Annotated in this window: 97 protein-coding genes and 3 pseudogenes (2 of these 100 cut by a window edge); 67 read left to right on the top strand and 33 right to left on the bottom strand. The window is 50.9% G+C overall.

The window, feature by feature from the left end; genetic code table 11:
• The 5 genes from Pr1d_RS16165 to Pr1d_RS26735 all read left to right on the top strand — a co-directional run.
• Positions 1 to 3463, top strand: the 3' portion of a protein-coding gene (locus Pr1d_RS16165) for a beta strand repeat-containing protein (protein WP_148074497.1). It extends 1424 nt beyond the left edge of the window; only the last 3463 of its 4887 coding nucleotides appear in the window; its start codon lies off the left edge, out of view; it ends in the stop codon at positions 3461 to 3463.
• Between the two features lie 335 nt (positions 3464 to 3798).
• Positions 3799 to 4137 carry a hypothetical protein gene (locus tag Pr1d_RS16160; protein WP_148074496.1) on the top strand — a complete coding sequence of 113 codons (339 nt, stop codon included), beginning with the start codon at positions 3799 to 3801 and terminating at the stop codon, positions 4135 to 4137.
• Complete coding sequence (locus Pr1d_RS16155; protein ID WP_148074495.1) at positions 4118 to 4327, top strand: hypothetical protein; 210 nt, start codon at positions 4118 to 4120, stop codon at positions 4325 to 4327. Before Pr1d_RS16160 ends, Pr1d_RS16155 begins: the two co-directional genes overlap by 20 nt.
• Before the next feature lie 73 nt (positions 4328 to 4400).
• Positions 4401 to 4658, top strand: a complete 258-nt coding sequence (locus Pr1d_RS16150; RefSeq protein WP_148074494.1) for a hypothetical protein — start codon at positions 4401 to 4403, stop codon at positions 4656 to 4658.
• Between the two features lie 28 nt (positions 4659 to 4686).
• Entirely contained in the window at positions 4687 to 5253 is a 567-nt protein-coding gene (locus Pr1d_RS26735; protein WP_148076419.1) for a putative toxin-antitoxin system toxin component, PIN family, read from the top strand.
• On the opposite strand, the gene Pr1d_RS16140 is transcribed toward Pr1d_RS26735, so the two are convergent.
• Together Pr1d_RS16140 and Pr1d_RS16135 are read right to left on the bottom strand one after the other, a co-directional pair.
• Complete coding sequence (locus Pr1d_RS16140) at positions 5153 to 5962, bottom strand: bifunctional DNA primase/polymerase (RefSeq protein WP_148074493.1); 810 nt, start codon at positions 5960 to 5962, stop codon at positions 5153 to 5155. The genes Pr1d_RS26735 and Pr1d_RS16140 overlap by 101 nt on opposite strands.
• 87 nt (positions 5963 to 6049) lie before the next feature.
• The gene (locus Pr1d_RS16135) at positions 6050 to 6334 is read right to left on the bottom strand and encodes a hypothetical protein (RefSeq protein ID WP_148074492.1); all 285 of its coding nucleotides are present in this window, start codon (positions 6332 to 6334) and stop codon (positions 6050 to 6052) included.
• An 814-nt stretch (positions 6335 to 7148) separates the two neighbouring features.
• Here Pr1d_RS16135 and Pr1d_RS16130 point away from each other — a divergent pair.
• The 5 genes from Pr1d_RS16130 (at position 7149) to Pr1d_RS16115 (ending at position 10236) form a co-directional block, all read left to right on the top strand.
• The gene (locus tag Pr1d_RS16130) at positions 7149 to 8063 is read left to right on the top strand and encodes a hypothetical protein (protein WP_148074491.1); all 915 of its coding nucleotides are present in this window, start codon (positions 7149 to 7151) and stop codon (positions 8061 to 8063) included.
• Positions 8064 to 8519: 456 nt separating this feature from the next.
• Positions 8520 to 8750, top strand: coding sequence for a hypothetical protein (locus Pr1d_RS16125; protein WP_148074490.1), 231 nt, complete (start codon positions 8520 to 8522; stop codon positions 8748 to 8750).
• Positions 8747 to 8869, top strand: a complete 123-nt coding sequence (locus Pr1d_RS26500) for a hypothetical protein (protein ID WP_261343760.1) — start codon at positions 8747 to 8749, stop codon at positions 8867 to 8869. Before Pr1d_RS16125 ends, Pr1d_RS26500 begins: the two co-directional genes overlap by 4 nt.
• Positions 8870 to 9205: 336 nt before the next feature.
• Positions 9206 to 9517, top strand: coding sequence for a hypothetical protein (locus tag Pr1d_RS16120; RefSeq protein ID WP_148074489.1), 312 nt, complete (start codon positions 9206 to 9208; stop codon positions 9515 to 9517).
• Positions 9514 to 10236 carry a 3'-5' exonuclease gene (locus Pr1d_RS16115; protein ID WP_148074488.1) on the top strand — a complete coding sequence of 241 codons (723 nt, stop codon included), beginning with the start codon at positions 9514 to 9516 and terminating at the stop codon, positions 10234 to 10236. The genes Pr1d_RS16120 and Pr1d_RS16115 overlap by 4 nt, the downstream gene beginning before the upstream one ends.
• Before the next feature lie 70 nt (positions 10237 to 10306).
• Here the strand turns inward: Pr1d_RS16115 and Pr1d_RS16110 are convergent, their stop codons facing one another.
• Positions 10307 to 10501, bottom strand: coding sequence for a hypothetical protein (locus Pr1d_RS16110; protein ID WP_148074487.1), 195 nt, complete (start codon positions 10499 to 10501; stop codon positions 10307 to 10309).
• A gap of 155 nt (positions 10502 to 10656) precedes the next feature.
• Between Pr1d_RS16110 and Pr1d_RS16105 the strand changes: the two genes are divergently transcribed.
• Together Pr1d_RS16105 and Pr1d_RS16100 are read left to right on the top strand one after the other, a co-directional pair.
• Positions 10657 to 11067 (top strand): hypothetical protein, encoded by a 411-nt coding sequence (locus Pr1d_RS16105; RefSeq protein WP_148074486.1) that lies wholly within the window; start codon positions 10657 to 10659, stop codon positions 11065 to 11067.
• Between the two features lie 21 nt (positions 11068 to 11088).
• On the top strand, positions 11089 to 11322 hold the full coding sequence (locus Pr1d_RS16100; protein WP_148074485.1) for a hypothetical protein: 234 nt from the start codon (positions 11089 to 11091) through the stop codon (positions 11320 to 11322).
• A 133-nt stretch (positions 11323 to 11455) separates the two neighbouring features.
• On the opposite strand, the gene Pr1d_RS16095 is transcribed toward Pr1d_RS16100, so the two are convergent.
• The 3 genes from Pr1d_RS16095 to Pr1d_RS16085 all read right to left on the bottom strand — a co-directional run bounded on the left by Pr1d_RS16095 (position 11456) and on the right by Pr1d_RS16085 (position 13360).
• Entirely contained in the window at positions 11456 to 11779 is a 324-nt protein-coding gene (locus Pr1d_RS16095) for a helix-turn-helix transcriptional regulator (protein ID WP_148074484.1), read from the bottom strand.
• A gap of 4 nt (positions 11780 to 11783) precedes the next feature.
• Positions 11784 to 12182, bottom strand: coding sequence for a type II toxin-antitoxin system RelE/ParE family toxin (locus Pr1d_RS16090; RefSeq protein WP_148074483.1), 399 nt, complete (start codon positions 12180 to 12182; stop codon positions 11784 to 11786).
• Between the two features lie 419 nt (positions 12183 to 12601).
• A complete protein-coding gene (locus Pr1d_RS16085; protein WP_148074482.1) occupies positions 12602 to 13360 on the bottom strand; it encodes a hypothetical protein in 759 nt (252 codons plus the stop codon).
• Between the two features lie 2149 nt (positions 13361 to 15509).
• Between Pr1d_RS16085 and Pr1d_RS16080 the strand changes: the two genes are divergently transcribed.
• Positions 15510 to 15830: a hypothetical protein gene (locus Pr1d_RS16080; RefSeq protein ID WP_148074481.1), complete on the top strand. Its 321-nt coding sequence runs from the start codon at positions 15510 to 15512 to the stop codon at positions 15828 to 15830.
• 71 nt (positions 15831 to 15901) lie between these two features.
• Here Pr1d_RS16080 and Pr1d_RS16075 read toward each other — a convergent pair whose 3' ends face one another.
• Entirely contained in the window at positions 15902 to 17329 is a 1428-nt protein-coding gene (locus tag Pr1d_RS16075; RefSeq protein WP_168205275.1) for a replication initiator protein A, read from the bottom strand.
• 909 nt (positions 17330 to 18238) lie between these two features.
• Here Pr1d_RS16075 and Pr1d_RS16070 point away from each other — a divergent pair.
• The 4 genes from Pr1d_RS16070 (at position 18239) to Pr1d_RS16055 (ending at position 22146) form a co-directional block, all read left to right on the top strand.
• Entirely contained in the window at positions 18239 to 19771 is a 1533-nt protein-coding gene (locus Pr1d_RS16070; protein ID WP_148074479.1) for a hypothetical protein, read from the top strand.
• A gap of 581 nt (positions 19772 to 20352) precedes the next feature.
• Positions 20353 to 21063 carry a ParA family protein gene (locus Pr1d_RS16065; RefSeq protein ID WP_148074478.1) on the top strand — a complete coding sequence of 237 codons (711 nt, stop codon included), beginning with the start codon at positions 20353 to 20355 and terminating at the stop codon, positions 21061 to 21063.
• An 11-nt stretch (positions 21064 to 21074) separates the two neighbouring features.
• Positions 21075 to 21494, top strand: a complete 420-nt coding sequence (locus Pr1d_RS16060) for a hypothetical protein (RefSeq protein WP_148074477.1) — start codon at positions 21075 to 21077, stop codon at positions 21492 to 21494.
• Positions 21495 to 21822: 328 nt separating this feature from the next.
• On the top strand, positions 21823 to 22146 hold the full coding sequence (locus Pr1d_RS16055) for a DUF5615 family PIN-like protein (protein ID WP_148076418.1): 324 nt from the start codon (positions 21823 to 21825) through the stop codon (positions 22144 to 22146).
• Between the two features lie 212 nt (positions 22147 to 22358).
• On the opposite strand, the gene Pr1d_RS16050 is transcribed toward Pr1d_RS16055, so the two are convergent.
• Positions 22359 to 23114, bottom strand: coding sequence for a hypothetical protein (locus Pr1d_RS16050; protein WP_148074476.1), 756 nt, complete (start codon positions 23112 to 23114; stop codon positions 22359 to 22361).
• Positions 23115 to 23513: 399 nt separating this feature from the next.
• Positions 23514 to 24152, bottom strand: a complete 639-nt coding sequence (locus Pr1d_RS16045; protein WP_168205274.1) for a lamin tail domain-containing protein — start codon at positions 24150 to 24152, stop codon at positions 23514 to 23516.
• An 847-nt stretch (positions 24153 to 24999) separates the two neighbouring features.
• Here Pr1d_RS16045 and Pr1d_RS16040 point away from each other — a divergent pair.
• The gene (locus Pr1d_RS16040) at positions 25000 to 25263 is read left to right on the top strand and encodes a response regulator transcription factor (RefSeq protein ID WP_148074474.1); all 264 of its coding nucleotides are present in this window, start codon (positions 25000 to 25002) and stop codon (positions 25261 to 25263) included.
• Positions 25264 to 25969: 706 nt separating this feature from the next.
• Here Pr1d_RS16040 and Pr1d_RS16035 read toward each other — a convergent pair.
• The 3 genes from Pr1d_RS16035 to Pr1d_RS16025 all read right to left on the bottom strand — a co-directional run bounded on the left by Pr1d_RS16035 (position 25970) and on the right by Pr1d_RS16025 (position 28285).
• Positions 25970 to 26377, bottom strand: coding sequence for a hypothetical protein (locus tag Pr1d_RS16035; protein WP_148074473.1), 408 nt, complete (start codon positions 26375 to 26377; stop codon positions 25970 to 25972).
• 105 nt (positions 26378 to 26482) lie between these two features.
• The gene (locus Pr1d_RS16030) at positions 26483 to 27712 is read right to left on the bottom strand and encodes a prolipoprotein diacylglyceryl transferase (protein ID WP_148074472.1); all 1230 of its coding nucleotides are present in this window, start codon (positions 27710 to 27712) and stop codon (positions 26483 to 26485) included.
• Positions 27713 to 27952: 240 nt separating this feature from the next.
• Positions 27953 to 28285, bottom strand: a complete 333-nt coding sequence (locus Pr1d_RS16025) for a hypothetical protein (RefSeq protein ID WP_148074471.1) — start codon at positions 28283 to 28285, stop codon at positions 27953 to 27955.
• Positions 28286 to 28711: 426 nt separating this feature from the next.
• On the opposite strand from Pr1d_RS16025, the gene Pr1d_RS26730 reads away from it, so the two are divergent.
• The 10 genes from Pr1d_RS26730 to Pr1d_RS26725 all read left to right on the top strand — a co-directional run bounded on the left by Pr1d_RS26730 (position 28712) and on the right by Pr1d_RS26725 (position 45420).
• The gene (locus Pr1d_RS26730; protein ID WP_148074470.1) at positions 28712 to 28900 is read left to right on the top strand and encodes a helix-turn-helix domain-containing protein; all 189 of its coding nucleotides are present in this window, start codon (positions 28712 to 28714) and stop codon (positions 28898 to 28900) included.
• A 1038-nt stretch (positions 28901 to 29938) separates the two neighbouring features.
• A complete protein-coding gene (locus Pr1d_RS16015) occupies positions 29939 to 30625 on the top strand; it encodes a transcription termination/antitermination NusG family protein (RefSeq protein WP_168205273.1) in 687 nt (228 codons plus the stop codon).
• Between the two features lie 467 nt (positions 30626 to 31092).
• On the top strand, positions 31093 to 32088 hold the full coding sequence (locus tag Pr1d_RS16010) for an exosortase/archaeosortase family protein (protein ID WP_148074468.1): 996 nt from the start codon (positions 31093 to 31095) through the stop codon (positions 32086 to 32088).
• Positions 32089 to 32161: 73 nt separating this feature from the next.
• Entirely contained in the window at positions 32162 to 34432 is a 2271-nt protein-coding gene (locus Pr1d_RS16005; protein ID WP_148074467.1) for a polysaccharide biosynthesis tyrosine autokinase, read from the top strand.
• Between the two features lie 75 nt (positions 34433 to 34507).
• Complete coding sequence (locus Pr1d_RS16000; RefSeq protein WP_148074466.1) at positions 34508 to 38989, top strand: tetratricopeptide repeat protein; 4482 nt, start codon at positions 34508 to 34510, stop codon at positions 38987 to 38989.
• A complete protein-coding gene (locus tag Pr1d_RS15995) occupies positions 38986 to 39672 on the top strand; it encodes an exosortase-associated EpsI family protein (protein ID WP_148074465.1) in 687 nt (228 codons plus the stop codon). Before Pr1d_RS16000 ends, Pr1d_RS15995 begins: the two co-directional genes overlap by 4 nt.
• Positions 39673 to 39780: 108 nt before the next feature.
• A complete protein-coding gene (locus Pr1d_RS15990; RefSeq protein WP_148074464.1) occupies positions 39781 to 40704 on the top strand; it encodes a sugar transferase in 924 nt (307 codons plus the stop codon).
• Positions 40705 to 41923: 1219 nt separating this feature from the next.
• Positions 41924 to 43198 carry an O-antigen ligase family protein gene (locus Pr1d_RS15985; protein WP_148074463.1) on the top strand — a complete coding sequence of 425 codons (1275 nt, stop codon included), beginning with the start codon at positions 41924 to 41926 and terminating at the stop codon, positions 43196 to 43198.
• Positions 43199 to 43406: 208 nt separating this feature from the next.
• A complete protein-coding gene (locus Pr1d_RS15980; protein WP_148074462.1) occupies positions 43407 to 44651 on the top strand; it encodes a glycosyltransferase in 1245 nt (414 codons plus the stop codon).
• Between the two features lie 49 nt (positions 44652 to 44700).
• Positions 44701 to 45420, top strand: coding sequence for an acyltransferase (locus Pr1d_RS26725; RefSeq protein ID WP_210417737.1), 720 nt, complete (start codon positions 44701 to 44703; stop codon positions 45418 to 45420).
• A gap of 46 nt (positions 45421 to 45466) precedes the next feature.
• On the opposite strand, the gene Pr1d_RS15970 is transcribed toward Pr1d_RS26725, so the two are convergent.
• Positions 45467 to 46057 carry an acyltransferase gene (locus Pr1d_RS15970; protein WP_148074460.1) on the bottom strand — a complete coding sequence of 197 codons (591 nt, stop codon included), beginning with the start codon at positions 46055 to 46057 and terminating at the stop codon, positions 45467 to 45469.
• A 3-nt stretch (positions 46058 to 46060) separates the two neighbouring features.
• Positions 46061 to 47200, bottom strand: a complete 1140-nt coding sequence (locus Pr1d_RS15965) for a glycosyltransferase family 4 protein (protein WP_148074459.1) — start codon at positions 47198 to 47200, stop codon at positions 46061 to 46063.
• A 282-nt stretch (positions 47201 to 47482) separates the two neighbouring features.
• On the opposite strand from Pr1d_RS15965, the gene Pr1d_RS15960 reads away from it, so the two are divergent.
• Together Pr1d_RS15960 and Pr1d_RS15955 are read left to right on the top strand one after the other, a co-directional pair.
• The gene (locus tag Pr1d_RS15960) at positions 47483 to 48535 is read left to right on the top strand and encodes a glycosyltransferase (protein WP_148074458.1); all 1053 of its coding nucleotides are present in this window, start codon (positions 47483 to 47485) and stop codon (positions 48533 to 48535) included.
• Positions 48535 to 49701, top strand: coding sequence for a glycosyltransferase family 4 protein (locus tag Pr1d_RS15955; protein ID WP_148074457.1), 1167 nt, complete (start codon positions 48535 to 48537; stop codon positions 49699 to 49701). Before Pr1d_RS15960 ends, Pr1d_RS15955 begins: the two co-directional genes overlap by 1 nt.
• 5 nt (positions 49702 to 49706) lie before the next feature.
• Here Pr1d_RS15955 and Pr1d_RS15950 read toward each other — a convergent pair whose 3' ends face one another.
• Positions 49707 to 51596 carry an XrtA/PEP-CTERM system amidotransferase gene (locus tag Pr1d_RS15950; RefSeq protein ID WP_148074456.1) on the bottom strand — a complete coding sequence of 630 codons (1890 nt, stop codon included), beginning with the start codon at positions 51594 to 51596 and terminating at the stop codon, positions 49707 to 49709.
• Positions 51597 to 51693: 97 nt separating this feature from the next.
• Here Pr1d_RS15950 and Pr1d_RS15945 point away from each other — a divergent pair, with 97 nt between their 5' ends.
• From Pr1d_RS15945 to Pr1d_RS15930, 4 genes are all read left to right on the top strand, one after another.
• Complete coding sequence (locus Pr1d_RS15945; protein ID WP_148074455.1) at positions 51694 to 52902, top strand: glycosyltransferase; 1209 nt, start codon at positions 51694 to 51696, stop codon at positions 52900 to 52902.
• A gap of 35 nt (positions 52903 to 52937) precedes the next feature.
• Positions 52938 to 54164 (top strand): hypothetical protein, encoded by a 1227-nt coding sequence (locus Pr1d_RS15940; RefSeq protein ID WP_148074454.1) that lies wholly within the window; start codon positions 52938 to 52940, stop codon positions 54162 to 54164.
• Between the two features lie 186 nt (positions 54165 to 54350).
• Positions 54351 to 55525 (top strand): IS3 family transposase gene (locus Pr1d_RS15935; protein ID WP_238476520.1). Its coding sequence is split into 2 segments (ribosomal slippage): positions 54351 to 54621 and positions 54621 to 55525, totalling 1176 coding nucleotides; the frame shifts between segments, so codons are not numbered across the junction.
• 719 nt (positions 55526 to 56244) lie between these two features.
• Positions 56245 to 56991, top strand: coding sequence for a class I SAM-dependent methyltransferase (locus tag Pr1d_RS15930; RefSeq protein ID WP_148074453.1), 747 nt, complete (start codon positions 56245 to 56247; stop codon positions 56989 to 56991).
• A gap of 46 nt (positions 56992 to 57037) precedes the next feature.
• Here the strand turns inward: Pr1d_RS15930 and Pr1d_RS15925 are convergent, their stop codons facing one another.
• Together Pr1d_RS15925 and Pr1d_RS26720 are read right to left on the bottom strand one after the other, a co-directional pair.
• Complete coding sequence (locus Pr1d_RS15925; protein WP_148074452.1) at positions 57038 to 58795, bottom strand: PKD domain-containing protein; 1758 nt, start codon at positions 58793 to 58795, stop codon at positions 57038 to 57040.
• Positions 58796 to 59143: 348 nt separating this feature from the next.
• Positions 59144 to 59467: a transposase gene (locus tag Pr1d_RS26720; RefSeq protein WP_168205272.1), complete on the bottom strand. Its 324-nt coding sequence runs from the start codon at positions 59465 to 59467 to the stop codon at positions 59144 to 59146.
• Positions 59468 to 59779: 312 nt separating this feature from the next.
• Between Pr1d_RS26720 and Pr1d_RS15915 the strand changes: the two genes are divergently transcribed.
• The 4 genes from Pr1d_RS15915 to Pr1d_RS15900 all read left to right on the top strand — a co-directional run bounded on the left by Pr1d_RS15915 (position 59780) and on the right by Pr1d_RS15900 (position 66389).
• Entirely contained in the window at positions 59780 to 61225 is a 1446-nt protein-coding gene (locus Pr1d_RS15915; protein WP_148074451.1) for a lipopolysaccharide biosynthesis protein, read from the top strand.
• Between the two features lie 155 nt (positions 61226 to 61380).
• On the top strand, positions 61381 to 63267 hold the full coding sequence (gene asnB, locus Pr1d_RS15910) for an asparagine synthase (glutamine-hydrolyzing) (RefSeq protein ID WP_210417736.1): 1887 nt from the start codon (positions 61381 to 61383) through the stop codon (positions 63265 to 63267).
• A 450-nt stretch (positions 63268 to 63717) separates the two neighbouring features.
• Entirely contained in the window at positions 63718 to 64878 is a 1161-nt protein-coding gene (locus Pr1d_RS15905; RefSeq protein WP_148074449.1) for a prenyltransferase/squalene oxidase repeat-containing protein, read from the top strand.
• Between the two features lie 521 nt (positions 64879 to 65399).
• Positions 65400 to 66389, top strand: coding sequence for a GNAT family N-acetyltransferase (locus Pr1d_RS15900; RefSeq protein WP_390622024.1), 990 nt, complete (start codon positions 65400 to 65402; stop codon positions 66387 to 66389).
• Positions 66390 to 66452: 63 nt separating this feature from the next.
• Here Pr1d_RS15900 and Pr1d_RS15895 read toward each other — a convergent pair whose 3' ends face one another.
• Positions 66453 to 67343 (bottom strand): class I SAM-dependent methyltransferase, encoded by an 891-nt coding sequence (locus Pr1d_RS15895; protein WP_148074447.1) that lies wholly within the window; start codon positions 67341 to 67343, stop codon positions 66453 to 66455.
• Between the two features lie 1302 nt (positions 67344 to 68645).
• Here Pr1d_RS15895 and Pr1d_RS26715 point away from each other — a divergent pair.
• The 6 genes and pseudogenes from Pr1d_RS26715 to Pr1d_RS25815 form a co-directional block, all read left to right on the top strand.
• Positions 68646 to 69350 (top strand): annotated as a pseudogene (locus Pr1d_RS26715) (formyltransferase family protein); the annotation flags it as partial.
• 312 nt (positions 69351 to 69662) lie between these two features.
• The gene (locus Pr1d_RS26320; RefSeq protein ID WP_238476519.1) at positions 69663 to 70319 is read left to right on the top strand and encodes a polysaccharide deacetylase family protein; all 657 of its coding nucleotides are present in this window, start codon (positions 69663 to 69665) and stop codon (positions 70317 to 70319) included.
• Between the two features lie 297 nt (positions 70320 to 70616).
• On the top strand, positions 70617 to 71858 hold the full coding sequence (wecB, locus tag Pr1d_RS15885; RefSeq protein ID WP_238476518.1) for a non-hydrolyzing UDP-N-acetylglucosamine 2-epimerase: 1242 nt from the start codon (positions 70617 to 70619) through the stop codon (positions 71856 to 71858).
• 94 nt (positions 71859 to 71952) lie between these two features.
• Positions 71953 to 73275, top strand: a complete 1323-nt coding sequence (locus Pr1d_RS15880) for a nucleotide sugar dehydrogenase (RefSeq protein ID WP_148074445.1) — start codon at positions 71953 to 71955, stop codon at positions 73273 to 73275.
• Positions 73276 to 73319: 44 nt separating this feature from the next.
• Complete coding sequence (locus tag Pr1d_RS15875) at positions 73320 to 74258, top strand: SDR family oxidoreductase (RefSeq protein ID WP_148074444.1); 939 nt, start codon at positions 73320 to 73322, stop codon at positions 74256 to 74258.
• 511 nt (positions 74259 to 74769) lie between these two features.
• Positions 74770 to 74937, top strand: coding sequence for a hypothetical protein (locus Pr1d_RS25815; RefSeq protein WP_168205270.1), 168 nt, complete (start codon positions 74770 to 74772; stop codon positions 74935 to 74937).
• Between the two features lie 154 nt (positions 74938 to 75091).
• On the opposite strand, the gene Pr1d_RS15870 is transcribed toward Pr1d_RS25815, so the two are convergent.
• Positions 75092 to 76168: a polysaccharide biosynthesis/export family protein gene (locus tag Pr1d_RS15870; protein ID WP_148074443.1), complete on the bottom strand. Its 1077-nt coding sequence runs from the start codon at positions 76166 to 76168 to the stop codon at positions 75092 to 75094.
• Positions 76169 to 76407: 239 nt separating this feature from the next.
• Between Pr1d_RS15870 and Pr1d_RS15865 the strand changes: the two genes are divergently transcribed.
• The 8 genes from Pr1d_RS15865 to Pr1d_RS15830 all read left to right on the top strand — a co-directional run bounded on the left by Pr1d_RS15865 (position 76408) and on the right by Pr1d_RS15830 (position 84024).
• Positions 76408 to 76806: a hypothetical protein gene (locus tag Pr1d_RS15865; RefSeq protein WP_148074442.1), complete on the top strand. Its 399-nt coding sequence runs from the start codon at positions 76408 to 76410 to the stop codon at positions 76804 to 76806.
• Positions 76807 to 77642: 836 nt separating this feature from the next.
• On the top strand, positions 77643 to 78341 hold the full coding sequence (locus tag Pr1d_RS15860) for a hypothetical protein (RefSeq protein WP_148074441.1): 699 nt from the start codon (positions 77643 to 77645) through the stop codon (positions 78339 to 78341).
• A 404-nt stretch (positions 78342 to 78745) separates the two neighbouring features.
• Entirely contained in the window at positions 78746 to 79207 is a 462-nt protein-coding gene (locus tag Pr1d_RS15855; RefSeq protein WP_148074440.1) for a hypothetical protein, read from the top strand.
• 58 nt (positions 79208 to 79265) lie between these two features.
• Positions 79266 to 80063 (top strand): hypothetical protein, encoded by a 798-nt coding sequence (locus tag Pr1d_RS15850; protein WP_148074439.1) that lies wholly within the window; start codon positions 79266 to 79268, stop codon positions 80061 to 80063.
• Positions 80064 to 80363: 300 nt separating this feature from the next.
• Positions 80364 to 80798 (top strand): hypothetical protein, encoded by a 435-nt coding sequence (locus tag Pr1d_RS15845; protein WP_148074438.1) that lies wholly within the window; start codon positions 80364 to 80366, stop codon positions 80796 to 80798.
• Between the two features lie 139 nt (positions 80799 to 80937).
• Positions 80938 to 81630 carry a hypothetical protein gene (locus Pr1d_RS15840; protein WP_148074437.1) on the top strand — a complete coding sequence of 231 codons (693 nt, stop codon included), beginning with the start codon at positions 80938 to 80940 and terminating at the stop codon, positions 81628 to 81630.
• 776 nt (positions 81631 to 82406) lie between these two features.
• Complete coding sequence (locus Pr1d_RS15835; protein ID WP_148074436.1) at positions 82407 to 83189, top strand: Npun_F0296 family exosortase-dependent surface protein; 783 nt, start codon at positions 82407 to 82409, stop codon at positions 83187 to 83189.
• Positions 83190 to 83346: 157 nt separating this feature from the next.
• The gene (locus tag Pr1d_RS15830; protein ID WP_148074435.1) at positions 83347 to 84024 is read left to right on the top strand and encodes a hypothetical protein; all 678 of its coding nucleotides are present in this window, start codon (positions 83347 to 83349) and stop codon (positions 84022 to 84024) included.
• A gap of 79 nt (positions 84025 to 84103) precedes the next feature.
• Here Pr1d_RS15830 and Pr1d_RS15825 read toward each other — a convergent pair whose 3' ends face one another.
• Positions 84104 to 86038, bottom strand: a complete 1935-nt coding sequence (locus Pr1d_RS15825) for an ELWxxDGT repeat protein (RefSeq protein ID WP_148074434.1) — start codon at positions 86036 to 86038, stop codon at positions 84104 to 84106.
• Positions 86039 to 86588: 550 nt separating this feature from the next.
• On the opposite strand from Pr1d_RS15825, the gene Pr1d_RS15820 reads away from it, so the two are divergent.
• Both Pr1d_RS15820 and Pr1d_RS15815 read left to right on the top strand, forming a co-directional pair.
• Positions 86589 to 87917 carry a glycosyltransferase family 39 protein gene (locus Pr1d_RS15820; protein ID WP_168205268.1) on the top strand — a complete coding sequence of 443 codons (1329 nt, stop codon included), beginning with the start codon at positions 86589 to 86591 and terminating at the stop codon, positions 87915 to 87917.
• A gap of 560 nt (positions 87918 to 88477) precedes the next feature.
• Entirely contained in the window at positions 88478 to 89758 is a 1281-nt protein-coding gene (locus Pr1d_RS15815; protein WP_148074432.1) for a DUF659 domain-containing protein, read from the top strand.
• Positions 89759 to 89765: 7 nt separating this feature from the next.
• Here Pr1d_RS15815 and Pr1d_RS15810 read toward each other — a convergent pair whose 3' ends face one another.
• Together Pr1d_RS15810 and xrtE are read right to left on the bottom strand one after the other, a co-directional pair.
• Positions 89766 to 90143 carry a hypothetical protein gene (locus tag Pr1d_RS15810; protein WP_148074431.1) on the bottom strand — a complete coding sequence of 126 codons (378 nt, stop codon included), beginning with the start codon at positions 90141 to 90143 and terminating at the stop codon, positions 89766 to 89768.
• Positions 90144 to 90985: 842 nt separating this feature from the next.
• Complete coding sequence (gene xrtE, locus Pr1d_RS15805) at positions 90986 to 92605, bottom strand: exosortase E/protease, VPEID-CTERM system (RefSeq protein WP_148074430.1); 1620 nt, start codon at positions 92603 to 92605, stop codon at positions 90986 to 90988.
• Between the two features lie 1066 nt (positions 92606 to 93671).
• Between xrtE and Pr1d_RS15800 the strand changes: the two genes are divergently transcribed.
• Positions 93672 to 94235, top strand: coding sequence for a carboxypeptidase-like regulatory domain-containing protein (locus tag Pr1d_RS15800; RefSeq protein ID WP_148074429.1), 564 nt, complete (start codon positions 93672 to 93674; stop codon positions 94233 to 94235).
• Positions 94236 to 94893: 658 nt separating this feature from the next.
• Here Pr1d_RS15800 and Pr1d_RS15795 read toward each other — a convergent pair.
• Positions 94894 to 96495 (bottom strand): hypothetical protein, encoded by a 1602-nt coding sequence (locus tag Pr1d_RS15795; RefSeq protein WP_148074428.1) that lies wholly within the window; start codon positions 96493 to 96495, stop codon positions 94894 to 94896.
• 69 nt (positions 96496 to 96564) lie between these two features.
• Between Pr1d_RS15795 and Pr1d_RS15790 the strand changes: the two genes are divergently transcribed.
• The gene (locus Pr1d_RS15790) at positions 96565 to 96768 is read left to right on the top strand and encodes a hypothetical protein (RefSeq protein WP_148074427.1); all 204 of its coding nucleotides are present in this window, start codon (positions 96565 to 96567) and stop codon (positions 96766 to 96768) included.
• Positions 96769 to 96780: 12 nt separating this feature from the next.
• Positions 96781 to 97659 (top strand): substrate-binding domain-containing protein, encoded by an 879-nt coding sequence (locus tag Pr1d_RS15785; RefSeq protein WP_148074426.1) that lies wholly within the window; start codon positions 96781 to 96783, stop codon positions 97657 to 97659.
• 879 nt (positions 97660 to 98538) lie between these two features.
• On the opposite strand, the pseudogene Pr1d_RS15775 reads toward Pr1d_RS15785, so the two are convergent.
• The 5 genes and pseudogenes from Pr1d_RS15775 to Pr1d_RS15760 form a co-directional block, all read right to left on the bottom strand.
• Positions 98539 to 98925: pseudogene (locus Pr1d_RS15775) on the bottom strand (CRISPR-associated endonuclease Cas1); the annotation flags it as partial.
• 63 nt (positions 98926 to 98988) lie between these two features.
• On the bottom strand, positions 98989 to 99237 hold the full coding sequence (locus tag Pr1d_RS15770; protein ID WP_148074424.1) for a CRISPR-associated endonuclease Cas1: 249 nt from the start codon (positions 99235 to 99237) through the stop codon (positions 98989 to 98991).
• A 48-nt stretch (positions 99238 to 99285) separates the two neighbouring features.
• The gene (locus Pr1d_RS25810) at positions 99286 to 99456 is read right to left on the bottom strand and encodes a hypothetical protein (RefSeq protein ID WP_168205266.1); all 171 of its coding nucleotides are present in this window, start codon (positions 99454 to 99456) and stop codon (positions 99286 to 99288) included.
• A 135-nt stretch (positions 99457 to 99591) separates the two neighbouring features.
• The gene (gene cas9 / locus Pr1d_RS15765; RefSeq protein WP_148074423.1) at positions 99592 to 102855 is read right to left on the bottom strand and encodes a type II CRISPR RNA-guided endonuclease Cas9; all 3264 of its coding nucleotides are present in this window, start codon (positions 102853 to 102855) and stop codon (positions 99592 to 99594) included.
• Positions 102856 to 103168: 313 nt separating this feature from the next.
• The gene (locus tag Pr1d_RS15760; protein WP_148074422.1) at positions 103169 to 103543 is read right to left on the bottom strand and encodes a hypothetical protein; all 375 of its coding nucleotides are present in this window, start codon (positions 103541 to 103543) and stop codon (positions 103169 to 103171) included.
• 765 nt (positions 103544 to 104308) lie between these two features.
• Here Pr1d_RS15760 and Pr1d_RS15755 point away from each other — a divergent pair.
• Both Pr1d_RS15755 and Pr1d_RS15750 read left to right on the top strand, forming a co-directional pair.
• The gene (locus Pr1d_RS15755; RefSeq protein ID WP_148074421.1) at positions 104309 to 104839 is read left to right on the top strand and encodes a hypothetical protein; all 531 of its coding nucleotides are present in this window, start codon (positions 104309 to 104311) and stop codon (positions 104837 to 104839) included.
• Between the two features lie 325 nt (positions 104840 to 105164).
• Positions 105165 to 105533, top strand: a complete 369-nt coding sequence (locus tag Pr1d_RS15750; protein WP_148074420.1) for a hypothetical protein — start codon at positions 105165 to 105167, stop codon at positions 105531 to 105533.
• A gap of 189 nt (positions 105534 to 105722) precedes the next feature.
• Here the strand turns inward: Pr1d_RS15750 and Pr1d_RS15745 are convergent, their stop codons facing one another.
• Both Pr1d_RS15745 and Pr1d_RS15740 read right to left on the bottom strand, forming a co-directional pair.
• Positions 105723 to 106019: a hypothetical protein gene (locus tag Pr1d_RS15745; RefSeq protein WP_210417735.1), complete on the bottom strand. Its 297-nt coding sequence runs from the start codon at positions 106017 to 106019 to the stop codon at positions 105723 to 105725.
• Positions 106020 to 106144: 125 nt separating this feature from the next.
• The gene (locus tag Pr1d_RS15740; protein WP_148074419.1) at positions 106145 to 106891 is read right to left on the bottom strand and encodes a PEP-CTERM sorting domain-containing protein; all 747 of its coding nucleotides are present in this window, start codon (positions 106889 to 106891) and stop codon (positions 106145 to 106147) included.
• Between the two features lie 603 nt (positions 106892 to 107494).
• On the opposite strand from Pr1d_RS15740, the pseudogene Pr1d_RS15735 reads away from it, so the two are divergent.
• Positions 107495 to 107803: pseudogene (locus tag Pr1d_RS15735) on the top strand (transposase); the annotation flags it as partial.
• 157 nt (positions 107804 to 107960) lie between these two features.
• On the opposite strand, the gene Pr1d_RS15730 reads toward Pr1d_RS15735, so the two are convergent.
• Positions 107961 to 108791 (bottom strand): alpha/beta hydrolase, encoded by an 831-nt coding sequence (locus Pr1d_RS15730; protein WP_148074417.1) that lies wholly within the window; start codon positions 108789 to 108791, stop codon positions 107961 to 107963.
• Between the two features lie 490 nt (positions 108792 to 109281).
• Between Pr1d_RS15730 and Pr1d_RS15725 the strand changes: the two genes are divergently transcribed.
• Positions 109282 to 109878 (top strand): SOUL family heme-binding protein, encoded by a 597-nt coding sequence (locus Pr1d_RS15725; RefSeq protein WP_148074416.1) that lies wholly within the window; start codon positions 109282 to 109284, stop codon positions 109876 to 109878.
• A gap of 81 nt (positions 109879 to 109959) precedes the next feature.
• Here the strand turns inward: Pr1d_RS15725 and Pr1d_RS15720 are convergent, their stop codons facing one another.
• Both Pr1d_RS15720 and Pr1d_RS15715 read right to left on the bottom strand, forming a co-directional pair.
• A complete protein-coding gene (locus Pr1d_RS15720) occupies positions 109960 to 110196 on the bottom strand; it encodes a plasmid pRiA4b ORF-3 family protein (protein ID WP_238476517.1) in 237 nt (78 codons plus the stop codon).
• Positions 110193 to 111116 carry an IS110 family transposase gene (locus tag Pr1d_RS15715; RefSeq protein ID WP_148074414.1) on the bottom strand — a complete coding sequence of 308 codons (924 nt, stop codon included), beginning with the start codon at positions 111114 to 111116 and terminating at the stop codon, positions 110193 to 110195. The genes Pr1d_RS15720 and Pr1d_RS15715 overlap by 4 nt, the downstream gene beginning before the upstream one ends.
• 907 nt (positions 111117 to 112023) lie before the next feature.
• Between Pr1d_RS15715 and Pr1d_RS15710 the strand changes: the two genes are divergently transcribed.
• The 6 genes from Pr1d_RS15710 to Pr1d_RS15685 form a co-directional block, all read left to right on the top strand.
• Positions 112024 to 112251, top strand: coding sequence for a hypothetical protein (locus Pr1d_RS15710; RefSeq protein ID WP_148074413.1), 228 nt, complete (start codon positions 112024 to 112026; stop codon positions 112249 to 112251).
• Between the two features lie 246 nt (positions 112252 to 112497).
• Positions 112498 to 112839, top strand: a complete 342-nt coding sequence (locus tag Pr1d_RS15705) for a hypothetical protein (protein ID WP_148074412.1) — start codon at positions 112498 to 112500, stop codon at positions 112837 to 112839.
• A gap of 305 nt (positions 112840 to 113144) precedes the next feature.
• The gene (locus Pr1d_RS15700; RefSeq protein WP_148074411.1) at positions 113145 to 113504 is read left to right on the top strand and encodes a hypothetical protein; all 360 of its coding nucleotides are present in this window, start codon (positions 113145 to 113147) and stop codon (positions 113502 to 113504) included.
• A 77-nt stretch (positions 113505 to 113581) separates the two neighbouring features.
• Complete coding sequence (locus Pr1d_RS15695; protein WP_148074410.1) at positions 113582 to 113854, top strand: UPF0175 family protein; 273 nt, start codon at positions 113582 to 113584, stop codon at positions 113852 to 113854.
• Positions 113855 to 113857: 3 nt separating this feature from the next.
• Complete coding sequence (locus Pr1d_RS15690) at positions 113858 to 114334, top strand: DUF3368 domain-containing protein (RefSeq protein WP_148074409.1); 477 nt, start codon at positions 113858 to 113860, stop codon at positions 114332 to 114334.
• A 256-nt stretch (positions 114335 to 114590) separates the two neighbouring features.
• Positions 114591 to 115343 carry the start of a methyltransferase gene (locus tag Pr1d_RS15685; protein WP_168205264.1) on the top strand. Its footprint extends 1926 nt past the window's final position, so 753 of the gene's 2679 nt are visible here — the first part of the coding sequence; it begins with the start codon at positions 114591 to 114593; its stop codon lies beyond the right edge, outside the window.

The following is a 115343-nucleotide window of genomic DNA, read 5'->3' as shown; positions in this document are numbered from 1 at the left end:
GCTATTCACCCCGGATTTACGTTACCGTTCGGAGACCGATGGCGATTTCACACAGGGGAATAACTGGACGCTTGCCTTTGCTCCTACTGTTCTGCACCGAGCGTCGATCAGCACGGACGCGGACACAGCGGTCGTGTTGGCAAACAGCCGGACTGTCAAGTTTTTGGAAGTGGGCGGCGGCAGCGGCGAAAGCACCTTGCAAATCGCGAGCGGAACAACGCTTACCGCCGTCGAGGGATTCGAGGTCCACGAGAATGGCCGAGTGACAGGCGGAAATCTAGCTGGCGATGTACTCATTGAGACCGGCGGCGAAATCGCCGGCGTCAGCCAGATTGCGGGAGTCCTGGTGAACCTCGGCGTCGTGGAGGTTGACGCCGCTAGCGGAATGATGGTGCTTGGAAATATCTCGAATCAAGGAGAGATACACCTCCCAGTAGGCGGCGAACTCCACTCTAACGGCATCCTCCGCGTTGGCGGAGGTGTAGGGCCGATCGCGGATCTAAAGCTCGATGGCAATGCAACTGTTGACGCGGCCGGTGGGCTGCAGGTCCTAAGCAACGGCAGGGTCCACGGAACGGGGACCGTGATCGGCGATGTCATTGCCAACAGCGGCAGCTTTCTCAGCCCCGTAGGGACGTTGAGCATCCAAGGTAGACTGGTGCACCGCGGGCTAATGTCCGCGAGCGGAAACGGCGTCTCTCTGGACGTCACCGGTGACGTGGAGAATCACGGGACGCTAACGGCTGTCTCGGGTGGCAAGATAATCGTCGGCGGCGAACTCAACCTCCGGACCGGCGCATTGCTAGAGATTAGTCATTTCGGCTCAGATCCCACGTTTGTGGCTGCCAATGCTGGGGGCGGTATCAACCTGGACACGGGATCACAACTCGACAGCACCGTCGACCAAGCGACTATCGTTGGCCCTGTCAGCAACGTGGGCACGATCAGCGGGCCGCTGAGGTTCGCGGACGAAGTCACCAACACGGGTCTCATCAATGTCGGCACCGGCGACTCAATCGTCTTTCAATCAAACCTTAGTCAATCGGGAACATTTAAGATCGACCCCGGCGCGATGGTCTTCGTGAGTGGCACGTATTCGGGCGCAGGAGGCATCACTGGTGGCGGGACCCTGCAGCTCGATGGCGAAGTCCACCCCGGCGACTCGCCCGCCTCGGTTTCCCTTGGCGGAAACCTTGTACTTGGAGAAAACTCGTCCTCCTTTTTCGAGATCGGCGGCTCCGCTACCGGGCAGTTCGACCAGTTCGTACTTGCCGGCGACGCTACCCTGTCGGGCGGGCTTTCGGTTTCGCTGATAAGCGGCCTGACTCTCTCCAACGACCAGACCTACCCTATCTTCGAGGTCGGAGGCGCGCTTAGCGGCCAGTTCAATGGGCTCGGCGAAGGCGCCCTGGTTGGCACATTTAACGACACCAACCTGTTCATCACCTACGCCGGCGGCGACGGGAACGACGTGACTCTGTTTTCGACGATTTCGCCCGAGGGCCCCGTGTGGATCGGCGGGACCGGCAACTGGCACGATGGCGAGAACTGGAGCACCGGCTTCGTCCCCAACCAAACCGACATCGCGCTCGTCGATTCTGGTGATGCGACCGCGTCGGTCGTTTCCGTCGACCGCAACTCGAGCAGTAACCCGGCCACCATCAATGTGGGACAGGTGCGGCTCGACCCAGACGACGAGCTGCGAATCACGCCCGAAGTGCGCCTGACGGTCCACGGGGGCGTGGTGGAAAACAACGGGCGGATTGTGCTCGAGAGCGGCGGCGGCTCTAATTCGAATACAGCGCTACAAGCCCCATTCGGCGATCCGCTGTCGATCGAGGGTGCGGGTGAGATCCAGATGCATGGAGTCATTTCTACCGGCGGCGGCGACGCGGACCTGCAGATCGGCGCCGGCCAACACATCACCGGCCGTGGCGTCATACGCGTAATCGGTGGCACTTTGACGAACCTAGGCGTGATCGAGGCCAATGTGTCAGGCACCCAGATGACGGTGGGCGCGGGCGCGGCTCAGTTCGTCAACGGCGGCACCTTGCGGGCCTCTAGCGATGGCGAGATGAACCTATTTTCCCCCGTCGCTATCGAGGGGGGCACCATCGAAGCGGTTGGCGCAGGCAGCCTGATCCGAATGTTTAGTACTCGACTGCAAGGAGTCACTCTCGTCACCGACCAGGACGGGCGCATCACCACCAACGGTAACCCCGTATTCTTCGAGGACGTGACCAATGCCGGTATCACCACGGTGCAGACCGTCACAGTGACTGGTACCTTTGTGAACGAGGGCCGGATGTCGTTCACCAACTCGGCGAACCCTGACCTCATCCTCGGCAACGACTTGACGCTCTCTGGCGGCGGCACACTTGCCTACTTCCCCAACGGTGCAGACGTCAGCCCCATGGTCACTGGCGCGTTTGCCTTTGCGAATGTCGACAATCGCATTGAGGGGCACGGCGAGATGATCGTCAGCTCCATCGCCATGGGCGACTCCGCCGTGCTCGCCCCTTCGCAAGCGTCGACCACCGTGGGGGGCTTTTTCTTCGATGCGCCTACCACGCTTGACGGGACGGCGATCGAGTTCGACCTGGTTGGCACCAATGTCAACAGCTTCGCTCCGAATGCAAGTCGAGTGAACGTCGAATCGCGTACCGGGTCTTACACCACCCAGTACGATCAGGTACACGTGTTCGATACGCTCACGCTCGACGGGGTCGTCGAGATAAGCGTCATGTTGCAAGAAGGATTTGTGCCGGGCGAAGGCAACTTCTTCGACATCCTGTCGGCCGACCAAATCATTTTAGACGGATCGCTCGATTTCGCCTTTCCGATTGTCGATGGCATGACTTTCTCGCATGAGATTTTGAACCTGCTCGACCCCGCGACGATCGACGCCGAGAACCCTACCGGTGTGAACCGCGACGTATTGCGGATTACATTTGACACCGAACTCCCGTTTCCACCCGGCGACTTCAACAGCGACGGCATCGTCGACGGCGGCGATTTCCTGCTCTGGCAACGCGAATTGGGCACCAGTTTTGACGCCAATGATTTGACCGACTGGCAAACGAACTACGGTTCTCAAAACAAAACCGTGCCAACCTCAACCGCCGTGCCCGAACCTTCAACCGCTTGGCTGGCGTCCCTTGGCGGTGTATTACTCTTGCACCGCCTGCGCCGAGGTTGCCTAGCCGAAAAGTTAGGCTACGGTGTCTCAACGGTGACGCTCACCCATATTGATCTTCGACGTAATTCTGTCTCACAGCGGGTGCATCATCCGCTAGCTCGGGGAATCTGCCCATCAGCGCAGAGGTCACCACCACAGACGGCAGATACCGAAAGCCAAAACCGTAGTCAAATCGGTGGCGCTCGGTGGATTCCGACATGGGAGCTTTCGTGGCCAATTATGACTCGTGGCCTGTTGGTCGGCTTGACTCCGAAGTTGGGCTGAACCGACACGGGTATGATGCAAAATAGGCAAGACTCCGTTGCTGCTTCCGGCCGTCGCACGAAACACTTCAACCCATCCAGCTATGAGGGATTCCCCTACTACTCATGAATTGGCGAACGCCTGCTTCCTGATTTCAGGTGCCTGTTTATTGTCCTTAGCATAGATACTGCGGATGTAGTCGCTTCGTCCAAGAGATCCCATTCCCGACTCGCAGCAGAATTTCTTTAGGTTGGGTCCACCCCCTCTGAGTGGTCACTTTTTGATTCTACGATTGGCAGGAATCAAAAAAGAGCCGACGTTCGGCTCTTAACGTCTAACACAACTTGCAGGAATTCATGACAACCAACTTGGCTACTTCTTGCATTCTGAACTGGCTGACAGGAGAACGAGCATGGCTATTTGCCTGGCAAGGCAAAGCAGAATGCTTGCCGGCAGGTAGATTAACCTCTTCACTGGAGCAAGAGTTTCACGACAACTTACCGGAACCGGACATCAGCTTGCTAGAATCCATCCTCCACGATGCCAGCCAGCCGATTGGGACGACGTGGACCGGCGAATTACCGAAATCGCTCGCGACCAATCCCCCAGGAGGCCCTGATGAAACTATGACTCGTGGATTGGTTATTTATTCTCGCCAAAGAGTTTTATTATCTCATGAGCGACGACAACGCTGAGCAGCTAACCTACGAAATGTACGCGATGCTTGCTGAGTACGAAACCAACCTCCTGGCCTTTGGAAATCTGCTCGCGGCCACCCACATCGAGAGATTCCTCGCCGACGAACTCAACGACGCCGAGGCCTCTCTGCGTTGCACTCGACTTCTTCTGGGTGTCCTGGGTGACAACCAGGAGGACGCCAAATGAGCATTCCACCCTTGCAGAGAAAACTTGACCACGGCTCAGGCCGTGGGGTACACCACAGAGAGAGGAGAAAAGTATGACCATCCACGTTGAAATCCCCGACCCGTTAGCCGCCAAGGTCACCGAGGCCGCCAGGACCCAAGGAACTTCTCCCGCAGAAATCGTCCTCGAAGCCGTGACCCGCACACTCGACCCGCTAGCCGACCTGCGGGAACTCATGGCTCCGGTTTACCCACGCATGGAAAAGCTTGGCATCACTGAAGACGAAGCGGTCGAAGATTTCGAACGTATCAAGCACGAGTTACGTTATGAACGTAAAACGGCCAGGTCCTGAACCAAATCATGCAGCGCGTCGGATTTGACTGCAACGTCTACCTGCAATCGCTGATGTCTTCTCGCGGCCCAGCCGCCCACCTGCTCGACTTGGTGCTGCAAAGAAAATTCCGCTGGTTATCTCCGACTACGGCTTTGACGAATTACGTCGCGTCACCAGCAACGCTGAATTTGCCGCCAAATACCGCATCCCCTCAGAAGTTGTCGATCGCTTCATCACCCGGCTGCACGCATTCGCAGAGAAGCTTGACGACGTTCCCCACGTCTTCGATTTTCCACGCGACCCCAAAGACGCCCCCTACGACGACCTAGCCGTCGCCGCGAAGGCTTCGCTGATCGTCTCCCGCGATAAGGATTTGTTGTCATTCCGGGACCCCGCAACGACTGATGGACAGGACTTCTTGAGCCGCTTTCCCCTCTTGCAAATCCTCACCCCACCGGAAGCCTTGAAGCTCTTCGCGTCGCCTCCCCTTGCTGAATACGTTGTCCCACTGACTAACGACGATGCACTGCCGAATCAAATGCCGAACAAACCTTGTGTCGCAGGTCTTTTAGACTCCAAGGGGGAGTCGCGTTGGTTTCATTCCAATCGCTAAGCACTATCAGAGCTTCCTCTGCTGAAAGGCCTGCATCACGCAGCTTACACGCCGCCCTAAAAGTGGCATTGTGGCCCCCCTCCCCTGCCCTGGCCTGAATGCGGCGAATGTAAGCGACTGCGTTTCGCACGGGGGAGGTTTGCTTACTGTTTGAAAGGCGTGCTGGCTGTGACTTGTCGATGAGCCAATCGGCATCAAATTCTGGGAGCATCGTATTGGTATCAAAGCTGAGCCAAGCGTACTGCTTGCCACTTGGATGCAGCGACGGTGGAGACGTTGCATACCCCCCTTCCCCACGAACATCAATCCGCCGGCCAAGAATCTTTATGCGGTTTCTGACATCGTTATCTTTTGGCATCCGGTAATACACATGAACTCCACCACCCCCCGTCGAGACGGTAAGCGGCGAGCTGGGAAAGCTTGCTTGCCAAAACTCGGCATCGTCTGGGGCGTCGCAATCGACGACCACCAGGCCGGAGAGAATTCCTGTGACAATGCCAACTCCCGTTGGTTTTGTTTCTGAAGAAAACCATGCCTCGACTTCTTCAGGCGTGGCACATCTTGCCTGATATACTTTCCAAGGAATTGCAGGAAGCTTTCCGAGTAGCGGAATCACCGACCAGCCTAGAGTCAAATACTCCCGCGTGGCGTCACCAAGTGTTTTCTGTTCTTTCACTATGGTTGTGTGTTGATTTAACTGGTCAGCCATAACAATTCAAAAGGGGAAGCCCCTGCGATGCACGTTGTGTCGAGGGGCAAAAACATTCTAGAACTTTTCGTTCTCTTTTCGCGAATCCTAGAACACTTGCAGACGGGACTGAACAAACGCATCAGCGTACTCATAGAGCTGACTGGCCCTGTTGAAATCGCCGCCTCCTAAGTGCTCGCTGTTTTCCCATGGAGATTCTTCATCCCGTTTGAAAGTCCTCGTCAACTTCACGCTGAAGTTGGGAGCTCCATTCTCTGAGGGAAACTCAAACAAAGCAATCGTCAGGGAAAAGCCTGTCTTCGTCCACACGGGGCGTTGCTTCCGTCCATTCTCACTCGCACTACTCTCTTGTTGCTTCGCTAGAGCAGCCATGATTGGCTCCTTTCTTACAACCTCACACGCATACCATTTCAACGAACCCTTAGCCTGCGTGCATCGCAGTGGGCTTGCCACCACCCCTATCAGAGGGGGTCGCAAGTTCAGAGAAGCAGTACCCCTGATAATATCTTTTTTGAAACGCTAAGCAAATGAACCTGCTCTGCTTCTTTCTTGTTTCCTCGTTGGCACTTCCCTAGGGACTTCGTTGGCCGAAACCACTTACAACAAGGTATCAATGATCCTTGAGCATCGCGGAGGGTGTAGTGATCAAGATGTTGGGCTCCCCCTCTTCAACTGATCCAGGACTTGTATCGTATCCGGGCAACACTCTGAAAGAAGTTCTGAGATTAAAAAGGCACGTCACGCGCCTCCGTAGATCACCGAAAAGCTTCGTCGCCACCTGCACTCGACAATGCCACCGGCGGAACTAACATCGCCGATTCCTTGCTCGGCCCGTTGCCACCAGTAGGAGACTCGGTGGCAGCGGGCTTTTATTGTCGGTTCGCTCCCTTCGATATTGCGCTCAACTGCCGTTCTGGTCCGATGTTTTTTTTGGGCAGCAGACTGACTCGGGGGCATGCTCGCTGTGCCTTCTGATTGGATCACTCAGGTCAAGAGCCACTGACTAGTCCACTGCTAGTGTTTTACTTCAGTTTGATTTCACGTGAGGATTGGGCAACAGAAGTCCAGTAGAGTGCTTCTCTCAGGAATTTCTGCCGTTGATGGCCGTCGGCACCAGGTGCGCAAGAATCTCTTAAATCACACTTTCTTCATGAGGCGACATAACACCCGAAAAACAATTATCAACATGCAACAACAACGAACCATAGATTTTGAGGCCACGGGGAATACGTCAAAGGCTGAAGCTCCCCAGCGAGAATCCGTTCAGGTGGCTACTGAGACCTCGCTACCACCGCCGCCTACCTCAACACCTCCCCTGGTGAGGCCAGACCGGCAGATTGTCTACGAGAACCGCGATCCAGAATTCTGGCCCTCCGCTGATTCGCTCCACAACCTCGACACCATCACGGTCGACCGCATCCATGAGGACATCGAGGGACCCTCCCATCGATTGGTCATCCAGCGAGAGGATATTGTCGAAGCCAGGTGTGGTCCAAACAACCTCCAACGTGGAACAGTCGTCGACATCAACCACGCCCGCCAAGAAGTTCTCCTGGATTTCGGAGATGAGTCTCCCCAATGGTTGGCAGTGGGCTTGCTCTATCCAGTCGCTGACTCTGCTGTACCTTGCGTTGCGGACTCCTCTGGCAATGCGGCTAGTCAAGACCCTCATCTATCGAGCAAAAAGCTGCTCGCCTTTTTGGCCGCCTCACCTGGCACGGAGTTTACACCCAGTGAGCTTCGCCGTCATTTTTCCGTGACTGAGTTTGACTCGGGTAAGCCGCTTGCCAATCCTGTACACACCGCACTAAAAGAATTGCGTGACAAAGGACGTATTCACGTCACGGAAACCCGCTTTGGGGAACCACGCTTTGCAGTGCTGGCTCTGCCTGACTTGGCCGCTGAACTGACGCTCGGTCATTGCCCGCAATCACTTTCTGGAGCTGAGATTCGCTATCTGTTGCGCAAACATGGCCAGCAGATTGCCGAGTTTGCTCTGCGGTGGGGATTTACGCAGAAGCATGTACGAGAAGTCTTTGACCGAGGACTAGCTGACCCACACGTGGTGTATGACTGGCTGGAAGCCATCCTGACTCCCTGAGACCCGCCGATTGCTAGATGCATCCACGACCGAGGCGAGTAGCCAGGTCCTCGGGAGCTCGGTGGTTGTTCTTTCACATCTTTGGTGGCGTAGACGGACTCATCGTAGGCGGTGGTCTCGCGGAGCAGCCCTTGGCTGGTGCGTGAGGCCAGGAGCATTGCGCGCATTATGGGTTTTACTTTTTAGATCAAAGGAGGTTGGTGATGTCGGGTTGGATGGGAAGTCCCGCAGCACTCGAGCACGTCTTACACACGGCTCGTGCGGATCGGGACCAACAAGGTCGGTTTCTGATTTACCCAGAACCAGTCATCAGGGGACTCGATGGGGACCTTGTCGTCCCTGCCGGGACCGAATACTCGGTTGCTGCTCAGCGTGGCAAGTTGGCGAGACGACTCGCCGCCACGTCTTTCGGTGTGCCGATCACTGTGCTTTCACTTACACGAAAGGAGGTGGGCGATGCCCAAGACAGAATATCGTGTCGTACTCCATTACCGAGATGGCAGCACGATTTACTACTACTACCCTGAAACACCTGAGCAGGACCATTCTCAAGCAATGGTCGAGGTGCTAGAACACGAAGTTTTTGCCAATGACGCCACCGGGGGGCCTCTCGAAGAACGGATTAGTTTTTCAGGAGTTGGTCCGCAGTACGTGGTTTGTCTGGGTGACGAGGAGGTGACACCATGAACTCACTTCCCAAAGCAGCAGCAGCCCAGTGGTATCGCATTACGCAGTGGCAGTTGGCAACAACTTGCCAGTGGTGTGGGATGCCGCTCTCGGTGAGAGACCGGGTACTGGAAGCGTAGGGAGAGTTTTTTTGCTCCGCAACGTGTGCCTGGGACCATCATCCCCCAACGTTACGAGAGGTTGAGTTGCCAGCCGCGCCATGCTGCCTGACCTCTCCATTGAGTGCTCCAGCGATTCGTTGCTTGATCCGTGGAGTGTGAGATTCTTACCACGATACCTACCGGGAATAACTCGACTGGGAGTTGCTTGCTGCATCCACCAACGGATGGCGAAAGATTTCAACCTGAGTCGGCAACTCGTCCAGAAGGTGAGGTGGCGAACTGCATTGAGAAAAAGTTGCTTACCTCTGGGTAAGCTTTATATTGTGTTGATTACCTTCGTAGGAGAAGTACACTATGGAAACAAAACGCAAACAGGCATCCAAACCCAAAGACCAACTACTTAAGCGGATTGCCGACCAGGAGGATAGCGATATTGTCGCAGAAGTCTGGCAGGGAACGACTTACGGGGACCCGGAGATTGAATACCACTACTACCGAGTCGTAAGAGAGTACCCGTTCGGGAAGAAGAGACTTCGCACAGATAAACTGCTTCCGCGGCACCATGAGGCAAGCGTCCGCGTCGCGGAAATTGCCGCAGCAGAGTGCCTTAAGCGGACACGTGACCAGATGGTCACCGTCGCCAATCATGCTGAGACTGCCCGATGACTGCTGCACTCACGGCGGAACGGCTCGTCTTTGTCGACCTCGAAACGGGCGGGCTCCATGTCGAAGCGTGCCATCCAGTCATCCAGATCGCCGCCATTGCCGTGGATGCCGAATCACTCTCTGAGATTGAATCGTTTGAGATGAATGTCGAATTCGATCCTGCTAGGTGTGACCCCAAGGCACTCGGCATCAAGAAATTCGACCCGGATGTCTGGGCGATGACGTCGATCCCCTCGGAACTTGTCACGATCTATTTTGCGGACTACTTGAGGCGGCACGCCACCGTGGATCTGCGCAAGAAAGATGGTAGCCATTTTCGCGTCGCCAAACTTGTGGCCCACAATGCGGCATTTGATGTGGGATTTTTGCACGGCTGGTATCGTCAGCACTACAAGTATTTGCCTGCTGCTCGCCAAGCACTTTGTACTTTGCAGCGTGCCCTCTGGCTGTTTCAAGAAGACCACTCGCTCACCCCTCCTGCGGACTATAAGCTTGGCACGCTGGCTGAGTATTTTGGGGTACGGACTACGCCAGACCACACGGCAATGAACGATATTCGAGCGACGATTGAACTCTACCGGGTGCTCAAGAGCCAAATTCTGGCACTCACTGCCAATCAACGGCTGTATCTAGACCACCTCTCAGGAGTCACTGGCCTGTCACTCCGCAACATTCTGAATCGGGCAATCAACGCTGTGGTAAGAGAGATGGCCAACTAAAGCTAGTCAAAGGCCACGCGAATCACCTGCCTTGACGCATGTCGTGTTTTTCTTTCTCAAGCAAATCGGATCACTCAGCTTCTGTCATCTCCTTCTTGGTAAACGCTTCTGCCACTGGTGCAAGCTCATCACTGAGTCTTTCCTCACCGGCGAGTATTTCTCGCACCGCAGAAATCACAACAGCCTCTGGTGAAGTACCCTTAGCCTCGGATCGTTCTAGGACCATTTTGGCAAACTCGTCAGGGTGGTTGACTTGTAGACTCATGCCTCAATTTTACCTCCCTCTTGTCACCCCAAGCAACGCTCTTTTTCGATTGTGAAAGTACAGACTGAGTAACTCAGGGAATTGACGCAGATAGATTTGACTAGCGGAGAGGCATGTCGCAAGATCTAGCAAAGAAACCAAGAGAGGAAGTCAATATGACAAAACAACGCACTCCAGTAAGCCCTATGGTAAAAATCGGCCAACGGACCGCTTATCAGATATTTTCAGCGATTGTTGGTGGAAGGCAAAAACTTTCTGTTCGACTAGGGGTCTATTGGGTCAATCCTCGCACTGGGCAAGCGGTGATCATCCCTGAAATGGACCTTTGGAACTACGAAGAGCAGACTCGTGCCCGGCAAGCGGCGAAAAAGCACCTGGAGAAACTCACGGCTGACTTTTTCCAAGCAGAGCCAACTGTGGTGGAGTATGTGAATCAAGCAACCCGTAGCTTACCGCAGCCGACACGAGAGGAGAAAGTTATAATTCGTGGCAATGAACAGGCTTGTTCCAAATCTCGCCGACAATCCCCACCACCCAAACCTTATCCGGATCCCAACGACTACTAACCTTCAAGGAGTAATTGATCCATGCCAAAACAGAGTGTTCCCGTGACCGTCAATGTGCCGGCCCACGGCACGGTGGAGATTGAGGCGATCTCATTAAAGGAAGCTCGTATCAAGGTACAGGCCGACATCGATGCCTATGGCTTTCTAAGCCAAGCCGGTAATGCCGAATTCACCTCCGATTGGGAAAATGCCTTTGGGCTGAGTCTGGGAGACGTGTTGCTCCCTGACGGTACGGTATTTTCACCCTCCAATTGATCAGCTAGAGATACGTTGCAAAAGCGAGATCGCGACGCAGGAGAGCTATAAGCCCCGCTTCCTTGAGCAACAATGCCGGTTGCATTGCCCGAGCTGTGGTGAAGGTGAACTGCTATTTTGATTCCACTTGGAATCAGGCCGCAGGTTCTTTGCTACCGGGCACGAGGCGAATCTCTACGTGACTGCCAAGAGCCGCCGCAATTCGGCGAAGCATCGAAAGTGAGTGCCCTTCGTAATCAGCGGACTCAAGCTGAGAAATCACGCTCTGAGTCGTGCCGACCTTCTCGGCTATCTCGCCTTGCGTAAGGCCCGCCGCCGTGCGGGCGTCAAAAAGGAGCTGGGCCACACGGAACGGTTCGGCCCACTGCTGAACCGATTCGTCGGAACTGATATCAATGTCGTAGCGACTTCTGAGAATGCTTACACCATCGGTCGATTTATTGGTTTTTTTTGCCATGCCTCTATTCCTCCTTATCCTCGGCTTGCTGGTCAACAGCCGTGTGCCGCTTTGGGTTCTGTTCAAACAACGCCAGCCGAGCCACTGCCGTGTCTATTTCCTTATCAGGAACTTCTTTCTCTTTCGTGATGCCATGAGAGACGAGAACCACATCCTTTCCTACGAAACCGTAGAGCACCCGGTAGTTCACTCGTCCGACCTTGGTCCGCAACTCATACACCCCATCGCGGAGGGAGTCGGCCTGTGGCCTGCGAAGCTCATGGCCAAACTGCCTCAGCAAATCGACCATGTAGAGGCACTTGGTAAATGCCCGATCGTTCGTATCGCGAAGCTCATCAAGCCACGTCAAAAAAGGAACCTCACCATCGGCAGTTCGGAAAAAAATGATTGTCGTCCTTGGCATGCCTTGCTCCTATCGTAATATTACGATACATGCTCGTGAATGTCCAGCGGAAAATACTCCGGCCAAAACGGGCGTTCTGGCCAAAGGTAACAGAGGGTTCCCCCGCCCCATAACAGGGCCACGGGAGAAAACCAGGCAAACTCAAAAGACCTGAGACTTCGATCCCGCTCCGGCAAACCAGCCAGAACCGGAGCCAGTAGCGACCGAGACCTTGCTACCCCCCCCGCCGCTCATCCGGTCTGACTGGCAAATCGTGTACGAAGAGGCAAATACGCTCTTCGCTTGGCCGAATTCACGAGAACTCCCCGACCGAGACCCCATCATCCTGGACCGCATCCCAGACGACATCGACGGCCCTATCCATCGCTTTAAACGCGGCAACACCGTGGAAGCCTACATGCGGCACATTGGATATCATGTCAAACTGTCTCAATCCGAGCATAAGCCTGGGTGTTTTCCCGTTTCCAGCGAATGATACTGGTAGGAAGTTTTTCGATACCCCGGGCTCCCAGCACCTTGTTGACTTTGCGGAGGATCGTTTTTTGCTGTTCATAGACAGGCCGGTAGGGGCTGAATTCCAGTTGAAAAAACCAGGTGGCTACCTGATGACGCTTTCCCTTGCGGGCCAGTTTTACGACCTCCATCTCTAACCCTTCCAGTGCCCCGCGTTCAATCCGCACACTAGCAACTTGCCGCTGATGACGCTTGGCTCTGGCAGGCTTGGCCGCATGTTTACCCCGCGCCTTGGCCTCTTTGTAGGTGTCCCATTCACGGTTCACACGAATTCTCTCTTCCCGGCTTCTCCGCTCAAAGCCCCCCTGCCTCAGGCGAATCGAGTAGCCCTCGAACTTGATGGGAACGTCTCGAATGTGATGCACCTGATTACGCTCTTCCATCAAGGATCGCTCCCCAGAACTGGCAAACAACCACCATGTGTTTTCAAATCGCAGATACTTGTAGCGAGCCATTCCCTGCTTTTTTCGCCGCCAGGTGTCCCACTTGGGGGCAGCAGTATCATAGAGCTTGATCATCCGCCGGTCGTGCTCCAAAGGACAATCCCGAAATCGCTCTGAAACAACTCCTGTGGCATACCACGGCTTGTAGTGGATGGTTTTTTCGATGATGCGAACCAAGCCCGCCAAATTATCAATCAGGTACCGATACTCTTCTCTTGCCATATTGAACTACTCCTCACTTCAACTCAAGAAAGATGCAGCGGTTTGATTACTGGGCTCAAACCACTGCCAAAAAAGCCACACTCCTTCCCTGTAAACCTCTTGTAAACGTTCTTCCCCTTCTGAAGCGTCCTATTGAACGCGGGCACCACGATTTAACCTCTGGCCACTTGTTGACCAAACCGTTTAAACCTTTGCATCAGCCTTATTGTAGAGCCTCAGAGCACCGATTTATGCCGGTGCGTCTACTCCAGAAATACGCCCCGGCATGTAATGACGGGTCGTTTGAAAAAACATCTCAAAACCTCCAGCCACAGATTTGTCGGGCGCAAGGCGCAACTCCCCTGTATGCTGTCTCGTCACCGTCAGAAAACATTCCCGGTTAAACCCGAAAATCTCGTCCGATAGCGAAGCATCCGTTAAACCGAATCCCCTCCCCTTCCAAGTGACGCCAATCCTTTGGCCGTCACTTGTCCGGGAAAAGAGCCATCATCCAGACCAATTTTGCAGAGGACATACCCCGGAAGGCATGCACTCTCATGGTCGGGTCTTTCGAGTAGGCATTTAATTGGTCGCCACCACGCGTTACCTGCCAAGAGCCTTGGACTGTCGCCACACGAGAAGATTCCAACTTCCAGTGCCCGGGTATCTCTCCCGGCCCGCTCCTTGCTCAAGAAACTTCACTGCCTCTTGCCGAGTCCACGATGGGTTAAAGCCATCGCTTCCCGTTAGCAACCTCTACTTGACCCACACTCCCGTACCGCAGCTTCCAACTTGAGTAGTAACCGACTGGACCTCCATGAAGAGAGGTATCCAGCCCCCAAGTAGTCCGAGTGATGAACTCGACACACTACGGCTTAAGCTTCCCCGTTTAGTTACAGCCAGATTGCGAGCGAAACTCTCTCTTCGCCCTACCTGGCAGTCCTGTCGGTAAGTGGTATGACCCACGGTTCAAATGCGCTATGTGCCTGGTTAAACCCAGGTCATAGTTGCGACCAGAGACTCTCTCTGTCCAGGTCTTTCGACCTGATAAACCTTTCAGCATACGGAGTAGTAGGCTCCGCTTACCCCACGCACTTGAATGGTCCCAGTTTGACTGCCCAGCTCTGCCAGGTTCCACACCCATAGGGATTACTCCCATGTAATGCTTCAGCTCTTCTGCCGATTGCCCTTTTCTGGCAACCCCCGCGTACAGTTCGGTACGCGATGCCTGGTGTTCAGCCCCAAAGAGGGCCTAACCCACCATGACAACTCCGCATTGGGTGACACGTTGAACAGGCCATCCCATTGGATGGTCCACAAGGCCATACTGAGAAACAAGACTCAGTACAGCGAACCCCGTGTGCAGGATTCACGCCGCTTTGGCAATGGTACCTGCTTTGGAACAACTTCCTTGTTGTTTGAGCCTTTGTTCTCCAAAGACTCACTGTAACGACCACTTGCACCATGATTGGTAGATAGTGCAAGCAACATTTCACGGTCGCCGTACATCCCCAAAGGACCTTTTTACTAAAACAAGCCTTGGTCCCTTGATTCACAGGATCGAATGCGGAGATTACTCTCAAACTTCAGCGACTTCGAAACAGAGGAAGTCGCTGCTCTTTAAGGATTACTTCACGCAAGCCTCCTTCGAGCTGAACTCAAATCGTTGCTGGAATCCTTTCCGGCAAAAAGTGAGCTACTGTAGGGTCCACATTTCACGAGCAAGCATCCTGCCTACTCCTTTTGCTGAAACGGGTGAAAAGGCAAAGCTTCAATGCTTTGATTCACCGCCCTGGCGCAAGCCCCTCTCGGAGCACGCCGCTCCACCATGAACACAGTTTCTGGGGTCATTACTCCCCTCATCCCCTTAGCTGGCTGGTAAGACCAGTTTACCGGGTCGTGTTCGCGGTCTGGATGATGTGCAATCTTCTGTCGAGAGGGGGAATTGCCCTCTCTGCAGTTCTTGACAACACGAGCAAACCACTCCTGATCAATGGCCGCTCTGACGAGGGGGAACATAGCAGACCACGGCACCTAAAATCAAACAGGAGTTGAAAAGATTTGCTTAGTGTGAAACTACGTGCCATTATCCTGATCAGGCTAGCGGAGTGAATGAGCGGTTTAAGGGCCAAGGTGTTTTCTCTTTTTTAATTGAAAGTGAGGTTCTACAATGGCTAAGAAACGACCCTTCACAGAAGCAACACGCCGCCGAAATATCCAGGGAGCCCTCTGGCAAAATTTCGATGGTAATGGTAATGCGTTTTATGCGCCAAGTGTTACCCGGTCTTACAGAGACCAGAATGACAAATGGCAAAACGAAGTGCTCCATCTCTCGCTCGACGATATCCCCCGTGTTATCGCCGTTCTTCGAGAACTGGAGACAAAAGCGTACGAGCAGATGCAAGTTGACTACGCAGCTCGCTCAGCTAATGGTGATTCGGAATCTCAGCTCCCTGTGGGAGCTGCTGCGACTGAATCGGACAACTTCTAACCAAAGTAAAGGTCTATGCTCTAGCCGCTCTCACTCCAGCTAGACCTTTTTTTGCCGCAGTACCATGTCTGTCAAGCTGCACGAATCTTGTGCCAGCGAGCTTTCATGGCCCTTAGTTGCCACTTGCGAGCTTCTGCGGAGTTCCCATCTCTTAGACTCTGGTCATAATAGTGCTTAAAAAGTCCAGAGCGAACAGACCGGTCGGCAAAATCATCGTAGTTTCCTTCCGCTCGCAACTTTGCGACAAATTCCTGGAAAGCTGCCTCCTCTGCTCGCTGGCGTTCCTGTTCCGCCAATTCTTGCTTGCGTTGTCGCTGAGCAAACTTTTGTTTCGCACCTTGCCTCGCTAAGGCTTCTGCCTGACTTTCTTCTTGTGACTTATACCCGGCAGGATTTGGCCATCCGTAGCGAATAGAATCTACCAGATAGCCGGCTGGATTCTGTTTGTTTTTGGGATCCGAGTTTTTCAGGAGCCAATCATGGACCGCTATTTTTTCAGTGATGAGTGGCTCTGGAAACGAATCCACCAGACTGCCGGCACAAGTCGGCTTGAATCTACCTGTAGTCACCCCCCGTTTTTGCAGTTCTGCTTCGAGAAAAGTCGCTGGCTTTACTTCCTGCTGAGGTGGCTTAGTAGCGCTCCTTCTAAGTTCGATGCCACCCGTGTCGGTATACCTTTTTGAAAACACGTCTTTACGCAAGTAGCCTTGAGCAGTCAATTCTTTGATCCCTTTGTCGAGCAAACGCTTCAAGTTGGCCGCATCGTAGTTGCGACTCAGACCGATTTTCTCGCGAGCAAAGACCAATACGTCAGGATGCCTGAATCTAGGGGAATACCAGAACCACTTATCCAGATAGCGATAGAGCTGTTTTGACACCGGGTACTTGAGTCGCAGATAAAACTGGTAATCTAGGCCCTTCGTGCGTTCTTTGCGAAACTCTTCCACCACGACACTCCCTAACACCACATAAGACGGGTCTTCGGACTGCTCAAGCTTCGTTCGTCTGCCAGTCCGACTCTTCTTTTCAAACAACTCAAAATCGTCAATCAGCGAAAACCCTTTGGTTTTGAATTTGCCGTCCACCCACCAGGCGTTTTCATAGAACAGGTTGACTCCCTTCCAGATCTTGAGGGACTCTCTCGCCAGGCGGTAATAGTGGGCATCATCGGGCCAACCGAGTTTTTTCAAGAGTTGATATCTGGTGAACTCGATCCGGGGATTTTCGTAGTTGCCCCGCTCATTGAATAACTGCAAAAGAGCAACAAGAAGCTTATGATGGGTAATTGTGGGTAGGCCATATTTGTCGGAACCTGTGATGGTGAGTTTTTGGTGGAGCGGCTCACCGTTGACCCATTTAGTTTCGTTGAACTCAAGAGTCTTCACTCCTTTAGGAGCCGTGGTGGAAAGAACTGAGAGAGGAAACTCAACGAGATTCAGGCCATCTACACCAGAGGTAGTCGCTTCCACGTGAGACTGCTTGTGTTTTGCCTTTCCCATCACCATCTCTAAAAGGAAAAAGCAACCACAGAATTCCTTGTTGTTGTTTTGATTGATCTATTTAACAAGATTGTCTCCTCATAACTCCCCGATCACATTGGCAATCCACCGACAATCCTGTACCAGATTACGGTAGCTGCTGTATCAAATTACGGTAGATCCTGTATGGCATTACGGTAGTTCCCTGTACGGGATTACGGTAAGTGCTGTACAGACTTCCGGTAGTTGGTGTGATGCTATTCGAGGCAGAAATGGATTCAGAAAAAACACATATTCCTCTGTGGCGACAACAAAAACTACTTGACGAACTACACGCAAGCAGGCTACCAGAGAAGCACCACACAACTCCTGGCATGTTCGGTTTGCTCGCAAGGACCACTGCCACATTTCGAAAAACTCCCGCTCCACCAAGCGGAGCTATTATGCCTGAAGCTTAGGCAGCTTTCCCCAAGAGTCATTTCTGCCTTGCTATTTCAAGCAACTTGAAGTAACGCTAGCTCGGTTCGGTCTGTTTTGGCAAGAGAAAATATCGAGGCAGTTGCAGAAACAAAAAAAGCATTCTTCTCTCCCTTGCCATTCTGAATTCAGAGACGGTACCTCCTAAGGAGCCTTGGCCGCTTCGAGTGAGTTGAGACCGAACTGATTTTTCGATTGCCATTCCCAGATGTCTAAACGGGACAAAACGAGACATTCCTCAAGTGCTAGTTTGGCTACGGTTCTCTGAGCAGATATACTCATGATGTAACTCAATCCGGGGTGGCAGACATGGCAAGATCAGACAAAGGCAGTGCAGGGTTTCTCCGTAAGGTTGGTATTACGGGTCGTGCGAAGCATGTTCGCTCGGTCGAGAGCGCAGTTACGACAGCCTGGGGAGTTAACTGGGATGAAGATCTCATCGCCCGGGATATCTTGCAGAATTTCTTCGATGCCAACCGGGAAGCCGTGGACCAAATTGAAGTATCCCTACAAAACAGAACCGTTGTTGTGATTTCCGCTCCCACTGCATACGAACTAGAACGCCTCTTCTATTTGGGCAGCGAAAAGGGGGAAGAGGACGTTGGGCAGTACGGCGAAGGATTTAAGGCGGCAGCGACGTGCCTGCTACGTGACCACAACGTAACTCCTGTAGCAGTCTCTGAAAAAAGTGCAGTCGTACTTCGTATTGCTGATACTCCTGCCGTGAAAGACAGTAATTTATACCCTGTGGTCTATGACTTTTTTGAGATCGAGGAATCTATCCCAGGAACCCGGTTGATTCTTTCAGGTTGTCAAAGGCCACTTATCGATGCCATGCGACTAGGTCTGACTCACTTCCTCTACGAAGGAAACGAACTATTGGGGAGATGTGTCTGGACATCTTATAATGAAGACTTCGCACTCTATGAGTCAGAAAAACGAGATGGCTACGTATTCTATCGCAATCTTCGCCGGGGGGTAATTGAAGACATTCCTGTGGTCTTAGTCATCAACAAACAGTACAAGAACATCGAAAAACTCATCGAAAAAGACCGCGATCGCAAGGCCTTTGGTGGCAAGCTGATGGATGAGTTTTATCGGCGCTTTGTCGGTGGATTAGGTTATGCACGTTCCGAGGTAATGGACTATCTGCTGCTCGCAACGAAAGCTCGCTGGGAACGTGGCGTTCCTCTACTGGCCACTCTGGCAAACCTACAACGGTACCCATCCACTGACAATGAGCTGTTTGACGAATACTATGCCACTTCGAAGCCGCACAATGACTCCGACACCATTGAGTACCGGCGGCTGGAAAAAGAGTGGGAGCAGGAGGGCAAGAAGAGGCTGCCGGCCTATTTTTCGATTCTCGGGGCAACTTCCGCAGAAAAGCATCTTCGTAAAATTCGTGAGCGAGCCAGGAAAGATACCCACCGCAAGAATTCTCGTGCGCCCACTGACGTGGAACGGGATTGTCTTGCCGCATTAGCCGAAGTTTTGCGTGAACTCTCCCCTAGTATCAGCACTCATTTTGAAAGTCAACGTACGCACTATACTGTGGCAAAAACAGAGGTTGTCCTGGGGGAGCTCAAACAAAGCCGCGAGTATAAATCCCGTGATCTCTTTTTTGCAGAAAGCGTTTTCGAGTCCGATTTTCCACTGGCATTGGCGGTTTATCTTCACGAACACGCACATATCTTTGGCTATGACGGTGACCGCAGGTTTACCGACGCACTTACGGAACTTATCGAAGTCGTTGTTCGTAATCGTAAATCACTCGATGTGCATGAATCTGCCTGGAAAAAAAGCATCAAAGCGGTTCAGACCGAGCGCGCGACGAATGGCCAATCCAAACAACGCTCATCATCAAAAGCATTAATACATCAGCTTGATCTACTGGATGCTGAAGACCTGCGCGATCTACTTGGAAAAATACCTCCCATAGAAGTCAAACGTGCCCTCTCTCAAACTGCTGGGCGAAAAGAATGAGAGCTAGGTGGGCCTCGATTGAAATGGCTTATTCCACCTCAGCCTTATTCCAGACTCCACATGTCTTTTGAGAATCCAAACATTGCCCCAAACTCCTACAAAACTGGTCAGATTGCCCATTCATCTACTTGGAAGAGCTTTCAGATTCAATTCCCCCTCGGCTTAGCTATCGATACTGATGGCACCTGTTCAACTCTAATAGCTCCCCAATTATTGGTTCGTCGACACAACGACAAATCCAACAAGCGTTCATGCACGGAGGACGGCCAACTTTCTACCGCCTTAGCCTTCTATTGCCTGCTCTCGCGAGTTGGCGAAACCGCGACTTTACGAGCAGTCGTTCGAGCTTTCCGATGAATTGTCGATGCATCGTTTCTGGATTGCATCGTTCTATCGAATGCTGCAGCGAGAAATAGCTGATTCGCTGAAACCATGAAGCGCGTGAGCGAGGCTGCATCCGCTAAACGGTTCGCACGCGCTCTCCTGCGACCGTGCATTCGGTCACGCGGTCGCGCGACCGGACGAGTTAGCGTTCAAAAAGCCTCTTGTGAGATCCGACATTTCTGTGTCAGGGTGTAGTCATGAATATTACCTTCGCACACACTAAGGGTGGCGTCACCAAATCAGCCCTCGCCAGCAATCTATGTGTCTGGCTCCACCAAAAAGGCCATAACGTGGCAGCCATTGACCTGGATGCCGGAGAATATGGCAATAAATCACTTACTACGAGCGTGGGGCAAGCGGCACCAGAGATTCCCATCTATCAGCCGGCAGACGCGGCAGAGCTACGCGACTTGCTGCCACAACTGGCCGAACAGTTTCAGTTTACAGTCGCCGATGCACCGGGTGGTTTTCAGAGTACCACACAAACCAACGTTGAACTCTTGAAACACAGCGATTTTGTGCTTATTCCAGTCAAACCTGAGTTTGATGCGATTGAGCCCCTGTCTGTCGTTGAGCAGATTATTGAAGTAGCCCGGCTAGAGAATCCCTTACTCCAAGCCCGCGTGATTATCAATTGTCTTGATGGTCGGACCCGTACTGGACGCGATCCCCAAAGTATTGTGGACATGATTCATGCGATTACTCCAAATCTGAAGATCATGAATCAAAAAGTTCGGATAGATAGTTCTGCTTTCCAAACAGCCAGAATCAATGGTTCGGTCGTTGTCCAGGGAGGCCGGTCCCCGGCCCAGGAAGATTTGAATTCACTGTTTGCTGAGCTATTGAGCGACATGATCGCCGCCATCAGTCGGCTTAGTCAAAAATTGGCAACTACTGCGTATAGCTAAGGAGGGACAGAATGAAACAGAAACGGTCAATGGACGAGGCACTCTCTGCTGCTAAAGAATTGCGCAAGAATCTTATTGCAACTCACTCTACTCAGCCACCATATTCTGACTCCCACTTGAAATTCATTAATTCACCAAACAGTTTACAAAATCCAATAGCGGGCAACTCGCAGCACGAAGGCGTTGCTTCAGCTTCTCTAAGCATCGAGCAGTCAACTGGTTTTGTAGCAAGTGTCAAACCCATTTGGGTGAGGCATACGATTGGCCTTAGAGATGCGACGAGTATCAGCTTACGAGACGCTGCCGATGGACAGAAACGAAAAGAGCGGCATGGGCAATTGAGAGTAGGAGAACCTGCTAACGAACAAGAAATTGCCGACCTGGGAATCCGGCTGGCACTTAGGCAACTTGGCTACGTCGAAAAAGAATAAAACCAATCCAAACTATTCGCACTCCCATCCAGCACATCGAGTATCGTAAAAACCGTGAGGGACAACTGAGTGCCTACATCACCGATACGCGCATCCGTGTTCAGGACCTTTGCCCAGTCGGAAGTCCATGGCAAATCACCAGATTAAATTGTCGCGTCCTTTCCACAGTTTTCCCTGGCTCAATTGCATGAGGCTTTGCTTGCTATTTTGACCATCGTGGGGCGTTTCTGGATGAACTCAGATCAGCACGAGGAGTTTGTCGCCTTGATGAAGGGAAACACTGGTCCTGGGCCACTTGAGCAAAAACTTCAAAGTCTCGGAGCAGACGGTGCGGTTTCATCGGGATGAGCAAGTGGATCCGGCAATTGCTGCGGGACTGCGTCAAGGCGGATTCGACGTAACGACGACTGCGGGTGCTGAACTCCTTTCCGCTCCCGATGGATCACTTGTGGCATTGGCTGAAAAAGAGAATCGTGTCATCTTCACCCATGACCAGGATTGTTTGCGAATTCATCCCAAAGGCACGATTCATGCAGGAGTTTTCTATTGCCCACCGCAATCAAAAAGTATCGGGCAAATCATACGACACCTGTGCCTGATGCACGATTGCCTGGAAGCGAGTGAGATGCAAGGAAACTTCGAGTACCTCTGAAGTCATCCAGTTTCCGCTTCGAAGCCAATTAGGGCTAGTGTTCCCTGCTTCGCCCGTACCATTGCAAGAAGCCTCAATTGTACAGGAGGTTTACTCAGCAAACGACCGCCAGGCTTCCAGAGTGAGCGACGGTTCAGAGTTCGCCAAAAAAACAAGGCCCACCAAAAAGGCGGGCCTTGTCAAATTGTTCTTATTCAGTTCTTCGATTAGTCTTAAGAAGACCGTCGTCGACTACCGGCAAACGTGACCAAACCGAGCACTGACCAGACAGCAAACGAGGTCAATTCCGGTACCACACCAGGAGTTGACTCCAAGGCAGTAAAGATAAAGTCTGGATCAGTTGCGCCTGAGGGACCAGTTGACTTGTTTTCAATCCGAACCGTACTCAGTACATCTCCGGGGCTGAAACCAAACAACGATAAATCAAACGCTATCTGATTGACATTCTCAGCGAAACCACCGTCAGCAGGCACGTCGTCAAATTTGAGCCACTTGGTAGCACCGGAAGCCGCATCGATAGGAGTGTTGCCATTGAAACTAATGGTCCAATTCGTTCCTTCAGGATCAATGCCTGTCGGTGTGTTCGAAGGCCCAGAAGGACTGGTAATTTCATAGATGACGAAGGTATTATTGCCAGGGCCACCGATAATCAGCCCGGGACCACCGTAGGTCAATTGGAACCAATCGAGGGGGTTGGTGCTATTGAATGAGAGTTGATCACCTGGATCACCTCCAGCTTGAACAGCGGCGAGTTCACCCGTGGTAAACCCATCCACGCCAGCCGCTTGGTCCCAACGCTTCCCGTCGAATGTGACGTTATGACCAGGCCCTTCAGAGTAAGTGACCGCAGCTCCTGTGAACTGAGCGAGGTCAAAATTATAGCTGTCGATAGTAATACTAGCCCAAGCTTGAGAAGCGGAAAGTGCCAACAGTAAAACTAGACTGATCTGAGAACGAAATGCCATCATGCCTCCTGAAGTAAAATTAGGTACGAGTTAATCAAAGGTGTTTAACTGGGGCCATCCTAACTAGCGAAGAAGGCATGGTCAAGCATTTCGCAGTCGAAAATTCGTGTCTCCCTCAAAAGATCTGGAGCAAAAGATCTCCCTTCTTAATGCGTTGATACTAGAACCGCTGGGAACCCATACCCTTTGGTAGCGAACAGAGTATGGATTCTAGACCTATCGATTCCCTCATCAACCAGTCGTCCGCACCATAGCCACAAGCATCGATTGTACAGGAGGTTTACTCGGCAAACGACCACCAGGCTTCCAGAGTGAGCGACGGTTCAGAGTTCGCCCAAAAAACAAGTCCCGCCAGATTGGCGGGACTTGTCAAATTGTTCTTTTGTTGCTGGAGTAACTTGACTACAAACGTCTTCGACCGCCGACGTACGTGACTAGTCCGAGCACAGACCATACAGCAAACGACGTTAATTCGGGAACTATGGCGGACGCAGCAGTTCCTGGAGAGAAGAGGTTGCCGGGTGGAATCGTACTATGTTTCACGAACCCTCCAGTACCATCAGGGGATCGAGTGAGTGATTGGTCATCACCTCCCTCCGATCCGTAAGTGTAAGAAGCAATTAGCACAGGGGTACTTGAATCATCAAACAGTTGTACCGTATCCCCTGAGTTTGACAGGCCAGTACCTATAGAGCCGTCATCCGTAAAAACCTGGATCGAACCAAACCCTGTCGGTGTACCTCCACCGAATAAAACCACAAACTCGCCCGGCGCGATCATAGTAGCGAAAGGAAAGGAAAAGACACTGCTGGTATCATCGTCACTTAATGTCCATCCGCCGATGTCTACGGAGCTTAAACCCGTGTTCAACAGCTCAATAAATTCATCATGGGTGGCAGATCTCACACCATCCCCATTGGCATCACCGGACAAATCCGCAGCCGGATCGGCATGTATCTCGTTGATAACAATGGAGCCCCGCGATTGGAGGGGTACAAGAAGGACAACAAGGAAAGCAACAAGCTGAACGTATCGAATCATAATAATAGAAGCCTTTGCTGAGGGGCCGTCGAACATTCCCCATAGTGTGGTCTACATCGAATCGAGAAACAAGTATTTTTTTCGAAATGAGTTGCCCTTGTGGGAACCCGCAGTGAACCACGGTTGGAATCCAGGCAATCGCTAAGTCACCTGCAATTAGAGACTTACCTCATAGTCACTCTGCTAACTTGCCAATTCGTGGGGGTAATTACTTTCTCATTATTATTGGGGAAGCCCCGGGGATTGGAAGACGAACACCCGAGGGATGCCCCCTAATCCCGAAACAGTTCCTCCCCGCCCCCCGGACAATTAACCCCCTTTACAACTCCTGCAATGCCTGTTGGTCGGTCTGCTACTGATTCTCCTCTTGGGGTCTCCGGTTGGTCGTTTGGCATCATGGCAAGTCGTTATTCTTGCCCGAGAGCATGCTAATTGACGTACCCTATCAAGTAGGGGTGCCATCCTTGGTTGATCTTGCCCCCGAGACGGTGTACCGCCACTTTCTATGCCGAATTATTGATTTTTTGGTATTTTGGTGTATTCTCGGTAAGGAGCTCGGGCGTGTCCTGCTAGCCCGCAGATTTTCCCGGGCTTTGGGGCTTTGTGGTCGTAGTGTCCTCTTCCGCAAAGCCCCCCCCTTTATTCTCTCGCTGAAATATTGGGCTGGATGTCCTCACTTCAAACTCTTGAGCAAAGTCCTAAACAGTTTGCCACACTTTTTACGGTCAACCAAAAACGCGAATTTCGGATGCTTGCATTCCAAATCCAATGTGGGTAGAATACCCTTGGGTGCATTCATCCTAGAGGGTTGAGTCGCTTTTCTGCTCATCTGTACGCGGTAAAAAAAATGTCAATACATCTTACAGAACGACAACGACAAGTTGTCCGGCTCACAAGTCTCGGTTGTTCAACCGAGGAAACGGCTGCCATTCTTGGCCTCGCGGTTTCCACCGCTGACAATCACAAAGCAGCGGCGATGCAACGTCTGGGAACCGACAAGGCCGCATTGCTCACAAGACTTGCCATCAAATACCGGATATCGTCTTTGAAGGATAAACTTTCCGCCGCAGAAAAACGCAAGAGCGGACGGAAAAACGACGGTTGGAACTGAGCAAAGCATTGCGTGGAGTCAAGGGTACCCCCCCTTCACCAATTGTCTCTTTTCTCCCGTCCCTTGCTCGCGCCAATGTTGTGGGCATTTATTGCAGTAAAATTCTTTCACATCCGGCGTTTCGTTTCTCAGTCGTTCGAGATGGTAGCCGCAATCGGGACACCATCGCTTTTCAGAATCTTCCATGCTTGCCTGGGAATAATTTGATTGTTTGCAGAATGCGGGCATGATATGCCCTACTTCCTAGCGAAGACAAGATCGATCATTGGCTTCCAGGTGCCACCACTTCAAACGCTTGCGCGAAGCCCGCAAACGAGCTAAGCATTTCAAAGCACGTGACAGCCATCCACCCTAGCTAGCGGCGGTCCGTTTCGCCTCCGCCGCCCTAACCGGACGGGCCAGGTAATTTCAAAAAAGAATAGGCAGCGATTGGGGTGGAGAGCTGCAGTTCCCTAAGAAGGGTGGCATCCAGAGCTTGGAGCGATTTCGGGCTCAATTTATTGGGGAAAATCGGTTAAGGCTACATCTACTCCCCGATGGCATTTTCACTCTGGGTGCAAATGCTCAACCTGCGTGCTTCTCGAGCAAAGGTGCGAAGCTCGGCTACGTGATCCGAGGGGCCCGCTCGTTGGTGGGATCGGGTGAAAGAGGCAGGTCAAATTCGAAATTCCGAATTAGCAGCCACCAGCTCCCGAATCCTATTTTTCTATTCCCGCAGTTTCCGCCAGCCGTGGACTTCCCAACCTTTCATGGTGAGTCCGATTTTGGCGAGTTCTTCCTCCATTTGTTTTTTGGATTCCTTCACTTGTTTACGGGCCTGGGTCTTCAGACCATCCAAATAACGCCGCTGGTTATCGGCTGCGCTTTTTTTAGTCAGTTCCGTCTGGACAAGGTCAACTACTTCGCGTGAACTGCCTAGATAATGAGATCGTTGTCTACCCTTATCGCGGTAGCGATAGGCGTAATACGGTCCTCGTTTGACTCCGCCTGTAGTTCGATAGCTTGCCACCAGAGAACCTTGTTTCTCCCATAGAAGCTTCTTCACGGAGCACCACCACGAATCCGCTTCGTGTGAATCTGGGGGGATTTGGTCAACGTTTTTGAGTTTTTCCATGTTTCTCACGCCGGGGTCCCTTACTTCACTGAGGACAACGACAGGTAGGGCTGAAATTGGGTAACACTCTTTCGTGGTTGCTCGGTGCAGAGACGAAGTCCCGTTTTATTTGTAGAGACTATAAGGTTTGTATTTATTACGGAATTCTTTGATTTTCAGGAGCAACTCCGCTGTGTTGATTTTAGTCTGAGCGATCTTTAGGAGCTGATTAAGCCTTCGCCCACTCTTGGTGGTGCTCGAAGTTTTTCCGGGGTATTCTCTCTGAGGGCATTGCGAACCAAGATCCTGGTGCTCGACAGCTTCGTCCCACGCCAGATAAACCATGGTGGTCCCGAAGGTCCTTTCCAGGGCTGAAAGACCAGTTTGCTTGACTAACTCCTCATACAGGGGTTGAATATCAATCAAAGCCTGTTGTAGTTCAGCGGGTAACAAGCTAACACATACGTTCGCGGGCCTCCAAGGAAGTTTATTCAATTGGTTTTGCAGTCCGAGTCCCCGACACTTGTTCATGTATCGTTCTTGTTCCGCCTGCTCGGCGATCTCAGTGTCAACCTGTTCCAAAAACAGCGTACTTTTGACACCTGCTGCTTCTCGAATTACTTTCTCCCATTTTTCAGCTACCATTTCGTCAGAGGATCTTTCGTCTTCCTGTTCGGGATCGGTGGCTGCAGGATTCTCTGGCGCCGGCTCCTGGGGTAAATCATCCTCCAAGCCGCTGTCGCTGTTGGATCCCGAAGGTGCTCCGCACCCTTGCTCGGATAAGAAAACTTCTTCAAGAGACTCCTCGGGGGTTAGGGGAGCAGCCGGGCCCAGCGGGTCTGGCTCAAGCTCAGCTTCGCCATCGGTGCAGGACAATTGCCCTTTAGGTCCCGACGCATACTTTTCGACCTCAGCGTTGCTGGCTGCGGATGGGGAATACCCATTTCGTGGTGGATCGTTTGCGGGTCGATCCACAGGATCTTCGTTGTCGGAAAGGGCTTTCTCGCGAGCCTCGTTAGCCCTGAATTGGGCGACAGCTTCTACTGCCAGGTCGAGTTCTGGCAGTGGCTCAGCGGCAGCACTATTAGGCTCATCGCCTTGAGCTTCCTGCTTGAATTGGTCGGAGTAGTATTCGCGTTCTTCTACGTACTTGCGTTGTAAGAGCAAAAGTTGCTCGGGGCAAGAAGATCGCGCATATTTCAGACCATCATTCCATATCCCTTGGAGGTCTTCCAGGGAACGGTATTCATACTCGTCTAGTTCGCAGTCATTCTCGTCGAGGCTTGCAGCCGAGGAATCCCCATTGGAACTGGGGCGAGAATACGAAGACTGGGTTTGGGGAGGCTGAAGGTTCATGAGGAAGTTTCCTTTGATGATAATGGTTGTGATAAAAACCGTGCCAAACATGGGCTCAGCCGGAGTCCCAGGAGACTCCAACACAACACCTATCACTTCCCCTTCGTGACTTCCTTGTTTCCCCGTTCAAGGACTAGCAACGCTAGCAGGCATCGAGGCGCATTAGACGAAGAATTTGCAAAAACTGTCAACGCCGATTACCGGGGTAAGTAAAAAAGAGCCTTTTTAGATGAGTGGGCCTTATTTTAAAGCCTTTTTTGACTCAGCCGATATCCCGGCAAGCTCAGGAAAGGCACCCCAGAGTCGAAATTCTGGCTCTCCCAAAACATTTGAGCCGCATGAGCTCCCCCCAATCTCCTCTTTGGCCAACGCCAAAAAAATGGCACCGAGTGCCCAACCCAAACCAGTCCCCAGTCCCCAGATCCCAGCCCCGGGATTTATCGCTCGCCCCTTGTCACTCACCACCAACCACCCATCGGATAGGCATCCCCGGCCGATTAGCCGCCGTCGAATCCCCTCAAGGTTCAAGTCGTTAGCCTCTGCCAAGTCCGTCGCGGCAAGAAAGCCTTGCATGATTGATGGTCCCCTGAAAGAGTGAAACCATCGAATTGCAATAAGTGCTCAGAGTTGGAAAAGGTCCCGGCAAAAAATTGATGTCGGTCATTGACGTTAGGTCGTATGCCAGGAACGTGAACATCGTGGTCGCCTAGAAAACTTCTCGATGCAAGTCGCAGTCGGAGCGCTCGGCTAGATAGACGAGTAACTCTTGATGGTGACAATGTTCAACCCTCCATTCCAAAGTGAACGTATCGGGTGGCCAATAATGGCAGTTGCGGATAGTCAACCGAACAACGCGTGCCGGAACCTTTCACCATTTGAGCTGGTGCAAAGAGATCGTGTGGCACGATCGACTTGCCGTTCAGCTCGGAAACGCCCCGCGGGTTATTAACCAGCCGGAGGGCCCCTACTGCCACACGCGGCTTAATTGGCTCTCCAGTCATGAACTCGCAGCTATCGCCCCGACAGTTTGAGGTTGTAAGACTAACGAGTCTCGGCTGTTTGGTCACTGAGATTGCCGCCATTCTCGGCATATCTCGTATCGCTGTGACCCATCACCAAGCAGCTGCCATGGAAAAACTCGGCACCGATAGAGTATGTCTTGCTCACGAGGTTCGTTATCAAACCTAAGATTTCTCCGCTTGACGATCATCTATCCCATTCAGAAAACGGAAATGTGGACGCAAGGGGGATGGGAGGAATTGACCTGTTCCCGCTTCTTGATCCATGGCTAATGCGATTTCTTTTAGTACTTGGCAATTTGGGTGGAAGGCATGAGGGCCCTGAATCCGAATCCAGCTACGGAAAAACCGATTGCCTCCTATCTGCCAAAGCATGAGTCCGGCTCTCTGAGTGTGTGATGAGTCCCCAAGCTATTTCCCGCTTGGACGGTAATCTCGAATCCCCCCAAAGGAAGTAGTGCAATTTGACTTGCGTTCGCATGAGTCCTTGAAATTGCGGGTATCCACATTTAGGTCAACAATGCTGCAAGAGCGCTAGGTTTTTGTCGTACCTATCTATCGAATGGATGGGACGACTTTTGACATTACCTCCGGCACGATCTGCCGAAAAATGGCTCAAGCGTCACCTCGAAGGCTTTGCAAATCGTCTTTCTGGCAATTAGGAGTTTGCGTTTTTTCGTACATTGGGCGGTACACCCTGAGGAATTCCGCATCCTTCAATGGGGGAGAGATTCCCAATCTCACCCAGGATACGACGATGCGAACCGCAGATATGTTACAATTCCTACTATTTGATTTATCAGAATGAGCTAACTTCAAGCTGGTGGAATCCACCAGGGCAGGCTGGTAGAACACACTAGAACAGGCTGATGTTGTGCTCGGTGTTTAGATTCCTACAACCTGTAGAACTTCCCACCTTAACTAGCCGTGGGCCAAGATTTTCTTGCAAGGAGGGCGACAACTTGACACTTTCGTCTTATTGAACATACTGGCGGTTAAACAACCGATTCGTCCAAGTGTAGTTACTGTTTAGTCCAAGTGGAGGGAACTTTTCCTTGTGATGTAGTGGCATCCTTCGTGGTATTTGGCCACGGCACCCAAGACTGAATTTCAGATACCTTATTGTATTACCCTAGAGTTTCTCACAGGACAGAGAAACCCACATAGCCGCATGGTCACGCGGGTAATTTCTGATCGTGAAGTTCAGATGTTAATTGAATCATCGCCGCCTGCTGCTTCTGGCCATCTTGCCAGTTCGGATGTTTCTGTTTCGCGACATCCCCCTGGATCGATGGAAACGAAAAATCCTTATCTCTTCCCAGATGGTTTACTCAACTCACTTTCAACTTCAGATGAAACTTCTGAAGTTGCCGGTCCCAGCGGAAATTGTGCGGCTGTCGTGAGGGCGGAGCCTGGGCAGTGGTTTTTAGTCCACACCAAGCCGCGTCAGGAAAAGAAACTTGCGGAAGAATTGCGGAAACTGGGAGTGCCGCATTATTTGCCGGTCACCCACTGCAAGTCTGTGACACGAGGGCGTTCACGTTATGCCTGGCTGCCCCTTTTTCCCAGCTACCTGTTTCTTAAGGCCACCAATGAGCAGCGGCTACTAGCACTGAAGACGAATCGGATCGTGGCAACTCATCTGGTCGTGGATCAAGAATCTCTTGATCGCAACCTATCGGACTTGGCAGACCTTATTGAAAAAGATGTGCCACTGAGAATTGAAGAGCGACTGGTCGCTGGGCAAGAAGTCGAGATCATAGCGGGACTATTAAAAGGCAAACGTGGCACTGTGATTAAGCGAGGTGGAAAGACACGTTTATTCCTGATGATTGCCGAAATCTTGGGGGGAGTGTCGCTAGAAATTGAACAGCATTATGTGAATTTATTATGAATATTTGGGTTATGCGTTGTAATCACCGTATTTATGGATAATGTCCATGTATTTGGGTATACTACCCCAGATGTGCTTGAGTATCCTGGAAGGTAGGGTGTTCGCTCTCTTTTCAGGCGATGTTATGCTGGTTGAATCGTGCTTTTGGCAAATTCAACCTTTGAAACCGAGAGTAGCCGCAAGAGTTTTTTGACATGGGCCATGTCAGTGCTTTTGCCGTGACATTTCGAAGTTTGAAGAGAATCGTTTTTGAAGGGGCGTAAACGACGGGGACGGAGTCCGCGCTGAGGCCACTTGATACTAGGAGAAGATTACCATGTCGCACATTGATGATAACCGCCATGTGCTGACATGCTTAACTAGAGAGACAAGGAATTCCTGCAGACGATTGACGATTCTTAGCTGCCTCTCAAATCGGTAGCGAAGAAGCCTAGTTCGTCTGGCTTGAGGATTCAGCCAAGCAGCAAATGAAAAAGAAAAAACAAGACAAATTGTCAATGAAAGCGAAGGCAAGCAGCCATTCAGGGAGAGCTGCACCCAGTGACAGCTCACTCTCAAGCGCTTCCCCTTCGTTGCCAAGCAGTCCCCTGTGGTATGGACTCAGTGGCGCTTTAGCACTGGCCGCCATCGTGTGGGCCTACTGGCCGACACTGACTGAAATGGTCCATAAATGGGAGAGCCAGCCGGACTATTCTCATGGTTATTTGGTGATTCCTATTGCCCTGGTGTTCCTCTGGAGTCGTCGTTCTTCCTTCCCTACTGAAAACGTCGGTGCAAGTTGGTGGGGCTTAGGTCTCCTGGCGGCGGCTGTTGGCTTGCGTGTGCTCGCCGGCAGGTTTTACCTACTCCCCTTAGATGGCTGGACCTTGCCACTCACCGTGGCCGGCGTGGTGTGGCTCCTTTATGGAACCCCCGTGGCGAAATGGAGTTGGCCAGCCCTAGTTTTTTTGTGGTTCATGGTGCCGATTCCCTTCTCGGCAGAACGGTGGCTGCGGGTCCCCCTCCAGGCGATTGCGACCAAACTTGGGACCGCGGTACTCATGATGTTGGGCCAGCCCGCCATTGCTGAGGGGAATGTCATCTTGCTGGGCGATCATACTTTATTTGTGGAGGAAGCCTGTTCGGGGATGCGGATATTTGTGGGCATCTTCGCCTTGGCCTTCGCCTTTGTCTTGTTTTCCCGCTGGAGTTATTGGCAAAAAGCCTTGGTCTTGTTGGCCACACTGCCAGTGGCCATTGTGGCCAATGTCACGCGGATCGTCGTGACAGGGTTACTTTACCAGCATGTATCCAGCGACGCTGGACAGAAGTTTAGTCATGACATCGCCGGCTTTGTAATGATCCCTTTAGCCGCCGTATTACTGTGGTTGTTCTTGATCTACTTGGATCGACTGTTTCCCCAAGTAGAAGAGCTTCGCCCGACAGGTAAGATTTTCGGCAATGCACCCCCAGCGGCAAATTAGACGTTAGGCAAGAGGCTCTAAAAAAAGATTAGAAACATGGAAGTCGCAACTTGATGCTGATTGAGACTGAAAGATGAACAATTCACCCAACCCTCCTGAGCATGAATCTACCGGTAGCGGACTGCCCGCTCGGATTCCCGTGGCCCACGCCTTGCGTCGACCTATGCCAGCAGCCGCTCGGCAAAATTCCACTCCGAATGAGCAAGGAATCACCCCTGCTTTCGTCTGGCGGGTCTTCACCGGTTGGTGGAAATGGGTGGTCCCCCTAGGACTCATACTTGCGGCAGGCGCTGGCGCGATAGTCTTGATGTTTTATGTTCCCAAGTATGAAGCCTCTGCGCTAGTGAAGATTGAGGCGGAGACCCCTTTCATTGCTTTTCAGCAAGGGGCACTCAATAAAGACTCCGAGCGTTACGTCCAAACGCAGATAGAATTACTCCGCGGTCCCGTCGTGCTTACCCCTGTGCTCGGTCGCCCTGAGATTGCTTCCATCCCAGAAATCAAACGGTCGCCCGATCCCCTCAAGTATCTACAGAAACAACTGACGGTTCGCCAGATTGGCAAATCGGAACTCTACGAGGTCTCCTTCGTAAGCCCTTCCTCTCAGGATGCGGCCAGCGTGGCGAACGTTGTGGTGGCAGAATACCTTGCGCTGCAGAATCGTGAAGAACGGCAGCGCTCCCAAATGGTCATTGAAGTCTTGGAGAAGGAAAGACTCGAACGCGGCACCAAAGTGGATCAGCTCCGCAAGCGCGTCGTGGAATTGGCGAAAGACCTGACCGGTAAAGATCCATTCGGTCAAGGTGTTGTCACCGACGCCGTAGCTTTTTCGCCGGCCGGGAGTCTCTATCAGAGCCTCACCGAGACGGATGTCGAATTCGAAGTCCTTAAAGCGGAACTGCAGGCGATCAACAATTCCCCGATGCTCGGCGAGGACAGAGCGGTTGCCTCCGGATTGTTGGAACTTGAGATCTCGAACCGTGCAGATGTACGACGCCTGGAGGAACGTGGCGATTTCATCCATCAGCAGATGGCAGAGATCAAGTCTCAGCCACGGCTAAAGAAAGATGTCACTTGGGAAGAGGATCCTCAATACATTCAGCTGCAAGAACAAGCCAAAAATGTCGAGGCAGAACTAAAGGAACTCAAGGAGCTGGTCAAGAGGGAGCTGATTGCGTTGCGTCGTGAAGAACGTAAAGCCGAACAAGAAGCACTCGTGGGAGCCAAACAGCAAGAGCTAGGCCTGCTGAGCAAGAAACGAGAGATGCTCTCAGCCAAGCTCGCAGAACAGATGAACGAGCTCAAGTCGGGGGGGGCCCAGAGCGCAGAACTGGAATTTGCCAAGGCGGAACTGGAACGTGAAGAGAGCGTCTTCGAGTTGATCGCGGCCCGAAAACTGGCTTTGCAGACTGAACAACGGGCACCGACACGCGTCACGCTCATGCAAAGTGCCTCTCCTCCACATATTGCAATCGAGCCCATCCCCTACAAATATCTATTGCTTGCCAGTCTTGTGTCGCTGGTCACTCCCTTAGGACTTGCCATCGCTTACGAGTTTCTGGCGAAGCGGATCAGCACGCCTGAGCAACTCACGAATGAGTCCTCACTGCCTCTTTTGGGTGAAGTTGCACAATTTCCACGCCAGCGTGTGGCTACTACGCAGGCCCAGATCGCCGCCCCCCAACAGCGACAAATGTTTGTTTATACCGAGTCGATCGATAGCCTCCGCACGCAGCTCATGCTGACAGAACAAGTAGGACAACCGGGAGTCGATAAGATTATTGCGATTTGCAGCGCTGCCAGCGGAGAAGGGAAGTCGAGCCTCGCAGCCGCATTAACGTTGAGCATCGCCAAAGCGAGCAAGAAGCCGACACTGCTAATCGACGCGGATCTACGCTCTCCCGATGTCTCCTCGTTCCTGGAGGTGCCCAGTCAGCCGGGAATCGTCGAATTACTCGGTGGCGAGGTCGCCTTGGAAAAGGCCATCCATCGGGTTGGCAAAACCCAAGCCTACGTACTTCCCGCAGGAGTACTCAAAGGCAATCCCCACCATCTTATCGACCAAGCCAAGATCGAGAAACTGCTGGATAAGCTACGTGGTAGTTTCGATACGATCCTCATTGATACCCCGCCCGTACTCTCGGCAAGTGACTCCTTGATCTACGCCAAGGCCGCGGATCTGGTGTTGTTTAGTTCCCTGGCGGATATCAGTCGGGCCAAGCAAGTTCGATGTGCTGTGGAGCGATTGCAGACGACTGGTGCCAACCTCGCCGGTGTCGTCCTGAGCGGAGTTTCAGTGAATCGTTACGTGTACCACTACGGGTCGTATGGGCAACACGAATAAGAACATTCCAGTGCACTGCCTAACAAAAATAATCAAACTCGTTTTTTCGGAAGGTTCCACCCGGTGACCTGAATTATGGCTCAAGTAGTTTCGACACCATCCAGAACCGAGAACCGTGTTTACACGGTCAATCTGCGCCTCTTACTGGTGAGTGTGATCGTTGTCGTCTTACTCGCGGTCGCAGGGTATTTCTGGTATCAGTATCGTCTCGGCCAGACGGCCAATGCTCTGTTGACCCGTGCCGAGCAATTGGAAGCAGAAGGCGATTGGAATGAGGCGACCTCCTATTACCAGCGCTACCTGCTAGTCGAGCCTGATAATACCGAGGTGTTGGTCCGACTGGTGCAGGCTTATGCCCAAGGGGAGCCCGATCCGAACCGCCTGTTCAGGCTCAACAGCTTACTTTATCGCGTGTTGGGACGTGCTCCCGAGCGCGACGATCTAAGACAAATGCTCGCTGAGAATCTGTTGAAGGTTGGAGCCCTGGAAGAAGCCAACAAGGAAGCTCAACAGCTTCTCGACGGGACTCCGGAAACAGCTCGCAGCGCTCGCAAAGTCATGGCGATCTCCCAGATCGTGCGAGCAGACGTAGATCGCAGCCTCTCCATTCCCGAATCGCTGCAAAAATTGCTTGCCGCAGCCGACGAATCTCCTGAGGACGTGGAGCTCATCGCAGTAACCGCTAGCAGCCTCCGGACGCATTCGGCAGAGCTCCCACCGGCAGAGGGTGACCCGGCCACTCGGGCCGACAAACTCATGGACCAGCTCGTCGCAGCCAAATCCGACGATGTCGAAGCCCGCATGGCCCGGTATCAGTACCGGCAGCGCTATTCCCTGCCGGGAGCGGAGGAAGATCTCCAGGCCACGCTTCAACTCGATCCAGAGCATGTCGAAGGTCTTCTGGCTTCTGCTCTGAGAAGACTCGCTGGAGAGAACTCCCCCGAGCAACTCGAAGAGGCCGACGCCCAGCTGCGCCACGTGATTGAGCTCGCCCCCGAGGATTCGCGGGGCTACCTGGCACTGGCAAGTCTGCTCCAGCAGCAAGAAAAAACGGACGCTGCAGTGAACTTATTACGTGGCGGCATGAAGGCCACCCCCAACAGTTTCGAACTCGGATTGGCACTGGGCATGCTCCAGCTGCAGACCAACCAGCTGGAACAAGCGGCAGCCACGCTGAAGCAACTCAGGAGAGAGAGTTCGACTTTTTTGGCCCGCTTATCGTCGGAGAGACGCAATCAATTGGAGAATCGCCTGCGGCTCTTGTCGGCCCGTTTGGACCTCGCCCAAGAGGAGCCAGCCAAGGCCCTTGCCGAGCTTAAGACCATTTACCTGACCGAAGAATCCGCCGGGCAAACTTCCGCAGAATGGATCGAAGCGGCGCAGCTCTTGGCGGCGCATCACAGTCGCTTGGGGCAGCGGGATCAAGCGGCCCAATATTGGGACTCTCTCTTGCGGGTCCTGCCAGACCAAGTCGGGGTTGTGGAGGCTGCCTCCCAGAGTGCTTTGAGCGCTGGGAATGCTCAGGTGGCCTTAGACCACATCGACCGCTTCCTCCGCCTGGCAAGTCCGAGTGACAATCTGCTCGTACAGCGAGCGCAGGCCCTGCTGCTGTTACAGCTACAGCGCCCGCCGACCCAGCGCAATTGGACTGAGTTCCAGGAAGCTTTGGACAAGGCCAAATCTCTAGTAGCGGAGCGTTGGGAATTGTTGTTCGCGGAAATTGATTATCTCCAGGCCAGCGGAGCGGACTCGCGGACGATCGTAGCGCTCCTGCGTGAGGCTGAAGACAAGTTTGCGGAGAACGAACTCTTTTGGCGAAATGCGGCCGTCCGCTATCACCAACTCGGTGCTGAACAAGATCAACAAAATGCCTTAGCCAGGTACGGCGAGCTGGCGGAGACATCAACGGAACCCGTCTTGCTCGAAGCATTCCTGCTCGCGTCGGAGAAAAAGTTCTCAGAGGCCGAAGCTTTGCTGGAGAGTTCAGCCCAAAAACTCTCGCCGATCGACCGACTGCCGCTTCTGCGCCGCAGATTAGAGATCATGGTGGCAGATGGCGATCTGAAAAAGGCCTGGCAGAATGCGAAAGAACTGATCGAAGAGTATCCCGAAGATACCACACTCCTGGCCCTCGGAGCAGAGATCTCGCTGGCTGCTGAGGAGGTGGAAACCGCGCAAGTCTGGGAAGAGCAATTGGCCCGCCTCACCAATCAGGGCACTGACGCGCAGTATCTGAAGATCCGTCGCCTATTGCAGAATTACGAAGCGCTCTCTCCGAAAGATCGCCAAGAACTCAAGCAGACAATCGCTTCGCTGCGAGCTACCCGACCCAAGTGGTATCCGGTGGTGGCCTTAGCCGCTCGCTATGCGGAACTCACAGGCGATACGCTCCAGGCGGCCGAAGATTACCGCTTGGCAGTCGACCTCGGTGACACGCGCGCCTTTACCTTACAGCAGCTGGTGACCAATCTGTATCAGCTCAATCGGATTCAGGAGGCAGAGAATTTCCTGGCCATGCTCTCAGCAGACCAGTCGGCGGCCTCTTTTGTGAATGCCATGAACATGGAACTGGCGGTCAAGCAGAATCGTAGTGATGAGGCCCTCGATCTTGCCCGGCAAAGTGTCAAGCTATTCCCTGAGGATGCATCGCGCAGACTCTACTTAGCGAACTTGCTGTTAAGGTACGGACAACCGAGTGAAGCAGAGTCCGTTCTGCGGGAGGCGATCCAAGACCTGCCGGATGACTACCGAGTCTGGATGGGAATGGTTTCAATCCTCGCCCAGAATAACCAGGTAGAGGAGGCCCGTCAGATCCTGGAGAAGCTGGCTAGCGACAAGTCCAACCAGCTCCAAGAACGCCATTACCTTGCTGCACAAGGATGGGAAGCAATCGGCGATCCGCAGGCCGCCACCCGACAGTATCTGCTTGCTTTGGAAACAGATCCCACCAATGCTGAGATTCGTCTGCGCTACGCGAGACTGCTGGCACGAAGCAGCCCGCGAACTGCACAGGGCGAATATGAACAGGTCCTCAAGCTTGATCCAACAAGCGATGAAGCTCGTCGCGAGTTTGCGGTCCTCCTGGCATCTTCGGGAGAGTCAGCCGACTGGGCTCGCGCAAACGAGCTGCTCAAAGCGATCGAAGGGACTGCTACCAGTAATACGAAAACCAATGACCGGTTACGGGCCATGCTCCTTGCCCAACGGGGACGCACGCGGTCGGAACGAATCGCCAACTGCCAGGCAGCGCGGAAGATTTTGGAAAAACAAATTGCGGCGACAACCGGCGAAGAAGCGGATTTAAGTCGCCTCTTAGTGGCTCAGATCCTGGAACAAGAAGCGTCACTGAGCGAAGAGGAGTCACTGCTCTTGTTAGCGCAAGAACAGTTTCGTGCTGTGCTGGAGGGCAGTCCACCTTCAGCCGAGCGACTTTCCAACTACATCGAATTTCTGTTGCGGCAGGTGAACAAGTCTCAACCGACAGCCGCAGCAGACAAGGCAACCCAAGCATCAGAATCGACCGGCAGCGTGGCCCCTGAGAGCCTCCAGGCGAAGTTTCTCGCAGACGCCGAGGCGCGTCTGATCGACTTGCGTCGCTTACAACTGGAAGGGGATGTCGGGCTCGAAACGCTCATCGTGGCCCTGACGGCTCAGGTCATGAAAGCTCAGGGAGACACGGCTGAAGCGAAGGCTGTCGTGGACCGGTTTGTGGCACAACAAACTCGCGACGAGGCTGCCTCGAGCTCCCCCCAGCAATACTTGACTATCGGCCGGCTTTACACCCTGCTGGGCGACCATGCCGAGGCCGAGACCTGGTATCGCCGCTTGATGGAGGTCAATCCCAAGGCGTATGTGTTAGTCGTTCAATCCCTTCTCCAGCAGGACAAACGAGCGGAAGCCGCGCAGGTCTGTATCGATTTGTCAGCAGGTAACATGTCGTCCGAGGTCGCCGCCACCCTCGCCAATATCATGACTTCGATGGACGAAACCACTGCAGCAGAACTTCCCCAAGCTGACGAGGCCCTCCGCCTGGCCCTTGGGGATCATCAAGATAACATCGAGCTCCTGCAGGCAGATGCCGTCAGGCTGGCGAGTAACGGCGAATATGATGAGGCGATTGCGGCCTTCACCCGCATTGTCCAGCTGGCACCAGAAAACAGTCTGGCCCTGAACAATCTAGCGACTCTCTTAGCGGAAAAGCCCAACCGGCGGTCAGAGGCGTTGGAGGTGATTCAACGTGCCATCGATTTGGCCGGGCGGCAGGCTTCTTTGCTGGACACCCAGGGGACGATTTATCTGAAAGTTGGCCAGGCTGATGAGGCAATCGCCAGCTTGGAAGAGGCCACGGCGGGGGGAGTGGCTGACGCTCGATATTATTTACACTTGGCAGCCGCTTATCATCTGGCCGGGCGAGAGGAAGATGCCCAACGCATGCTCAGCGAAGCGCAGGCGTTTGGAATCGAGAAATTCCTGCTGACCGAAGATGATCGCATGATTCTCGAGGAGCTCAATACGTCGCTTGTCTCAGAACCGGTTTCCACAGGGGCACAACTATGACAAAGATTCCAAACGAATCACCAGGTTTCTCTGGCCAAGCCCAACGGTGGCTGGCCCTGGCAGTAGCTTTGGGGGTAACACTCATCGGTGGGGTGCTCTACGGAAATTACTCCCAGCGCTGGGGACCACCCCCTGATCTCTTGGCAGCAGCTCAGCAACTAGAGAAAATGCCCAAGCAATTCGGGAACTGGCAGTTGGCAGAAGAAATGCCCATGGAAGAGTCCTCTGTTGCAATGTTGGAGTGCGCAGGGTATGTCAATCGCCGCTACGTCCATCAAGAGACTGGCCACGTGGTGAATCTGGCCGTGATTGTCGGCCCTCCAGGGCCCACTGCGGTCCATACGCCGGAGATCTGTTTTTCAAGCCGTGCCTATGACCAGCAAGGAACACGGCGGAGCGTGGAACTTGAGGAGCGTGCAGGCCAGAGGGACGAATTTTGGAGTCTCGACTTCACGACCAAGAACGTCCTAGCCGAAGGATTGCGCATTTATTATGCCTGGGGACTGGGTGATCGTTGGGAAGCTTCCGAATCTCCGCGCTACGAGTTTGCGGCATCGCCGCAGCTTTATAAACTCCAACTCGCCACGGCCCTGCCGCCCCAATTAGATCCAGGAGACTCGGATGCTGGTCGCGAGTTCCTTACTGAACTATCGAAATCGGATTGGAAGTTTGCACCCAATTGAACACATCTCTCGGGACAGAGATGACAAAGCGTTGTTTAACTATTGAATTTATCTATTCATTGAATCGTCAACTAGGATTTTAAAGAAAAGCAATTGGAGAGAAGTCCCATGTCATCCGTAATGGAAGCTACTCATTCTAAGAGACAAACAGAAAAAAAACCTGCCGAGACCTGGGCATGCCAGGAGCTCACGGTGCCCGCTTATTTTACGAAGAAGGTACTCTGGATGCGTCTGTTGGGCGCGTGCTTGTTGGTGCTGTTTTCGCCTCTGATCTTGCTGTGTATGCTGCTGGTGAAACTCACTTCGGCAGGACCAGCGTTACTGCGACAAACACGCTTGGGCAAAGATGATCAACCCTTTGAGATCTTGAAGATTCGGTCCATGTATCGCAACGCCGAACACTTGGCCGGTCCCGTGTTGTGTCAGCCACGTGACTCTCGAATCACACCCGTTGGAAAAGTCTTGCGGTTTCTGCATCTGGACGAATTGCCACAGCTGATCAACGTGGCTCGTGGGGAAATGTGCCTCATCGGCCCCCGTCCCGAAAGGCCGGAAATTATTGAGAAGCACCAACTTCTGGAGAAGGTGCCAGGGTTTGCTGAGAGGACCAAGGTACTGCCGGGAGTGACCGGCCTGGCTCAGATCAATTTGTCCGCGGACGTCTCCGCCGAGTGTGTAATCCCGAAGGTGAAATTAGATCGTGAATATATCACGACGGCCAATATGTGGCTTGACTTGCGAATTTTGTTATGCACTTTTCTGAGGATGGCCGGCATCCGGCATGGTCATGCTGCTAAGTTTTTTCACCTAAATCGCTCAGTCGAGCTTGGCCAAGCCTCGAAGTGGATCTTGGGAAATGGTTGCGAAGAGGAGACTTCCTCCAATGTTCACGGTCGTAAGGTTCTGTCGTACGCTTTTGCAACTGCAGATGAAGATAATTTGGGTGCTGATTTGAATTCGGAAAAGCTACTGAAAAGATCTCGTCCTGAGAGGAATGATAGCCCAATCTCATTGCCTCGCTACCCTCGTTAAGCGGCTAGTTGTCGGGCTTCTACTTTGATCACCCTTGCTAGGCCTCGCTGAGATTGAATCGCGTGGGGTTAATGTATGCATATTGCACTCCTCCTTGTAGCCACAGCTCTTGTCTTAAATCGACCAGGAGACTGGATTCCTTCACTGGCAGGATTACCACTCTTTCAAATTGCGATATTGGCATGTTTGACACTTTCCACAAGTCAGTGTGTGAGTCACCCTAGTTCAATGTGAGTAGCTCGGACTCCCATCTCCATTTGCACTATTTGGCTGCTGTGTGTAATTCTTGCTTCGACACTATCTAATCGAACCCCGTTCGACATTTTGACCAACTTGGCGAAGGCCATCGTTAAGAAAAGCAAAACTACAGCACGTCGCATCTCAGTTATTCAGCAAGTTGGATCAATCGCTTGACGCCGCAAGGATGCCTGTGCTCCCTTACACGTTATGTCCTTCTCGCACGATTCAAAATTAATTATTAACACTTAGCGGTAGATTCTTGGAAAATATGCCAGACTATTAAGCCATTATCAAACAGGCCAAGGTGAACTGTATATGTTGGTTAAACTCCTAATGTGCGCAGCTCAAGAAAGAATGAGCTCAGAAAGTGATAGAGCTCCAATCCCTTGGAGTATATATGTAAGTACGTATGCCACTGAGAGTTTTACTGTTCTGCAAGTAGTTCTCGTTTGAACTTACTCTGCGTCTCAAAGGTTGCCCATGAGGCCTAGAGCAACTTAAGGCCAGGAAGTCTAGTGTGATTTGAAGAATGGAAATGCCGGTCGGCCTACAGTAGTTTTGCCCAAAATCATGTTTTCACGTTTTATCGATAGTCGATGAACTTCGTAGTGAAAGCCTAGGCGTTTTCTTGGCCAACGAGCAACAAAATTGTAACAGCGGCGAAATGTGTGCGAGAACAGATAGCGGTGGTGCAGGGAGATTTCCAAGCGATTCTTTTAGTCTCCGCAGCAGAGTCTCTTTCCAAATTATTCGTTTTGCAGCATACTGAGTTAAAGTGTATCAAGATCGGCCTTAGCCGCCTTGTCAAGCTAAGCCCTCAGACGATGTTGTGAAGGCTAAAGTTGTTAAGAATGTCTGAAACAGTCTTAGTTCTTGGCCCCTAAGGATATCCAGGAAATCATCTAAGTGTGGAGAGAAGATTAAGAATGGCGACAAGCTCGTTGTTGTCAACTCATCGCGTACGGTTAATGGAACTTTGATGGGTTTTTTTGCTCTCCTTATTGCGATAGCACTCCTCTTTAATCGCCCAGGAGATTGGCACCCTATTCTTACTGGGTTGCCACTTTTCCAGATTGCGATCATTGCATGCCTAGCCTCTTCTTGGGGTAAATGCACAAATTACTTGCGGTCAGTTTCCGCCGAGAAGACTCCCGTCACTATCTGTGTTTTATTTCTCTTCGGAATGGTTCTAGTTTCCAGTTTGGCAAATCCAACAAGTTCCTTTGAAATCACGATCGATTTTCTGAAGGCTTGTGTGCTCTACCTTCTTGCTGTATCTCTAGTCGACTCGCCACCGAAAGTGTCTACATTCTTAAATGGAATAGCAATCTCTATTTTTTTTGTCGGTCTCCTAATGGTTCTTGATTACCATACGTCACTCTTCGGAACCGTGAGGCCTGAAGGAGGAGGCCAAGAGTTCAGGGCGGAAGCATTGGGAGGAAAGAATTTTGATGCCAACGATACTTCGGCATTGCTTGTGTTGGCCATAATAATATTCCTTGCCAATGCTATTGACGCTCAATCCATCGTGATGCGGGTTCTTTGGATTGTCACTATGGCTATTGCGTGTCACGGGATGCAGCTCGCAAATTCGCGAGCAGGCTTTATTGCTCTATTGATTGGCATAGGATCTTACTTATGGATACGTTGGGGTAATAAGGGGCTGAAATGGGGTGTCCTACTTGTCCCTTTAGGAGCGGCGGTGATTGCGACCGATAGAATGGTCGATTTATCCGCCATCAAAACTGGGACGGGTCAGAGCCGCCTTCAATTCTGGTCAATCGGCCTGTCACTTTTTTTCAATAATCCGATCGTGGGTGTTGGGCCAGGAGAATATGAGAACCAAATAGGAAAAGCCTGTCATAACTCATTTATTCAAGCTTATGCAGAGCTAGGGTGTTTGGGAGGTGCATTATTCGTAGTGGCCTTCTTCTCGTCTGTAAAATTGTCTTACCTAACAAGAAGAAAATATACAAATGACGAGCTAGCAGATACACAAGTGCCCTCTGCTATATTCATAATACCCGCCTTGATTATCGCATATATCACGTCAATCTCCACTTTGAACCAAGTCTATGCATGTCATACTTACTTAATCCTAGGCCTGAGTACTATAGCAGCATCTGTGTTTGGATTATTCGACGGAGAAGCACAAACTCCATATAGAGCTAGCTTGATCGCTTCGTTGGGAAAAACGACTTGCGTTTTTATTGTTATGATGTATGTAATTTGCTTAGTCTTTGTTCGATGGTAGTTTCAATTGTCCCAACAATATTTTCAGAACGGGTTTAAGCCTATTCTAACTAATCCGAATGTTTTGTGAGTCTTATCGCCCAAGTGCGGTAGGAGACACAGGAGAACGATAAACCTTACTCTTATAAGACCTCTTACTAATTTTGAAGGTAAGCCGCCCTCACAAATCTCAGGGGTTAGTTATCAAAGTTGCTCTTGGGCAGTATATTATGGCTAAATTGCTAATTGTCACTCCTTTCTTTCCTCCATCTGCTGCCAGCGGATCTTTTCGCATACTTGGTTTTGCAAAGCACCTACCAAAATTCGGTTGGGATGTAACAGTTGTTTCCAGCGGCTCACGTCCTTGGGAAGCTAACGACCCAGAGCTTATAAATCAGATTCCCCCACAAACGTCTGTCCGCTACGTCGACTTTCCACTGGAACGAGCGCGACTTTTGTGGCACCAGGTATTGCAGCGGTTCCGTATAAAGGGATGTACCGATGTATGGAATCGCCCTGCATTGAAGGAGTGTCGGATTGCAATCGAAAAAGATAGAACAGATGTGGTCCTCACTTCCGGCCCGCCGCACAATGTGCATTTAATAGGTCGATCACTACAGAGACAATACAGTCTTCCTTGGGTCGCGGATTTCAGGGATCCATGGTGTTCTTGGGGCAATGAAACTCCGTATTTCAACAATCACTTTCTCCTAGAACATTTTTGGGAGCGATCCGTTTTCCAGCGCGCAAGTATGATCGTTGCGAACACAGAAAATACTGCAAGAATGTTTAAGGAGTTGTTTCCGGGCGTTGCTGACCGGATAGTCGCGGTACCCAATGGCTACGATCCAATGGGAATGGAGCCGATCGCACCCGAACGAAAGCATCATGAACGTTTCACGCTTCTGCATACTGGGATGATCTATGCTGGTCGCAATCCTCAGCCAATTGTAGAAGCACTACGCCAGCTTACAATGAAAGGTGGCATTCATGGTAAAACTCCCGTTCTTCGCCTACTCGGAAAGTGTTTTGACGATTCATTGAGAATAGATCTTGAACGACTCGGATTGCTGCGATGGGTTGAATTCGCTGATTCGGTGTCTTACTTGGAGGCTGCAAAGGAGGCTCGGCTATCCGATATGCTTGTGCTTCTTGACTCTCCTGGGCGTCGAATAGGTGTTCCGGCTAAGCTATACGAATATTTAGGATCGTGTAGGCCTATCCTGGCACTTTCAGAAAAAAATAGTGACTCCGCATTGGTCTTACAGAAGAGTGGAGTAGCACATCGAGTCGTGTCTGATTTTCTTGACATCGAACACCTAAGTGAAGTGATCAAAAACCTTGCCGAAGAAACGACCGCTATGCGACCTGCGAAAGATAATTCTTTTCTAAATAGCCTGACCCGTGAATCCAATGCCCAAAAATTGTCACACGCCTTAAAATCCGTTATGCTTCACAAGAATACAATCAGGTGATACTGAACGAAAAGCTCAGTCTGGAGGTGCATTGGTGTTCGATATCCTCATGAAGATCCGCAGAGGAGAAGGTCGTTTCTGGAGTATGGTGAAGCAATTTGCGAAATCCATAGTGCGATTACATGTTCCCGTTGTACCATTGAACAAGCCGATCTTTAGTGTTCTTTATCTTATTCACGTTGGCATCCGGTTTTTAGTTCTCAACATACTTCGAGTGGTATGGTTCCAGCCACTTTTCAGTAGCCAATGCGTGGCCGTTGGACCAAACTTTCGAATGGAGCAGCTTGTATTTCTACAAGGATTAGGACGAATTATCATTGGCTCTGATGTGCACTTATCCGGAAAATCCAACATCGGATTTTGCAATAGCGTTTTTGAACGCCCTGTTCTAGAGATCGGGAACTCTACTTTTTTGGGCCACGATTGTTCAATTTACGTTGCGCAGTCAGTTCATATAGGGCGCAATTGTTTAATCGCAGGTGGAGTAATAATTCGAGATTATGACGGTCACCCTCTCGACTATCTGTCCCGACGAAACGGAATGCCGATTCTCAAATCGTCAATAAAAACCGTATCTATTGGTGATGATGTTTGGATCGGTGCGCGTGCGGTCATACTGAAGGGTACAAGTATAGGCAACCGTTCAATAGTTGCCGCAAGTTCTGTAGTCACGAAAGACGTGCCACCCGATTCTATTGTCGCTGGCAATCCAGCTCGGATTGTCAAAAAGATGGGCGCTAGCGAAAAGACTAGCTGTCATGACGACTGAAAGTTGACTGATCCAGATTGAGTCATATTTAACACATTGACATTCTTCATTGTTTAGAATTGGAGCGAAAACGAACCAGGCGAGCAGTATTTCCGACATAGATACCGTTCTGCTCACATGCCTTCGCGACTACGGTTCCCGCGCCTATAACGCATTCAGCGCCGACGTCACTAAGAATGATTGCACCATTCCCAATCCATGATCCATTTCCGATAGATATCTTCTCTACTTTGCCATCTTGCAATCGAATAGGCACGTCTAGACTGTCGATTCCATGAATTCTTGGGCTCGCTATGCTGACATTGCTACCGATGAGAACATCGTCGCCAATCGCTGAGGATCCAATATTGCAAAAGGGACCTATGTAAACGTTTTTGCCGATAGCAGTATTCCTTTGCGCGAAAATTGTGCCAAAACCAATTGTAGGTCCAGGTGTGAGGCAATCAAGAACCCATATATAAAACGCTCGACGGAGATATTCTCCTGGGATGCCAGGAAATATGCTCATAAACTGGCTAGCAAACTGAAATAGATTTTCCTGTCGGTCCCATCTTTCCAATAGCCTGACTGGAATGGCCAGCGGGCTAACAAGAGCTTTACAGATGACGTAGATAATTGACTTAATCGCTTCTCTCATTCATTACTCCAGATTAGCGTAGAGCTTGGTGTATGTTTTGGCCATTCGTTCGACAGAGAAAGTAAATTCCGCGATTTCTCTTGCTTTCTTACCCATTTTCAGTCTTAACTCACGATCTTTTGCAAGGATTAATATGCACCTAGCCAAAGCACTTGGATTTTCTGCCGGCGCCAATAGGCCTACTTCCTCGGTTATTGTATTGGGAATGCCTCCCACTGCGGTAGCGACAACCGGTAAACCGCAGCTTAATGCTTCTAAGATTACAAGCGGCGTACCTTCTGTGCGAGAACTCATAAGAAAAAAGTCGGCTTGTTGAAGGATTGGTAATGGATCGTTTAGCTCGCCCTCAAAAACGACTTTTGTTCCGAGATTATTTATATCTACAAACTTTTCAGCTTTCTTCCGTTCCTGTCCATCGCCAACAATGAACAACCGCAATTCAAGATTTGTAGCAATTGTCGCTTCTTGAAAAGCACTCAGTGCAGTCAAAATATCTTTATCGGGATGCAACCGACCCATCCAGACAATCCGAATTTGGCCGGATGAACGAATGTCACCTGGAGTAAATCGTCTTGTGTCAATGCCATTTTCGATAAGCAAGACATCACTAGCTGGAATTCCACTCACATGACACAACGCATCCTTTACGACTTGGTTGATAGCGACAACTGACGTAGCCTTGTGTGCAAACCGAGCAGTTAATTTGGCATATTTTCGATCATTCAAGAGTGGTTCGGCAGTATGTTCAGTAACAATTCGATTTTTGATTCCAGCAGCTACTGCAGGAGCATGTACGTCTGCATAAACGCTGAAGTGTTGCGCATGTATGCATGTCACCCGATGATTGACCAACCATCGCATAAGGAGAAAGCGTGATAAAGCTCGACCAAATCGCGTGCGATTCTCCAGATCTAGGGCTAAATAAGGGATCCGAAGACTTTTTACTATCGATACTAGTGGCCCCAACCCTCTTCGCGTAGCACAACATACGACATTGGCACCATGTTCGGCATAGTACTTTACCAAATCCAAACCAAGGCGTTCAGAACCACCAACATCAAATGAATATAGTGCCACACAAATTGTCGCCTTTGAACGATATACTTCTTCTGGGCAGGAACTTTCAGACGAATCTGTGGACATTTTGATAATAACCTTGTTGTATGAACTACAGTGATTCAAATACAATTACGACATGAGTAATCAGAAATCTCATGTACTTCTAATGTTTTAGAATCAAGCAAAGAGTTGGGCTCAATAGCAGTTCTAACCTATATGGCGATATTCAAATCAACACAGCCTAAAGTGGGATTAGGAATAAAAAAGCATGGAAGTTGAAGGTAATCAGCCTGCGCAAGAATGATTTCACTTGTGATCTAAGGTTTCGTAGTCTACCTAATTTTTTCAATCACTATTAAAACGCATATGCGAATATTAAGTATAATTACTGTTGCGCTAAATGAAGCCAAAAATATTCCGCGATTAAAACAATCTATCGACTCGTTGGTTATACCCGATGGGATTTCTGTCGAGACTGTGCTCGTTGATAATGGTAGTCAAGATGAAACTGTGAGAATTGCCTGCAAGCATGGATATCACGTACTGGCTTCAGCTCCGAATTTAAATCTAGCTTCCTGTCGCAATGTCGGCATAGAGTCTTCGAGCGGGGATTGGCTTGCTTTTATTGACGCTGACTGTGAGATCGACAAAGACTGGCTGCTTTCGATGGAGCCTTTTCTGCAACTCGATTCTGCTATTCTGATCGGATGGCCTGTTAGGCCCCCTTCTCCGGCTACCTGGGTACAAAGAGCGTGGCAAACGCATTGGTCTCAGAAAACGAATCTGGTTGAAATGCAATATGATCGCCAAGTGGTGGCACACGATGCTTATCGATTGATATGCACTAATAACATGGCTTTTTCTCGCGCTGTTTCAGATATGCTCGGAGGCTTCGATATATCATTACACACAGGTGAAGATTCTGATTTTGCTATTCGTGCAAGCAATGCTAAAGTAAATGTACTCGGTCTTCCACAAATGGGAGTTATTCACCACGGAGAGCCTGCTACTCTAAAAGCGTTTTATCGGCAGCAAACATGGCATATGAACTTGTCTGCATATAATACCGCGATCCAGGGGTTCAAGGTCCCCAGGGGACTCAATGCTTTGTTGTTTACATGTCTATTCGGAGTTTTGTTATTAGTATTTGCGATGTCAATTACGATGTTTTGTGTTTCGACGGAAATTATTTTTCTTCCCTTTATTTTTTTATTGCCCACCTTCTTACTACTTCTTGCAACTAGAACTAGTTTTCGAGCACAAAAACCACGCCAATTGCTCCCTCTTTGCGTCGTCTATTTTGTATTCGGCATCGCACGATTGGCGAAGGTTTTAGGGATAGTTCGCACGGATAGAAGCTGGAGAGTGTCCTGTAAACTACATTCAGGACAAGGAAAGACGAATGCTGTTGATGCCTAATGAGTTCAATTAATCCATCCTTGAAAGTAATGATCATAATTGATACGGCGTATATTGGAGGGCCTGGGAAGGGGCTACTCCAAATGTTAAAGTATCAGCGGTCAGAACGATATAACTTCGTAATTTGCACCTTCGAATATCGTAAGCCAAAAAGCATAGAGTTCATTGATGCGGTACGTTCTGCAGGTCACGAGTTGCGATTGCTGCCCCAAAGATACCGTTTTGACCCTGCCGCGTTGTTCAAAGCGTTTGATATAGTTCGTACCGAACATATAGATTTAGTACAGTCTCACGGTTATAAGGCCCACGTGGTCGCGTTTGTTATTTCGATGCGAAAGCGTCTACCTTGGCTTGCTCTGACGCATGGATGGACTTGGGAAAACTGGAAGGTTCGGGTCTACAATCAGTTGGAACGTGTATTGCTCAAGCAGGCTGACATTGCAGCTGCCGTTTCTCCGCCACTCCTAAAAGAATTGGAAAAGATTCGTGGAGCTCAGCTGCGTTCTAGGCTAATTCCAAATGCAGTGGACGCCGACGAGATTCAAGGTCACCTGGGGGGACATGCAGTTAGAGAGGAATATGACATTCCATCCGACCACGTCCTTCTTGGAGTCTTTGGCCGGTTGAGTCCAGAAAAGGGAGTTGCAGAGGTGCTTGTTGCCTTTCATTCAGTGTACTCAGGAGTGAAGAATGTCACTTTACTTTTCGTTGGCAACGGCAAGTTGGCCACACCTCTGAAAAGTAGAGTGGCAGAGCTGGGACTAGAAAGCCAAGTGAAATTCGCGGGTTACCAAAGCGATATGCGAGACTTTTACGATGCAATCGATATACTCGTAATTCCTTCCCTGTCTGAAGGTCTTCCAAACGTTCTTTTAGAAGCCATGTCTTTGGAAGTACCGGCTGTCTGCACAAGAGTAGGTGCAATTCCGGATGTGATTCGACATGGTGAAACAGGTTGGCTTGTTTTGCCAGGCGATTCTCATTGTTTGGCAGATCAACTTAGAGAAGTTATCTTGAACCCTGAGCTTAGACAGAAAGTCGCTTCTTCTGCACGAGCATCATTGCACCCACGGTTTTCGCCTGCTACCCGAGCCAAACAATTTGAGTTAATCTATGATGAGTTGCTACTTGGCAACTCTCTTGCGAAGGATAATCCTTCCGAGTGAAACGACTAGGATTCTACATTGAGGAAATTGTCGAACATGATCAATGCCCACAAGAGAGGGCCATGATCCCGTCGTCTACTTAAATGCTCCAAGACAAAGGTTTGGAGAGTTTCTTGATCAAAGATGCCAGTTTCGAGTAAACGTGATTCGAAAACGCATCTCTTTAGGCGATTTCGCAATGGGCCTCTCAGCCAAGAGGATAGTGGGATGGAAAAACCCATCTTTGGACGAAACAAGATTTGCTCCGAAAGGCGCGACTGGTATGCCTTCTTGAGTATATATTTACTTATCCCTGCCCGCAACTTTAGGTCAGGCGGTAGTGACGAAACCCATTCTACGAACAAATGATCTAGCATGGGGACACGTACTTCCAAAGAATGTGCCATGCTTGCACGATCAACCTTCGTGAGAATGTCACCAGGTAGATAGACCTTCATGTCGAGGTATTGCGCCAAGCTGAGCGGATGTTGGGTTGGAGCATTCTCTGCGTGAACGCACATCACTTCTTTTGCATCATAACCTTGAAGGTTCGACTTGAATCGGGAGCTGAACAACGCATGTCGATCCTCTGGGGTGGTAATCATCCTTCCCCGAGCAAAGCTTTCCACAGCATCGAGAGCTAGGCTTTCAAAAGTCGTTCGAGCTCGCAAATATTGAGGTGCGCGATATAGCCTTGGATAGACTCGCCCCAGGCTCCCAAACAAAAAGCGCCGAAATAATGTCGGAATGACTCTTCTAATGCGATCTTTATTGTAATGCATTAGGTGATCACGATAACCTGCAAAGTTTTCGTCACCTCCATCGCCAGAAAGTGCAACTGTAACCCATTCTCTTGCCATTTCACAAAGTCGATACGTTGGCAATGCTGAGCTGTCGGCGTAGGGTTCATCGTAGATGTGAGCAAGTTTATTGACCAGAGCAAAGTCATCTACTTTTACCTGTCGAACATGATGGTCAGTGCGATATTGGCCTGCTACTTCCGTGGAATAGGAAGATTCATTGAATTCCTCGTGCTCAAAAGCAATAGAACAAGTTGTAATTTGGTCAGGCTGTAACTCTGCCATCAAGGAAACAATAGCACTTGAATCCACTCCTCCAGACAGAAACGCACCTAAGGGTACATCAGATATTAACCGAATATTGACGGCTTCCCGGAGACGCTCCAGAAGTTCTTTAGCCACTTCATTTTCTGAGGAATATTTATTGCAGATTTTGAAGGGAACATCCCAGTACATTGTAGGGGATATGTCAGACAAGTTTCTCGTGACTCGAAGTGTGTGACCGGGAGGAAGTTTCTTTACACCACTATAGATAGTGCGCGGATCCGGTACGTATCCATAGGCAAAGTATTCTTCAACTGCATGTGGGTTGATGTCGGGACGAAAAGCTTTATGAAGTCGGATCGCTTTGAGCTCAGAAGCAAATACGAAACTGTTTTCTTGGAGCACACTGTAATACAGAGGCTTTATACCAAGCCGATCTCGTGCCAAGAAAAGTGTTTCTTGAGGCAAATCCCAAAGGGCAAATGCGAACATTCCTCGAAGGTGTTTTACGCACTTTTCTCCCCATTCTTCCCAAGCATGAACTATCACCTCTGTATCAGTCAAGGTTCTGAAGCGATGTCCCAATTTTTTGAGATCAGATCGGAGTTCTCGGAAATTGTAGATTTCTCCGTTGAATACTACAACCACTGACTTGTTTTCATTGTAAATTGGTTGTTTGCCTGTTGACAGATCGATGATCGACAACCGACGGTGAGCTAATCCAATGCCGTTATCAATGTGATAGCCAGAATCATCAGGACCACGGTGGGCAAGCGAATCATTCATTCGACGCAGCATTTCGGTGTCAATCTTGCTACGATCACTTTGAAAGACTCCTGCGATGCCACACATTGTTTTTATCTCCAGCCTCAATTTTACTTGGTACAGAAATGATATCATTCGCCTCGGTTGAGACACAAATAGCCATAGAAGATAGGTTTGTCAACTAATGCTTGATTGGATTGAACTAGCCCTTAAGATTTACTTTTGTGTCTGCATTGTATTGATTGCTTATACGTACTTGTTTTATCCTGCGATAATTTGGTGCTGCGCTCGTTTTCGGGTACACGAGCAGGCAATCGACTCTTCTCTGGTGAGTAGTGTATCGCTGGTCTTGGTTGCACATCGAGAAGGTGAAAAGATACTTACAAAGATCCGTAATCTGGTCCGACAGGTTAACCAAACGGGTGTAATTGGTGAAATCATAGTAGTACTCGATGGAATTGATTCACATACAAATGAATATTCCAAGGAATTACAGGGAGCATTTCAAGAATCCGAAGTACAGCTAGTAGAACTTCCGTGTAATTGTGGCAAGGCTGTAGCACTTTCCGAAGGGGTAAAATACGCACAACAAGAGATATTAGTTTTTGCCGATGTGCGTCAGACGTGGGATAGTCATGCATTATCTCGACTAGTTGAAGCCTTCCGAGACCCTCAAGTTGGTGCCGTGAGTGGAGATCTTGTGCTAAATGATTCTGGGGGTGGTGCTGATGGAGTTGGTCTCTATTGGAGATACGAAAAGTGGCTGCGTCTTCAGGAGTCTCAGTTCGATTCGGTGATTGGAGTTACTGGAGCGATATGCGCAGTGCGTAGAAAGCTCTTCGCGGGCATACCCAAGGGCATTATTTTAGACGATGTGTATTGGCCAATGAAAGTCATAATGTCCGGTTATAGAGTGAAGCACGAGCCAAACGCCGTGGCCTTCGACCAACTCCCCCACAGTGCCCACGATGAGCTTCGCAGAAAAATCCGCACACTTTGCGGCAACTTCCAGATATTAACCAGCCTTCCGGTCATCTTGCTGCCTTGGAAAAACCGTACTAGCTGGCAGTTTATTTCGCACAAAGTTCTGCGGCTTGCTGTCCCCTGGGCCCTGTTGGGAGCCTTCATTTCAAGTGCTTTGATTGCCACGCCTTTATACAGATGTATGTTTTTTGCACAAGTTTTTGGCTACGCTTTGGTAGTATTAGTAATGTGGACCGGCACTGGATCTCGTTGCCGCATCTTATCGGCAGCGGTTGCGTTTCTACTACTCAACTACGCCGCTTGGCTCGCCTTCTGGGTCTGGATACTAGGACGAGAACACAAGTGTTGGACGACTGTCGATTATGTACCTTCCCCAAGCGAAACACTCCAAGAAAATCTACAACATTAAATCGGACCTCGACAATCAGACAAGAGAATTCTTCAATGTCGGTAAAACTGCATAATATTGCACTAGCACAATTTATACATTGTGCGAGAAATAGTCTTAGCGTCTTGCTCATACTTTGTCTTGTGCTGCATCATTGGCCTGCATTAGGAGATGAAATCCCCGAGCTACAAGGCTGGGAGTCGAAAATGATTCACAATGGAAAGAAGTGGGGAGAATATCTTAATCCTGAAAACGGTCACTCTGTTGACGAGAGACTCGGTGCGCAGTATTACGATTCTCAATGGGTTTTCTACCAGATTGCCGACTACACCGGAAATCGTGAGCCTTGGTATACCTATGCTTCCTATGCGAGGCAGATCTATTTTGACGAGTATCTTATCCCAAACGAATTCCGGGCGCAGGGCTATCGAAGATTCCCAGAAGGTCTTTACCAAGATTTTCGTCGTGGCGGAAAGATAACTATTGAATCTTTGCGTTTGATCCGAGATATGCCAGCTTTTTCAACTGTCGATAGTTTGACACGTGGTCCCGACCATCGCTCTGGTTACTCAGAAGTGCTTTCGCGTGAGGTTGCTTATACAGTCGGAGCTAACATCCTTGCTGAAAAAGCGGGGCTGAATCGAGTCCATGAATCCGATGGCACGCCACGCCTTAAGCCGTTAGTTTCCATGATGGAAAATCACCTCTGGCAATGGCGTACACAAGATTTCAGCGATTCAGATATTAGTCGTGTAGCTCCCTTCATGATGGGATTAACAGCATATGCGCTGATTGAGTTCCATGAATGGGAGGTGCAGAACAATCGAGATCCAACTGCGTACTGGCCTCAAACGCATTGGCCTACTATCCAGTCGGCACTGTATGCTGTTTTTACATGGTTACATGACGAGGCAATGGTAATTTCCAGCGAGGATGAAATTACTATCAGGATGTGGGTCCCTATGAAACGAATAGGGTACGCCACCTTTCGTTACATGGATCGTACAATACCAGAAGTAGGAGCCCCCACACCGGCACCCGACCTCAATCTTTTGGTGGCGCATGTTTACTATTGGCTATTTTACCAAACAGGAGAAGAGCAATTCAAGTCGATTGGCGATCAGTTGTTTGCGGGCGGAGTCAGGTATGGCTCACCTGAGTGGAGCGGAAAACACTTTAACCAACTCTACCGACTCTCTTTCAAAGCTTTCGATTGGAGAGCCGCTAGGACGCACAACAAGACGGTCAGACCCGATCACTCGGAGAAAGTAGTTTATCCTTAATATATCATTAGTCTCACATGATCCGCTTGTTAACCCAACCTTAGTTGTTGCTGCTACTCGGTTTGGCAACATCGCAGCTAGTCATGGGAAAACGGCTTAGCTCGGCAAAGCTGTTGGCCTGCTCCCCAAAAAGTGATCCATATGTTATGAGAGTCTTAAGCGCCCATGAAGGCAAGGAGACTCAGGATGACGAAACGAAGGAAGCGGCATAGTCCGGAACAGATCGTGCGGAAGCTGCGAGATGCGGATGCGATGCTGAATGCTGGGAAAGACTTGGCCGCGGTATTGCAGGCCTTGGAAGTGAGCGAAGGGACTTACACCCGCTGGCGTAGTCAGTACGGCGGGATGAAGGCGGAAGAGGCAGTCCGACTGAAGAAGCTGGAGGACGAGAACAAACGTCTGAAACAACTGGTTGCCGATCAGGCGTTGGATATCCAGATGTTGAAGGTGGTCGCGGAGGGAAACTGGTAAGCCCTGCTCGGAAGCGAGAGGCCGTCGTCAAGCTGCAGGACCAGTTTGCGACGTCCGAGCGAAGGGCTTGTCGCGTCCTGGGACAACCACGGTCGAGTCAGCGACGGCGGCGTAAGCCGCAAGTGGATGAAGCAGCGTTGGTAAAACGAATCCGGGAATTGGTGCGCCAGCGTCCCCGATTTGGTTACCGTCGGATAACCGAGTTGTTGAAGCGTGAAGGGTGGCGAGTGAATCCCAAACGGATCTACCGCCTGTGGCGTCAGGAGGACTTAAAAGTGCCGAAAAGGCGAAGAAAGCGGCGTAGTATGGGGTCAAGCGTGAATGCGTGTCACTGTCGTCGGGCAGAGCATCCAGATCACGTCTGGACGTGGGACTTTATCTTTGATCGGACCACTTCGGGCAGCGCGCTGAAGTGGCTGTCCATTGTGGATGAATATACACGGGAGTGTTTAGCGTTGAAGGTAGACCGCAGCATCACCAGCGAGGATGTGATCGACACACTGGCTGAACTGTTTGCGATGCGCGGCGTGCCGCAACATATTCGCTCGGACAACGGGCCAGAGTTCATCGCCCAGGCGATCCGTCGTTGGACTGAGCAATTGAGCATCGAGACGCTCTACATCGAGCCAGGCAGTCCCTGGGAGAACGGCTATGCCGAGAGCTTTCACAGCCGATTTCGAGAGGAGCTACTAGCCCTGGAAGAATTTGAGAGTTTAGCCGCAGCACGGAAGCTGACCATGGCTTGGAAGGAAGATTATAACCATTACCGACCGCACAGCTCGCTGGGGTATGCCACCCCGGTAGAGTTCGCGGCCCGCTGCTGTTCTTCCGTTCGGGCTACGCCCTCACTCCAGAACAGCAGCGGAATTACCCAACCCCTACTCTCATAAAGAGTGGTACCACTTTTGGGGGCAGGCCACTGTGGAAAAAGATTGCCGGCGTCGTATTGGGATTTCAATAGTTGACCAGCACTCCTATCCTAAGCTATTGCCTAATAGCTTTCTTGGAAGACAAGACTTCACTTACGCATTGGCCCGAAGATTATGCTACAGTTCTCTGCTGACTTGTGCGATGACTCCCAAAAGGCCAATGCACAGATTATTGCGAGGCTTGGAGAATCTTCGCTGAAACGCCGCATTGATGCTTCGAGTCTTTATCATATATAGAGTCAACCTCGTGTACTCTCTCGGCAGGACCTAATCTTAAGTGATAGTTCTGAGCCTACCATTGCTTCAGCAATGGAGGAATTGTTGTGCTTTTGGGCTTCGTAGAAAGCAATGTTACGTCAGATGGGGTTCCCTAACAACTTTTGAGAAGTGTCTAGAGTCATCAAAGTTTTTCAGGTTACTCGGAATTGATCGAATTATCCTCGTAACTGTTGCAGCTCTGCCCAGGGTTATTGCTTGCCTACGAGAGTTCGGCATTGAAGTAACTCCAGCGCCATTTTATTTCCAAGCAACTTACCTGCCAAGCCTATCCGAATGGTTTACTCTATCACCAGTCGCGTTGGAAAGCTCTAAATATGATTTTGACGAGTTATTGTGGAATATGCGGTATCAGATGAAGTTCAAAAATTCCGTCAATTAATATACAAGCAAAAAAAGCATAGATGAGCAATACCTTCCAAGTCCATAGAGGCAACGCTTTGCAACTTCAACAGCGTTATCGCCAAGGAGAATGGCGATCGCGTATATTTTGCGACCTTGTCATCGCCGAGATCAGAAATTTTAAAAATGATTGTAGGGTTCTTGATATTGGCTGCGGACATGGCTTTGATTTTGAATTGTCATTTCAGAAAGAGATAGCTGATGAAGCCTCAGTGTTGATTGGCATCGAACCAGATTGCGACATTCAAGTTAGCGATATACTCGCAGACTGTCACCGCACGACGCTGGAAAAAGCACCTATTGAGAAATGTTCGATTGACGTAGCTTATTCGGTAATGGTAATGGAACACATTAACAAACCTAAGGATTTCTTCGACACAATTCATAAAGTGCTACGAGATGGTGGAACCTACTGGGGGTTTACTGTCGATCGACGTCATTACTTTTCTACGGCGTCTCGAATACTTCAGGAAATTCGATTGAAAGAGAAGTATCTCAATTGGATCAATGGCTCTTGCGGAATCGATCGATATGAAAACTATCCAACTTTTTATCGCTGCAATTCGCCTCGACAACTTAGAAAACTTACTCGCGAGTTTTCCAAAGTAGATGTTTTCAGCTTGTCGCGCCGAGGAGACACTGAGTCCTGTTATCCAGCGTTACTAAAACCCATTTTTCAGTCTCTAGACTTGCTTATCGATACATTTAGTCTACCAGGCTCACTTCTCTTGGTTCGGTGTCAGAAATAGCAAGTCTCCAGTATTTTACAAGCCATAATTATCATTGTCCTTGAAACTAAATCCTAAGTGCCCAGTCACTATTCATAGCTAGCTGAGAAAAAGTCAAATCAGACTCGTTCTCTTCGTCTTCTTCAGTTTCCATACTCAAGTCAGAGAAGGCTCTTAATGGGGCCTGATTTACGTTTACAAATGGAGATAATAGATTGTCGCTCTTTGCTGTCAATTGTGACTCCAACTCTGCGTGCTGAGGTACTTCTTCCCCCTCTTCACTCTCAAAGAATGTTTCACTAATATCTGGTCCGAATGGATAACCCAACTGGTTCATTCCAATTAATGTGAACCCAAGGTCTTTCTCCGGTGTAGAAACTATGGATGATGGCTCAGTATCTGTTTGTTGTAACGTCTGTGCCTGTCGCATTGCTACGTAATCGAAACTTACTCGATAGTTTTGATTGAATTGCTTTGGCCCATTGAGGTACGAATGCTTGACACCACCGGCGAAGATTGAGTCGGCTTGATTACGAAAAGTCATGTTCCCTGTCTCTTGATAGAGCCACTCGTAGACTGGGGCAATTAAGAGGTTGAGGTCTGGCGCACTATCTTGCTCTGAAAGCCGATACCAGAATGCTTCGTCTTCAGGTTTCCAAGCGTGGTTCCAGGTCCACTCAGCACCCAACAGTAGTTTTTCCAAGATGCGCGGATCTTGATCGACACGCTCGTAATATTGCATAAGAGCGTCTGCCGTCAATGCAAACATGAAAGGAGCATAAGTTGGATCGGCTTCTTCAATAAACCATTGATCTAAGTGCCCCAAGGCCTGCTCGAATAAGTCTCCCAATCGGTCCCTGCGAGGTTCACCTAAGAGCTCCGCATCGAGATAGCTCATCATACTATAGGCAACCTCGCGACTCGCATCTATACTCTCCGTCCATGATAGTGGCACCCCGTCAGCGGCGAATGCTGCATTGTGAGAAAGTGAAATCGCTGCCACTCTTGACAAATCGTCACCTGTACGCTCAAAGTGTTCTACCAGTCCCCGTGAGAAATTCCAGTAACCCGGGACTCCGCCGTCATTTGGTAATACGTAGTTGTCTCGATACACCGTGATCGCCATTTCGGCGTAGGCATTCCAAGAAGAGTCCCCCGTATGATCAGCGATTTGATAAAACACGCGTGCAGCATCGTAATAAGTTGCACCGAGTGCTCCACTTGGATTATTGCTTATAATATAGTTTGCTAATGAATCGCCATGTTGCTGTCCATAGCTAATCATGTTTTGTAGCCAACTGTCGAGCTCAGGTATCAGCACTTGGGCAGTAACATCGACTGTCATGAACGCAACTGATGTCTGTCCGTGGTTAGTCACTTCAAGTTGCAATTCGTAGGTGCCCACCTGATCGAACTGGACCGTCGTATTGGCGGCAGACGCGTTGTTAAATGTCGCGTCACCGGGACCAGAGATCTTGGTCCATTGGATCGTCAAATCCGAATCGATGTTCACCTCGAAGTCGCCGTTGAGCTGTAAAGAAGTGAACACATTGACCGAAGTGTTCTCTAGCGACCAGATCATCGGCTGAAAGAGAAAGTTGGTCAGTGGCACATCCACTAAGGGCTGGACTGTCGGGCCTGAAGCAACAACCCCTTCCGTGGGCTCCTTCATGTGAATAATGGAAACGTCGTCGATCATCCCACCCGGCTGGACGAGTGCTGGACCCAGGGGCGAGACTGAGAACAAGTGCCGGGTTTCCAGCAGTTCAAACTGGAGCCTGGAGTGTTCTCCGGAATGTGGCTTCCTATTAGGCTGCCTTGACATGAAAGATGCCTCCCCAATCGCGAGCACTCTCCATGCAGGTGCGGCGCTTGGTTGGTTCAATTGATGTGCGAATAACTGTTCCGAAGAGCATGGCGTAAAGTATAGGTAGACGAGGGTGGATGGGAAAGTCAGGTCAACTTTAACGCCACATACGAAGCCTAGCATATCCTTCTACTTGATTGCTATGTCGCGAAGAAGGGCCTTTAAGAAGCTTTCGTCGCTATATTCGGAATTACTGCGATATCTGGGATTTTTCGAAGACGCAACTAAGGTTGTTTAGGCCGAGTTTTGCAGTCTATCCCAGTACCCCGGCACACTTGAGACTGGTCCAAGCAAATGATAGTTGTCTCAGTGCCAGATAGTTTTTGGCTTTTTCTCCCAGCGGATAAGGAGCCGACTAAAACGATTAGTCCAAGAATGTGTGCTTTCTACCACCCAACCCTTTGCTTTGTAGCGAGGATTCGCTTTCAGCTGCTTCAGTTCTTCCCCACGGGAAGTGATGTGCGGTCGATAGTTGCGACGGTGAAGAATTTGGCGAAGGTCCTGCGAATCGTATCCTTTGTCGAGACAGACGTGGTGATGCCGAGAAGAAGAAGGTTGAGGGCGTTTAATGGGAATACTGTCGAAGGTCGCTTGCAGAAGTTTCACTTCGTGCGTATTGGCACCGCACACCGAAAGAATTTTTCAAATTGTCAGCCCAGGCTTGCCTGGGCTGAAAATCTTGTTTTCTAGCATTACAACTGGTACCAAGTTGGGGTGAGATTCAACCGCTACAATACGTAACTTAAATACTGATGTCTCTATTCGGGGCAGGCCACAGCGTATCCTTGTAGCCAAATTAGTCCATAGAAGTGTGAATAATCTCAACACTATACGCCGCTTTTTCTGATTTAATAGAACAGAGCTTTTAATAACACCTCGGGTAGCCTCACTCATCGTTGAAAACAGTTTTTCCAGAATCTCCTAAGCAAGGTATAGACGAGAATGAGATCAGAAGTCCTATCTTCACTTCGTTGGCTGCTCACTGCTAGACTGTTGGCACAACTCGTAACATGGGTAGCAACGATATTCATAATTAGAATTCTATCACCAAACGACTATGGGTTGATGGCCCTTGCTGGAATGTTCATAGGGTTTTTTGGACTATTCGAGGAGATGGGACTCTCGGCGGCTATTATAAACAAGCGGCAACTCGCTGACTCTGATATAAAAAACATCCTTGGACTTGTAATTGTATTCGGAATCACTGTCTATTTACTAATCTATATGTGTTCATCCGTGGTTGCCAACTTCTTTGAAGAGCCTGATTTGGCAGCAATATTGAAGTGTTTGGCTTTGAGACTCCCTGTCTCGTCCTTAGCAAGCGTTCCGCGAGCTTTAATTCAGCGGGAGATGCTATTTCAGAAAAAATCCGTCGTAGAGTTTCTATGCGCAGTCATCTCTAGCATTGCCACCCTCGGACTCGCTATTGCCGGGTGGGGAGTATGGGCACTTGTCTACGGGTCGCTAGGCTTTGCCATCGCTAACATGATTGGACTGTGGATAGTGCTTGGCAAAATCTATAGTCCGAGCTTTGAGTTAAGAAAGCTTTTAGCCGAGATGAAATTTGGTGGTTTAGTGTCAATGGACAGAATATTGTGGTATCTATCTACTCAGGCCGATGTTTTTTTTATCGGAAGGTTTCTCGGCAACGAACAACTTGGTATCTATTCCGTGGCTATGCAATTGGCCACTCTACCTATGCAAAAGGTAACTGTAATCTTTAACGAAGTCGGATTTGCTGCATTCTCAAGAATTCAATTAGATCTTAAGGAAGCAACTAGAAAGTTCGTTTTTGCCGTTCGGATGATTTCATTTATTGCGTTTCCGATTTTTTTCGGAATCGCATCAGTTTCTTCTGACATCGTTTCAGTTTTGTTGGGACCTGACTGGGTAGCAGTCGCAATGCCCCTCTGGCTGTTGGCTATCCCCGTGCCGCTGAGATTGCTTGAATCGATTAACACGACAGTGTTGTTTGGTTTAGGTCGACCAGGCAAAGCGGCCACCAATAATCTCTTCTCACTTGCTTTACTTGTTCCTTGTTTTGCCGCAGCCAGCTATTGGGGAAATATCGTCACAGTGTGTCTTGTATGGCTCACCGTCTATCCAATTTGCTTTCTTATCACTTTAACGCGCACTCTTTCTATAACAGAATTGACACTTGGCAATTACTTTCTTCAACTCTTTAAGCCCTGTATGTTTTCTGCCATAGTTTACGGATCGGCAGTCTTCATCAAGGTAGTCTTTCCCAGTTTTATTTCTAATGGCATATTATTTCTTGTTTGTGCGATAATAATTGGATCCCTGGTATATGCCTTACTTCAATTGGTTTTTAATAGAAGTACTTTTACTAGCTTTGTATTTCTTATGTCTCACAAGTCATCTAATTGAAAATCAGACTGGAAAAGATTCTGTATTAATAGTCCTTTCAGTTGGGCGATGGGAAATGTAAGGCAGTTCGCAAGAAGTTGGATCGAAATAATTCGTTCCGTAATAAATATCCATCATTGGCTAAAGCCAGGAAGTGTATTCTAATGTGCGGTTTAGTGGCTATCGTTTCATTCGACGGTGCTATTGTTGACTACAATCAGCTTAAAAAGATGGCAAAGGCAATCCAGCATCGAGGCCCTGATAGTTCTGGAATTTGGTATGACAAAAACGTCGGTTTTGGATTTCAACGACTATCGATATTAGATCTTACTGATGCAGCCGATCAGCCTATGACAAGTCCTGACGGACGATACACAATTGTCTTCAATGGTGAGATTTACAACTTTGTTGAATTGCGATCTGAGCTAGAGTGTCTTGGCTATTGTTTTTGTACGTCTGGGGATACGGAAGTCTTGTTGTGTGCCTACATTCAATGGGGTGTAGACTGTTTGCTCAAACTAAATGGAATGTGGTCTTTTTTGGTCTATGATAAACTCAAGAAAACTCTCTTTGGTTCCCGGGATCGTTTCGGGATAAAACCACTTTTCATATATCGCTGCAATACTAAGATACTTTTTGGCTCCGAGATTAAGTCCATTCGAGTTCATCCAGATTATGGTGGTGGCGTTGATTGGAGTATCTCGGCTGAATTTCTTCTTCAAGAGAGGCTGGACTTTAACCAGCGAACATTTTTTGCAGGCATCGAAAAAATTCCACCAGGCACAGCGTTTTCGGTTGACCGTTTCGGCAAGCTGAAATCTTGGAATTACTGGGAGTTACCGTCTGGGGACTTGTCGAATTCGTCAGATCTTGTCGAGGAGTATTTTTCCTTGTTTTCTGATTCGGTGCGACTTCGAATGCGTAGCGACGTACCGGTGGGTGTTTTTCTCTCAGGCGGCTTGGATTCAACCTCCATCATCTGTGAAATGGCTCGATTATCTGAGGAGAATGGGCTCTCTTCTCCCATAAGCGCCTTCTCATTCGTACATGGGGAACTTGACGAATCCGAATACATTAAGGACACCGTTGCTCAGGTAAAAGCTGATTTGCGGCTTTGCACCACTGATCCACTGAAACTATGGAATACACTTTCACTGACACTTTGGCATCACGATGAACCTGTTCATTCAATGAATGCACTTATTGGCTTTGAACTTTCCAGAATGGCTGCTGAGTCGGGTATTAAAGTTGTCCTTAATGGTCAAGGTGCAGATGAATCAACTGCAGGTTACTTTAGTTACTTCCTAAACTATTGGTATAGCCTCTTTTATAATCTTTCGGTTCGAGAGGCTTGGAGCGAGATCCGAGCATTTACGTCCGCATTCGGAGGATCACAGTTGGGTCTATTCACAGACACTTTACTAAAGGCACTCTGGACCCAAATTGCATGCAGTCACACATATCAGAAAATAAAGCTCCAAAGGCAATATCGACGACATATGGCCAACAATTGGTTCGAGCCAGAATTTAAGAGCAACCTCCTTAAAGGAACTCCTCAACGTCTAGACTTATCGCTGGACTCACAACTGAGGCAGTCAATCACTAACTGGCCACTTCCACTCTACCTTAGAATTGAAGATCGAAATACGATGGCACACGGGGTTGAAGCTCGATTACCCTTTCTCGACTATCGACTTATTTCATTCTTATTCTCAGTAAAGAATGATTTGAAAATGCGTGGATGTTACAATAAGTACATTTTGCGAGCTGCTATGGAACATCGCATTCCGCCAGCAGTTCGCTTGCGTAAGGACAAGATGGGTTTTCCCGTCCCATCTCAGATGTGGTTTACAACTTCACTCTTCGAAACTGCCAAACAAGTGCTTTCCGACAAGAGTACTCGCGAACGTGGGTTTTGGAAGACTGACAAGATACTTTCGGATCTCATTAATCATCGCAATGGCACAACCGATATTAGTCTTCCGCTCTTTTATGTATTGCAATTTGAATTATGGATGAGAATGATGATAGATGATGGTCAGCAATCTAGGCCATCTGAATAGAGTTTTCAATAATCGGGTCTTTTGAATGTCTGGTAATCTTGATCTTTGGAAAACCGTTCTCGAGCGACTTAGAGTCAATCGCGTGATTCGTTGACGGGTTGTTATTGGATTAGGCGCTTGGTTTGTCTGAGGTCAGTTATTTGCTTCCGTGGGCTGTACGGTGTCCCGCCAGTTGACGAACTACCGGACATAAAAGTAAACTATATTGACCGGATTTGGTGATAAATACTAATTACCATCGTAGGTAAAGCTTTTGTGGACTTCCCACCGAGTAATAGCATTAATAAGGGAATCATTCCTTGAAAGAATGCTGTTAACAAGAACATTGGGGGCAGGCCAGGCGCTCTCATGTAAACCAAGAAATAAGTGTTCTAAAGAAGCTATTGTTGTTAATTGACAATTATTCCGATTGCATAGGCTTTTACTCTTGGAGACGAGTGAGTTGTAGCTATGGTTGCTCGACTAAAGAGAAAACTGCTTCACCTTTTGGAACAGCGTAAGCAACGAATTCTGCTTTCCCCGCTCTACGATCCTGACATAGGCAACGTTGACGTTAGAAGCCACCTTCATGAGGCCATGAATTGGCTGAAGCGGGCGCAGGATGTAGGCTCTGATCGTGGCGTCTCATATGGCGTATTCTTCGGCCAGGATTTTGATCTCAGCTACCCGGAGACAACTGGCTACATCTGCCAGACCTTTGTGGAACAAGCACAATTGACAAGCAATTCCGATCTTCTTAATCGAGCCATCGCTATGGGGGATTGGGAGATCGACATTCTGCTTCCGGAAGGTGCTGTGATGGGCGGCAGAGTTAACACGCAGCCTAGTCCAGCGATATTCAACACTGGAATGGTACTACTTGGTTGGAGTGCTTTGATTCAACTAACCGATGAAGAACGTTTTAAGCAAGCTGCGTGGCGGGCTTCTGAATGGCTTGTTGCTATGCAAGAGACTAATGGCAGCTGGATATGCGGGAATTCAAAGTTTAGCAACCCCGAATCGACCCTCTACAACGTCAAGGCAGCGTGGGGGCTTTGCGCCGCAGGATTGGCGCTTGGTGAGGAACGATTCATACAGGCGGCTTTGAGGAACGCCGGATATTGCCTCAAACGTCAAATGTCCAACGGATGGTTCCCTGACTGTTGCCTTACCGACCGGCGGGCACCACTATTGCATACCCTTGCATACGCCATGCAAGGATTGGTCGGAATCGGGAAAGTCACGGGGCGCGAAGATCTGATCGACGGAGCGAGACGGCTCGCAGACTCTCTGCTGAAGATCATGCATCACGATGGATTTATTGCCGGGAGGCTGCGCAGCGATCTTTCACCAGCAGTTAAGTGGTGTTGCCTTACCGGATCAGCGCAAACCTCAATCATATGGAGTGAACTCTTCCTCATTACGTGCCAGGAGAAATATCGTGAAGCCGCGCTCCGTGTAAATCGATATCTAATGACGCGGCATGACATTCGCAATCCGGACTTCCGCTTGCGCGGTGGCCTTTCTGGTTCTTATCCAGTGTGGGGCGAGTATGGTCGCCTAAGTATTCTCAACTGGGCCACCAAGTTCCTAGTTGATGCGCTCGCTTTGGAGTTAAGGATATCAGCGTGACATCGCTCGAATTCTTTGCTGTGCGTGCGAAGGAAAGCCTCGTCGAGGACATCAGCGCATTGTCGCCCACTAACCCTTTCGTTACTTGGAATTACTTCCGTGCAATGGATGAAGTTGGTTGCGAGATTTGGACGTTGGGGCTGAGACAAAGCACTGGCGAGCTCGTGTCCGGATGCGGTGCGTTTCTAAATCGAAGCCGTCTCTGTTGGAACCTAGTAATTCCCTCAATGCCACTCGTTGGGGCAGACAGTTTATTTTGGGATGGCCTACGAGAGTTTTGCCGCCAGCAACGCGTCTCGGAACTTTTCATCGGTACGTTTGGTTCACCGACCGGAGTTGAGATCCCTACGTTTGGAGATTGCACAAGGAGAGACCGTTGCGAATTCGTTTTAGACCTCAAAGGCGATCTTATGTCTATGTTGGGTTCGAATCACAAAAGAAACGTGAAGAAAGCTCAGAAGGCCGGTCTCGTTGTTCGTCGGACCCGAACTGCAGCGGCGGCAATCCTTCATAATAGATTGATGAACCAATCCTTGGAGCGACGGAGTTCACGTGGTGAAGACGTACATGGGGTAGGCCCATCGCCCGAGCACATAGCGTATCTGGAATCTGGTGCGGGTGAACTGTTCCAGGCGGTCCATAACACTGCAGTGCTATCCAGCGTGTTATTGCTGATCTCACCAAATGGGGGTTACTATCAATCCGCCGGAACGTCTCCGGAAGGTATGGCGATTGGCGCATCGCATTTTTTGATCAATAGTATTGCGAGCCAATTGAGTGCTGAAAACAAAGAAATATTGAATCTAGGTGGGGCAGACGTAGATTCAGGCTTGGGAAGATTCAAGGAAGGATTCGGTGCCTCGCGATTGCTCTTACCAGAAGCCACTTTTTTCTTAGGAGTCAGTTGGGGTCGCAAATTCAAACGGGCGATCCGATTATTTAGTGCTGACAGAAAAGTATTTCTGTACTTGTTGTTCGGCCAAGTTTCGCGTTTTAGTATATACGCAATAGATACGGAAGCTGTTCGGCCACCAGAGGTGCAAATCGGGCTCACATTCCAGGCACTCTCGCCAGACGACTTGCGAAGTATCACTGTTAGTGATAGTTCTTTCCGCGCGCGTCAATGCAGTCGATTGGATCGCTTCGGTAAGAGCTACGCATACGGTGTATATGTTGATGATCAACTCGCCCACATATCTTGGCTACTGCCAGCGAATGCCATGCAAAAGGATCCACCGCAGGTAATTAAAGCACAGCCAGACGAAGCTGAGATTACCGCTTGCGAAACTTTGCCAGAATTTCGCGGCCAGGGGATTTACGGCATGGCAATACGCAACCTCATCCTAGTTGCTCGATCCCAGGGAGTACGCCGGGTTTTGATGAAAACCAAGGTCGAGTACAAACCATCGCATAGGGGGATCGAAAAGGCAGGATTGGAGCGAACGGGATCCGCAATCCTTTTTTCATTTCCACTCATCCATCGAACGATCATTTGGCGGCGATTCACATAGATTATATATTAATTACGCGTGTCATTTGCGCGACACGGGAGTAGCAGACTGAGATAGAGTACTCTAAGTTTTTTTGCGCCCCGATATCCAGAGATTCCAGAAAACGTTTTGAATCCATGCTCTTTGGACAAAGGAGGGAACTAAATCTCTCAGAACAGGCGGCATGAAATGGGCCCACATTGGCGTCGGGGGAAAGATCTCTAGCGACGACATTTTCAAATCGTCGCAGTTGTCTTGGAATACACTTTTCATCTCAGACACTGTAACAGGCCAGGTGTGGGGATTGCCGTCTTTTTCCCACCCGTCAGTGTAACGACTAGCTAGTTGCAATGGTGAAAGGAATTGGTTTTCAAAGTGGAGAAAACCCTCGACGTACCTCATGCCCCATAAGTAGTAAAATGACCTGCGGCAATATAGATACACCCCAAATCCTCCTCCCGGCTTGAGTACTCGCAGTACTTCACTAAGAGATTTTTCTATGTCAGGCGAGTGGTGAAGTACTCCCCAGGAATAGACATAGTCGAAAGTTTCGTTGTCAAATGGAAGCTCTCGTGCGTCGCAGAGTTTGATATTACCGGTGAGATCAAACTGCCGAAAACGTTCTGTAGTAATCTTAACCGCTTGCGGATTCAGATCTACTGCCGTGATCTTTGCGCCTGCCTTCGCCCAATTAGAGGCTTGATATCCTTGACCACAACCTACCTCCAAGACGTCCTTGCCAAGATATTGTTCATAGGGAAACAGATTGCTAAACGGCTTGTCGCCGTGGTGGCCTACATTCCATTCATAAAACTCAGCATCAATAGATTCGAAATACTCTCGTGTGCCGAACTCAACTTTCTTGTTGCCGAACTGCATGCCTCCGTGAAAGTCGGAAGCATATGTCTGGGGGTTAGACTTCCACCACTTTGATACGTCATCTGCCTTAAAGAGAGGCTCGCGCCCTGGAATCATTTTCTAGCCTCTTGAAAGCATCATAAATCCAAAGAAGTTTCTTACCGACGCCCAGTATTCCAAAGCATAATTAATGGGCTGAGTAGAATTAATGCTGTCAAAAGCACGCATTCGGCGAGGGGAACTAGTTCCAACATCCGACGAATCCGCAATTGAGAGGCAATTTTTGGAGTCAAGCGGAAGCTGCGACCGCGTCCATTCAGTGCCCAAATATCTTGATTACTCGCCTTATTGTTTCTGAGGGCACGCTCCAAGAACGCGAACCCGTGACCAATCGGATCGGGGTACAACAGTACGATGTTGTCGTATTTTGAAATTGAATTGAGCTCCTCCAATTTACCAGAAAAGTCCAAAACTTCTTGATCGGGATAATGTAATTGGAACAGTTGAACAAGGTCTGACCGATTCTTTATCATAGCTCGATGCCCAATAAACCTCATCCATCGATTCTTGAGGCTTTGGCCATCAAGGTATTGACCCCAAGGATTCCAAAGAATTCCAATTGTTTTGCTACGTGGCTCAGAGTCTGACACTTTTTTTCCCTAACACGATTTCCAATTTGATCGCCGTGGCCATTCCACCCTCGAGATGAGTGTGGACTTGGAAAACGATTAATCTTCTGCGCTTTGAGGCTCTCAATTTGTAGTTGATGGAGATGAATTGGAGAACTCTCCAACGAGGGTCATGTTAACGCAACCCGCAAAAAAACCAAAGGACCGGCCACGCATGAGACCTAAGTCTCATGATGTTATACGAATTCTTGCCCCTTGGGAATCGTTGACGTTGGTATTTTTCCTCGCAATATGATGCGAATCGCTCAAATATCCAGGCCTCGAGCTATAACAGACAAGGTTCGCTTCTCAAGTCTGTAGGACTGGATCGCATTTGCATCTAGTCGCACCTGATAATCGGCTTTGAACCTCAATTATTTATCTTGGTAGACTTCACATGTCCGACATCGCTTCAATGAGTGGATGGCGAATTCATTCATGGTATGCTCACTCTGTACTTTCGCTATTTAAGTTGTGATCTGCCAGAGGGTTGTGATAAACTGCGTCACATACGAAGGTATTTGAGGCTCCGTTTCTTGGCGTCTGTCAACATCCAGCCAGATAATATCGTTTGGTCGAAATGAAGCTGGAGTCCTTCTAGGTCCTGGAATTAAAGGAGGTGCCAAAGTCTATCATCGGATACGGATCTTGTATGCATCACGGTATCGGAGTATTCTGAAGTATCATACGTGCCTCATGGCGAATGAAAAGATCATTAAGAGCATCTATCGCCTACGAAAGATTCTTCTAAATGTATGATGTACATTCACACGAGAGTACGAAAACCGCTGAAGATACTCGCTCAACCTCCCGCAAGATAGTCGTATTTTGCGGGCCCGAAACACTACCCTCGACGAAAGAAACCCTGGAAGCCATTTCCAGTAAGTATCCACTCTGGCGCATTCTTATTGTTCAGGGACCGGGCAGACAGCGCCGAATATGGACCTATTTGAAAAATAAGTCCCGAAGGGTATTGAGAGAACCTATTTCTTATCCATTAAGTCTAATGGCTGGGTTCCCGGGAAGGGTTCGAAGTTGGATTCCAGGAAATCGCAGGACAAATCCTAGTCTCTTTTCTCTCTGTTCACCTCAAAGACCAAACGTAATGTACCACCGGTCCTCATGGCTACACTCTCAAGAAACTTTGGACTTAATAAGCCAATTCAGCCCTTGGTTAGGCATCTCGTTAGGCGCACCAATATTGAAACCTTCGCTTTTTGAATTGCCACTACAAGGAACCATCAATATACACAAGAGCTATTTACCAGAATACCGAGGAATGCCTCCTGGCTTCTGGGAATTGCACGACGGGGCCCTTCAGTCAGGCGTAAGTGTCCATTGGGTAGCTCGGGGGTTGGACACCGGTGACATTATTGAGCAGAGACTCTTTAAGATTCCCAGCTATACAACACCTGGCGGCCTGGGCTCATTGCTTGATCAATTGGGTGAGGAATTGCTCTTGTCAGTTCTCTCTCAACTTGATTCCGGCGAGCAGCCTCGGACACCCCAAGAAAGAGCAAAGACCCCAACTCGATCTATCCCGCCATTTCTACTCAAACATAAAGTATGCAGAAGCTGCGAGAGAAGAAGATCCGCTCGGTTTTCTGTTCTTGGACGGCTTCGGAGTCTTGTGAAAACGTGCTTACTAATAGGATACGTTTTCGTCTTTGCTCCCTTCCGAAATCTGCTAAATCGTGTGCGCGGTACTTCTCATGTAACGATTCTGCTATATCACAGAGTGGATGATGAGTATCTCGACGATGTAACAGTGGGCATCGAACAATTTCAGCAACAAATCCATTTTCTTGCAAGTTCTTACCAGGTTCTAGACATGCCGGAATTTCTTGCTAGTCGAGGAGAGCCGCGAAGAAGGCCTGCAGTAGTAATTACTTTCGATGATGGCTACGAAAGCAATTATTTAGCTGCGAGACTTCTCCGACGTGAGGGCTTGCCTGCCACTTTCTTTATATCGACTCGCATAGTTGGTTCCGAACGGCCATTTCCTCACGATATCGAAAAACTGGGCAAACGAGTTCCCGCCCTGTCCTGGGAAGAAGCCTCAAAAATATTCGAATGGGGATTCCATATTGGACCTCATACTGCTACTCATGCAAATGTTGGAAAAATCAATTCTGAACAGGCAATCACCGAGATCCGCACATCAGTTGAAGATATCATTGCCAAGTTTGGAAGGGATGGTGCGGCTGAATGGTTTGCCTATCCATACGGCAAGTCAGACGACATTACAACTCATCTCCGTCAAGAGCTGGAAAAAATGGGGGTCTCGTGTTGCTTGTCGGCATACGGCGGGACGAATCCGCCAGAATTTAGTTTATTGGATATAAAGCGACAGGGGGTAGACCACAAGTTCAGCCTGTTAGCACTCCGTGCGATTGTTGAAGGATGGAAAGTAAGGACCAAATAGAGACCATTCTTCTACTAAACTATCGAATTGAACTGCCGAGTTATTGCTGCCACGGATTTCTCTATGAATGCTTGCGCTGCGAAAGAGTGTAGGTACCACGCTTCAACAACCAAGCTTCTGGTGAAGAAATGCCTGTATGCCTTGGACATCCATCCGGACCACAGCGGGAAAGCGTCTAACTAAGGCGTGGCACTTGCCAATCACGCGTGAGATATTGATTTCGAGTTACCAACCTTTTTCTGCCTATAGGAGAACTCGCTCGGTCAACATAAAATGTTTAGTCGTTGAAGTGCCTCCGTGGCAAAGGCGGTTTTATTATTTTATAGTCCTAGTACAGCCTTGCGATCCATTCTGACTATTCCATTTCTCAATACCCTTACATTTGAAGATCGACAACTCTTCTTTGGAAAAAATTGGACTACTATGCCGATTCGTTTAGCCTGTATTGTTGGGGCAAGACCGAACTTTATGAAAATGGCGCCAATAATCCGCGCGTTAGAAAACAACGAATTCGATGGCGAATTTGAAATACTTTTAATTCATACTGGGCAACACTATGATTCAAACCTATCGAATATTTTTTTTACCGAACTCGGTATGCGTCGTCCGGACGTGTCTCTTGAAATTGGTTCGGGAAGCCACGGAATGCAAACGGCTCGGATCTTAGAGGGAATAGAATCCGTGCTTCTGAAAGGCGCACCGAGCGGTGGAAAGTACGATTATGTGGTTGTAGTTGGTGACGTCAACTCTACTTTAGCTGCAGCACTTGCTGCGGCAAAACTGGGTATCCGAATCGCACATGTCGAGGCGGGATTACGAAGTTTTGATAAATCGATGCCTGAAGAGATCAATCGGATGGTAACTGATACCGTTTCGGATCTGTTACTTGTTTCGGAACCAGCCGGGGTCACCAATCTTGTTCGCGAAGGGCGTGCATCGGAAGATATTAAGTTAGTAGGAAACGTGATGATCGATACTCTCGTGCATATGCTGGATCAGGCGAAAGATATAGTGGTTGCAGAGCAGTTTGGAGTGAAGCCAAATCATTATGGAGTTATCACGCTTCATAGGCCGTCAAATGTTGACGATGTAAAAATACTGGCAGACTTGGTCGCGGTCCTAATCGATATATCCAGCCATATCCCATTAGTATTTCCTGTGCATCCACGTACAGAGCAAAAACTTGAGCAGGCAGGAATCAGGGTGAAACTAGAAAAAGCACCAAATATCCATTTGATGGGGCCTCTAGGATATCTCCCTTTTCTTTCACTAACCTCAAATTCACGTGTCATCGTGACCGACTCCGGAGGCCTCCAGGAAGAATCTACTTTCTTGGGTATACCATGCCTCACGCTTCGCAGTAATACTGAGCGTCCGATCACTGTAGAAATAGGGACTAGCACTTTGATCGGCAGCAATGCTGATTTGTTGCGATCCTCACTCCACGATGTGCTGCATGGGAAATATAAGTTGGGCCGTTGTCCGGAATTATGGGATGGCCACGCGGCCGAACGAATCGCAACAGTATTGACGAATTGATTTTGCCATTATCAATCGTGTAGGTCTAATAACGTAACTGCGTACTACCTGTCATAAATAATCCATCTCTTCGAAATCTGTCTCTTAGGAAAGTATGTTAATGCAGATACTCAATAAGAAAATTTCCGACAAGTCCGTGATAGTAGGCATTGTGGGGCTCGGCTATGTCGGGTTGCCACTCGCCCGAGCGTTCATCACAAAAGGCATCCGCGTCATCGGCTTTGATGTCGATCAGCGAAAAGTGGATCATTTGCTTGCTGGCCACAGCTACATTGGCCACCTCTCCTCCGACTGGATCGCTGGCTGCATCAAAGAAGGTTCTTTAGACCCCACGGCCGACATGAACCGGCTCGACGAACCGGATGCCATATTGATTTGCGTACCGACGCCCCTGACCGACAGCAGAGATCCGGATCTGAGCTACGTAGAATCCACAGCGCGGCTCATTGCCAAGCGATTACGGCCAGGGCAACTCATCGCGCTCGAAAGCACGACCTATCCCGGGACTACCCGTGATGTGATGTTGCCCATTCTCGCGACGAGTGGCCTCAAGTGCGGCACCGATTTCTTTCTCGCCTATAGTCCCGAGCGCGAGGATCCCGGCAATGTGGATTTCTCTGCAGGCAAGATTCCTAAAGTAGTTGGTGGATATGATGCTCAGAGCCTTCAATTGGCCGAAGCCCTCTACAGTGCGGCTGTAAGCGAGGTGGTGACTGTTTCCTCGTGCGAAGTGGCTGAAGCCTGCAAGATCTTGGAGAACACCTATCGCGCGGTGAATATCGCGATGGTGAATGAACTCAAAAAGGTCTACGATCGGCTGGGGATTGATGTGTGGGAGGTGATCGCTGCCGCCAAAACAAAACCGTTTGGTTTCCAGGCGTTCTATCCGGGCCCCGGCTTGGGAGGGCACTGTATTCCCATCGACCCCTTTTATCTAAGTTGGGTGGCTCGTAAGCACGACATGCCGACACGCTTCATTGAACTTGCGGGAGAAGTTAATGCGAGCATGCCAGAATACGTGGTGGAGCGGCTCGCCTTGGCGCTCAACGATGCTTCCAAGCCGATCAAGGGAAGTAAGATCTGCATTCTGGGAGTTGCCTACAAACGTGATGTAGATGATCCCCGTGAAAGCCCCTCTTTCCGTCTGATGGAATTGATCGCGGCCCGGGGAGGACAGCTGTCCTACAGTGATCCCCACGTCCCACGCCTACCAAAGATGCGGCACTACAAAGTTCCGGAACTAAGCAGCTGCGAACTCACCCCGAAGTTTCTGGCGGAGCAGGATTGTGTGCTGATTGTCACGGACCACTCGGCTTATGATTATGAGGCTATTGTGAAGCATAGCCAACTTGTCGTTGATACCCGAAACGCCTTGGCAGGAGTCTCAGCTACCGGTGCAACCATTGTCAAAGCTTAGCGAGACTTCACTAATCATTCGATTCAGTAGGGGATAATCTAACGATGGCGAGATTCTTAGTTACCGGCGGAGCTGGATTTATTGGTTCGCATCTCGCCTCTGCACTGGTCGACCAAGGAGAACAGGTCGTTGTGCTGGACAATCTCAGCACAGGACGGCGCGAAAATCTTGATCATCTCGAGGGGAAGATCACGTTTATTCACGGCGATTTGCTTGATCACGATTCACTCGAAGAGGCTCTGCGCGGGGTCGAGGTGGTCTACCATCAAGCGGCCCTGGCGTCGGTACCTCGGAGCGTGGCGGCCCCGATGGACACGCATGCGGCCTGCGTGACTGGAACGCTCCAACTGCTCGATCTATCACGAGCGGCTGGCGTCCGCAGAGTGGTCTACGCCGGTTCCAGCAGCGCTTACGGCGATCAACCCTTTCAGTCAAAACGCGAAGTCGATCTACCTCGACCCCTTTCCCCTTACGCGGCTGCCAAACTGGCTGGTGAGTATTATCTGCAGGCCTTCACGGCAACTTATGGCTTAGAGACGGTGACGATTCGCTATTTCAATGTCTTTGGACCTCGCCAGGATCCCAATAGTGAGTACTCCGCGGTGATCCCCAAGTTTGTGACGGCAATGCTCCGTGGCGAGCGGCCCACGATCTTTGGGGACGGTATTCAGTCGCGAGATTTTACGTTCATTGACAATGTCGTGAGCGGGAACCTGGCCGCTGCGAAGGCTCCCGGAGCAGTGGGTCGAGTCCTGAATGTCGCGTGTGGTTCGCAGATCGATCTGTTGCAGCTGGTGGGTTCCATCAACCGCGTCCTGGGCACGAAAATCGAACCGATCTTTGCCGATCGCAGGCCTGGAGATGTCAAGGAGAGCCTGGCGGATATTTCACTTGCACGGGAAATTCTTGATTACCAACCAGTGATCAACTTCGACGAAGGCTTAAGACGCTCGATTGACTATTATCGATCGCTTACCGGATAAAACAATGCTCTTCATTCAAGTAGGAGTTAAAGGTCCTGCCGAAATCAGGTTGTCCGGCCCCCTCGTGTCTGGAACAGAAATTCGTATTCACGTCCATCATACTGTCCCGATCAGGAAGGTTCGAAGTATGACAAACGACCTGCTCCACTTGCAAAGTCTTTTGGCCAGAGTGATTGGCATTCGGTTGGAAGCTGAATTGTGGGATTCGCAACCGAACGGAATCTTCTTCAACTTCTCTCTGTAGTCTTTGTAGCTTCGCTTTTGGCATTGGCAGTGGCTCGGTAGGCAACTTTCGAATCGGACCTGGTTCAGCACTCGTTGTACTAGGTAGGGACTCTTCGAGCGGCAATTTACTTTCGGAGCTTGGACCACTTTCGGATGCGGGACCGATCTCGAAGATCGGGCTGGGAAGTTCCACTTCCTCGCTAACGGGATCGCTTAACACGCAACCGCAATAGGCATCCCTCCATTCGGGTCCCGATGCCGGCCAGGCACCCCAACAGGTAGGTTTATGCCCATAAAAAACCGGGGAGGGCTTACAGGGGCAATGGAAGATGGCGTCTTCGCCCGCACACCAAGGCACCATCTGGCGAATATCGGTGGGGCATCTGAGTTCGGATCGACGTTTTATCAAGCAGCCGTGATGACAGCCTCCGAGCAGCAGCGTGCTACCCGTTAATAGGACTACGAATTGTTTCAGCATGGCAGGTTACAACAAGCCGCGGGGTGGCCTGCTCCCTAAATATGTTTGGCAGTGCGACTGCCGTGGGTCAAATTCTTAAGCTCGATTTTCGCAAAGTCTGGTCGCGGGTGACCAATGCGGAGTTGGTTTCTCAAAAGCCTCCAAAGCCTTGATTCGGTTGATTAAAGAACACGATGCGTTGTGCCGTCTGCGTACCCAGGAGGGTCACGCCAAAGATTCGCTCAAAGGGTGAAAAGAGTTTGCCGAATGCGGTATCCATGGCCACCAACTTATCCTCGGAGACGTACACGCGATCTCCGGGCATAATCTGATAGTTGGTCTCGATGTCACCGCGTTGAGTCACGGCCAGCCAATCGACGGGGAGAATTTGATCGCCTCCCTGTTCGTTGTAGCCCGGCCTGGCAATCCACATCCGTGTCGACGAATTCGATTGGAGTCCCTGAATCTGGCCGATAGCATCGAGTACGGTCTCATTGCCGCGTGCCGGTAGGATAGCGACCTGGTCACCCAGGCCGGCTCCTTGGGTGATCACGTAGTAGACCTTGCTGTTGTAGCCCAACACGTCGAGTGAGATTTGAGGGTCTTCCAAATACTGCGACAAATGAGCTTGGACAGTTGCCTGGGCTTCTTCGATTGACAATCCCACGACTCGCACCCGACCGTAGTGCCCCAGATTGACTTTTCCATCCGGGGCGACCAAGTGTTCACCGGCCACCTGCTGTTGGGCACCGATCTGTACGAGTGTGACCCAAACGGTGGGATCGGTATAAATCTCTTTCAGCTTGGCCAGGATCTGCTCCTGTAACTGTTCACTGGTGAGTCCTCCGGCCTGGATCGCACCTATCTCATGACCCAACTTGATCGACCCATCAGGCTGGATCGTGTACTCCCCATCGATCGCCTCGGACTGGGTCAATCCGGTCGTCGATATCGACAACACGTCAAAGACACGCAGCTGGTAGGGAGCTTTCGGGACGAGGCTAATCGCCTCAATCCGCAAGATATCCGGAGGCTCGATGAGATAATCGGGTAGTGTGACCTTGGCCTGCTCACGCGGTACATTGGCTGGAATGCAGGGTTGGGGCCCATCGGGCAGCCTTCCCGGATAGATGACTCGGCAACCACTGCTAGCCACCAGCAGCAACAGCAGCCAGCCGCACCATATGCGGTGGCTAATCTGCGAAGATGTATTGGTCTGTTCTAGCACTAAGATCTCCCCTCCCGGGAATAAATAGTGACTCGCCCCGCAAAACTTCAGGCGTTTACGGCAGGAGGCCGCAACTCGAATGAACCACTATTATCGGAATTATCGGATAACTCCGCCCAATCCTTGAGACTAGACATGCCAATTTGCCGAATAGATAATGGTAAGTGTCCTATTCAGTGGTAGTCCGAAATGCACGGACAGGGCCTGTATCAGGCTATTAAGGAAGTGTGGAGAAGCGGATGTCCTATAGAAAATTGCTCGGAATGGTTTTGCTAGCAAGTGGCTTCGTCGTCTCTTTAGGGCAACTTAGCACTGCGCAGGTTGCGCGCTATCAACCCCGCACACCCACGCTAAGCCCCTATCTCAACTTGGGGCGATTCAACGGAGGGGGATTGCCGAATTACTTTGCCCTGGTGCGGCCCCAGATTCGGCAACGTGAGTTCAACGTCCAAGCAGAGACACTTGCGCGCCGGCAAGCAACTGAGATCACTCAAATTCAGAATGAGGTGCAGCGTGATCTCATCCCTACCGCTGCCACGGGAACCGGCAGTTGGTTCATGACTCCTGGAACGCAGAATGAATTTCTCAACACGCGCAGCTTTTATCCTGAGCCGCTCCAGCGAGTGCCGCGACGGTAAATGGGGGAAAGGCTCCGTTTACTGTGTGATTGTCCATTGCCGTTCGAGCCCCAATTCGCGCTCCATGACTGCTCTGACGGTCGTATTTGAGTCGTAACTCATTGCAAAAGAATGACTTGGGGCATATGGCCGAAATCCAAGAGTCCGGAATCTTTCTTCAAAAATTCAGGCACAAATGATTGCGGAGTGACAGCAACCGGAGTATCATACGCCCGTAGGCCCATTAGTTCAGTAGAATGCGGGTTTCACTCATAATGAATCTCTGTTGTCCTCAACGCGATGATTTCTGCCGCTCAATCATGCGGTGCGTGGGTTGTTTCGTCCTCGCGGCAGCTTTCCTAGCTGGGGATAACTCCGAAGCTAGCATCATCCGGCCCGAAATGGCCACCTTTGTCTTAGAGGACGCTAATCACAGTCAGAGCAGTAGCATTGCGGCACCTGCTGACCAACCTGCTCCCAACCCTACTACCCCTGATCTGCACGACCTAGCACCGCTTCATGCGATGGGAACGGGTGGTGGGTCGTCTTCTGGTAGTTCTTCGGGGTCCTCAACAGGCTCAAGTCCTAACTCGACTTTAGCAGTTTGTTCTTTATCTTCGCCGCTCTTGGCTGGCTTTATCTTGACAGGCCAGGTGACTAGCGAGTTGCATTTATCTCTTCCTGCCACTCCGGGCACTGATCTCCTGAGACCGCCGCAAGCTGTCTGACGCAATAGTGGGACTGACACGCAGCAGAGCTTGTCGGTTGCCACTTTATCTAAGCTGCATGCCTAGATGAGCATGCGGGGTTTCGTCAATAGTTGCTTAATTCGTTGCATTGTCATGGGAGATTCAATCATGCGTAATTTTCTTCTTGGAATAGTAATTGTGTTGTTTGCCGTTGTGCCGGCTCATGCCAGTTTAGAGATTGTTGGAGGTGCAGGAGCTACTGCCGTGCCGGGGGGTAATGATTTTATGGCCGATCTTGCTGCATTGACACCTTCCCTTGACATGATATTCAACTCCGGTGCTGATATTAAAGTGAATGGGGCCGGCACTGTTTACTTCTATTACCACGGTGCCGAAAGTGGCTATACAAACGAATTTGTCACAGGCGGCACCTGGACCGCAGCCACATTTACTTTAGCCGGTGGAACTTCACTGGAAACTGAGGCCGACGAATCGTGGAGTTTTCCCGGCTCTGCAATCGGTTCAATTGCGGTCTCGGACGGAGATTTATTTAGTTCTTTGGGTATTGGTTTCAGAGTAAAGACTGCCGGAAGCGGGACACCGAAAGACGCGCTTGCAGGAACTGCGGGATTCGGTGTGTTTTATAACGATGGTCTCGGGTCTGCGGGAGATGGAACGTATAGCCAAGTGTTCTATGGATTTGATGACAATGGCGCTTCCGTAGATGATAATCACGATGACATGATGGTGAGCGCTGTTTTCGTACCGGTTCCAGAGCCTCTTAGTGTTGCCGTTTGGTCTGGCTTGGCAGTCGCTTTTAGTGTCGTGTCGGTCCTCTCAAAACGTCGTCAGGGTAGCAACTGCTGAATTTGGCAATCAGTTTGTACCCACGCGATATTAAACTTAGGTGAGCGCCGAACGCGGAATTCGTTTGGCGCTTACTCTTTAAAGGCTAATTTGACGCCTCCACGATTTACTGCGAAAGGACGAGTGATTTAGGACAAATCGGTCTTTTCCCCTATTATTGCCGAGGAGTTCGGGTTTATTAACAGACAATGTGGTCAAAATCCAAAGTTTGAGACTTCTCAGCCGACCTGCATGGTGAGGTTTGTAGATCTCAGGCAGTTTGCCACCGGCTCTGGAACTTTGTGGAAACCCGCAGGGCCTATTGAGGGAGAAATACTTTTTTTTCAAGGATTTCCTCGGGTAAAGCGTTTGTAGAGGTGCTGCTGGCAGGTTATCATGTGATCTGTTATACTGTTTGCCCTATCATGAGATTTGAATTTATGTTGGGTTCTACTCCCTCAATCACCGGCCTTTTGAAAGGCATATTGCCGTACTTGGCAGTGCTGTTCGTTTTCAGCAGCGGGTTTGCTGAGGCCAGCATCATGCGGGCTGAGATGCCGGAATTCAAGTTTGAAGAAACGGCCAGCGACTTGGGTACCAGTGCGCCCGCTGATCCTTCACCCGAATCGCCCGCCGAACCTAGCTTAGCAGAATTCGTAATTCATCATGCTTTGGGTAGCAGTGGTGGAAGCTCCTCAAGTTCTTCCTCGAGCCCTTCGCCCACTTCTAGTTCTAATTCAACCCTCGCGATCAACTCTCTCACAGTGAGTTCTCTTGCAGACTTATCTCTTACCGGCTGGGTCTGCGGCGAGCAACGATTCTCTCTGCCCAATCCCCCGGGCAACGATTTCCTAAGACCTCCTCAAGACTCTTCTTGCAGCATTTAGTCTCTGTCTCAGATTTTGAAATTGTTGTAATTAAATCGTCTTTCCAAGGAGATATCCCATGAGAATATTATTAGCCTCTTTGCTCGTGTGCAGTGCCGCCCAGGTGGCATCAGCATCAATTCAGCTTGATTTCGGAAAATTTGCAGCATCGGAGCTACCAGCGGGTCCCTTAAACACCCCTCAAGGGGAACGGGGCTACGGATTTGGAGCCCCCATAACTATCAACGGTGTTGGCTTAGACCTTTACGCCTGGAATACTACGAATGCGACAACTGGACCGCCGCTGACGAGCCAGGTGCTATCGACCAGTGTAGACACCGCCAATTTTACGAGGGGCGGTACTCCGACCCAAGGCGGGAGCAATAACGCCGGTCCGTATGCCTATTTGGACGGTAGAAGTTCTGGCAGATTGGGAGGGCTTGGGGCCTCTCAAGAGCTTACTGGCAGTTTTCAAGCAGATCCGTCTTCAGATGACAATGTTAGTGGAGTAGGTAGTATCACAAATGGTCGTGAGGTCGTAGGAATGATATTCGCCAGCAGTGCGACGATTGATGTGCTATCTTTTCGTGATCTGGACCACTACGCCGATCGCTTTACCTCTACTAACCTCATCGATGTTACTTTTGATAGTGGCAATACATGGGAAACGATTTCCCCTTCATCTGTTGATGGTACTTATGACTTTGGCGGTAGATTAGTATCTCAAGGCGACATTTTCGGTCTTGCTTTCAATAACACTCAGTTCTACCTCACATCCGCCGCGATCAACGTAGTCCCCGAGCCTTTGGCTGTCTTTACTTGGTTCGGATTGGCCAGCATTGGCGGAATCATGATCAAGCGGTTCAAGCAGGGCTAGCATTCGGAGGGGATTTCCTCTCTTGCCAAATTTTTTTCATGTGCGTCGGGCTCACCTAGGCCCGACGCTCTTTTTTTGCATTTATCCCACTTCTCTAGGAGCTACGGAAAATCTACGCAGGGATCATTCCTGGCATTGTGCCGTGGTTTCAATGGGAATGTGGAAACCCGCAGGGCCCATTGGGGAGAAATACCTTAGTTTTTTTATGGATTTATTCGGGTAAAAAGATAGTAGAGGTGCTGCTGGCAGGTTATCATATAAGTAGTTCTGCTGTTCGACCTCTTAGTTGGATCTATTTTGATGTTGGTTTCTAGCTCCTCAATTGCCGGCCTTGTGAAAGGCATCTTGCCTTGCCTGGCGGTCCTATTGCTGTTCAGTGCCGAGGCGGCTGAGGCCAGCATCATGCGGCCCGAGATGCCGGAATTCAAGTTTGAGGAAATAGCCAGCGACTTGGGTACCAGTGCGCCCGCTGATCCTTCACCCGAATCGCCCGCCGAACCTAGCTTAGCAGAATTCGTAATTCATCATGCTTTGGGTAGCAGTGGTGGAAGCTCCTCAAGTTCTTCCTCGAGCCCTTCGCCCACTTCTAGTTCTAATTCAACCCTCGCGATCAACTCACTCACAGTGAGTTCTCTTGCAGACTTATCTCTTACCGGCTGGGTCTGCGGCGAGCAACGATTCTCTCTGCCCATTCCTCCGGGCAACGATCTCCTAAAGCCGCCTCAAATGGGATGACTTCTGTTGGGCTTAGGCTGTGCACTTGACTTGCGTTGCTGCGTTGCCCTTTGCTCTGGGTTGGCCAGTCGGGCGAACCAATTTTTTAGTCATACCTTTTTTTTGAGATTTCGGTCTAAATTCTAAGAGGAGTTTTTCGATGAAAAAGATAACGTTTTTTGCTATTGTACTCATTGCTTGCAGTAGGTCCTCATTGGCCACCGCTTCAGTCGATGTCGGTGATACCATCCGCTTTCAAAATCGCGAAGGGACTACAGCTGGTGGCGAGTTTGGTCTTCAAAAGGAGACATCCCCAGGAATATGGTCCGGCGACCTTTTCCGGACGTTCTGTCTAGAACGGGACGAGACTATTGGTTTTGGGACGCCCTATACTGTCGATTCAATTAGTTCGACTGCCCATCTCGGCGGACAAAACACTAACTCTGGTGATCCAATTTCTGCCCAAACCGCTTGGCTATTTTACAACTTCACTCTTGGCACGCTGACTGGATACGATTATACGCCAAACAGTGCTGCTCGAATTGAGGACGCAAATAGACTCCAAAATGCATTCTGGAAGTTTGAAGGAGAAGACAATAATATTTCAGGTGCACTCGATGTACCGGATGCTGAATATTGGAATCTCGCAAATGCATGGTTTGGTTCGGCTTCTGACGCCGACAAGTTGTTCTACACTTCGCGAGTTATGGTCATTAATCCCGTTCAGGGTAACACACCCCGGCAGAGCATGCTCTACGTGGTTCCCGAAGCGTCAACAATCGCCGTTTGGTCGATCTTGAGCTTGGTCGGAGCTGGTGTTGCTTGTCGCAAGAACTCCGAGAAAATCTGCTAGTTGCCAACCCAACACCCCTTCCCGGTACCCCCGGGGAGGGGTAATAGGGACAAGAATTTTTATTCACGAATTCGATTGTTTTCCATTTTGCTTGATTTTTATCATTGCTATCAGTAATCCACTAGATTAAACTGTAGGCGTCACAGGATAGGCTGCAAATCACATGGATTGCGATAACCAGTAGAAAACCATGTTCAATCTCTCCCATCAAAGTGCTGAATTAAGCCGCCTTCGACACGGGATGTTGCATTGTGTCGCATTGGGGGTTGTAGTCTTGACCGGGGGAATGGCTCAAGCAAGCATCGTGCGTCCTGAGCTGCCAGAATTCAAATTTGAGGAAACGGCCGGCGATTGCAGTTCCAGTGCGCCGTCTGATTCTAGTCCTGAAGCGCCTGCTGAGGATATTCTAGAAGCATTAGTGATTCAGCACGCTCTGGGAGGCTTCGGTAATTCCTCCTCGAGTTCTTCAACTACTTCGAGTTCAACTTCTAATGTGGCGTTGAATTCACTCACAGGAAGTTCTCTTGCTGACTTGGCCGTAACCGGCTGGGTGTCTAGCGAGCTTCGATTCTTTTTGCCTACTCCTCCGGGCAATGATCTCCTCCGACCGCCTCAAGCGGTATGACCTGCGGGAGGGTGGCAGCCTTTAAAGTGGGCTAGTCACGCCTCCAAGCTAACCCGCCTTCGTGCGCCGCTGGTTAAGTCTTGCTCATGTCCAGTAATTGGACAGAGTGATCATTCAGTTATGCTTTTTTGGGAAAACCAAGGAGATAATCATGTTACGAAATTTATTTTTTTCGCTTTGTGTATTGAGTGTTTTTGTTGCCCAGTCGCAAGCATCACTTCAAATTGTGTCCACAAATAACGGTATTCCAGTTTCCACTGCGAACACTAATTACGTGAATTTTGATATTGGCTCTGTGACGGATAATGGAGGAGGCAACTATACAGCAGCAAATTATTCTTCTTCTGCTGACCCGCTAGGATCGATTGATGTGAATATAACTCCTAACTCTCAATTTGCCTCCTTGCCCAATACCTCCTCCTACGCAGCACCCTGGATTGGTCTTGGCAACGGTGCAGCGATGACGACTCTCTTCGGAAATCCTGCTTCGGATACCGGTGCTCAAGACTCGACACAGTATGTAAGTTCCGGAAGTAATCTTGGGAATACAACTAATGCTCAAGTTGAGCTTCTCTTTAGTAGTGGTCAACAGTACTTGGGATTGCTTTGGGGTTCGGTAGATAGTGACCCTGTAGATTACAATGAGCTTACATTCTATTTCGATGATAATACGACAGAAACGATTAATGGAACCCAGGTATCACTTGCTGCTGGCGGCAATCAAGGTGATACCGGCACTTACTATGTAAACATTGATTCAGATAAGCCGTTTTCCAAAGTTGTTGCGACGAGTTCCAAATTTGCTTTTGAGTTTGACAACCTTGCTTACTCAGTGGATCGTATTGTTCCCGAAGCTTCAACGATCGCCGTCTGGTCAGTGTTGAGCTTGATTGGCGTAGGTGCTGCGTATCGCAAGCGAGCCAAACTCGCCTGATACATTATGTCTTGATTTGTACGCTCGGTGGAGAGATGATCTCTCCGCCGAGAGTACACTTAAATATTGAATGCCTGTTGGTGTTCTAAGATTAAGATGTCGAGACTTGAGCAAACAACGGAACAGGCTCACGATCTTCTCAGAACGGAAACGTAATATGAGAACAACTATCCTTACTTGTGCCTTTGCTGTACTACTGAGCTTTGCTCCAGCAGTATCCGAGGCATCATTACAAATTGGTAGTAAGGTGACTTTTGATACCTCGCTACCCGGTACCTATGGTGGGCAGTTCTTGTTAACCGATGGCGGCTCGGACGCAGGAAAAGAAGTCTCAGCGTTTGAAACTTTTTGCGTTGAGCTGACCGAGTTTGTTGCCAATGGCGGAACCTACATGGTAACCGGCATCGGGGACATCACGGTTCAAGGTGGCCGAACGCTCACCAACTATGCTGCCTGGTTGTACACTGAATTTCGCCAAGGCACTTTGAACGGATTCAGTTCTTCAAGTACCAACGATGCGAATGCCTTGCAATATGCTTTTTGGCGAGAAATGCAATATTCCGATGCGGACATCAACAACGCCTTACCTGGTTCGCCAGCTGCCGCTTACAAAGCACTTTACGATGCTGAGTCTTGGCTAGCAGACTACATCGCCGATGGTAGCTGGAACAAGGCTGTAGGATACCTGGGCGCTGTCCGTGTGATCAATCTGCAGACGATCGATGGGAAGCATGCTCAAGATCAGCTAGTGCTTGTTCCTGAGGCGTCGACTCTGGCTGTCTGGTCTGTTTTGTGTCTGGCTGGCTTAATAGCTTACCGGAGACAGCTGGGATAAGATTCGCAGCGAACAGACGAACTTAATTTTTGCTAAACGGCACGGACTCATCTCCGTGCCGTTTTTTTATGAGTCCGTATCAGTCAGCCCAGTCGCTGGCAAACGCTCTATCAAGGGCATCCAGCAACTGGACGTCCCTATCAGGCGTAGTTTCGTCGAGCGACCGACTTGGAGACTGCATCGTCAGATTTCTGGAGTCTTCTAGATCCTTCCCGGCGATGTTCTCGCCAGAGATCGCATTCGACCCTGTATTCTGATCCGTAGGGGCAGCAACTACGACTCCGGTCGTAGCGTCGTTGCCTCCCGGCAGCTGAGAATTGTCGATTCGCGTACTAAATAAATCCAAGGAGAGAAGGATCGGATTTGTTGGCAGTGAGGTGGCAGCCACTTTGGAAATGCTTTGAGGGACATCGTCGGCTGACAAGCTCGAAGCGAGGACAGCCACGACCGGGGTGGGCAGCCCGTAATTGTCTTGCCAAACAGTCAGATCGCCGGATTCGACTGTGCCGTTGCCATTGCCATCGGCACCCGTGCCCTGCGGTACACTAGATCCAAATTGCCGCTGCCAGGTGAGGAAGTCGTGACCATCGACGTCCCCATCGACGTCGTAGTCGCCCGCCAACGTGGAGGAAGGCTCCAGTACCCAGAGTTCGCGGCCATTTACCCCGTCATCCGCCACGAAGTAGAGTGTTACCCCAACCGTGGTAAGTTCGGACGGAGACGCATCAGATCCCCCCATATTGATGTCGGCCACCATTGTCGTTCCGGTCTCCATCCCATCGCTCTTCCAGAGTTCAACCCCACTGTTGCCATCGTCGGCCGTGAAATAGAGGACTCCGTTGACGTCGGTAAGATTGCTGGGTTGGGAGCCCACCCCTACCGCACCGTTGATGTCCTTCACCCGCACGGTTCCCCCTGGCGTTCCGTCGCTTTTCCACAATTCTCGTCCTGTCACCCCATCGTCGGCCGTGAAATACAGAACGCCACCCACGTTGGTGAGATTTGCGGGACTGGAGCCGAGGGCCCCGCTGTGAATATCCTTTACCAGAACCGTCCCCATCTCTGTACCATCGCTCATCCAGAGTTCCAGCCCATTGGATCCATCATTGGCCGCGAAAAAGAGGGTTCCCCCGACGTCCGTTAATTCTGATACAACAGAATTGGCACCCGGGGAAATAATCTTGACCATCATTGTACCCGCAGCAGTGCCGTTGCTCTTCCAGAGCTGAAAGTCATTGATTCCATCGGTGGCTCCGAAATAAAGTGTTCCTCCCACCTCGGTAAGGAAGCTGGGAGAAGAGCCAGCGTTGCCGCTACGAATATCTTTCACCAAGGAGGTGCCCATTTCGCTGCCGTCGCTACTCCACAGTTCGAGCCCATTAGCGTTGTCGCTGGCCGTGAAAAAGAGGGTCCCACCGACAGGAACGAGGTCGATTGGAAACGATCCTACCTCTCCAGGGCGAATATCTTTCACAAGAACCGTACCAGGTTCCGATCCATTACTCCGCCAGAGTTCACGACCGCTGGCGTCGTCCGTGGCCGTGAAGAAGAGTGTCCCCCCAAAATCTACGAGGCCCCCGGGAAACGAGCTCTCGTCGGCATCTTGAATATTCTTGACTAGGACCGTACCAATCTCGGTCCCATTACTTTTCCAGAGCTCGCTGCCATTTACTCCATCGTTGGCTTGAAAATAAACCAGACTACCGACACCTGCCAGGGAGGTGGGCTGGGATCCTGTGTTTCCAACGATGATGTCTTTGATCTGGAGAGTTCCGGCCGGCGAACCATTGCTCGTCCATAGTTCGCTGCCGTGCATGCCGTCATCGGCAGCGAAGTACAGTGCTCCACCGACTTCCACCAAATCGTGAGGATTACTTCCTGCTCCGCCCATCAGGTTGATATCGAGTAGCTGGGGAGTACCACTTAGCATGTGGCGCTGCTCCAGCGACTCGAAGGAGAGTCGACTGGTCTGCATCTTCTGTGCAGCACTCGATCTGAGTGAACGTAGATCCATGGAGATTCCCACCCGCGTTTATTGGCGCTTCAGAGATCCCCCAGGATCCTGTACACCTGCTTGTTGTTCCGCTCTCCAGTCTAATCGAAAAGGAGAATAAACGCGCAGCATAAGCGGTAATTTTTCCTCAAAAATCGACGAACTCTACTGGGAATCAGATTTCCTCGCCTTTGCCAGACGGCCTCGGTGCCGAACCGGGGCCCCTTTCGAGGAGCCTTCCTAAGAATTGTCCCGTCAGGGTTTCAGGAGGCATCCTAGGGGGGTGATTTGGGGAGCATAGATTCATAGAGCGGTAGGAATACCCGAAGGGCATCTTGTTACAATGAGAGACAATCTGGCCTCTGTCCGTTTCCAATTTCACCCCCTATGGTAAGTATCACCCTGGCAAACCTACATGATTTGTTTCGCACGGCCGAACAGCCTTACTAGGGAGACGTGGAGATTGACAGTTCATGAGTTCCCAGCGTTCGAGACGCTCATTGTTTTTCTGCTGTGTCGATTCCGGACCTGATCGCTGATTCCCCTCTGCCATTTCATGAACTACCATTTCATGCGCCTCAACAAGTGGATTGTGCTGCTGTTTCTCCTCTCGCTTATGGTGCATGTGGGATACGTCGTAAGTCCACTTGCCGAGAACAACTTCAGGCCCATTGATGCAGCGATCTATCTTGATCTGGCTGAAAACCTGGCAGAACAGGGTCGTTACTGCGTTTCACACGATGCCTTTCAAACGGTTGTTGCTGGCGAGCCGACCTTGTTCTGGACACCAGTCTATCCGGTGTTTCTGGCGGCTCTGCGACTGGTTCATTTAGATTCCCATCTCCAGATCGCTCTCATCCAGGCGGTACTTATGGCGTTATCAGTTTTTCCTGTCTATGGGCTGCTGCAGTTGTTTCTAGACAAAAGACCTTTACTGGTTGCTACGATCGTGTGGGTTTTCTATCCATTTCATGTGATCATGACCTACCACATCGCCAGTGAAAATATCTGCATGCTGATTGAATGGTGCACACTTTTTGTAGCCGCCACTCTGTCACTGCACTATCCAGAGAAACGTTCACTCTACCTCTTGCTGGGGCTGATGCTCGGTGTGCTGGTGCTTACACGGCCTGAGCGTCTGCTCCTGGCGGCTGGAGTGTGTATTTGGATAGTTGGTAGGAACGTAGTGATCCATAAGATTTGGGGCGTACGAAACATGGGCATTCTGGTTGCTGGGATGTCGTTTGTGGTTCTACCCTGGCTCGTTCGGAACTATCAGATTACTGAGGGCCATATTGCATTCTCCACTCGTTTGCCCTTCAATCTCCTGGCGCATAACAAAGTCTGGGAACTTACGTCCACTCGCCAAATTGATTCCTCTACTGAGTACTATTCCGATCATCCCACTGCAGGGACTGAGTATCAGAGAGCACAGCAATTAAAAAAAGACGCGATCACCTTTATTTACGAGAACCCTGTGACGTATGGTCTTATCTGCATCAGACGGACGGCTTCCTTGCTCATGCCTGCTTTCGTCAAGGACTATTGGATGCGGAAGTTCAACCGACGACCAGGCTCCAAAGATTTGCTCCCTCTTTGGGAGGTTGCCCAGATAGTCTTTCTCATAGCATTTCTGGCAATCACGATTCCCGGTTGGTTTGCCGCACATCGGGCGGGGGCGTTGACTCGAGACTTTTTTTTGGGGGTACCAGGCCTGCTTTTCATTGCCGCAATGGCACAGCTAATCGTGAGTATTCTTATTTCCTCTGCCCCGCAACTACGTCTGATGACCGACACCTATTGGATTACACTTGGAATTTGGGGGCTCTCTAGCAGCCGGCTTGTTTCTAAAATGCCCACAGAGTCTCCCCAAGGTCCCCTCTCCGCTGTGACAAGTTGAATACTACATAGATCTATTCCAAATCTTACTTGGCTTGAGCATTTCACTACATTATCTGCAGAAAAAATTCTTCTAAATTCGCGGAAGCTTTCTGCGCTAGTCAGGATCAAAAACACCATCATCTCGACCCCCCCATTTGGGAAGATTCAAATCGTCATCTGCGGAAAAGCTGAGCGATTCGATGAATAAAAGGCTTGTCTCCCCACACTTTCTGCTCAATAATGGTCGGCAGCTTGGGACGGAGTTTTTCGTCATTTCAAGCCTACGAGAGCTCGGCCAGGGAGGGATCCCTGAGGACCGAGTTTCTTATGTCAGCGGCAGGCCAACATTCTTGTTGGCCTTTGTCAGGAGCCGCCGGCTTGCTCAAGGATGTTCTTGGATTTGTCAACAAGGTTGTTGACATTGCCCACCTCTTGAGGTGGGCCAAAAACAATAATTTCATTCTAGCGGTGCTCTGCGCAATGGAGGGCACTTGCAGATGGTTCATGGTTTCGCAGCGATATCTGATAAACCAGATATCTGACAAACCATGATCTGCCTGTTATGAGGAAGTTTCTCGAATGCGTTTCGCTCTCTTGTGGGTCTTGTTGATCTCTGTTATCTCCGCAGATGCATCGGGAGCGTCCATGGTGCTTCGCGACAGTATCGGCACCGACCCGAGCCTTTCCATTTCAGACGTCGGAGGGGCGACCACTCATTCAGGAACCGACTGGGCGACCCCCGGCATGGTCTTGAATGCTCCCACAAAAAGCTACCTCACACAGGTACAGATCCTTATCTTTGCCCGCGACGGAGAGTTCTTACCAGAAAACGATTTGGCAGACATCTTAGGTTATCCCATGGAATTTCATCTCTGGTCCGATGGTATTCAAGGGGGGCCTGATTCCTTTGCGGATAATGCCGCTGCAGAGCCAAGCCTTCCCGGACATATCAGCGTCGATGTCAATTCCCCAGCTGTGAGTTTTATTACGGCAGAGGAATTTGGCACGATCGGCCCCCCCACCGATCCCAATCAATTCACGACATTCCTGGTGACCATCGACTTGTCGAGTTTTGATATTGTCTTGGAAGCTGGCGAGGAATATGTCGTGGGTGTTATTCAAGATAATGCAGACAATTTTGTGAGTGGAGGAGGACTCTTTCGACAAAGTTCGTCAACTATGACGGGCCTGGAAGATGTCTTTCAAATCGATCAACTCCCTGGTTTTTTATTGCCTGGTTACCTCAACAGCCAACTTGGCTTAGGAGTCAATCAATGGGCGGGAACTATTATGGCCGCCACGGGTGACTTCGATGGGGATGGCGACACTGATGGAAGCGATTTCCTGAAGTGGCAACGCGATTTCGGCCAAGACGTCGCCACACCCGGCGACGGCGCCGACGGTGATGGCAACGGCATGGTGGACGCAGGTGACTTACGGGTTTGGAGTCTCACTCACGATCAAACTCCAGAAGTAATCAACACCAATGTGAACAGCGACTTCGATGGTGACGGGGACACCGATGGCCGCGACTTTCTCGTCTGGCAACGCTCTTTCGGCCAGCAAGTAGCGGTTCCTGGAAGTGGCGCCGATGGCGATGGTAGCGGAAGCGTCGACGATCAAGACCTTCAGCTCTGGCAAGACAACTATGGCGGCCAGGATTCAGCAGCGATCGCCCTGCCGGAACCGACCAATTATCTTGGTTTGCTGTTGGGCACGATGCTCATGTGCCTAGCTGGGTTACGTCACCGGGGTGACGCGGGTTGCGCTCAGCCAGAGGTCAACGCTCCTGGAGATCGGTGCCGTTTCGCAAACCTGCCCCGTAGCCCAACGGCTGTGCCGAATAGGCGCCTAGCTTGAGTGAAGTCTAAGCGTCGAACTCGGCTTTTTCCCGAGGACTCTCTTCCTCCTCCAGCAGCCGCTTGACATGCATGTGGTTCAGTTCGGCCAATTCCTGATTCTGTTCGGCGAGGTACTTGTTGAGCTGGGCCATTTCTTTGATTAGTTGATCTGCCGAATCAGATCCCCAGCGCAACCCGAGAATGCCCCCCGCGAGCAAGAGGCCTAGCCCCACAGCCAAGGCTGGAATGCTTGGCTCGGGTGTGGTGAGCTGCCAGAGCGCAACGCCAGAGCACACGAACAGGATTAGCCAGACAAATCGTGGGCGTATCATCACATTTACGCCTGCTCCACCGAGGCTATTCCTCCAGAATAGCCGTGGCGGATAGCTAGGTTTTAGCGACATAGCATTCCTGAGCTACGGATCGGACAAGGATTCGCCGCCAGATCCCTTGGCATTGGTGAGCAACTGCGAGACCAGCTCCAGTTCATCGGGGTGCCGAGTGTGAAGTGTTGGGGAGTCGGTAGCTCTGCTCTCAATCTTAATTATAGCTTTTTTTTTGCCCTTGAGAAAAGTGATTCAAGCCAGCGAGATGGTGTGGGTCTCCCAATCTCGGGTTGTTCTCCCCGGAAATAGGTTAAACCAGGATAAATAGATCGATTATCCACCAGACTGTCCCTGATGACTGTTTGTCACGTGCCAAGATGGCTCTTCATGGGTGACAGACACTCGCTGCGTCCGTTTGAACGATGTTTTCAGTCAAAATCTAGCGGCCAGCGTGAGGCGAGCTTCTTCCGCTGCACCCTGTCTCTGTTCGCTACTTCGATGTTTTCTCCAGGTCAATTCAGGGCATTCTGCCGATTCGCTGAGGGTCGGCTGGCCATCGTACGTACAGTCCAGAATGGCATAATTAGGAATAAATGGTGGCAGGTGTGACATCGCACGCGAGAGCAGAGTATCAGACGGTAAAGCACATGATCCGATCGTTTACTTCGGTAAATATTTCGGTCGAAGCACTGGGGACAACAGGGAGATGTGTCTGATCTTTTCCGCATACTTTGATCATCGACCGACATAAATCTTCCATACAATGCCCCCTCGAATTTCAGGAGAAAAACACCAAAGTGGGGGGGGCGGAATTAAAGGTTATGCGGGTTGTATCACCCTGACTGAAGAAATCGGCTCAGATTCCAGCTGGAACCGTGACTTACGATCGCTGGGGCAACCTCGCAATGGGGCGCCACTGCTTAAGTCCACAGATACCAAGATCCGCCCAGCAGGACATGGACAGCGATCAGTCCGTTGGTTACGGAGTGGGCCACGATGGGGTCGGTGAGATTGCCGCGGTGCCTGTAGAGCAATCCGTAGATCACACCGGCAACGGTACCGGCCAGCCAGCGCTGGTGCATCAGCCCAAACAGGAGTGACGAGATGGCCAAGGCAGGCCAGTGCATTTGTTTACGGGAAACGTGCGCGAAGTCGGGCGAAACCAACCTCCTCAAAAGATACCCTCGAAACGCGAGCTCCTCGGCGACCGGGATGATGATCACCGACCCGATGACTCGAGAGACGAGCCACACCCCTTTCCAGGTCGAACTGAGTGAGTCGACTTCAGACTTCAAATGGGCCCCCGAACTCAGCTCGCTCTGTTCCATGAGGATCCAGATGATATAAACCGCAACGCCTGTCAGGGGTGCGGCCCAGGACCAGGACCAATCCAACTTGCGGTACTCTTGGAAGAAGAACAGCAGGGCTGCGCCAGCCACGGCAATGCGCACCGGATAGAGCCAGTCAAAATCTGTGCTGGCCATCCCGGTGAGTATCATGCCTGCCATCAGTGCCAAAAAAGGGAGCAGGTACAGGAGTGTCGGACTGCGTAGTTCATCGTCCGACGTCGGCTCCTGGGCCTTCGCGCACCACCGCGAGTTCAGGGCCAGGACTGCTAAACCAAGGGCGACCACACAAAAGAAAAACCAGCCGGTCTGGGAGTGAAATCCCTCCACAGCCACCGCCGGAGATATTTTATCACCCACGATAATCAACAGGGCTATCCGCAAACAGTTGGCCAGCCAGATAGCCACGCAGCCCATTGGCAGCAGCAGTAAAGCCGCAGGAAATCGCAGACGCGAACGAAAATGCCACAGAAAAAAAGTGAAGAAAACCAGGATCATCCCAATGCCCTGATAACCTGAGCATTCCGGGGCAATCACCTCCGAGAAGGCGGGGGTACCAATCAACTTTTCAGCGTGGACAGAGACCACCTCTGGATAGACCAGCAACAACAGCCACTCGACCACATGGAACGTCCACTCCGACAGCCGATCCCAAGCCGACATCGTTACCTTGCCAACTTTCAAGCAAGCCACTCCCGCCAGCAGCGACAGGATAATTTCCAGGCGCCCAAGCCGAAAAAGCTTTTGCCAGACGGACCATGGCAAGGCAGCTAAGGCGAGCGCTACGTAAGTCGCTAAACCAATCCCAAAGAAAGAGAGTGCCGAACCCATGTGGAGCCGCGCCCCATCAGGATCCGTGCCACTCTGGTAGATGGAATTGCTGGTTGCCACAAACAGCGTGAATAGTAAGAAATGAAGCGCGAGAAAGCCCCACCGACTGCCAGGGGAACGAACATGCTCAAACGCAAACTCTTCCACTGCCTGGAGCTTAGGAAACATCGCCACGCAGAGAATGGCCGCAGCGGTCAAGAAGAGGGATACGATACGCTCTGAGCGACTCAGTAAGATCGCCGCCAGCGAGCCACCATGCTGGAGCGACATCGCCTCGTAGAAAAACGTGAGCCCCACAAGCTCAACGATGAGAATGAGCGCAGCAAAAAACAACCAGCAGGCAATCTTGCGCCTATCGGTCATCAATGAATACCTGCTGCGGTCGACGAGTACACAAGGCAATTATTCCTTGGGAACGATTGCTTAACTCGCTTATGACTGCTGCGCTGCTTCAGCTTTTGTGGCTGGAGAGGTAACGATCCCGAAGGACCAGCGTGGTACCAATTAAAAGTGCGAGTGCAGAACTAGCGGAGGCAGGATCAATTTCAGGAACGATGGCGAAAATGGCACAGATCTCAATCATTAGAACACTCCTCAACGAGCATGAGAAAAAGGTCTCCCAGTTGCCCCAAGGCAACCAAGCTAGCAGTCACGATATCCTCAACTCTCCAGGAAAGCAAGCATTTTTCCAGGTTTTTGGGAAGAAACCTCAATTCACAGGAGTTTCAGCGGAATTTGCTGGAGTTATTGGGTTCTGGAGCAAGGGAACCCAAGGCGGGTTGCTGCCAAGACCGTGGGGTTGGCCCAGCGTTAGCTGACCTGCTGGTACCTTGAACGGCCCCCCATCCCCCCCCTGCCCCGTGATGGGCAAGATTGGCCCGAGAGCCAGAAGATCCGTCAGGTTCTGCTTTTAGCCGCAATGGAGTTGGAGATCTCGCAGCAAGCGACGGCCTAGTTCGCGAACCGGTGGCATTGGAGATATGCCTGGATCGAGAGCACCGTGACTCCTGCCCAACCCAGGAGAGATCGGATGTTTTGAAATTGTTCAAGCTGGTGCTACTTCAGCTTACGGAACCAAGACGTGCCGTGGTTTATTTCCTAAGTTCCTCAGGGGAACCTGAATTCAGGCAGCCTGAAGGTGATAAGAGAGAGGTACTCGACATCACGAATTAGGGACCACGCTCGACTACCCACTGATGACAGCAGGGGCTATCGGGTCGGCTATCGCCATACCGCTAGCACTGCATGACAACGATTCTCCAGCGACTTCGTAAAGTGTGGGCAACTCTTGTTCGTTAGACCTTCTCGCACTTCCCCGAAAGCGCTTCGATTCGCCTCGCTCTTGTATTCTGCGAAGAAATGAGAAGTTTGCTTGGAGGAGGCCCTTCAATTTGTCGAAGAAGAATTAAAACACTAGAAAGGAAACAGTATGATGCTGCCTTCAGGTATAAAATCTTTTCAGAGAAAAGTAACATGGGCGGCCGGTATCATGCTGGTAGCGCAACCCCAACTGATCCTTGCTGCAGAGTCGGCAGCCGCCAACAGCCATAAATCGGTTGTGATTTCCCATGACGTAGCCCTGGCTGATGGTGGCATCGTGACTGGTCAGGTCGTCGATACTGCAGGTCAACCACAGGCCAACATGCCGGTCTCCCTCCATACCAACCATAGGGAAATAGCTCGTGTACAGACGGACGAGCAAGGCAACTTCCGAGTCGCGCGCCTAGAAGGTGGCGTGTATCGGGTCGGTACGACTGGCAGTGATGGCGTTTACCGATTCTGGTCTCCCCAAACGGCACCTCCTAGCGCGCAGCCCGGATTGAATCTTGTCTCTGGCAATCAAGTTGTTCGAGGTCAATCCAACTCAAGTCCTATGTGCTCCATGGGGCAGTGGATTGCCGAACATCCGGTCATCACCATAGCTGGAGTTGCGGCGGCGATTGCCATCCCGCTGGCTTTGAATGACGACGATGATCCACCTGCGACTCCTTGATCGAATCGGTTCGCTGGACAGCAAATCACGCTTAACCACGCGGTAGAAATTGCCGCGCGGTTTTTCTTTTTGTATTTCTGCCATTCTGGCAAAAGCCATTACCAGTTGTGTGACAGATTGCTCAGCGGCTTCATCATAGCCATTGCCTCGCAAGACGACACGATTTGTGCCAGCTCAGATGACCTCCTCGCCAAGCGAGTCACACAAAAATGTGCGATTCGATCCTCGCGCATCGGCAATGGCACAGATTCGCTTTAAATGAGAGGCACAACTTACCTGGCCTGCACTTGTAAACCAGGCACAAGTGAGCTTCGCTGTGAACACGTCTTTCCCAGGCGAGTCCTACAAGGAGACTCGGTCGTGCCACGCTCCGGTTAACTTGTGCGCTGTTCGATCCGGAAGTGACGAGGATCTCCCCCAGCGAACTGTGTGCCGGTCTGGCGTTGGTGAACATCGAGGCCCTATGGGGAAGCCGCTGCCCCTGCAACCGGTGGACGCCGTCTGGCGTACCGATGGCGGAACGGTCGCCGAAGCTATCTTCCGCCGTGGTCTATGGTTGCCTGGTGGGGCCAATCAGACTCAGAGCGAGTTGGATCGCAGCGTCAGCGCGTTTCGCTCGGCCTTGGTGAGAGACGCCACCTCTCGCAGGTCGAGGCTACTAGCTGACTTGTCCAAGAAGTTCAAAGATGTAGTCAATGGTTCCAATATCGACCTGGTTATCGCCAGTGGTTAGCTGAGCAACGATTGCGTCGAATCCGCGGGCTTCGCTCCAGAACGCAGCGCCAGTGATTCTCGCTCCCCAATCCGCGGCCAATACGTCATCGTCACCTGCTGAATCGTAAAGCGTTGCCGTGTCATAGCCACCTTTGGTGGCATAGGCGACGCTGCGGTCGAACCCACGTGCTTCATCATAGTATCCGTTGCCGGTCATCGTGGCCAAGTCGGTCCGTGCCACATACACATCGTCTCCCGCCGTGTCGTAGAACACAGCCCGATCGTACCCTCCCGCGTTGGCATAGGCGACGCTACGGACGAAACCCCGTGCCTCATGGTAGTACCCGTCGCCATACATCGTGGCCGAGGCGGCCCGCAGGACGTACACATCATCTGCTACTGTGTCGTACAGAACGGTGTGGTCATTGCCTCCCCCACTGTACGCGACCACTTGCTCAACACTTGTTGCAATCGCGGAGTAGCCGACTCCTGTTAGAGTTGTCTGCCCTATGCGCATCACCGCCGTCTCATCGCCATTGGTTCCGGTCATCTCGATGGCGTCATTTCCCAATCCGCCAACGAAATTGATGTTCGTCACCGCAAGGGAAGCAAACTCATGGGTCACCCCATTCACGGTTACTTGGTGATTGTCTCCTGCCGTGAAGGCAAAGGTGTCGTCACCGGCCGTTCCCGTGACGTCTACCGTCGTGCCGCTGACCGCAACCAGGTTGCTCAATCGGTAGTCGACGTCGTCGTTCATGCCCTGGACGCACACATAAAATTCCTCACCCGCAGATGCATAGACATCCACCCGCGAGGTGCCGCCGGCGGCATTGCCAGAAGTTACCATCTGCATGTTTGCGTCGTAGAGCATCAGGTTGACTTGTCCACCTTGTGCATCAAATGCTCCTTCGACCGTGAGGTAACCAGCCTGACTGGCCTGCACGCGATACCAACTCTCACCATCTACCGAGAGACCAGTCAACTGATTATAAGAAACGGTTCCCCAGTCGGTGTAAGTGAAACTGCTCTGGTGAGTCACGTCGAGTGTGTAGTAGCCCAATCCACCGCTGGAGGAGAATCCCACGGCGTAAGCTTGCCCGGCGATCACGTCGAAGGAAAAGCTCTCTCCTTGGCTACCGCTCACGGTTCCTGTGGCGTTGGTCACCGACCAATCAGCTCCCAAGTCGTGGGTCAGGTTGTTCGCTTCAAAAGTAACCGTCCCGTCGCTGCTGGCAGTGAATTTGAAGTAATCAACGTCGTTGAGCGTGCCTATGAGACCGCTTTGGCTTACGGTGCTCGTGAGATTTCCTAGATTGAACGCAGTGGCCAGGGTGGAGCCGTAGTCATCGGTGGGCATCAAGGCACTGATGGCTGCTTCGAGGTTGATGCGTTTGAAAGTAAGATTCGTCGCCGCGTCGAGAAACTCCGTCGCCGTGTCTCGCATGTGTGTGTAGATCGTGTCTTGTGATATTTCCGTGTAACCGACGAATTCCATGGCCTCGCGAATCAAGACGCTCGCGCCGGCAATGTAGGGGGAAGCCATCCTGGTCCCCGAATAATAGGCGTAATCATCGTCGATCCCGTTATTATTCTGATTAGGAGTATTCCTCCGATGTCCGGTCAAAAGATCTTGGGGCTATTACTTTTGGCGGTTGTCTGTCTCGGCTTGGGGTTTGTAGGAGGTAGAACTTGGGAGGCGGGCATAGTGGCCGGAAATCACTCCGTGGGAAAGCCGCAATTTGATTTGATTGCCGCAGCATCTAACCCTTTTTGGGATACTGTTGTCGCTGGGGCTCGCGCCGCTGCCGATGAATAGGATGTTGATCTCGTGGTTCATACTCCTTCGGGTAAACCGGGTGACCAAACTAACCAATTAGTGCAGGTCGAATCACAGGGCTCTAACGGAGTAGCAATCAGCCCAGTCGCTCCGAACGAACAGTCGCTGCTGTTGAGTCGATTGGCGACCAAAACGCTCTTGGTCACGGTTGACAACGATGCCCCTCCATCGTTGCGGCATTGTTATGTTGGCACGAACAACTTTATGGCCGGCAAGATGTGCGCCAAGGTTGTGCATGAGGCGCTACCTGAAGGCGGAAAAATCGTGGTCTTCATCGGTGCTGCGGATCGCGCCAATGCACAGGAGCGTCTGCGTGGCTTCCACGCTCATATTGTCGGTGATGACTCACCATCGGATGAGTCAGACTACCCGCTGGAAAAACCTTACAGCGACGAGACTTGGACCGTATTGCAAACTTATGTCGACGGTCTCGATCCAGCCAAGGCTGCTGAGAACGTCAAGAAAGCCCTGGACGAACATCCTGACGTCAATTGCATGGTTGGGCTCTACAGCTACAACGGACCAGTCTGCCTCGAAGTGCTTAAAGAAAAGAACAAAGTGAGCGACATGAAGATCATTGCCTTCGACGATAATGAAGCTACCCTAGAGGGTGTTGAGAACGGAGAAATCTATGCGACCGTGGTGCAGGGCAACTACGAATACGGATACGAGACCGTGCGCCTCTTGACATCTCTTTATAACAGCAACGAGCGTTCGGTCCCTCTGGCTGGAGCGGGATCCGTCTTTTTGCCTTGTTCGGTGGTGACCAATGACAATGTTTCAGAGCATCGGACCAAGTTGGCCCGACGGCTGGCGGACCATCAGAAACTTATGGAAAGTGACAAGTCAGAGGCCCAGCCTGGGGGATGACCCCTTGCGTACTTCCTTCACGAATCGCACTCCTATTATACGATCCCGGAAAATCCAGAGTTCCTGAACACAAGACCGTCTATGGTTTTATCTCGGCGCGACTCTCCTGGTCCTCCTAGCAAGGGCGCTTGGGAAATGGGATTCTGCCTCTTCTGCAAACAACTCCCGTATGCATTGTGTCGTGGGCTATGGACTGCTAAAACTCATTGGGACCAGTCCACTGGCGGATGTCATGGTGACAGCTAAGAGGGGATGACTCGCAGACTCGGATTGGTTACACTTCACTATTCTGGTCGCCACAAGGACGTAATGTTGCGAATTGGTCGCAGATTGGGATTGGTTACACTTCTACGGCTACGACGCTTCTGAGGCTGGGGTTGCGAATTGGTCGCAGACTGGGATTGGTTACACTTCTTTCCCTGCTAGTTCCTTGCCGCTGATTCGCTTGACGAGAAAACAAGACTAGAAAAGTGCTAATTGCCATAGGGCCGGTTCTGGAGGTTTGCGCATTTTTCTCCCAAAAGATTTGCATCCGCTGGAACTGTTTGTCTGTGATTGGAATGACCCCCACCTCGCCCTCTCAAGGTAGGTGGTGCTCGATTCGCATCATCTGAACCTCGTCATTTTCTTTGCTCGGACAATGCTGCGTATATCCTGAATACTCCATCTGCATAAAGCCGTCGGTCAATAGCGACTTGCGAAACTGGGTTTTCGCTGTTTCGTGGATTCTTCGTGTCGGTCGGCAGATCGAACATCGTCAAGACCTACACACAGCGATACCCGTTGATGAACACGGCCGAAGAAGTATGTGGTGGCTGTTGGTTAGTGTTATCACCCCTACCCGATCCTAAGAGGCCAATCCTCCCGAGGAAAGCTTTCTTAGGGCCGGGCAGGGGTTGGGATTTCTAGTTTCTTGGAATCGCCGGCGTAGCAACGGACGAGCGATGCCATGCAGCGGGCGAGCATTAACATCCAGGGCCCATTCTGGTCGCCTAACTGCATGGCTTGAGAGAGTATCTCTAGCAGTTCGGCTTTGGCTAGTTGATCGAGTTCTACAGAGACTTGACGATGAATATCGCGGACCTTGTCGTCGACCAAGGGTCTCAATGGCTCAAGATGATCGTCGGCCAGGCAGAACGAGTTTGACCGACTGCGATGGTGGATGCCGAGACTAGGGAGCAAAGCTGTGGCGACATTTGCGTGGGCTAAGCTGGCACGGATGACGGCGTAGCCGTAGTTCAGCAACCCGTTGAAACCCGTCGGATTGGGATCACGGCGAAAGGACTCGGTATCGAGTCCGGTAGGCGTGGCTCTACCGAGCCGATGGGCTCAGGAGATTTGGGGGGCCCGGGCTTCGATATTGGTGGGATCGCCGGAGCGAATTTCTTTGGCATGTGCTAAGAGTTTCTTGTCAGGGCTGGAGTCGGCAGCCAGAGTACTTGCTTGGGCATTGACCTGAGCGACGACCAACTGGCTCCAAAGTTGTTTCTGCAGGGGCTGGGAAACATGGAGTTGGTCCCGTAAACGCCGGACTACTTGGGAATGATCGGCCAGCGGCCAGACCATCGCGACGGGCAAATGATTGGAACCGCAGAGGACGACAGCCGCTTTGCTCTGAGCTAACTCTCAAAGAGCGGCGTGGGTGTAGGTGGTCTGAGGATGATCGACCACCACCAGACCGATCTCTTCGCAGGGGATGCTGCCGACGATCTGACCTGCGCGTTTGAGCAGTAGCTGCTGGATGTGAACGGCGAGATCTGCCGGTTCGCGTGAGATTTCGAGAGGTCGTTTGATCACGACAAGGCCCTGACCACGGATCGAGGACCCAGGACCCTCCGTGGCATGAGCCGCAAATTGGAAGCGGTGCTTCTATTCCAACAGGCACAGAATGGAATTGCCAAGAAAATCCCCCATTCCCTGAGTAATGATTTTTCAGTCATTGGCCCAGCGGATGCGGCCAAGAGGATCAACGGTGACCTTACGGCCGGAAAGAGTCGATGCAGAAAAATTAATAAGAGACAGATTCTTTGATTTGCGTGCATCGTTATGTGCGATAAATCGCATCTGGCCAATAGTTGATGCGGCAGTCTGGAACGTCAGCAATCGTTGCTCATCGTTTTCGTTCACGACTACCATTTCCCGACTAGCAAGGGACATAATAAACCTTGCCTCTGCCGGTATAGTTTCGTGATTTACCGAGGGAGTACGCTGGATAATTTGCTGCTTGCTCTTCAGCCGGTCAATCGCTTCCAACATTGAAACGAACACCGCTTCTCGTTTCTTCTTCCCTTTTTCCTCCCATTCAAAGAGGCAGAGGTGGTGCATGGAGCCCGGTTTGACGTAGGCAACTGACTCACCGCCTCGTAGGGGACGAATCGTTTGCTCACTCCTAAGAATTCGCACTTTCTTAATAGGTACTCCCGAAGGCATCGTCATGTTTGCCAGAGCAGCTTTTAGTTTCTTTCTATCAGGCTTCTTACCGCGACCAAATTCCACGCCATGCTCTTTGAGTTGCACCATAACGAGATTGCGAATGGTCTCGTCCCGAATTTTCTCGATCTCGTTTGCGCTCAAGTTCTCCAATGGCTTGCGGACAACCCATTCACCCCTGGTTTGGGTACGACCATAGAGAGTTTCTTCGTGGAGGGCTCCTCGAACTTTGCGATCTACCCGATGAGAGACGTTTACTTGTTTGATGTGCTGTAAAACATCGTCGCGAAAATTCTCCCAGGGATCGGCCAAGGTTTCCCCATGTTTCTTGGCACCACCGGACTTCACAAGCTGTGAGAGCTTTTGAAGACGAGAACGAGTGGTCAGTGCGAGAACAACAGCATCAATGGCGTGATGCCGATGATCAGCACGATTCTTCTCGCCAGGTCGCAGATTGGCCGACTCATGCCAGGCAGGACTATCAGGTAGCTCTTCGATTACTGTTTCAAGTCCCCACTGCCATCGCAATTCGCTGGTGAGTTGCCCCTTCAGACCTAAAACGGCATGTTCTTTCTCAAACAAACACTGGAGATATTCCGCCGTCGCCTTGGTTATGTAGGACGTGTCGGTAAGCTGGCGAGCAATGAAATGGTCGAGTTGTAATTCCTTTTGAAGAAAGCGCCGATATTTCGGATAGACAAGCTGCTTTGCTCGCTGGCAAATCGCTCTGTATTTGTCCTTGTCGCTCCCCGCGAGCCATTCATACGGGGACCGGTTTCCCTTGTCGGCATGGGACGTGCGGAAACATACAACTTTGTTAGCCTGAGAATCGTCGAGAGTACGTTGATAAGGCAAGAGATGGTCGATCTCTACACCTCCTCCGTCGCCAAGTAATTGATTCAGCGATATAGGCTTCCCAGAATAGACACATTCTTGATTTTGAGCTTCCCACAAGAGATAGCGCAGAATACTCTCGTGCGAAGGTCGCGCACCATTCTCCCTGAGTGTTTCGGCAACGGTGTTGCGTGCGTTCTCACGATCTCGAATTCGCTTGTTGTACTCCTTGCGCTTTTCTGCGCTCATTTTGAGCGAGCGAGCCATTTCCAAGTGAACCACATCTGGCTTGCCATATACCCGAATAATCGCATTGACAACCTTGCGTATTTCAGTGAGCGTCCGCTTCACGACGGGATTCGGAATATCGCCAATAGGGCTGCTGGCAGTGCGACGAGGATCAGGAAGTTTGTCAAACAATCGTCGCTGCAACTGATCCCGTCGGAAATATCCTGCAGCCTGTAGAGCAGAATTCTTTACGTCCTCCGCCATGTAAACCATCCCTTGCTCGAGAAAGGGCCGGAGCTTTTCAATTGCCATCACCGAGAGCTTGCTATAGCCTTCCGGGAGATCAACTGCTTGAATAGCATCCGCCTGATGGGCAGTGAAGCTGAATCGATTGGTGAGTATTTGGTGGGTTGCTTCTTCATCAACGCTGTTGATCAGAATCTCCACAACTCCACTCTTGATTTCGCCTGGTAGTTCATGCCAATCTTTCCCGTATGATTTGGCGATTAGCCAGTCGGTAGTCATCCCCTTGAGATGAGATTTGTTGCCACGCTCTAAGTTGAATGTAATTGATTCCATCAATCCAAGTGTCTTGCGGATCTCGTCAAAGGTCGCCTTTTCTCGTGTTTCGAGATACTTGAGCAAGAGCTTGCGTTGGCTATCGCTGAGTTTGCCTTCCTGATTGAGGTCTGGGTCGATATAGCGAAGGTTATTGACTTCTTGCAGAAGGCGAAAATATTGCGCACGTCGATCCGCACGAGCGCATCGCCTCTGTTTCGGCTCCAATTCGCAGAGTCCTACGATTTCTTTGGGCACTGGTTTGAGGGTGCGGTGAAAAAAGATGAGGCCGAACAACCCAAAGGCTTCTAAATCGGACATCTCAAAACGCGGATTCTTGACCGTCCCTTGCTTGTCGAGAAAAACTCTATCTTTAGGAAGTGGTTTGTGAATATCCCTTTGTCTGCCAACCTTCCCGTCGCGCAATTGTTCTGTAAACAGTGGATAGTACTGAGCTTGTTTGTTCCAAATCTGATCAAACTCATCCATGAGCATTTTACGAAGCGTATGACGTCCTCGGATATGGTCGTCCTCAATGCGAACGGCATGATCGAATGCAAGTTGTTTCTTACACAAGTACTCGCCAAGAGTGCGTGCCGTGGAGTCTTTGATCGCCTGCTCCAATTCTTGCATTTCCAGCAGCAGGTCCTCCGGCTTCTTGTCGGCGTCGGGAACATTTGTATTCTCAGGCTGTTTTCGCTTTGCCTTGGCTTCCGCTTTCGCTTGCTCTTTCTTGTTCGACTTAAACCCACGTCGCTGATTAAGATGCAGCAGTACGCGGCCGATTTCATGCAAAGTCAATTGTTCGTCCAATGCTTTGGAGCGGAGCACATAGGGATCCAGTTGGTAGAGTGATTCTTGTTCTGACTCGTCCGTTGGCCAACAGTCTAATTCTAGAAGTGTTCCCTTGAGCATTCGCCTCCGATTTGCGCGACGCCGTTGTTGCCGCCGCCTCCTGCGGGCGATTCTGCGTTGCTCGCTACGGGAAACCTCCTTGAAAGTATCGAAGGCATCAACCCCTTCGGGAAATACTCGCACGCCTAGATCGATAATCTTCGAATCGTTGGGGGTTTTAGGATCGTCGTTGATCAAGGCCCAGCCAATAGAACGAGGGCCTACATCCAGGCCAAGAACGACCTTACTCATGCTGTGGCATCCTCGAACAGATAAGTCGCTAAAAAAATGTTTGACAATCAGCTCATAATAGCAATAATGGCCAGAAGTGTAACCAATCTCAGTCTGCGGTTCTTTTCGTAACAAGAAGAAAAATTCGCAGGCAACGCTCTACGGAGCGACCGCTCGCAATGCTTAGGCAGGGCGAGCTTTTTTAATGCGCGAGCCAAGGGGAGAGTAATACGTGGGGTATGCCGGTCCGCTCAAGAAATAGAACCTACCTAGGCACCCGCCAAGCCATGTGCCATCGCAAGCGGGCTCCGGTAATCAGCCATCGCATAGATCCCTACCACCCGCAAGGAGCAAACTCGTACGTGCTTCCTACCACTCGCTCCTGGCGAATCCGTGATACGTGATTCTTCTTCGCCAAGACCTTGGGGAGAACTCGACAGCCGTTACCAGCGGCGACGGTGAGAACCAAGTTCGGCCCCAAGGCGTTCAAGGCTTCTCGTGAAACCATGTTCCAGGCAGGACCATCGCGGAAGTCTATCAAGGACTCCGTGGGACGCATCCGGAGGATGTTCAAATGAGCAGTGGCAGAGGAAACTATCCCGCCAGCAGTATTACAGGCATTAGAGGCCGTCTCCGGTCTCCGCCAGGGACGGAGTGGAGCCAAAGAGACAAAGAAGATCTTACCCCTCTCCGAGGACGTGGTGGGCACCACCCTGCCCTTTTTCTCAGAAATCGATGCGGAGATGGTGTGACTCCAGCGACTCGCCGGTATGCGGCCCGCAGAAGTCTGTATGCTCCGCCCTTGCGATATTGACCGCACGGATGCAATCTGGACCTAACAATCTCAATGGCACAAGACCGAGCACGTTGACATGCAGTGACTGATTCCCCTAGGTCCTAAGTGCCAAGAAATCTTGCTCCGCTCTCTAGCTTGCGACAAGGAAAACTATTGCTTGGGTCCCTGCGACTCCGAGCGAAATTGGCGGGCCAAGAGACACGCTAACCGCCAGACACCGATTGAATACGACAATCGCCCTGGAAGTTCTGTTGCAACTCAGAGCAAGCGGTTCGCAGGCGCACACGACAAAACTTCAAGCTACCGACGGGCCATCCAGCGAGCGTGCGATCAAGTATTCCTGCATCCTACACTCCCCAAGAAAGGCTTGGTAGAATGGACTGCTCAAGAATGCCAAGAGTTGTAACGGTGGTGTTCGGAACGTCGCTGGGCAACAAACCAACTTCGGCATTCGGCTGCGACTGAGATCCGTAGGCGGTTTGGCTGGGAAGCTGCCCAAGTGGTGCTAGCTCACTCCGCGGCCCATGTCACTTAGATCCGCGCTGAGAAGGACTACGTGTTGTCGATGTGGGTGGTGAAGCAAGTTGGTTCGACAAATCACTTTTTTGGGAACCAATGGTGATGGTCGAGCAGGATTTGCTTCTGGTCGGTCGGTTCAGGTTTTGAAAGAATGAAGAGATGAAACGGTACGATTCACTTTTCGAAGCCATCCAAAAAATTGACCGAGAGCTGACTCAACTCGCTAGCTCGGTGAGAAAGGGGACACTGAAAGCCGTATCTGCCGAGCAGGCAATCAGACGTCTGAATCAATTTGTTGAAACGGCAGGCCCGCACTTACAGGAGCATGGGCAAGCATTTGAGGCCGTCAAGAGCAAAGCGGTTTTGTGCAATGGCTCCATGTACTCATCGGCTCACCATGCCGTATTCGGGGAGGCTGGCAAGTTCCTTCATCAGCTGTGGATTCTGGTAGATCTTGAAAGTTTCGATGAGCTTGCCTTAAAACCAATATCAGATTTGGGGGACGAGTTACACCGCAAGTTGATCTATGGCACGGGACTGGAACCTTCACTTATTTTGGAGCGATGGGAGCGGGTCGAAGCGGACCTACAAAAACTATTCTCCAATAACTGTTTCGGAAAATCCTCTTCGCTGCTGACCGCTCTGAAAAATGAGAAGGCGGCGATTCTCGCCATGGTCAAGCAACGGTAGACTCAAGACACTGAGTCAATGGGGTAGCCTCCGGCGTGACTGGCTAGCACCTGGGGAAACTTCATCTCCCCCGGTTGTTGACCAGTCGGCTCGCCCAAAGGGAGGATGCAAAGGAATTTCTGCTACTAGAGGACCGGGATATCCAGGAAGCATTCTGACCCAATGATGCAGACTTAAGTTACACCCTAGAGATGCTGGAGGCCCAGATTGACCGGGCCGCAGGTGAAGCTAGTTGGCTCAGGAAAGAGGGAAAACTGTTCGAGCTACGTTAAAGTCGAAATCCAGCGACAATGGTTTAAGGCTGCCCTCGACTAGGTGCGCGTACGTGCAAGGAAAGCTCGCCCATAGACAAGTTCCTACAACGGACATGACAGGACAAGGGTGGCGACGTAAAGGCTCTCGAGGGTTTACTGCTGCGGGTCTCTATCGCACCCGTCTCCTGCACCAAGCAGCCTTCACCACATCCATTGACGAGGAACGCGACAAGTGGATGCACTCACAGAAGAAAAAAGGCAAGACCCACGGCGAGATTAGGAATGAACGATCTGATTCCCATCCTGGGTGGGATCAGCTTGCCACTGACCAAGCTGTCGGCAGTGCCATTCGTGGAGCGACCTCAGCGTATAATCCTCCGTGCTTCGTGACTCAGGCCACATACTACTGCCGCAGTCGTGTGGCCGCGAAGAAAGAGTAAAGATAGTCAGCTGCGGCGAATCGCATGCACTCAACAATCCTTCAATGTGTGCCGGGTGATCTGGAAGGCATCCTGCCAACTCGCAGCATCATTAACGCAATCGCTCCTTCGACTCCAGGGGAGCGGAGCGGACAGTGAATCGCATTGGCGGTCACATCATGTAGCGCAGCTTTCGTAGGCCGCCTACTCTTACGCCTCTTCATCGACCGACGTGGCGAGTTCGTCAAAGCCAAACATCGTTTTGGTGCCGTGGGTGAGCAGAGCACGATTGTGGGGAATCTTTTCAGAAGTCCAGTAGGCTGCCATAGGAGGCGTGTACTTGGAAACCTGCAACGGGCCTTTTTCTTTCGCGATGTTCAGGAGATTTCGCCACAGGGTCAGGTGGTGACGAAGGCCCGTGAATTGGTTCGGCCTCTTCAAGAGCCCTTTCAAAGCACGTACCACCTCCGCGGCACAATCGCTAATCGTCAAGTGAGTTGCCAGCAAGAAACGACTGTCCTTCTCTTTCGTTCGTGTTCCTCGTTCCGGCCTTCGATCAAGAAAACACCCGCCTGACTGCAGGGAGCAATCAGGCGGGTGAGGTTAAACTAGGATTACTGACGGGACACCAATTAGTAGCGACGACGCATGTTCAAGAGACCAACGAGACTCATGCCGACGAGTGCCAGGCTGGTGGGTTCGGGAACGCGTGTCAGGCTGAACTTGTCCAGGAAAGCGGATTGTCCACCGGGAATGGTTGAGTCCATGCCGTTGACCATTCCGCCTACAACGGAGATAGTGTCGCCTGCAGAAACGCCTGTCAGCTTGAGGGAGAAGGGATTCCCTCCCAGCGCCGGAGAAGCTGCACCTCCAATGTTTCCCAATAACATCGGGGCAGTCAACAAATCAACGGAGGTCGAACCGCCGGTTCCACTGGAGCCCAGGGACGTGAAAAAATTGCTTGCCATAAAATTGCCCTCGCGCCCGGCTACAAAGCGAAGTACGTAATCGCCTGCGGTTGGTACAACCGCTGTTTGTACGACAATGGCAAAGGCTTTCGGCTCAGCAGTATTTCCACTCTGCTGACCTTCAAAAGACTTAAACCAAACTCCGTTGCCACCATCTCCAGCACCTCCAGAACCATTTTCAGCATTGGCAAACCCACCCTGAAATTGAGCGGAAGTTCCAACTCCGTCAGGCTTGTTGATGGTAAGCACCCAAGGGCTATTGCTGGTCTGGCCTCCTGCAGTTGCCGTAGTGAAGCTGCCATCGACAAGACACTCCTGGCCAAGTTGCCCACAGAGATGGGCTGCGTGCGTGAGCGTTGCCATCACAGCGATGGCCAAAAAAGAAGAACCTCTGACTAAGATTAGTTTCATTAGGAACACCCTCTCCCTCAAATAAGGCTAACTCAGAGAAACAACAAACATCTCATCGCAAAGTTTTACCAATTAGCAAGAGAAATGTCAGAAACATAATAAACGCAGGTCATAGCGCTCTCACTGACTTGGTTTCGGTAAGCTGCGGACTTCCTACGAGTAGGAACTATCATGCTCAAGTTGAGTCCTTTCTCGTGAAGTCCAACCGAGCAAAATCTTGCCAAAAACAATCACCAAATAAGATAAGCAGAGCCGAAGACAATCTCTTGGTCTACATACTTGACCGGGATTACCCATATGGGTTGACCCTCAAATGTTTGCTAGCTTAACATCGCGCTTCCCCCCGTGTCTCGCACACGGTGAATTTTCTCCAATTTTTTGCCTATCCGATGCTGGGAACTGCGAATCGGTTCCCGTCGAGTCGCTTTTCAGCCCGCATTTCTCATTTGAGTTCCCACACTTTGGCACGCGATTTGTACCAACGCTGGAAAAACAGGGCTCCGGACGATCAACTTGCCAAGGTGACACCCACTGGGTGACGCCGAAAAGGACGAATTGCGGGTAGGTTTTGACAGTCGGGTGAGGCTGTGATTCTATGGCAGCAAGGTCACCAGCGACGCTGGTCTGTTGGCTCACCGCGAATTGGACGAGGCCCAAAAGATCACCGAAATGGGGGCAGATGTCCTGACCGATTCGCGTCTGGGTAGCAACAAGCAGCTCTTGCTTGTGCCCCTGTTGCGTCAGTCGATCTCCAGCCGGCTGGCGGGCTACGAAGATGTCAACGACGCCGGGTGGTTGTGCGTAGATCCGGCCATGCGGCACGTGGTCGGAGGCCGAGCGAGCCAGCCGGAAAAGCAAGCGGCATCAAGTAGTGAGGTGGGCTGCTTGGAAACCGACATCGCCAGCAAATAGGACCAACCCCACCGCGCTGATGAATCTTTAGGGCCCTGGATCGACCAGGTGGTCCACCCGCTGCGCCCAAATGAAAACGCGATCCTACAAAAGTGGGGCGAACTGGTTCTGCAAACTATCCCACGATGCACCTTGAATCTCGATTGCCAGTCCCACCTCAATTAGAGTGTTTCCGCACGAATCTCAACAACAACGGATGCGCTGGCAAGGCCATTTCCCCGTGGTCGTAGCCCTGCAGTTCGTGAAGCTCGACATCGGGATGCCCGACCACTTTCATCATCCGCCACATGTAGGCGTTTTCTTCGTAACGCCCAAGCATTTCCAAATCGCGGTCCCCCGTCAAGAACAGAATCGGCGGCGCGTCGCTCCGCACGTGGAACAGCGGCGCCATCTGGTCAACAACAGGTTGCTTTTCGTCGATCCCTCGCTCCGCTCGGACTGTGAGATGCGTAATCGTATGACCGCTATAGGGAATCAGCCCAGAAATCTTATTCGCATCGATGTTGTGTTTCGCCAGCCAGCTTTTATCTAAACCGATCATGCTGGTCAGATAGCCTCCAGCCGAATGCCCGCTCACGAAAATCTTGGTTGGATCTCCGCCAAACTCCTCAATATTCTCAAAGACCCATGCCACGCTTGCTGCGGCGTCTTCGACGTACGCGGGTGACTTCACCTTAGGATGCAATCGATAGTTCACTGCTACGACGGCAACACCCTGCGATTTTAGCTCCGGAGGCACAAAACGTTCGCCGCCCGTTAGTCCACCACCGTGAAACCAAACGATCGTCGAGAAGCCCGCTTTGTCCGGATAGTATACGTCCAGCAGGCAACGTTCTCTGCTGTAATTGGAAAGGTCTTCACCAGTGCGATAGGGAATATCAGCCTTCGTATGATAGGTTGCTTTGAGATCGGCAGCGTCCTGGGCAAAGCTGGCGTGTGCACCACAAATCAATACCCATACCGTCAGAAGTTGCTTTCGTGATTTCACCCTAAGAGTTCCTATTTGCGATCTCGCGTCCGCAGGCACACTAAGGCTTGGATTGCAACCGAATTCCACTGCTTAGTCTAGGTAACCTAATTTCCGTGTTTGCTATTCTACGGTCGCTCTTGCCTGGTGCAAGTCATTCCCTATCCACGCTGCGCTTACTGACCTGCAGGTTGCTGCGCTCTGCCTGTATGGATGATCGGAGTCCTCTGCAACCAAACGCGCTGAGTTGGCATCTTCGACATCTGGGAGGGATTCTGCCAAGCCACTGAAGTGCTTTCGCCTAGGAGACAACTCTGCGAGTCTAGGCGGACCGAATCTGCCGAAGTTGGTCCAGCCTCTGCGAGTTCGGTGGAGCCTGATCTGAGCGAGGTGATTCCCACTGACTGCGGTTCGGCGGGGGAGGTGGAGCTTAGCGTAAGAATCTGGCCAAAATGTTGCCAACGGTAAGAATAACACTACCGTCAGCATTCTCCCCCTTTATGAGCAAAAAATGTCCGTCAAGAAAATGATTCATCTGACCATTGCCGCTGTCGTTGTCGTGGTTGTCTATTTCGGCTGGAAGCTGACTTCACGAAGCGCCTACGAAAGTGCCGAATACACGGTGCTCGAATCGGATGATTCCTTTGAGATACGTGAGTATCCAGATCTGATGATGGCGACGACTGACATCAAGCAGGGATCTCAAGGCAACGACGGCAGTTTCATGCGATTATTTGACTACATCAGCGGAGAAAACGAGCTGAAGCAGAAAGTCGCGATGACAACGCCCGTGTTCATGGAACAGGATACGGCAGACACCGAGGGCCAGATGGGGTTTGTGCTGCCGAAGCAAGTCGCGGAGCAAACCATTCCCGATCCATCGGACGACAAAGTGGAGATCCGAAAACGGGCAGGAGGAAAATTTGCGGTCATCCGGTTCGCCGGACGAATGGATAGCAAAACGATTGCCGCGGCTGAAGACAAACTGCGGAATTGGATGAAAGAGAAAGGCTTAGTCGGGGACGGCGAGACCGTCCTGGCCGGATATGATCCTCCTTGGACCCCCGGCCCGCTTCGACGTAATGAAGCACTCATTCGCTTGCACTGACTTCGGCGACATTGACTCAAGCCCGCCTGCGTCATCATTTTGCCAATGCTCTGGTCAGCCTCAGTTCTCCGTCGGACAATTTTATCGCTTTCGCATCTGCCGCGTGGCCTTCTTGGCATCGAAGGCTTCGGCATCGAAAGGGCCTCGCCACTCCATGTAATCTTCGTGGAGTTCGTGTTTCCGATCAGAGATTACCATCAGGTACTCAGCATAGGCCCAGGGACCGCCGACATCCTCAGGCGGGCAGGCACGCTCGCCTTCCAGGCAAATCGGGTACTTCGCTTTCGGATCGATTGGTGGGTAGCCCTCGAAGATCACTTCATGCCGCGGTCGCGAAGCATGTCGTATCGCGCCTTGCTCCACGGGCAATACCGACGCGCACACTCGGCAAACTCGTGGAAGGTCTGCCGTAGGTACTTGGGACAAGCGAATCGCCGGTGGACGTGTCGCTGCTTGCCGCTCTGCTTCGTCACAGGTGCGATCCCGCTGAACGACGCCAGTTGGTCGGCATCCTCCCAGCGGTCGCGCTGAGAGCCAAACGCGCAGAGCAGGCGTGGCGCTAGGACGTAACCAGCACCACGCAGATTTGTGAACAAGTGCGCGTCGGGATGTTGGTTCATCGCTTTGTCAATCGCGGCGTCGAACTCCTCGATCGCCTTCTTTGCTTCTTTAATCTGGCTGGCCAAGAGCTTGGCCGCCATCGCCGAGGGAGTGATCAATGCATGATCTCGGGTCAGTAAGTGGGCAGCACGAATACGTTCGATGATTTCCTTCTGCTGTTGTTCGTTGCGTACGCCATGATCACAAAGGACGCGGCGAATGAGTCGCCGATCGGCGCGACGGAGCTCGCGAGGATCGGGCCAGCGGGACAGCACACTGAGCAACAAGGGCAGCTGGTGCTGCTTGCCAAAAAGCTCCAAAACGACCGGGAAATAGGATTTTAAGACGGCCATTAGCTGCTGTCGTAGTTTCGTTTGACCGTCCACGATCTTTCGTCGCTGCTGGGACAAGTTGGCGATCAGCCGCGTATCTTCGTCGTCAGGCCTCCAGGCTTTCAACGTTGTGATTCGCTCACATAGCATCCGCGCCAGATACATGGCGTCCGTGGGATTGCTCTTGCCACCCCCGGGATAGCTTTCTCGATAGCTAGCCAATTGCTTGGGGTTGATCGGATAGAGCAGCACGTTCTCGCGGAACATAAGTGCGTAAATGAGTGCTCCACGAGACTGCTCCAGCATGATGGCAATGGGCTATGAGCTTTCAGGGTACGGAACTAGAGGCTCCCCTTACCGATGAATCATCCGCTTGTCCCCATTCCAAGTCTGCTATGGCAGCCTTGGAACATCTTTGGCAATCGACTCTCCAAACACTTACCAGTAGGCCCTCGCGGGCCTTTTGAATCGTTGAGCTATTCACGTCCGAGGACTTACCCCGGTACCCGAAACCGTCACGTTCCGGCACAGCCTGTCACCAGGCTTGTGGCTCCCGACACTGGACAACGTTGTACGCCGCACTAGGCCTGCGCACCCCGCGTATGGATTTGATGAAACAGTCGTCACACCAATTTGAAAACTGACGGCTTGTAGCAGAACACCACTACAAGTTTTTCTGTATCGCCCCGCACCGGGGGCAAGAAAATCACTATCGGATAGAATCGTGAGATTACTTCAAGCGTCTTCTCTCCCCTACAAAGGGAGCGAGCGGTTTTGAGATTACTTCACGAAGCCTCCTTCGAACTGAGCGAACACCTCTCGGCGTACTCAGCGCTACCGGCGAAACACAAAAATGGAAGGTTAACCCCATTATTCCCTGAGCTGGTTGGTGACCAGTTTACCGGGTGTGTTTCCCAGACGGAACACTGCTTCAAAGCGTTTTACGACCAACAAACAGTCGAAGAGCCAATCCTTGGGCTCCTCTAACGTTTCGTATAGCATGCCCCGCACGCGAAAATCAAATACTGTTTGCCAAAACTAGCTTAGTCCTTGTTTTCCTGATACCGTTGGCTGGGACTTCCCTTCATGGAAACCATCTGCTCGTAGTGTCGCCCTCTGGGCCACAGTGCGAGCCGGTGGCGTGCATTCCACAAGGTTTTTTTCTGTGCCCTCCCGTTATGGGTTAGCGGCCTTTTTACGAAGGGAGTTTCCGATGGAAAAAATACGCTTAGTTTGTATGTTTTGTGACCGCGACGATTACGATCATGTCGAGGCATTGCCCACAGATTGGTTTTCTGTGGATGAGATCGAAGAGTATCGCGATGCTATGCAGGCAGCCGATCTCTCTCCGAAGGATATCAGCCAGCAAGACTGGTTTACCCATATCGGCGTTTGTCCGAGTTGCTACGAGGTCGAAATTCGCCCCGCCTTAGTTTCCTGAGAGACTGAGTTTCTTGCGAGACGAGGGCTTCCTGAGAATAGTTTTTCTATGAGGTCCTATTTTGCACGCCATTGGCCTCTTTTCCAAAGTATCCGGGAGGCTCGCTACGAGCGTCTCACCCCAAGCAGTGACCATCCTTCCCCCCTCCCCTGCAACGCAGCTTGTTCTCTTCGTCAGGCCCGGTTCCACCCTCCTTGGGTAAAAGTTTGTCGTCTCTTGAAAACTTTTTTACCCAAGGAGAGAACGATGAAACCCATCCAGCCCGCCATCAAGAACAAGCTCATCCAGAGTATCTACGAACTCAATGCTGCCTTCGATCACTTTTCCCAGGGTGAAGCAGGCATCGAGGGAGATACGCTCTGGGGACGCATCGTTGCAGCAATTCTTACCCGCCACGACGAGGCCAAAGCGTTACACCACAACAACCATCCTCGCCCGATTTGGAAACTCCACATCGACGACTTTTTCTTCTACTACCAACTCCTCCCCCAACTCGTGAAAGTTGGGGACATCGTGGGAACCCGCTCCCAAGCCATCTTCGAGCCTACCCAGGATCTCCTGGCCGAATTCACCACAGAACTGGAATGACCCCTTGTCAATCCGCACCACAGGATTTGTTTCCGAGGTCCATTCCGTGAGTCCATCGTCTCCTCGGACGACTCCCTTCCTGACAGATTGCATGAGAACTGTTTGCCCCGCAGTTCTCTCTGGGGTTTCTGTGGCGGCTCGCCGCAAGGCCCATCCTTGAGCTTGGGGGCACGTCTCACGCCAGGCAGAGCCTGTCATGCCCCCTGCCCTCCCCAGCACTGTCATGCTTGGGCCCCGCAAGGCTCCGCCCTCCTGGGATAAAAGTTGGGTGGCCCCATGAAAACTTTTAACCCCAGGAGGAAACTATGAAACCTATCCATCCAGACATCGCCGGCAAACAGTTTGCTTGCGTCTTCTTACATATGCCAGAAAGGCTCGACCAGTTCGCCCGCGACTGCCGCTTCGAACCCAGACGCCTGGTTCCCGCCATCAAGGAGGCGATTCAAACCCGTCATCAGGAATCGACCCCCTCCCCCCTGAGTGAACATCCGCCGGAGGTTCGCTATCTCGAAATTGAATCTGTCGGCTTCTACTACCAAGTGCTTCCCGAAATCGTTGAAATTGCCTCCTTGGTGAGTGTCTCTGCTTTTCTGCCGGAGGGAGAGTTTTACAGTTTGTCCACGGATTTCACCCAAGTAGGATCCCAGTCAACGAAACTTGTCTAACACCGCAAAGTCCTCCTGAAGGGCGTTTGCCTCCGCTGTTCTTGACGTGCTATAATTGTTCAAAAGGAATCAAACCTATGTCCGTCTGCATTGAACTCCCCCCCACCCTCGAAGAATCGCTCCGGCGAGAAATCGCTGACCTCGATCAACTGGCCAAGGAGGCACTCCTGGTCGATCTCTACCGCAAGGAGCGGATCACCAAGCACCAGCTTGCCACGGCTCTTGGTATGACCCGCTTTGAGGTCAACGACGTGCTCAATCGCTGGAATGTCACCGAGGACTTGCCGACGGTCGACGAAATATTCCGAGAGGCCAAGCAGCTCGCCGAACTCCGCAACCAAGAGACGTAGACGATGATTGTCGTCTCCGACACCTCCCCCCTTTGTTATCTCATCTTAATTGGGCAACAAACGCTGCTTCAGCAGCTTTACGGCCGCGTATTCATTCCTCCGGCTGTGTTCGACGAACTCTCTCATCCTCACTCACCAGAATCCGTCCAAGGTTGGGCCGCCGCGCTCCCCGCCTGGGTTGAAGTCCTCGCCCCGCAACACATCGCCGACGAACTTGCCGCTCTCGACTCGGGCGAAGCCGCTGCGATCGCCCTGGCCCGCGATCTCCAGGCCACCGTCCTGCTCATCGATGAAAGAACCGCCGTTCGTTTCGCGCGCAGCCAAGGCTTCCTCGTCACCGGAATCCTGGGCGTCCTCGTCGACGCCGCCAACTCCGGGTTGGTCTCTCTCGCAGATGCTTTTGCCGCCTTGGAGCAGACGAATTTTCACCGCTCCCCTACCCTCTTTGCGGATTTGCTCAAGAAACACGGCTCCGAATAGTTCCCTGCTCAAGTTTGAGTAGCGATTTCTTCCGTAGTATTATCCTCTCTAAGAACGCCTCTCTCCTGGTGATGTCGATGGAAGAATGATTCTTCTTCGACAACTTTTCATGATACCACGGCGTCAAGGGCCGCGAGCGCAAAAGCATTCGTGGACTCGCTGCTGCTCGCCTGTGGCGAGACTTCCCCTTGACTTGCCGTGGCTGAAGTTTTGTGTGGTCGAATCAACGACCGCATTTAATAACGGAGAGAAACCGATGGAGAACAAACAACCCATGATGTACCAACAACGAACGCTCGATTTTGAAACGCCCGTGCGTGCTGAAGTGCAGCATGTCGCTGAAACGACTTCCCAGCCCCCACCGGCGAACCAAGCCAGGCAGGCCTTGCCGCTGGTCCGTCCCGAGAGGCAACTCACTTACGGCGGAATTCCTCACCATGAATGGCCCGAGGCAAAATTCCTGCATGACCGAGATACCATCACTGTCGACCGCATCCGTGATGACATCGACGGACCCAGCCATCGGTTCATCATCAAACGCCTTGATCATGTGGAAGCCTATTTTAGCAAAGACCATACCCAACTCGGCCAGGTGGTCGGTATTAGTCACGCCAAAGAAGAAGTCTGCGTCAAATTCCCCGGTGGCAAGAATGGCATCTGGTTCTATAAGGGCGAGATTTATCCTGCTGTAGAGACTAATCCCCAGCGGCCCACCAAGGGTCGCCCCCTTTCGGAAAGCATCACAGCTGCGAATCTCAAGCACGAAGCAGGGCTTACAGAAGCCGACCGTGTTCCAGCACCGGCTCCTCCACTTCTGCCCTTCACGTTTGATGATTTTAAGACGTTTTACCGGGAGTTTCACGCCGGAAGCGTCCCGTTTGAAGATTATCACAAGCTGTTTGAACAGCTGCATGCCAGCCAGGATAGTTTGCAGGGAGAACTACTTTCTCGCTTCAAGGCCAAGGAACTTGCCGTGCTGGCCTCTCGCTTTGGCTCTTGGAGTGCCAAA

Source organism: Bythopirellula goksoeyrii (assembly GCF_008065115.1).
Classification (GTDB): domain Bacteria; phylum Planctomycetota; class Planctomycetia; order Pirellulales; family Lacipirellulaceae; genus Bythopirellula; species Bythopirellula goksoeyrii.
Note: the sequence above shows the minus strand (reverse complement) of the source record. Positions and strands in the feature narration are given on the sequence as shown.

Bases quoted from the DNA above. Each gene is read 5' to 3' on its own strand.
- Pr1d_RS16160 (WP_148074496.1), top strand. From the start codon at position 3,799: ATGACAACCAACTTGGCTACTTCTTGCATTCTGAACTGGCTGACAGGA.
- Pr1d_RS16155 (WP_148074495.1), top strand. From the start codon at position 4,118: ATGAGCGACGACAACGCTGAGCAGCTAACCTACGAAATGTACGCGATG.
- Pr1d_RS16150 (WP_148074494.1), top strand. From the start codon at position 4,401: ATGACCATCCACGTTGAAATCCCCGACCCGTTAGCCGCCAAGGTCACC.
- Pr1d_RS16140 (WP_148074493.1), bottom strand. From the start codon at position 5,962: ATGGCTGACCAGTTAAATCAACACACAACCATAGTGAAAGAACAGAAA.
- Pr1d_RS16135 (WP_148074492.1), bottom strand. From the start codon at position 6,334: ATGGCTGCTCTAGCGAAGCAACAAGAGAGTAGTGCGAGTGAGAATGGA.
- Pr1d_RS16130 (WP_148074491.1), top strand. From the start codon at position 7,149: ATGCAACAACAACGAACCATAGATTTTGAGGCCACGGGGAATACGTCA.
- Pr1d_RS16125 (WP_148074490.1), top strand. From the start codon at position 8,520: ATGCCCAAGACAGAATATCGTGTCGTACTCCATTACCGAGATGGCAGC.
- Pr1d_RS26500 (WP_261343760.1), top strand. From the start codon at position 8,747: ATGAACTCACTTCCCAAAGCAGCAGCAGCCCAGTGGTATCGCATTACG.
- Pr1d_RS16120 (WP_148074489.1), top strand. From the start codon at position 9,206: ATGGAAACAAAACGCAAACAGGCATCCAAACCCAAAGACCAACTACTT.
- Pr1d_RS16115 (WP_148074488.1), top strand. From the start codon at position 9,514: ATGACTGCTGCACTCACGGCGGAACGGCTCGTCTTTGTCGACCTCGAA.
- Pr1d_RS16110 (WP_148074487.1), bottom strand. From the start codon at position 10,501: ATGAGTCTACAAGTCAACCACCCTGACGAGTTTGCCAAAATGGTCCTA.
- Pr1d_RS16105 (WP_148074486.1), top strand. From the start codon at position 10,657: ATGACAAAACAACGCACTCCAGTAAGCCCTATGGTAAAAATCGGCCAA.
- Pr1d_RS16100 (WP_148074485.1), top strand. From the start codon at position 11,089: ATGCCAAAACAGAGTGTTCCCGTGACCGTCAATGTGCCGGCCCACGGC.
- Pr1d_RS16095 (WP_148074484.1), bottom strand. From the start codon at position 11,779: ATGGCAAAAAAAACCAATAAATCGACCGATGGTGTAAGCATTCTCAGA.
- Pr1d_RS16090 (WP_148074483.1), bottom strand. From the start codon at position 12,182: ATGCCAAGGACGACAATCATTTTTTTCCGAACTGCCGATGGTGAGGTT.
- Pr1d_RS16085 (WP_148074482.1), bottom strand. From the start codon at position 13,360: ATGGCAAGAGAAGAGTATCGGTACCTGATTGATAATTTGGCGGGCTTG.
- Pr1d_RS16080 (WP_148074481.1), top strand. From the start codon at position 15,510: ATGGCTAAGAAACGACCCTTCACAGAAGCAACACGCCGCCGAAATATC.
- Pr1d_RS16075 (WP_168205275.1), bottom strand. From the start codon at position 17,329: ATGGGAAAGGCAAAACACAAGCAGTCTCACGTGGAAGCGACTACCTCT.
- Pr1d_RS16065 (WP_148074478.1), top strand. From the start codon at position 20,353: ATGAATATTACCTTCGCACACACTAAGGGTGGCGTCACCAAATCAGCC.
- Pr1d_RS16060 (WP_148074477.1), top strand. From the start codon at position 21,075: ATGAAACAGAAACGGTCAATGGACGAGGCACTCTCTGCTGCTAAAGAA.
- Pr1d_RS16050 (WP_148074476.1), bottom strand. From the start codon at position 23,114: ATGATGGCATTTCGTTCTCAGATCAGTCTAGTTTTACTGTTGGCACTT.
- Pr1d_RS16045 (WP_168205274.1), bottom strand. From the start codon at position 24,152: ATGATTCGATACGTTCAGCTTGTTGCTTTCCTTGTTGTCCTTCTTGTA.
- Pr1d_RS16040 (WP_148074474.1), top strand. From the start codon at position 25,000: ATGTCAATACATCTTACAGAACGACAACGACAAGTTGTCCGGCTCACA.
- Pr1d_RS16035 (WP_148074473.1), bottom strand. From the start codon at position 26,377: ATGGAAAAACTCAAAAACGTTGACCAAATCCCCCCAGATTCACACGAA.
- Pr1d_RS16030 (WP_148074472.1), bottom strand. From the start codon at position 27,712: ATGAACCTTCAGCCTCCCCAAACCCAGTCTTCGTATTCTCGCCCCAGT.
- Pr1d_RS16025 (WP_148074471.1), bottom strand. From the start codon at position 28,285: ATGCAAGGCTTTCTTGCCGCGACGGACTTGGCAGAGGCTAACGACTTG.
- Pr1d_RS26730 (WP_148074470.1), top strand. From the start codon at position 28,712: ATGAACTCGCAGCTATCGCCCCGACAGTTTGAGGTTGTAAGACTAACG.
- Pr1d_RS16015 (WP_168205273.1), top strand. From the start codon at position 29,939: ATGTTAATTGAATCATCGCCGCCTGCTGCTTCTGGCCATCTTGCCAGT.
- Pr1d_RS16010 (WP_148074468.1), top strand. From the start codon at position 31,093: ATGAAAAAGAAAAAACAAGACAAATTGTCAATGAAAGCGAAGGCAAGC.
- Pr1d_RS16005 (WP_148074467.1), top strand. From the start codon at position 32,162: ATGAACAATTCACCCAACCCTCCTGAGCATGAATCTACCGGTAGCGGA.
- Pr1d_RS16000 (WP_148074466.1), top strand. From the start codon at position 34,508: ATGGCTCAAGTAGTTTCGACACCATCCAGAACCGAGAACCGTGTTTAC.
- Pr1d_RS15995 (WP_148074465.1), top strand. From the start codon at position 38,986: ATGACAAAGATTCCAAACGAATCACCAGGTTTCTCTGGCCAAGCCCAA.
- Pr1d_RS15990 (WP_148074464.1), top strand. From the start codon at position 39,781: ATGTCATCCGTAATGGAAGCTACTCATTCTAAGAGACAAACAGAAAAA.
- Pr1d_RS15985 (WP_148074463.1), top strand. From the start codon at position 41,924: ATGGGTTTTTTTGCTCTCCTTATTGCGATAGCACTCCTCTTTAATCGC.
- Pr1d_RS15980 (WP_148074462.1), top strand. From the start codon at position 43,407: ATGGCTAAATTGCTAATTGTCACTCCTTTCTTTCCTCCATCTGCTGCC.
- Pr1d_RS26725 (WP_210417737.1), top strand. From the start codon at position 44,701: ATGAAGATCCGCAGAGGAGAAGGTCGTTTCTGGAGTATGGTGAAGCAA.
- Pr1d_RS15970 (WP_148074460.1), bottom strand. From the start codon at position 46,057: ATGAGAGAAGCGATTAAGTCAATTATCTACGTCATCTGTAAAGCTCTT.
- Pr1d_RS15965 (WP_148074459.1), bottom strand. From the start codon at position 47,200: ATGTCCACAGATTCGTCTGAAAGTTCCTGCCCAGAAGAAGTATATCGT.
- Pr1d_RS15960 (WP_148074458.1), top strand. From the start codon at position 47,483: ATGCGAATATTAAGTATAATTACTGTTGCGCTAAATGAAGCCAAAAAT.
- Pr1d_RS15955 (WP_148074457.1), top strand. From the start codon at position 48,535: ATGAGTTCAATTAATCCATCCTTGAAAGTAATGATCATAATTGATACG.
- Pr1d_RS15950 (WP_148074456.1), bottom strand. From the start codon at position 51,596: ATGTGTGGCATCGCAGGAGTCTTTCAAAGTGATCGTAGCAAGATTGAC.
- Pr1d_RS15945 (WP_148074455.1), top strand. From the start codon at position 51,694: ATGCTTGATTGGATTGAACTAGCCCTTAAGATTTACTTTTGTGTCTGC.
- Pr1d_RS15940 (WP_148074454.1), top strand. From the start codon at position 52,938: ATGTCGGTAAAACTGCATAATATTGCACTAGCACAATTTATACATTGT.
- Pr1d_RS15930 (WP_148074453.1), top strand. From the start codon at position 56,245: ATGAGCAATACCTTCCAAGTCCATAGAGGCAACGCTTTGCAACTTCAA.
- Pr1d_RS15925 (WP_148074452.1), bottom strand. From the start codon at position 58,795: ATGTCAAGGCAGCCTAATAGGAAGCCACATTCCGGAGAACACTCCAGG.
- Pr1d_RS15915 (WP_148074451.1), top strand. From the start codon at position 59,780: ATGAGATCAGAAGTCCTATCTTCACTTCGTTGGCTGCTCACTGCTAGA.
- Pr1d_RS15905 (WP_148074449.1), top strand. From the start codon at position 63,718: ATGGTTGCTCGACTAAAGAGAAAACTGCTTCACCTTTTGGAACAGCGT.
- Pr1d_RS15900 (WP_390622024.1), top strand. From the start codon at position 65,400: ATGAACCAATCCTTGGAGCGACGGAGTTCACGTGGTGAAGACGTACAT.
- Pr1d_RS15895 (WP_148074447.1), bottom strand. From the start codon at position 67,343: ATGATTCCAGGGCGCGAGCCTCTCTTTAAGGCAGATGACGTATCAAAG.
- Pr1d_RS15880 (WP_148074445.1), top strand. From the start codon at position 71,953: ATGTTAATGCAGATACTCAATAAGAAAATTTCCGACAAGTCCGTGATA.
- Pr1d_RS15875 (WP_148074444.1), top strand. From the start codon at position 73,320: ATGGCGAGATTCTTAGTTACCGGCGGAGCTGGATTTATTGGTTCGCAT.
- Pr1d_RS25815 (WP_168205270.1), top strand. From the start codon at position 74,770: ATGCCCATAAAAAACCGGGGAGGGCTTACAGGGGCAATGGAAGATGGC.
- Pr1d_RS15865 (WP_148074442.1), top strand. From the start codon at position 76,408: ATGTCCTATAGAAAATTGCTCGGAATGGTTTTGCTAGCAAGTGGCTTC.
- Pr1d_RS15860 (WP_148074441.1), top strand. From the start codon at position 77,643: ATGCGTAATTTTCTTCTTGGAATAGTAATTGTGTTGTTTGCCGTTGTG.
- Pr1d_RS15855 (WP_148074440.1), top strand. From the start codon at position 78,746: ATGAGATTTGAATTTATGTTGGGTTCTACTCCCTCAATCACCGGCCTT.
- Pr1d_RS15850 (WP_148074439.1), top strand. From the start codon at position 79,266: ATGAGAATATTATTAGCCTCTTTGCTCGTGTGCAGTGCCGCCCAGGTG.
- Pr1d_RS15845 (WP_148074438.1), top strand. From the start codon at position 80,364: ATGTTGGTTTCTAGCTCCTCAATTGCCGGCCTTGTGAAAGGCATCTTG.
- Pr1d_RS15840 (WP_148074437.1), top strand. From the start codon at position 80,938: ATGAAAAAGATAACGTTTTTTGCTATTGTACTCATTGCTTGCAGTAGG.
- Pr1d_RS15835 (WP_148074436.1), top strand. From the start codon at position 82,407: ATGTTACGAAATTTATTTTTTTCGCTTTGTGTATTGAGTGTTTTTGTT.
- Pr1d_RS15830 (WP_148074435.1), top strand. From the start codon at position 83,347: ATGAGAACAACTATCCTTACTTGTGCCTTTGCTGTACTACTGAGCTTT.
- Pr1d_RS15825 (WP_148074434.1), bottom strand. From the start codon at position 86,038: ATGGATCTACGTTCACTCAGATCGAGTGCTGCACAGAAGATGCAGACC.
- Pr1d_RS15820 (WP_168205268.1), top strand. From the start codon at position 86,589: ATGCGCCTCAACAAGTGGATTGTGCTGCTGTTTCTCCTCTCGCTTATG.
- Pr1d_RS15815 (WP_148074432.1), top strand. From the start codon at position 88,478: ATGCGTTTCGCTCTCTTGTGGGTCTTGTTGATCTCTGTTATCTCCGCA.
- Pr1d_RS15810 (WP_148074431.1), bottom strand. From the start codon at position 90,143: ATGTCGCTAAAACCTAGCTATCCGCCACGGCTATTCTGGAGGAATAGC.
- xrtE (WP_148074430.1), bottom strand. From the start codon at position 92,605: ATGACCGATAGGCGCAAGATTGCCTGCTGGTTGTTTTTTGCTGCGCTC.
- Pr1d_RS15800 (WP_148074429.1), top strand. From the start codon at position 93,672: ATGATGCTGCCTTCAGGTATAAAATCTTTTCAGAGAAAAGTAACATGG.
- Pr1d_RS15795 (WP_148074428.1), bottom strand. From the start codon at position 96,495: ATGGCTTCCCCCTACATTGCCGGCGCGAGCGTCTTGATTCGCGAGGCC.
- Pr1d_RS15790 (WP_148074427.1), top strand. From the start codon at position 96,565: ATGTCCGGTCAAAAGATCTTGGGGCTATTACTTTTGGCGGTTGTCTGT.
- cas9 (WP_148074423.1), bottom strand. From the start codon at position 102,855: ATGAGTAAGGTCGTTCTTGGCCTGGATGTAGGCCCTCGTTCTATTGGC.
- Pr1d_RS15755 (WP_148074421.1), top strand. From the start codon at position 104,309: ATGAAACGGTACGATTCACTTTTCGAAGCCATCCAAAAAATTGACCGA.
- Pr1d_RS15740 (WP_148074419.1), bottom strand. From the start codon at position 106,891: ATGAAACTAATCTTAGTCAGAGGTTCTTCTTTTTTGGCCATCGCTGTG.
- Pr1d_RS15725 (WP_148074416.1), top strand. From the start codon at position 109,282: ATGTCCGTCAAGAAAATGATTCATCTGACCATTGCCGCTGTCGTTGTC.
- Pr1d_RS15715 (WP_148074414.1), bottom strand. From the start codon at position 111,116: ATGCTGGAGCAGTCTCGTGGAGCACTCATTTACGCACTTATGTTCCGC.
- Pr1d_RS15710 (WP_148074413.1), top strand. From the start codon at position 112,024: ATGGAAAAAATACGCTTAGTTTGTATGTTTTGTGACCGCGACGATTAC.
- Pr1d_RS15705 (WP_148074412.1), top strand. From the start codon at position 112,498: ATGAAACCCATCCAGCCCGCCATCAAGAACAAGCTCATCCAGAGTATC.
- Pr1d_RS15700 (WP_148074411.1), top strand. From the start codon at position 113,145: ATGAAACCTATCCATCCAGACATCGCCGGCAAACAGTTTGCTTGCGTC.
- Pr1d_RS15695 (WP_148074410.1), top strand. From the start codon at position 113,582: ATGTCCGTCTGCATTGAACTCCCCCCCACCCTCGAAGAATCGCTCCGG.
- Pr1d_RS15690 (WP_148074409.1), top strand. From the start codon at position 113,858: ATGATTGTCGTCTCCGACACCTCCCCCCTTTGTTATCTCATCTTAATT.